The sequence below is a fragment of the Sphingomonas sp. AC449 genome (assembly GCF_979253475.1).
The window spans coordinates 1-114610 of sequence record NZ_CEEDCZ010000003.1; the positions used below are offsets into that span (position 1 = coordinate 1).

General features: G+C 67.4%; 96 protein-coding genes and 1 tRNA gene (1 of these 97 cut by a window edge). 50 read left to right on the plus strand and 47 right to left on the minus strand.

What is annotated here, in order from left to right:
- The first annotated feature begins 11 nt into the window (after positions 1-11).
- On the plus strand, positions 12-239 hold the full coding sequence (locus tag AC0CH3_RS06650) for an adenosylcobinamide-GDP ribazoletransferase (protein ID WP_465237777.1): 228 nt from the start codon (positions 12-14) through the stop codon (positions 237-239).
- On the opposite strand, the gene AC0CH3_RS06655 is transcribed toward AC0CH3_RS06650, so the two are convergent.
- Genes AC0CH3_RS06655 through AC0CH3_RS06665 form a run of 3 tightly spaced genes read right to left on the minus strand, consistent with a single transcriptional unit; the run spans position 207 to position 3590 of the window.
- Positions 207-1697: a cobyric acid synthase gene (locus AC0CH3_RS06655; RefSeq protein WP_354299753.1), complete on the minus strand. Its 1491-nt coding sequence runs from the start codon at positions 1695-1697 to the stop codon at positions 207-209. The two genes, AC0CH3_RS06650 and AC0CH3_RS06655, sit on opposite strands and share 33 nt — an antisense overlap.
- Positions 1685-2623, minus strand: a complete 939-nt coding sequence (gene cbiB, locus AC0CH3_RS06660) for an adenosylcobinamide-phosphate synthase CbiB (protein WP_354299755.1) — start codon at positions 2621-2623, stop codon at positions 1685-1687. The genes AC0CH3_RS06655 and cbiB overlap by 13 nt, the downstream gene beginning before the upstream one ends.
- On the minus strand, positions 2616-3590 hold the full coding sequence (locus tag AC0CH3_RS06665; RefSeq protein ID WP_354300428.1) for an aminotransferase class I/II-fold pyridoxal phosphate-dependent enzyme: 975 nt from the start codon (positions 3588-3590) through the stop codon (positions 2616-2618). Before AC0CH3_RS06665 ends, cbiB begins: the two co-directional genes overlap by 8 nt.
- Before the next feature lie 87 nt (positions 3591-3677).
- Here AC0CH3_RS06665 and cobU point away from each other — a divergent pair, with 87 nt between their 5' ends.
- A complete protein-coding gene (gene cobU, locus AC0CH3_RS06670; protein ID WP_354299757.1) occupies positions 3678-4229 on the plus strand; it encodes a bifunctional adenosylcobinamide kinase/adenosylcobinamide-phosphate guanylyltransferase in 552 nt (183 codons plus the stop codon).
- A 38-nt stretch (positions 4230-4267) separates the two neighbouring features.
- Here cobU and AC0CH3_RS06675 read toward each other — a convergent pair whose 3' ends face one another.
- The 4 genes from AC0CH3_RS06675 to AC0CH3_RS06690 form a co-directional block, all read right to left on the minus strand.
- Positions 4268-5560, minus strand: a complete 1293-nt coding sequence (locus AC0CH3_RS06675; RefSeq protein ID WP_465237713.1) for an OmpP1/FadL family transporter — start codon at positions 5558-5560, stop codon at positions 4268-4270.
- Between the two features lie 53 nt (positions 5561-5613).
- Positions 5614-6024, minus strand: a complete 411-nt coding sequence (locus AC0CH3_RS06680; protein WP_354299760.1) for a DUF2147 domain-containing protein — start codon at positions 6022-6024, stop codon at positions 5614-5616.
- A gap of 211 nt (positions 6025-6235) precedes the next feature.
- Positions 6236-8554: a 3-hydroxyacyl-CoA dehydrogenase/enoyl-CoA hydratase family protein gene (locus tag AC0CH3_RS06685; protein ID WP_354299762.1), complete on the minus strand. Its 2319-nt coding sequence runs from the start codon at positions 8552-8554 to the stop codon at positions 6236-6238.
- Positions 8554-9690, minus strand: coding sequence for a thiolase family protein (locus AC0CH3_RS06690; RefSeq protein ID WP_354299764.1), 1137 nt, complete (start codon positions 9688-9690; stop codon positions 8554-8556). The genes AC0CH3_RS06685 and AC0CH3_RS06690 overlap by 1 nt, the downstream gene beginning before the upstream one ends.
- A gap of 133 nt (positions 9691-9823) precedes the next feature.
- On the opposite strand from AC0CH3_RS06690, the gene AC0CH3_RS06695 reads away from it, so the two are divergent.
- Genes AC0CH3_RS06695 through AC0CH3_RS06705 form a run of 3 tightly spaced genes read left to right on the plus strand, consistent with a single transcriptional unit; the run spans position 9824 to position 12164 of the window.
- Entirely contained in the window at positions 9824-11527 is a 1704-nt protein-coding gene (locus AC0CH3_RS06695; RefSeq protein WP_354299765.1) for a long-chain-fatty-acid--CoA ligase, read from the plus strand.
- The gene (locus AC0CH3_RS06700) at positions 11524-11907 is read left to right on the plus strand and encodes a MerR family transcriptional regulator (protein WP_056022849.1); all 384 of its coding nucleotides are present in this window, start codon (positions 11524-11526) and stop codon (positions 11905-11907) included. The genes AC0CH3_RS06695 and AC0CH3_RS06700 overlap by 4 nt, the downstream gene beginning before the upstream one ends.
- Positions 11908-11963: 56 nt before the next feature.
- Positions 11964-12164, plus strand: a complete 201-nt coding sequence (locus tag AC0CH3_RS06705) for a hypothetical protein (RefSeq protein WP_354299767.1) — start codon at positions 11964-11966, stop codon at positions 12162-12164.
- Positions 12165-12167: 3 nt separating this feature from the next.
- Here AC0CH3_RS06705 and AC0CH3_RS06710 read toward each other — a convergent pair whose 3' ends face one another.
- Positions 12168-13610 (minus strand): dihydrolipoyl dehydrogenase, encoded by a 1443-nt coding sequence (locus tag AC0CH3_RS06710; protein ID WP_354299769.1) that lies wholly within the window; start codon positions 13608-13610, stop codon positions 12168-12170.
- A gap of 106 nt (positions 13611-13716) precedes the next feature.
- Between AC0CH3_RS06710 and AC0CH3_RS06715 the strand changes: the two genes are divergently transcribed.
- Entirely contained in the window at positions 13717-14343 is a 627-nt protein-coding gene (locus AC0CH3_RS06715; RefSeq protein WP_354299771.1) for a glutathione S-transferase family protein, read from the plus strand.
- 48 nt (positions 14344-14391) lie between these two features.
- Here AC0CH3_RS06715 and AC0CH3_RS06720 read toward each other — a convergent pair whose 3' ends face one another.
- The 4 genes from AC0CH3_RS06720 to AC0CH3_RS06735 all read right to left on the minus strand — a co-directional run bounded on the left by AC0CH3_RS06720 (position 14392) and on the right by AC0CH3_RS06735 (position 22853).
- Positions 14392-16479, minus strand: coding sequence for a glycoside hydrolase family 97 protein (locus AC0CH3_RS06720; RefSeq protein WP_354299773.1), 2088 nt, complete (start codon positions 16477-16479; stop codon positions 14392-14394).
- Positions 16476-18092: an alpha-amylase family glycosyl hydrolase gene (locus AC0CH3_RS06725; RefSeq protein ID WP_354299774.1), complete on the minus strand. Its 1617-nt coding sequence runs from the start codon at positions 18090-18092 to the stop codon at positions 16476-16478. Before AC0CH3_RS06725 ends, AC0CH3_RS06720 begins: the two co-directional genes overlap by 4 nt.
- On the minus strand, positions 18092-19942 hold the full coding sequence (locus AC0CH3_RS06730) for an alpha-amylase family glycosyl hydrolase (RefSeq protein ID WP_354299776.1): 1851 nt from the start codon (positions 19940-19942) through the stop codon (positions 18092-18094). Before AC0CH3_RS06730 ends, AC0CH3_RS06725 begins: the two co-directional genes overlap by 1 nt.
- Positions 19943-20039: 97 nt before the next feature.
- Positions 20040-22853 (minus strand): TonB-dependent receptor, encoded by a 2814-nt coding sequence (locus AC0CH3_RS06735; RefSeq protein WP_354299778.1) that lies wholly within the window; start codon positions 22851-22853, stop codon positions 20040-20042.
- A 233-nt stretch (positions 22854-23086) separates the two neighbouring features.
- Here AC0CH3_RS06735 and AC0CH3_RS06740 point away from each other — a divergent pair, with 233 nt between their 5' ends.
- Positions 23087-24178, plus strand: coding sequence for a LacI family DNA-binding transcriptional regulator (locus AC0CH3_RS06740; RefSeq protein WP_354299780.1), 1092 nt, complete (start codon positions 23087-23089; stop codon positions 24176-24178).
- Positions 24175-25653: an MFS transporter gene (locus tag AC0CH3_RS06745; protein ID WP_354299782.1), complete on the plus strand. Its 1479-nt coding sequence runs from the start codon at positions 24175-24177 to the stop codon at positions 25651-25653. The genes AC0CH3_RS06740 and AC0CH3_RS06745 overlap by 4 nt, the downstream gene beginning before the upstream one ends.
- A gap of 31 nt (positions 25654-25684) precedes the next feature.
- Here AC0CH3_RS06745 and AC0CH3_RS06750 read toward each other — a convergent pair whose 3' ends face one another.
- Genes AC0CH3_RS06750 through AC0CH3_RS06760 form a run of 3 tightly spaced genes read right to left on the minus strand, consistent with a single transcriptional unit; the run spans position 25685 to position 27353 of the window.
- Positions 25685-26257 carry a DUF1190 domain-containing protein gene (locus tag AC0CH3_RS06750; RefSeq protein WP_333993314.1) on the minus strand — a complete coding sequence of 191 codons (573 nt, stop codon included), beginning with the start codon at positions 26255-26257 and terminating at the stop codon, positions 25685-25687.
- A gap of 11 nt (positions 26258-26268) precedes the next feature.
- Positions 26269-26682 (minus strand): DUF350 domain-containing protein, encoded by a 414-nt coding sequence (locus tag AC0CH3_RS06755; RefSeq protein WP_333993316.1) that lies wholly within the window; start codon positions 26680-26682, stop codon positions 26269-26271.
- Between the two features lie 29 nt (positions 26683-26711).
- On the minus strand, positions 26712-27353 hold the full coding sequence (locus AC0CH3_RS06760) for a DUF2491 family protein (RefSeq protein ID WP_354299784.1): 642 nt from the start codon (positions 27351-27353) through the stop codon (positions 26712-26714).
- Between the two features lie 309 nt (positions 27354-27662).
- On the opposite strand from AC0CH3_RS06760, the gene AC0CH3_RS06765 reads away from it, so the two are divergent.
- The 4 genes from AC0CH3_RS06765 to AC0CH3_RS06780 are packed head-to-tail and all read left to right on the plus strand — an operon-like array spanning position 27663 to position 30593.
- Positions 27663-28097, plus strand: a complete 435-nt coding sequence (locus AC0CH3_RS06765) for a YjfI family protein (protein WP_465237714.1) — start codon at positions 27663-27665, stop codon at positions 28095-28097.
- 27 nt (positions 28098-28124) lie between these two features.
- Positions 28125-28874: a PspA/IM30 family protein gene (locus AC0CH3_RS06770; protein WP_354299788.1), complete on the plus strand. Its 750-nt coding sequence runs from the start codon at positions 28125-28127 to the stop codon at positions 28872-28874.
- The gene (locus AC0CH3_RS06775) at positions 28874-30061 is read left to right on the plus strand and encodes a glutathionylspermidine synthase family protein (RefSeq protein ID WP_354299790.1); all 1188 of its coding nucleotides are present in this window, start codon (positions 28874-28876) and stop codon (positions 30059-30061) included. Before AC0CH3_RS06770 ends, AC0CH3_RS06775 begins: the two co-directional genes overlap by 1 nt.
- Positions 30054-30593: an ankyrin repeat domain-containing protein gene (locus AC0CH3_RS06780; protein WP_354299792.1), complete on the plus strand. Its 540-nt coding sequence runs from the start codon at positions 30054-30056 to the stop codon at positions 30591-30593. Before AC0CH3_RS06775 ends, AC0CH3_RS06780 begins: the two co-directional genes overlap by 8 nt.
- Positions 30594-30739: 146 nt before the next feature.
- Here the strand turns inward: AC0CH3_RS06780 and trhO are convergent, their stop codons facing one another.
- Genes trhO through AC0CH3_RS06795 form a run of 3 tightly spaced genes read right to left on the minus strand, consistent with a single transcriptional unit; the run spans position 30740 to position 33720 of the window.
- Entirely contained in the window at positions 30740-31753 is a 1014-nt protein-coding gene (gene trhO, locus AC0CH3_RS06785) for an oxygen-dependent tRNA uridine(34) hydroxylase TrhO (RefSeq protein ID WP_354299794.1), read from the minus strand.
- A 58-nt stretch (positions 31754-31811) separates the two neighbouring features.
- The gene (locus AC0CH3_RS06790) at positions 31812-32558 is read right to left on the minus strand and encodes a PAS domain-containing protein (protein WP_465237715.1); all 747 of its coding nucleotides are present in this window, start codon (positions 32556-32558) and stop codon (positions 31812-31814) included.
- Positions 32559-32562: 4 nt separating this feature from the next.
- On the minus strand, positions 32563-33720 hold the full coding sequence (locus AC0CH3_RS06795) for a saccharopine dehydrogenase family protein (RefSeq protein ID WP_354299798.1): 1158 nt from the start codon (positions 33718-33720) through the stop codon (positions 32563-32565).
- 128 nt (positions 33721-33848) lie between these two features.
- On the opposite strand from AC0CH3_RS06795, the gene AC0CH3_RS06800 reads away from it, so the two are divergent.
- The gene (locus AC0CH3_RS06800) at positions 33849-34232 is read left to right on the plus strand and encodes a TfoX/Sxy family protein (protein ID WP_354299800.1); all 384 of its coding nucleotides are present in this window, start codon (positions 33849-33851) and stop codon (positions 34230-34232) included.
- On the opposite strand, the gene AC0CH3_RS06805 is transcribed toward AC0CH3_RS06800, so the two are convergent.
- Entirely contained in the window at positions 34216-35991 is a 1776-nt protein-coding gene (locus AC0CH3_RS06805) for an ABC transporter transmembrane domain-containing protein (protein WP_354299802.1), read from the minus strand. The genes AC0CH3_RS06800 and AC0CH3_RS06805 overlap by 17 nt on opposite strands.
- A 187-nt stretch (positions 35992-36178) precedes the next feature.
- On the opposite strand from AC0CH3_RS06805, the gene AC0CH3_RS06810 reads away from it, so the two are divergent.
- Positions 36179-37423 carry a polyhydroxyalkanoate depolymerase gene (locus tag AC0CH3_RS06810; protein ID WP_354299803.1) on the plus strand — a complete coding sequence of 415 codons (1245 nt, stop codon included), beginning with the start codon at positions 36179-36181 and terminating at the stop codon, positions 37421-37423.
- A gap of 195 nt (positions 37424-37618) precedes the next feature.
- Here AC0CH3_RS06810 and AC0CH3_RS06815 read toward each other — a convergent pair whose 3' ends face one another.
- The 3 genes from AC0CH3_RS06815 to AC0CH3_RS06825 form a co-directional block, all read right to left on the minus strand.
- Positions 37619-38101: a pyridoxamine 5'-phosphate oxidase family protein gene (locus AC0CH3_RS06815; protein WP_056024186.1), complete on the minus strand. Its 483-nt coding sequence runs from the start codon at positions 38099-38101 to the stop codon at positions 37619-37621.
- A 78-nt stretch (positions 38102-38179) separates the two neighbouring features.
- Complete coding sequence (locus AC0CH3_RS06820; protein WP_465237716.1) at positions 38180-39358, minus strand: acetyl-CoA C-acyltransferase; 1179 nt, start codon at positions 39356-39358, stop codon at positions 38180-38182.
- Positions 39359-39496: 138 nt separating this feature from the next.
- Positions 39497-39931, minus strand: coding sequence for a MaoC family dehydratase (locus tag AC0CH3_RS06825; RefSeq protein ID WP_200916339.1), 435 nt, complete (start codon positions 39929-39931; stop codon positions 39497-39499).
- Positions 39932-40088: 157 nt separating this feature from the next.
- On the opposite strand from AC0CH3_RS06825, the gene putA reads away from it, so the two are divergent.
- Complete coding sequence (gene putA / locus AC0CH3_RS06830; RefSeq protein ID WP_457325269.1) at positions 40089-43136, plus strand: bifunctional proline dehydrogenase/L-glutamate gamma-semialdehyde dehydrogenase PutA; 3048 nt, start codon at positions 40089-40091, stop codon at positions 43134-43136.
- 152 nt (positions 43137-43288) lie between these two features.
- Here the strand turns inward: putA and AC0CH3_RS06835 are convergent, their stop codons facing one another.
- Entirely contained in the window at positions 43289-44467 is a 1179-nt protein-coding gene (locus tag AC0CH3_RS06835) for a mechanosensitive ion channel family protein (protein WP_354299809.1), read from the minus strand.
- An 11-nt stretch (positions 44468-44478) separates the two neighbouring features.
- Complete coding sequence (locus AC0CH3_RS06840) at positions 44479-45429, minus strand: DNA topoisomerase IB (protein WP_333996906.1); 951 nt, start codon at positions 45427-45429, stop codon at positions 44479-44481.
- Between the two features lie 192 nt (positions 45430-45621).
- Here AC0CH3_RS06840 and AC0CH3_RS06845 point away from each other — a divergent pair, with 192 nt between their 5' ends.
- Positions 45622-46185 (plus strand): type 1 glutamine amidotransferase domain-containing protein, encoded by a 564-nt coding sequence (locus AC0CH3_RS06845; RefSeq protein WP_056022920.1) that lies wholly within the window; start codon positions 45622-45624, stop codon positions 46183-46185.
- A gap of 40 nt (positions 46186-46225) precedes the next feature.
- On the opposite strand, the gene AC0CH3_RS06850 is transcribed toward AC0CH3_RS06845, so the two are convergent.
- From AC0CH3_RS06850 to AC0CH3_RS06860, 3 genes are read right to left on the minus strand one after another with little or no spacing between them, the layout of a single operon-like run.
- The gene (locus AC0CH3_RS06850) at positions 46226-47323 is read right to left on the minus strand and encodes an acyltransferase family protein (RefSeq protein WP_354299811.1); all 1098 of its coding nucleotides are present in this window, start codon (positions 47321-47323) and stop codon (positions 46226-46228) included.
- Positions 47320-48675, minus strand: a complete 1356-nt coding sequence (locus tag AC0CH3_RS06855) for a putative O-glycosylation ligase, exosortase A system-associated (RefSeq protein WP_354299812.1) — start codon at positions 48673-48675, stop codon at positions 47320-47322. The genes AC0CH3_RS06850 and AC0CH3_RS06855 overlap by 4 nt, the downstream gene beginning before the upstream one ends.
- Positions 48668-48805 carry a hypothetical protein gene (locus AC0CH3_RS06860; RefSeq protein ID WP_200916308.1) on the minus strand — a complete coding sequence of 46 codons (138 nt, stop codon included), beginning with the start codon at positions 48803-48805 and terminating at the stop codon, positions 48668-48670. Before AC0CH3_RS06860 ends, AC0CH3_RS06855 begins: the two co-directional genes overlap by 8 nt.
- Before the next feature lie 138 nt (positions 48806-48943).
- Between AC0CH3_RS06860 and AC0CH3_RS06865 the strand changes: the two genes are divergently transcribed.
- The 3 genes from AC0CH3_RS06865 (at position 48944) to AC0CH3_RS06875 (ending at position 52747) form a co-directional block, all read left to right on the plus strand.
- Positions 48944-50164, plus strand: a complete 1221-nt coding sequence (locus tag AC0CH3_RS06865) for a TIGR04063 family PEP-CTERM/XrtA system glycosyltransferase (RefSeq protein ID WP_354299814.1) — start codon at positions 48944-48946, stop codon at positions 50162-50164.
- On the plus strand, positions 50151-51035 hold the full coding sequence (locus AC0CH3_RS06870; protein ID WP_465237717.1) for a hypothetical protein: 885 nt from the start codon (positions 50151-50153) through the stop codon (positions 51033-51035). The genes AC0CH3_RS06865 and AC0CH3_RS06870 overlap by 14 nt, the downstream gene beginning before the upstream one ends.
- Positions 51036-51124: 89 nt before the next feature.
- Positions 51125-52747 carry a spinster family MFS transporter gene (locus AC0CH3_RS06875; RefSeq protein ID WP_354299817.1) on the plus strand — a complete coding sequence of 541 codons (1623 nt, stop codon included), beginning with the start codon at positions 51125-51127 and terminating at the stop codon, positions 52745-52747.
- Between the two features lie 50 nt (positions 52748-52797).
- Here AC0CH3_RS06875 and AC0CH3_RS06880 read toward each other — a convergent pair whose 3' ends face one another.
- Together AC0CH3_RS06880 and thpR are read right to left on the minus strand one after the other, a co-directional pair.
- The gene (locus AC0CH3_RS06880; RefSeq protein ID WP_333993352.1) at positions 52798-53334 is read right to left on the minus strand and encodes a superoxide dismutase family protein; all 537 of its coding nucleotides are present in this window, start codon (positions 53332-53334) and stop codon (positions 52798-52800) included.
- A gap of 41 nt (positions 53335-53375) precedes the next feature.
- Entirely contained in the window at positions 53376-53942 is a 567-nt protein-coding gene (gene thpR, locus AC0CH3_RS06885; protein ID WP_354299818.1) for an RNA 2',3'-cyclic phosphodiesterase, read from the minus strand.
- A gap of 120 nt (positions 53943-54062) precedes the next feature.
- Between thpR and AC0CH3_RS06890 the strand changes: the two genes are divergently transcribed.
- The 4 genes from AC0CH3_RS06890 (at position 54063) to AC0CH3_RS06905 (ending at position 56825) form a co-directional block, all read left to right on the plus strand.
- Entirely contained in the window at positions 54063-54812 is a 750-nt protein-coding gene (locus AC0CH3_RS06890) for a Bax inhibitor-1/YccA family protein (protein WP_056022939.1), read from the plus strand.
- Positions 54813-54895: 83 nt separating this feature from the next.
- Positions 54896-55702, plus strand: a complete 807-nt coding sequence (locus AC0CH3_RS06895; RefSeq protein WP_354299819.1) for a transglutaminase-like domain-containing protein — start codon at positions 54896-54898, stop codon at positions 55700-55702.
- A gap of 29 nt (positions 55703-55731) precedes the next feature.
- Complete coding sequence (locus AC0CH3_RS06900) at positions 55732-56028, plus strand: hypothetical protein (protein WP_354299820.1); 297 nt, start codon at positions 55732-55734, stop codon at positions 56026-56028.
- 254 nt (positions 56029-56282) lie between these two features.
- The gene (locus AC0CH3_RS06905; RefSeq protein WP_354299822.1) at positions 56283-56825 is read left to right on the plus strand and encodes a hypothetical protein; all 543 of its coding nucleotides are present in this window, start codon (positions 56283-56285) and stop codon (positions 56823-56825) included.
- A 12-nt stretch (positions 56826-56837) separates the two neighbouring features.
- Here AC0CH3_RS06905 and AC0CH3_RS06910 read toward each other — a convergent pair whose 3' ends face one another.
- From AC0CH3_RS06910 to AC0CH3_RS06920, 3 genes are all read right to left on the minus strand, one after another.
- Complete coding sequence (locus AC0CH3_RS06910; protein WP_354299823.1) at positions 56838-57569, minus strand: extensin-like domain-containing protein; 732 nt, start codon at positions 57567-57569, stop codon at positions 56838-56840.
- Positions 57569-58327 carry an NUDIX hydrolase gene (locus AC0CH3_RS06915; RefSeq protein WP_457325458.1) on the minus strand — a complete coding sequence of 253 codons (759 nt, stop codon included), beginning with the start codon at positions 58325-58327 and terminating at the stop codon, positions 57569-57571. The genes AC0CH3_RS06910 and AC0CH3_RS06915 overlap by 1 nt, the downstream gene beginning before the upstream one ends.
- A gap of 114 nt (positions 58328-58441) precedes the next feature.
- The gene (locus AC0CH3_RS06920; protein ID WP_056022951.1) at positions 58442-58957 is read right to left on the minus strand and encodes a Ros/MucR family transcriptional regulator; all 516 of its coding nucleotides are present in this window, start codon (positions 58955-58957) and stop codon (positions 58442-58444) included.
- A gap of 398 nt (positions 58958-59355) precedes the next feature.
- Here AC0CH3_RS06920 and AC0CH3_RS06925 point away from each other — a divergent pair.
- The 4 genes from AC0CH3_RS06925 (at position 59356) to AC0CH3_RS06940 (ending at position 62532) form a co-directional block, all read left to right on the plus strand.
- Positions 59356-59442 (plus strand) — tRNA-Ser (locus AC0CH3_RS06925).
- 40 nt (positions 59443-59482) lie between these two features.
- The gene (locus tag AC0CH3_RS06930) at positions 59483-59791 is read left to right on the plus strand and encodes a hypothetical protein (RefSeq protein ID WP_354299825.1); all 309 of its coding nucleotides are present in this window, start codon (positions 59483-59485) and stop codon (positions 59789-59791) included.
- Positions 59792-59891: 100 nt separating this feature from the next.
- Positions 59892-60683 (plus strand): SDR family oxidoreductase, encoded by a 792-nt coding sequence (locus tag AC0CH3_RS06935; protein WP_354299827.1) that lies wholly within the window; start codon positions 59892-59894, stop codon positions 60681-60683.
- Positions 60676-62532: a glycoside hydrolase family 15 protein gene (locus tag AC0CH3_RS06940; RefSeq protein WP_465237718.1), complete on the plus strand. Its 1857-nt coding sequence runs from the start codon at positions 60676-60678 to the stop codon at positions 62530-62532. Before AC0CH3_RS06935 ends, AC0CH3_RS06940 begins: the two co-directional genes overlap by 8 nt.
- 44 nt (positions 62533-62576) lie before the next feature.
- On the opposite strand, the gene AC0CH3_RS06945 is transcribed toward AC0CH3_RS06940, so the two are convergent.
- Positions 62577-63680 (minus strand): NADH:flavin oxidoreductase/NADH oxidase, encoded by a 1104-nt coding sequence (locus AC0CH3_RS06945; RefSeq protein ID WP_354299831.1) that lies wholly within the window; start codon positions 63678-63680, stop codon positions 62577-62579.
- Between the two features lie 264 nt (positions 63681-63944).
- On the opposite strand from AC0CH3_RS06945, the gene glgX reads away from it, so the two are divergent.
- Genes glgX through AC0CH3_RS06980 form a run of 7 tightly spaced genes read left to right on the plus strand, consistent with a single transcriptional unit; the run spans position 63945 to position 75733 of the window.
- Positions 63945-66044: a glycogen debranching protein GlgX gene (gene glgX / locus AC0CH3_RS06950; RefSeq protein ID WP_354299833.1), complete on the plus strand. Its 2100-nt coding sequence runs from the start codon at positions 63945-63947 to the stop codon at positions 66042-66044.
- On the plus strand, positions 66041-67759 hold the full coding sequence (treZ, locus tag AC0CH3_RS06955) for a malto-oligosyltrehalose trehalohydrolase (RefSeq protein ID WP_465237719.1): 1719 nt from the start codon (positions 66041-66043) through the stop codon (positions 67757-67759). The genes glgX and treZ overlap by 4 nt, the downstream gene beginning before the upstream one ends.
- Entirely contained in the window at positions 67756-69729 is a 1974-nt protein-coding gene (malQ, locus tag AC0CH3_RS06960) for a 4-alpha-glucanotransferase (RefSeq protein WP_354299837.1), read from the plus strand. The genes treZ and malQ overlap by 4 nt, the downstream gene beginning before the upstream one ends.
- Positions 69726-72140, plus strand: coding sequence for a malto-oligosyltrehalose synthase (gene treY, locus AC0CH3_RS06965; protein ID WP_354299839.1), 2415 nt, complete (start codon positions 69726-69728; stop codon positions 72138-72140). Before malQ ends, treY begins: the two co-directional genes overlap by 4 nt.
- 7 nt (positions 72141-72147) lie before the next feature.
- A complete protein-coding gene (locus tag AC0CH3_RS06970) occupies positions 72148-73086 on the plus strand; it encodes a histone deacetylase family protein (protein ID WP_354299840.1) in 939 nt (312 codons plus the stop codon).
- Positions 73083-74444, plus strand: coding sequence for a cryptochrome/photolyase family protein (locus tag AC0CH3_RS06975; RefSeq protein WP_354299842.1), 1362 nt, complete (start codon positions 73083-73085; stop codon positions 74442-74444). Before AC0CH3_RS06970 ends, AC0CH3_RS06975 begins: the two co-directional genes overlap by 4 nt.
- A gap of 41 nt (positions 74445-74485) precedes the next feature.
- Complete coding sequence (locus AC0CH3_RS06980; RefSeq protein WP_465237720.1) at positions 74486-75733, plus strand: class I SAM-dependent methyltransferase; 1248 nt, start codon at positions 74486-74488, stop codon at positions 75731-75733.
- A 26-nt stretch (positions 75734-75759) separates the two neighbouring features.
- On the opposite strand, the gene AC0CH3_RS06985 is transcribed toward AC0CH3_RS06980, so the two are convergent.
- Positions 75760-76470: an SDR family NAD(P)-dependent oxidoreductase gene (locus AC0CH3_RS06985; protein ID WP_354299843.1), complete on the minus strand. Its 711-nt coding sequence runs from the start codon at positions 76468-76470 to the stop codon at positions 75760-75762.
- A gap of 16 nt (positions 76471-76486) precedes the next feature.
- Complete coding sequence (gene purF / locus AC0CH3_RS06990; protein ID WP_056022982.1) at positions 76487-77944, minus strand: amidophosphoribosyltransferase; 1458 nt, start codon at positions 77942-77944, stop codon at positions 76487-76489.
- Between the two features lie 132 nt (positions 77945-78076).
- Here purF and hisI point away from each other — a divergent pair, with 132 nt between their 5' ends.
- Genes hisI through AC0CH3_RS07010 form a run of 4 tightly spaced genes read left to right on the plus strand, consistent with a single transcriptional unit; the run spans position 78077 to position 81191 of the window.
- Positions 78077-78439, plus strand: coding sequence for a phosphoribosyl-AMP cyclohydrolase (gene hisI, locus AC0CH3_RS06995; protein WP_354299845.1), 363 nt, complete (start codon positions 78077-78079; stop codon positions 78437-78439).
- Entirely contained in the window at positions 78436-78921 is a 486-nt protein-coding gene (locus AC0CH3_RS07000) for a hypothetical protein (RefSeq protein WP_056022985.1), read from the plus strand. Before hisI ends, AC0CH3_RS07000 begins: the two co-directional genes overlap by 4 nt.
- A 32-nt stretch (positions 78922-78953) precedes the next feature.
- A complete protein-coding gene (locus tag AC0CH3_RS07005; protein ID WP_056022988.1) occupies positions 78954-79385 on the plus strand; it encodes a MerR family transcriptional regulator in 432 nt (143 codons plus the stop codon).
- Between the two features lie 3 nt (positions 79386-79388).
- Positions 79389-81191 carry an acyl-CoA dehydrogenase C-terminal domain-containing protein gene (locus tag AC0CH3_RS07010; protein ID WP_465237721.1) on the plus strand — a complete coding sequence of 601 codons (1803 nt, stop codon included), beginning with the start codon at positions 79389-79391 and terminating at the stop codon, positions 81189-81191.
- Between the two features lie 139 nt (positions 81192-81330).
- On the opposite strand, the gene AC0CH3_RS07015 is transcribed toward AC0CH3_RS07010, so the two are convergent.
- On the minus strand, positions 81331-84405 hold the full coding sequence (locus AC0CH3_RS07015; protein WP_354299847.1) for a TonB-dependent receptor plug domain-containing protein: 3075 nt from the start codon (positions 84403-84405) through the stop codon (positions 81331-81333).
- A gap of 284 nt (positions 84406-84689) precedes the next feature.
- Here AC0CH3_RS07015 and AC0CH3_RS07020 point away from each other — a divergent pair, with 284 nt between their 5' ends.
- The 7 genes from AC0CH3_RS07020 (at position 84690) to trxA (ending at position 95963) form a co-directional block, all read left to right on the plus strand.
- The gene (locus tag AC0CH3_RS07020) at positions 84690-87047 is read left to right on the plus strand and encodes a PAS domain-containing sensor histidine kinase (RefSeq protein WP_354299848.1); all 2358 of its coding nucleotides are present in this window, start codon (positions 84690-84692) and stop codon (positions 87045-87047) included.
- Entirely contained in the window at positions 87044-87487 is a 444-nt protein-coding gene (gene tsaE, locus AC0CH3_RS07025; RefSeq protein WP_354299849.1) for a tRNA (adenosine(37)-N6)-threonylcarbamoyltransferase complex ATPase subunit type 1 TsaE, read from the plus strand. Before AC0CH3_RS07020 ends, tsaE begins: the two co-directional genes overlap by 4 nt.
- Entirely contained in the window at positions 87484-88452 is a 969-nt protein-coding gene (locus AC0CH3_RS07030) for an aminoglycoside phosphotransferase family protein (RefSeq protein ID WP_354300434.1), read from the plus strand. The genes tsaE and AC0CH3_RS07030 overlap by 4 nt, the downstream gene beginning before the upstream one ends.
- The gene (locus AC0CH3_RS07035) at positions 88449-89204 is read left to right on the plus strand and encodes a nucleotidyltransferase family protein (protein ID WP_354299850.1); all 756 of its coding nucleotides are present in this window, start codon (positions 88449-88451) and stop codon (positions 89202-89204) included. The genes AC0CH3_RS07030 and AC0CH3_RS07035 overlap by 4 nt, the downstream gene beginning before the upstream one ends.
- Positions 89197-92160 carry a double-strand break repair protein AddB gene (gene addB, locus AC0CH3_RS07040; protein WP_354299851.1) on the plus strand — a complete coding sequence of 988 codons (2964 nt, stop codon included), beginning with the start codon at positions 89197-89199 and terminating at the stop codon, positions 92158-92160. Before AC0CH3_RS07035 ends, addB begins: the two co-directional genes overlap by 8 nt.
- A complete protein-coding gene (addA, locus tag AC0CH3_RS07045) occupies positions 92147-95575 on the plus strand; it encodes a double-strand break repair helicase AddA (protein ID WP_354299852.1) in 3429 nt (1142 codons plus the stop codon). The genes addB and addA overlap by 14 nt, the downstream gene beginning before the upstream one ends.
- Positions 95576-95639: 64 nt before the next feature.
- Entirely contained in the window at positions 95640-95963 is a 324-nt protein-coding gene (trxA, locus tag AC0CH3_RS07050) for a thioredoxin TrxA (RefSeq protein ID WP_056023011.1), read from the plus strand.
- A gap of 44 nt (positions 95964-96007) precedes the next feature.
- Here trxA and argJ read toward each other — a convergent pair whose 3' ends face one another.
- Positions 96008-97228, minus strand: a complete 1221-nt coding sequence (argJ, locus tag AC0CH3_RS07055; protein WP_354299853.1) for a bifunctional glutamate N-acetyltransferase/amino-acid acetyltransferase ArgJ — start codon at positions 97226-97228, stop codon at positions 96008-96010.
- A 127-nt stretch (positions 97229-97355) separates the two neighbouring features.
- Between argJ and AC0CH3_RS07060 the strand changes: the two genes are divergently transcribed.
- Positions 97356-97607, plus strand: a complete 252-nt coding sequence (locus tag AC0CH3_RS07060) for a hypothetical protein (RefSeq protein ID WP_354299854.1) — start codon at positions 97356-97358, stop codon at positions 97605-97607.
- A 97-nt stretch (positions 97608-97704) separates the two neighbouring features.
- A complete protein-coding gene (gene secA, locus AC0CH3_RS07065; RefSeq protein ID WP_354299855.1) occupies positions 97705-100443 on the plus strand; it encodes a preprotein translocase subunit SecA in 2739 nt (912 codons plus the stop codon).
- Between the two features lie 112 nt (positions 100444-100555).
- Here secA and AC0CH3_RS07070 read toward each other — a convergent pair whose 3' ends face one another.
- The 3 genes from AC0CH3_RS07070 to AC0CH3_RS07080 form a co-directional block, all read right to left on the minus strand.
- Positions 100556-101170, minus strand: a complete 615-nt coding sequence (locus AC0CH3_RS07070) for a CC0125/CC1285 family lipoprotein (protein ID WP_333993408.1) — start codon at positions 101168-101170, stop codon at positions 100556-100558.
- Between the two features lie 146 nt (positions 101171-101316).
- Entirely contained in the window at positions 101317-101733 is a 417-nt protein-coding gene (locus tag AC0CH3_RS07075) for a secondary thiamine-phosphate synthase enzyme YjbQ (protein ID WP_465237722.1), read from the minus strand.
- 60 nt (positions 101734-101793) lie between these two features.
- Positions 101794-102183 (minus strand): hypothetical protein, encoded by a 390-nt coding sequence (locus AC0CH3_RS07080; RefSeq protein WP_354299860.1) that lies wholly within the window; start codon positions 102181-102183, stop codon positions 101794-101796.
- Between the two features lie 148 nt (positions 102184-102331).
- Here AC0CH3_RS07080 and AC0CH3_RS07085 point away from each other — a divergent pair, with 148 nt between their 5' ends.
- Positions 102332-102529, plus strand: a complete 198-nt coding sequence (locus AC0CH3_RS07085; RefSeq protein WP_056023026.1) for a hypothetical protein — start codon at positions 102332-102334, stop codon at positions 102527-102529.
- 18 nt (positions 102530-102547) lie between these two features.
- On the opposite strand, the gene AC0CH3_RS07090 is transcribed toward AC0CH3_RS07085, so the two are convergent.
- Positions 102548-102835, minus strand: a complete 288-nt coding sequence (locus AC0CH3_RS07090; RefSeq protein ID WP_465237723.1) for a hypothetical protein — start codon at positions 102833-102835, stop codon at positions 102548-102550.
- A gap of 143 nt (positions 102836-102978) precedes the next feature.
- Complete coding sequence (locus tag AC0CH3_RS07095) at positions 102979-105354, minus strand: TonB-dependent siderophore receptor (RefSeq protein WP_354299864.1); 2376 nt, start codon at positions 105352-105354, stop codon at positions 102979-102981.
- A gap of 324 nt (positions 105355-105678) precedes the next feature.
- Between AC0CH3_RS07095 and AC0CH3_RS07100 the strand changes: the two genes are divergently transcribed.
- Positions 105679-106509 carry a 23S rRNA (adenine(2030)-N(6))-methyltransferase RlmJ gene (locus tag AC0CH3_RS07100; RefSeq protein WP_465237724.1) on the plus strand — a complete coding sequence of 277 codons (831 nt, stop codon included), beginning with the start codon at positions 105679-105681 and terminating at the stop codon, positions 106507-106509.
- Positions 106510-106706: 197 nt separating this feature from the next.
- Here AC0CH3_RS07100 and AC0CH3_RS07105 read toward each other — a convergent pair whose 3' ends face one another.
- Together AC0CH3_RS07105 and AC0CH3_RS07110 are read right to left on the minus strand one after the other, a co-directional pair.
- Positions 106707-107540, minus strand: coding sequence for an energy transducer TonB (locus tag AC0CH3_RS07105; protein WP_354299868.1), 834 nt, complete (start codon positions 107538-107540; stop codon positions 106707-106709).
- 195 nt (positions 107541-107735) lie between these two features.
- The gene (locus tag AC0CH3_RS07110; RefSeq protein ID WP_465237725.1) at positions 107736-108521 is read right to left on the minus strand and encodes a ThuA domain-containing protein; all 786 of its coding nucleotides are present in this window, start codon (positions 108519-108521) and stop codon (positions 107736-107738) included.
- A 207-nt stretch (positions 108522-108728) separates the two neighbouring features.
- Between AC0CH3_RS07110 and AC0CH3_RS07115 the strand changes: the two genes are divergently transcribed.
- A complete protein-coding gene (locus tag AC0CH3_RS07115) occupies positions 108729-109670 on the plus strand; it encodes a 3-keto-disaccharide hydrolase (protein WP_354299871.1) in 942 nt (313 codons plus the stop codon).
- Positions 109671-109694: 24 nt separating this feature from the next.
- Here the strand turns inward: AC0CH3_RS07115 and AC0CH3_RS07120 are convergent, their stop codons facing one another.
- From AC0CH3_RS07120 to AC0CH3_RS07130, 3 genes are all read right to left on the minus strand, one after another.
- Positions 109695-111287: an alkaline phosphatase D family protein gene (locus AC0CH3_RS07120; protein ID WP_354299873.1), complete on the minus strand. Its 1593-nt coding sequence runs from the start codon at positions 111285-111287 to the stop codon at positions 109695-109697.
- A gap of 22 nt (positions 111288-111309) precedes the next feature.
- A complete protein-coding gene (locus tag AC0CH3_RS07125) occupies positions 111310-113949 on the minus strand; it encodes a TonB-dependent receptor (RefSeq protein WP_354299875.1) in 2640 nt (879 codons plus the stop codon).
- Positions 113950-114189: 240 nt separating this feature from the next.
- Positions 114190-114610: the 3' portion of a glutaredoxin gene (locus AC0CH3_RS07130; protein WP_354300436.1), read on the minus strand. Its footprint extends 287 nt past the window's final position; 421 of the gene's 708 nt are visible here — the last part of the coding sequence; its start codon lies beyond the right edge, outside the window; the stop codon is at positions 114190-114192.

Below are 114610 nucleotides of genomic sequence, written 5' to 3' on the forward strand. Positions count from 1 at the left end.
GGCTGGGAGGGATGGTGGCAGGGAAGATCAGGGTGCACGATCTGGTCTTTTGGGGGTGCGTAACAGGGTGTTTAGGGGTGCCTGTGCATGCCGTTGCAGGGGCCCCTGCACTGATCGCGCTATTCGGCTGGTGGCTCATCCGGCGGGTTGGGGGCGTATCGGGGGATTGCCACGGCGCGGGGATCGAATTCGTCGAGACCGGAATGCTAGTCGCGCTCGCCATTGCCGGCTGCGTCTGACCCCGCCAGCTTCGACACTGCGATCAGCGCATCGATATCGAGATGGCGTTCGAGCGTTTCCGCGATCGCATCGAGCGCGGCGTCGATCGACGCCGAATGGTCGGGACCGACCGCGTCGACCCCGAGCCGGCTGAGCCAGGCGCGGCGCTGATCCGCGAGGCCGAGCAGGCCGTGGACATAGCTGCCGGAGACGAGCCCGTCGGGACTGACCGCGCCGTCGCGGCGGCCATCGTCGCGGATCGTCAGGGCGCGCGCGGTGTCGGGGCCGGTGGTCTCGCCGATATGGATCTCATAGCCGTCGAACCGTGCGCCGATCGCGGTGCCGGCGACGCGTTCGAGCGTCTTGGCGGGGGACAGGATCGTCGCGACGTCGAGCAGGCCGAGCCCGGGGGCGATACCGGCGGGCCCCTCCAGCCCGTCCGGATCGGCGATGCTGCGGCCGAGCATCTGATAGCCGCCGCAAAGCCCGAGCACCGGGCGGCCGCGGCGGCGATGCGCATGGATGTCGATGTCCCAGCCCTGCGCGCGCAGAAAGGCGAGGTCGGGGATCGTCGCCTTGGAGCCGGCGAGGATGATCATGTCGGCGTCGGGGATCGGTTCGCCGGGCGGGACCATGACCAACGTGACGCCGGGGTCGAGCCGCAGCGGATCGAGATCGTCGAAATTGGCGATGCGCGGGGTGATCGGACAGGCGATAACGACCTGTCCGTCCTGCCGGCCGTGACCGGTCGAGCGTTCGAGGATGACCGCGTCCTCGCTCGGCAGGCGGGCGGCCTCGGGAAGCCAGGGGATGACGCCATAGCCGCGCCAGCCCGACCGCGCCTCGATCGCGCGATAGCCGTCGTCGAACAGCGCGGGGTCGCCGCGAAACTTGTTGACGAGGAAGCCGTGGATCATCGCGGCGTCGGCGGGGTCGATCACCGCGCGCGTGCCGACGAGCGAGGCGATGACGCCGCCCCGGTCGATGTCGCCGATCAGGATGACGGGGACGCCCGCGGCGCGCGCAAAGCCCATGTTGGCGATGTCGGCGGCGCGCAGGTTGATCTCGGCGGGGCTGCCCGCGCCCTCGACGACGACGATGTCCGCCTGCGCCCGGAGCCGGTGATAGCTGGCGAGCACGTCGTCCATCAGCCCCGCGCGCCCCTCGCGCCAGCGGCTCGCGCGCAGGATGCCGCGGACCTTGCCGTGGACGACGAGCTGCGAACTGCGGTCGCCCTGCGGCTTGAGCAGAACGGGGTTCATGTCGGTGGTCGGCGCGGTGCGCGCGGCGATCGCCTGGGTCGCCTGCGCGCGGCCGATCTCGCCGCCATCGGCGGTGACCGCGGCGTTGTTCGACATGTTCTGCGGCTTGAAGGGCCGGACGGCGAGTCCGCGATTGGCGAGCGCGCGACAGAGGCCGGCGACGAGCACCGACTTGCCGACGTCCGAGCCGGTGCCCTGGAGCATCACCGCACCCACAGCAGCACCCCCGTGACGATCCACAGCAGCAGGCAGGCGCGGCGATAGACCTGAAGCGCGCGGGCGATGTCGGCGGCGGTGGCGGCGGGCCGGCCGCTGCCGATCCAGGGCTTCAGCTGGGTGACACCGTCATAGCTGACCGGGCCGGCGAGGCGGAGGTCGAGCACGCCCGCCATCGCCGCTTCGGGCCAGCCGGCATTGGGCGAGGCGTGCTTGCGCGCGTCGCGGCGCATTACGTGCCAGCCGCCGGGACCGGCGAGGCAGAGCAGGGCGCCGCTGATCCGCGCGGGGATCCAGTTGGCGAGATCGTCGATCCGTGCCGAGGCCCAGCCGAACGCGCGCCAGCGTGGCTCGCGGTGGCCGATCAGGCTGTCGGCGGTGTTGATCGCCTTGTAGATCCACAGGCCGGGGAGCCCGCCGACGAGCAGCCAGAACAGCGGCGCGACGATGCCGTCGCAGAAGCTTTCGGCAAGGCTTTCGATTCCGGCGCGGGCGATGCCGGCGGAATCGAGCCGGTCGGTGTCGCGGCCGACGATCTTGCCGACCGCGATTCGCGCACCCTGCACGTCGCCCTTGCCGAGCGCGGCGGCGATCGGCGCGACGTGATCGTTGAGGCTGCGCTGCGCGAGACCGGGGGCGGCGAGGAGGCCGATGCCGATCCAGGCATAGGCGCCGAGATAGGTCGTCAACAGCCAGGTCGCGCCCCAGGCGATCCCGCCCGTCACCGCGAGCGTGATTGCGAGCGTCGCGATCCCGGCGATGCGGCGCGTCGCGTCGGGCCATGAAGGACGGTTGAGTGTCTTTTCGAGCGCGCCGATGATCGCGGCGATTGCGCCGACGGGATGACCGATCCGACGGTAGAGCCTTTCCGGCCAGCCGAACGCGGCGTCGAGCGCAAGCGCGATGAGCGCGACGGGATCAGCCATGCGCGAGCGCCGCATCGAGCCGTGCCAGCGCGGCTGCGTCGGCGGGCACGCCGAGACGCAGCCAGCGGGGGTCATAGGTAAAGGGGCGGGTCAGGATGCCCGCCATATTCAGGCGCTCAAACAAGGCTTTGGCGTCGGTTGTTGCGATGAGACGGAAGAGCGGGCAGGCGCCCGTCGCGGTGAGCCCGTGGTGGAGAAGCACCGCGTCGAGCGCGGCTGCACGGGTGACGAGCTGTGCGCGCGTCGTGTCGATCCAGTCGCGGTCGGTATAGGCGGCGGTGCCGATCGCGAGCGCGGTGGCGGAGATCGGCCAGCTGCCCAGACGGTCGCGGGCCCGCGCTACGATGCCGGGCGGTGCGATCATGAAGCCGAGCCTCACGCCGGCGAGTCCGAAGAATTTACCGAATGATCGGAACTGGATAACGGGATCTTCTGCGGACAGGTGCGAGGCCAGGCCGGCGTCGGGGAGCGTGTCGGCGAAGGCCTCGTCGACGACCAGCCAGCCTGCATTCTCGCGGAGACGGTCGATCACTGGCTTGAGCGCGTCCGGGCTTACGAGACGGCCGTCGGGGTTGTTCGGGTTGGCGAGCAGGAGGGTGCCGCCGCGGGCCGCTTCGTCGGTCAGGCTGTCGATCGAGATACGCGCGGGGAGGACCGCTTCGTGCGTCGCGTAGCTGGGGCCGACATGGCGGGCGGGGGCGGGGAGGCCGAGATCGCCGAGCAGGCGCAGGCCGATCTCGGTGCCGGGCAGCGCGACGACGCGTGCGGGATCGGCGCCGAAATGGCGCGCGGCGACGACCTCGAGCGCGGCGAGCGCGGCGGGCGACGGGAGGCTGCGCAGGTCGACCGCGAGATCGGCGGGGGGCTCCCACGCGCAGGGGTTGATCCCGGTCGACAGGTCGAGCCAGGGACGCGGCGCGTGCGGGTACAGCGCCTGCGCGCTGTCGATCCGGCCGCCATGTTCCATCAGCGCGTGCACATGCGTCCCCTGCGCCGGCGATGCCGCGGCGTTGCTGCTGGCCTTCGCCATTCGCCGGGGATAGCGCAAGAGGCGATGGAGGAGACGGTCGTGCAGGGGTTTGGGAAGACGGTGTTGGTGACCGGCGGTGCGCGCTCGGGCAAGAGCCGCCATGCGCAGGCTTTGGCAGAGGCGGGGGCAGAGGCGGCAGGTGGCCACGCGCTCGTTTATATCGCGACCGCGCAGGCGTTCGACGGCGAGATGACCGACCGGATCGCGCGGCATCGCGCCGAGCGGGACGAACGGTGGCGGACGGTCGAGGCGCCGCTCGCGCTGGCGGCGGCGATCGCCGAGGCGGACGCGCCGGACGGGGTGATACTGGTCGACTGCCTGACCTTGTGGGCGTCGAACCTGATGCTGGCGGAGGCCGATGCTGAGACGGCGATCGCCGCGTTGCTGGACGCGATCGGTCGCGTCGCGGGGCGGCTGGTGCTGGTCACCAACGAGGTCGGGATGGGGATCGTGCCCGACAATGCGATGGCGCGGCGGTTCCGCGATCTGGCCGGGATGCTCAACCAGCGGGTCGCGGCTACGGTGGAGACGGTCGATCTCGCGGTGTCGGGGCTGACGATCCGGATGAAGGGGTAGCAGGTGCCCCTCCCCGGTGCGGGGAGGGGCTGGCGGCGTCAGAACGAGACGCGGGCGCCGAGCGAGGTGACGATCGCGCTGGCGTCGCGGAGCGCGCCGTTGGTGCGGATGATGCTGCCCGCGACCAAAGTGGCGCGGTCGATCGTCGTGTTCTCGAAGTCGACATATTGCGCGGCGGCGTCGACCGCGATGCGCGGCGTCACCTGGTAGGAGGCGCCGGCGGCATAGGTCCAGCGATCGGCGTCGGGAACGCGCGCGTCGCGCTGGCCGTCCTGCGTCGGCGTCTTGGTGCGCTGGACACCGCCGCGCACCGTCAGCTTGGGCGTGACGTCATAGTCGAGACCGCCCGCGAGGCTCCAGCTGTCGCGGTAGTTCTCGGGGATCGCGGTGTTGAGCGGCGCGCCGAGGTCGATCGTGTCGAACTTGCTCCAGTTGAACGCGATGACTTGGGCGTTGAGCGTCAGCTGGTCGGTGGCGCGGACGCGGCCCGCGACGATGACCTGACCGGGGGTGTTGAACTCCGCGGTCGCGCCTGAGATGTCGGTGTTGCCGCCGGCGAGCGGGCCGAGCAGGCCGGTGACGACGAGGTCGCCCTTCAGCTTGTGGCGGATGCTCGACTTGTAGGTGACGCCGACGGTGGCGAAGTCGTTGTGGAGCTGGACGCCCGCGGTCCAGCCGAGATCCCAGCCGTCGCCGCTGAGTTCCTGGCGGCCGTCCGGCTGTGCCGCGGACACGTTGGGGAGCGCGTTGCTGAGGATCGCGTCGGTATATTCGACGTTGAGCGCACCGCCGACGCGGAGCCAGTCGGTCAGTTCGACGCCGATCGAGGGCTGGATGTCGATCGTGCGCAGGCGGGTCTTGTCCGCGCTGTAGCGGGCCCAGCTGTCGGCGTCATAGTTGGTCGTGAAGCTGAACGGCGAGGTGACGACGAGGCCGACCGCGATCCGGTCGGTCAGCGGATAGGCGACCGCGCCCGAGGGGACGACGCCCTTGTTGACCGGGTCGCTCGAGTTCGACTGGCCGCTGATCGCGGTGCAGGGCTGGCCGCCCGGCCGGCAGATCTGCGAGCCTGTGTCGATCACGTCGCCGCGCGGGATGATCGCGCTGGCGCTGAGCGTTGCGCTGCCGTCGCGGATGCCGGCGATCGCGGCGGGGTTCCACCAGAGCGACGCGGCGCCGGTATCGGCGGCTTCACCCGAAAACGCACGGCCCGCGCCGCGTGCCGACTGCGCCTGGAGGTAGAAGGCGTCGGCATAGGCGGTGCTGGCGAACCCGAAAGCGGAGACGAGCGCGGTCACGGCCAGCAACGGGGCCTTGGTACGAAACGACATTTACAAAATTCCTGAACGCTAACTTTTAGGGGAACGTGAGGGAGGACCTGGGATCAGCGGACGCGCGTCCAGGTCTGGGTCTTGCAGAGCGGGAAGAAGACGCAGCCGCGCAGCTTCAGCTGGTTCGCGCCGACCGGGGTGATCTTGCCGCTATAGGTCTTGCCGTCCTCGGCATTGTAGACCTGGCCGTTGCTCCACACGCCGTCCTTGTCGGGCTTGAAGCCGCTGAGCATCTGCATGCCCTGGATCGGGCGGTTGCGCAGCGCGGCGTTGCTGTTGTTGGCGTCCTTCATCGACGGGTTGGCGCGCAGCGCGTCGGAGGTCAGGATCTTGCCGCAGATCGAGGGGCCGCAGCGCGCGATCTCGACGATGGCGTTGTGCGTCTCGGTCCGCCAGCGGCCGATCGCGGTGTCGGCGGTTGCGGGGGCGCCGGCGAGCAGCGCGGCGATCATCATCAGGGACATCGTCTATCCTCTCCTGGTGTCGGGACGCCGCATGTGTACGGTCATCCGCTGTCTTGGCGAGACCCGCGACCTAATCGCGAGCCTGCTGCCGTATACGGCAGCTCTTCGCCCCGCCTAGATTTGTACGAACAATAGTCAAGTGTTCTTACTGATCCGGGCGGGTGAAAAAGCGTTCATGCGGGTGTTCCCCCGCTTGCGCGGGGGAACTGGCTCAGTTGCGCAGCGGCTTGCCCGTCTGGAGCATGTGGACGACGCGCGCCTGGGTGCGCTGGTCCTTGACGCTCGCCATGAAGGCGGCGCGTTCGAGGTCGAGGAGCTGCGCCTCGGTGACGGTGTCGACGAGGTCGGCATCGCCGCCGGTCAGCACCTCGGCGAGGCGGTCGGCGACCACCACGTCATAGTCGGTCGCCATGCCCTTCTTGTGGAAGTCGGACACCGCCATCGACAGACCGGTACGACCGCTCGCGCCTGCCAGACGGAAGGTCGGCGGCTCGGGGGCGACATAGCCCTCGACCAGCGACAAGGCCTTCGCCTTGGCGTCGGCGAGCAGGCGGTCGCGGTTCATGGTGATGCCGTCGTCCTTGCGCAGGATCATCATCTCCTTCGCCTCCGCCGCCGACTTGGCGACCTGCGCGGTGGAGACCGCCTGGAACACCTTGGTCAGCGCGGGCATCGGGCCGTTGGGGAGCGTGCGCGACTGCGTCCAGCGATCGAGCATCTCGCCATTGCCGCCCCAGCCGGGGACCAGCCCGACGCCGCATTCGACGAGGCCGGCATAGGTCTCGGCATGCGCCTGCACCGCGTCCGAGTGGAGCAGCATCTCGCAACCGCCGCCGAGCGCGAGCCCGGCGGGGGCGCTGACGACGGGGAAGGGCGCGTATTTGAGCGCCTTGTACGCCTGCTGGCCGCGCGAAACGCTGGCCTCGACCATGTCCCAGAGGCCCGCACCGACTGCGAACATCGCCGCGCCGAGATTGGCGCCCGCCGAGAAGTTGCTGCCCTCGTTATAGACGACCAGCGCCTTGAAGCGCTCGCGCACGACCGGGACCGCTTCCTCGATGAGCGCGATGACCTGATCGTCGAGCGCGTTCATCTTGGTGTGGAATTCGAGTGCGGCAACACCGTCGCCGACGTCCCAGAGCGACGCCGAGGCGTTGGTCAGGACGGGCTGCGACCGGAGCTTGATGTCCTCGAGCAGTTCGACGCCGTCGGCGCGCGGCACGTCGACATAGTCGCCGTCGGTGGTCAGATACTGGCGGTTGCCGTTCTCGACGCGGTAGAAGGGACGGTCGCCCGCGGTCGTCAGGATCGCGGGCACGTCGCGGCCCTCGGCGGCGAGACGCTGGGCGAGCAGACCCGGCCCCATCCGGTCGATCAGCTCGAACGGCCCGTATTTCCAGTTGTACCCGAGCTTCATCGCGTCATCGATCGCGACGATATCGTCCGCCGCCTCGCCGACGAGCATCGCCGCGTAGGACAGCGTGTTGCCGAGGATCGTCCAGGCATAGGTGCCGATCCTGCCGGGTTCGGCGATCAGCGCGGCGAGATCCTTGCCGGTCTTGCCGGGCAGCTCGGCGGGCTTCGCCTCGGGGCGATAGTCGCCGGTCGCGAGGTCGAGCGAGAGCTTGGTGCGCGTCGCCTTGTCGAAGCGGTAGAAGCCGCCCTTGCCCTTGCGGCCGGTGAACCCTTCCGCGATCATCCTGTCGACGAGCTGCATGTCGCGGACGGTGTCGAAATAGGGATCGCCCGCGGGGAGCGTCGACGAGAGGCTCTTCGACAGCAGCGGCATCAGGTCGACGCCGACGAGATCGACGAGACCGAAGATCCCGGTCTTGGGCACGCCCATCGGCCGTCCGCCGATCTGGTCGGCCTCCTCGACGGTCAGCCCCTGGTCCATCGCCGCGTTGATCGCGATCGCCAGCCAGTAGGTGCCGATGCGGTTGGCGATGAAGCCCGGCGTGTCCTTTGCGCGGACGATCCGCTTGCCCATGAAGCGATCGACGAAATCCTCGACCTTCTCCGCGACCGCGACGTCGGTATGCTCACCGCGGACGATCTCGACCAGCCGCATGTAGCGCGGCGGGTTGAAGAAGTGCGTGATGAGGAAGTCGGCCTTGAACTGGTCCGAGCGGCCGTCGACGAGATGGCCGAGCGGGATCGTCGAGGTGTTCGACGAGACCGCGGTGCCGGGACGCTTCAGTGCCTCGAGCTTGGCATAGAGCGCCTGCTTGATGTCGAGCCGTTCGACGATCGCCTCGACGATCCAGTCGCACTCGGCGACGCGGTCGAGATGGTCGTCGATATTGCCCGTCTCGACCAGCGTTGCCGCACGCTTCGACATGAAGGGCGCGGGGTCGGTCTTGAGCATCTTCGCGACCGCGCCCTTGGCGACAGCATCGCGATCGTCGCCCTCGCGGGGCACGATGTCGAGCAGCAGCACGGGGATGCCGGCGTTCGCAACTTGTGCAGCAATCCCTGCGCCCATGACGCCTGCGCCGATGACGCAGACTTTCTTTACGGCGTTGTCCATCATGCGCGCTCCAGCACCGTTGCGATGCCCTGACCGCCGCCGATGCACTGGGTGGCGAGCGCGTAGCGGCCGCCTTCGCGCGCGAGCAAGGCTGCGGCCTTGCCGACGATGCGCGCGCCGGTCGCGCCGAGCGGATGGCCGATCGCGATCGCGCCGCCATCGAGGTTGATCGTCTCGTCCTTGAGCCCCAGGTCGCGGATGCAGGCGATCGCCTGGCTGGCGAACGCCTCGTTGATCTCGACCACGTCGAGGTCGGCGACGGTGATCCCGGCGCGCTCCATCGCCTTTTGCGAGGCGTAGATCGGGCCGAGGCCCATCGTCGACGGCTCGTTGCCCGACACCGCGACCGACTTGATCCGCGCGAGGATGGTCAGGCCGTGCTTCGTCGCGAACGCTTCCGAGGTGACGAGAACGGCGGAGGCGCCGTCGGTCAGCGGCGAGGAGGTGCCGGCGGTAACCGAGCCGTCCGCGCTGAACGCAGGCTTGAGGCCGGCGAGCGCCTCGGTCGTCGTGCCGGCGCGGATCGTGCCGTCCTGGCTGACCGGGCCGGCCTTGGTCTGGATCGTCACGATCTCATCCGACAGGCGGCCATCGGCGCGCGCGGCGGCGGCCTTGTCCTGGCTCTTCACCGCGAACGCATCCTGTTCGGCACGCGTGATCTGGTAATCGCGCGCGACGTTCTCGGCGGTCTCACCCATGCCCATGTACGCGCCCGCGTTCTTCTTGAAGAGATCGGGGTTGGGGAGCGGGTTGTAGCCGCCCATCGGCACGCGGCTCATCGATTCGAGCCCGGCGCAGATGAACGCGTCGCCAGCGCCGATGTTGATCTGGCCGACCGCGATGTGGATCGCGCTCATCGACGAGCCGCAGAAGCGGTTGACCGTCATGCCGCCGACCGACAGCGGCAGGTCGGCGAGCAGGCCGATCATCCGCGCGACGTTCAGGCCCTGCTCGCCCTCGGGGAAGGCGCAGCCGAGGATGATGTCCTCGATCTCGGCGGGATCGACGCCGGTCTTGTCGAGCAGCCCGCGAATCGTCTGCGCGGCGAGATCGTCGGGGCGGACGCGGGCGAGGTCGCCCTTGCCGGCAAGGTGGAACGGCGAGCGGGCGTACCCGGCGATGACGACGTTGGTCACGATGATCCTCTCCAATTGCAATCGGTCCGCTTAAGACTTGCGGGCTACCCTTAAGGTGCGATACCTCTCCTATACGTCAAGGTGATGCGGGCTACAATATCAGTCGAGAGCGCACGCCGAAAAGGAGAGAGAGATGCTGGACACCGTCGGCCGTGCGATCGGCGTACCGCTTGAAGGCGAAGCGCGTTTGTTGGGCGACATGCTCGACACGGCGGTCCGCCGATTCGGGTCGCGGACGGTGCTCGATTTCCTCGGGTCGACGATGACCTATGCCGAGCTTGGCGATGCGGTCACGCATGCGGCGCGGGGGTTGCAGGATCTGGGCGTGGTGAAGGGAACGCGGGTCGCGCTGTGCCTGCCGAACACGCCTTATTATCCGGTGCTGTTCTTCGCGGTGCTGAAAGCGGGCGGGATCGTCGTCAACGTCAACCCGCTCTATGTCGAACGCGAGCTGTGCCACCTGCTGAAGGATTCGGGCGCGGAGATCATCGCGACCTGCGACATCGCCGAGATCCATGCGCGCGTGCTGAAGGTCGCGGGCGAGACGGGGGTGCGGCATGTCATCACCTGCCCGATCGCGGGCGCGCTGCCGACGCTGAAGTCGATCGCCTACCGCATCTTCAAGCGCGCCGAGATCGCGCGTGCGCCGAACGACGCGCGGCATCGCAGCTTCGACTCGCTGGTGCATGCAAAGGGCGCGCCCACGCCGGTCGCGGTGACGCCGGACGAGGTGGCGGTGCTGCAATATACCGGGGGGACGACCGGCGAGCCCAAGGCGGCGATGCTGAGCCACGCCAATCTGGTGTCGAACGCGGATGCGATGATGACGTTCGTTGGCGGCGAGACGCCCGAGCAGGACCGGGTGATGGGGGCGCTGCCGCTGTTCCATGTCTTCGCGCTGACGACGGTGCTGACCTATTCGATCCGTGCGGGCGCGCAGATGATCCTGTTGCCGCGGTTCGAGCTGCAGCAGCTCTTGAAGACGATCGTGCGGACCAGGCCGAATTATTTTCCCGCGGTGCCGACCATCTATGCCGCGATCACCAAGGCGGCGGAGACGCAGCCGATCGACCTGTCGTCGATCCATGCGTGCATCTCGGGCGGCGCGCCGCTGCCTGCGGAAGTCCGCACCGCGTTCGAGGCGGCGACGGGGTCGAAGCTGGTCGAGGGGTACGGGCTGTCGGAGGCGTCGCCTATTATCACCTGCAATCCAATCGAGGGGCTGAACAAGCCGGGGTCGGCGGGGCTGCCCTTTCCCGGCACGATCATCGAGATCCGCGACCGCGAGGATCCGACCCGGCTGCTGCCCGTCGGCGAGAATGGCGAGATTTGCGCGCGTGGCCCGCAGGTTACGCAAGGATATTGGCACAAGCCGGAAGCAAGCGCGGCGCTGTTCGCGGATGGCGCGTTGCGTACCGGCGACGTCGGGCATCTCGACGCGGACGGCTATCTGTTCATCGTCGACCGGATCAAGGATTTGATCCTGTGCGGCGGCTACAACGTCTATCCGCGCGTGATCGAGGAGGCGCTGTACGAGCATCCCGCGGTCGCCGAGGTGGTGGTGATCGGGGTCGCCGACGCCTATCGCGGACAGGCGCCCAAGGCGTTCGTCACGCTGATCGAAGGCGCGACTGCTACCCCTGTGGAATTGCGCGATTTTCTGCGTGACAAGATCAGCAAGATCGAGCTTCCCCGCGAGGTCGAAATCCGCGACACTCTGCCCAAGACGCTGATCGGCAAGCTATCCAAAAAGGAACTTGTCGCGGAAGAAGAAGCCAGGCTGGCAGGCGCAATGCCGGCCGGGGCGGCGTCGGGGGAGAGGGGAGCGACACCGTGAACGAGCGGCAGGACGATCTTACCGGGATTCAGGACGTGTCGCAGGCGCTGGGGGTCAGCGCGCGGACGCTACGCTTCTATGAGGACAAGGGGCTGATCGAGCCGTGCCGGATCGGGACGACGCGGGTCTATACGCGGCGCGACGTCGCGCGGATGCAGCTGATCCTGCGCGGCAAGCGGCTGGGATTCTCGCTGCGCGACATCGAGGAGTTTCTCGACCTGTACGACGCGGATCCGCAGCATGTCGAACAGATGCGCGCGCTCGCCGAACGCTGTCGCCAGCGGATCGACGATCTGCAGCAGCAGCAAGATGCGATCGCGCAGACGCTGGCGGAGCTCGAGAAAATCGAGGCGCAGGCGCTCGAGCGGATCGCGTCCTGACCGGCCTCTAACGCGCGGCGGTTGCACCGCGCGGCGCGGCGCGGCAGGGACGCGCGATGCGCACCATCTCCTCCGCCGTCGGCGTTCGTCTCTACCATCTCGACGATGCGCTCGAGGGCGGCGCGGCGACGACCTTGTTTTACGGCCCGCTCGGCGAGGCGCTGACGATCGCCGCGCAACAGGACGAGGAGGTCCAGGCCGGGCTGTACATCGCGACCGAGAACGACGTCGTCGCCTATCTCGACCTCGACGAGTGAGGGTCAGGCGCCCGCGGTGAAGCCGTCGTCGCGGTCGGCGGGGACGGGCGCGCTGACCGCCTTGCAGATCGCGCGGAGTGCAGGTTTGAGCCCCTCCTCGAGCGTCGGGTGATAGAAGGGCATGTCGAGCAGGTCGGTCGCGGTGCGGCCCTGCTGGATCGCCCAGGCGATCAGATGCGCGCTGTGCTCGACCCCGGGGGCGGCCATCGTCGCGCCGGTGAGCCGGCCGGTGCCCGCCTCCGCATAGAAGCGGACGAGGCCGGCGTTGCGCGCCATGACCTTCGCACGACCCTGATCCTCGTAGGAGGCTTCGCCGATGACGATGCCGTCCTGGTCGTCGGGGGTGATGTCGCCGATCACCGCAACGGTCGGGTCGGTGAACATGATCGCGAGCGGCACCATCCGCGGGCCGGGGGTGACGTCGGGGAACTGCGCCGCGTTGCGGCCGGCGATCATCCCCTCGGCAGACGCTTCGCCGAGCACGGTGCGGTCGTGATCCGCGTCGCCCGCGATGAAGATGGGCGCGTCGCCGCACTGCATCGTCGTCCTGTCGAAGACCGGCGTGCCGTGATCGTCGAGCGTGATCCCGGTGGTCTCCAGCCCGAGCCCCTTGAGCCGCGGCGGGCGGCCGGTCGCGACGAGCAGATAGTCGAAGCGGCGGGATCCCGACTGCGCGCCCGACCAGGACAGGCGGACGCCGTCGCTGTCGGGTTCGGCCTTCAGCTTCATTTCGAGATGGATCGGCAGTTCCTTGTCGAGGATCGCGTGGAGCACCGCCGAGACCTTCTCGTCCTTCAGCGCGGCGAGGCCGGGGGACTGGTCGAACACCATCGTCTCGACGCCGAGCCGGACGAGCGCCTGCGCGAGTTCGAGGCCGATCGGGCCCGCGCCGATGACGCCGACCGAGCCGGGCAGTGTAGGCAGCTCGAAGATCGTCTCGTTGGTCAGCACGCGGTCGCGCACCGCGTCGAACGTGTCGGGGATGTTTGGGTAGGAGCCGGTCGCGATCACGACGGCCTTGGCGGTCACGGTGCGGCCGTCGTGGAGGCTAAGCGTGGTCGCGTCGACGAAACGCGCGCGGGCCTGGACCTTCACGCCGTCGGGGAGCGCGTCGAGCGAGTCGCAGACGCCTGCGACGAACGCGTCGCGTTCGCGCTGGACGCGCGCCATCACTGCGGCGCCGTCGATCCGCGGCTCGGCGGCGATGCCGAAGACCGATGCCTGGCGGACCGCGTGCGCGGCGTGGGCGGCGGCGATCAGCAGCTTGGAGGGCATGCAGCCGACGCTGGCGCAGGTGGTGCCCGAGAAGGTCTCGTCGATCAGCAGCGTGCGCGCGCCGTTGCGCCGCGCGTTGCGCTCTGCTGCGAGACCCGCGGTGCCCGCGCCGATGATCGCGACGTCACAGGTGAGATCGGGGCCGTTGAGATTGGGGCTGGTGTTCGGCATGATCGACTCCGTCTCCGGAGCATTCCGGTCATGGCAGCGAAACCTTCCGACCGCCTGACCCGTTCCGCATGCCGATCCGATAATCACCACGATCCGAGGACCCGCCATGCTGACCGTCCATCACCTGAATTTCTCCCGGTCTTTCCGCATCTTGTGGCTGCTGGAGGAGCTGCAGCTGCCCTATGAGCTGGTCCGGTACGAGCGCGACGCGAGCTTCCGTGCGCCCGCGTCGCTGAAGGCGGTACATCCGCTGGGCAAGGCGCCGATCGTGCAGGACGACGAGCTGACGCTCGCCGAGAGCGCGTCGATCCTGTCCTATCTCGACCGCAAGTACGGTGGCGCGCGGCTCAGCCCGCCCGAGGGCACGCCCGAGGCGGCGATCCATGACGAATGGCTGCACTATGTCGAGAGTTCGGCGGCGTTCCCGATCATGATGACGGTGATCGGCAAGATGATGGGCGGGCTGCCCGAGGGTCTCGGCAAATTCTCCGAGCCCGAGGTCGCCAAGACGTTTGCGTATATCGCCGAGGGGGTCGGCGAGGGGCCGTATCTGATGGGGGCCAAGCTGACGCTGGCGGATATCCAGATGTCGTACCTGCTCGCGACCGCGGAGAGCGCGGGGCTGCTCAGGGACCAGCCGGAGGTGAGCGCGTATTTCGAGCGGTTGAAGGCGGTGCCGGGCTATCAGAAGGCGATCGAGATCGGCGGGCCGCTGTCGCCACCGCGACGCTGACGGGTGAGGGGACCGGCGCTGCGATACGGCAGCGCCGGTCCCGTCGGCTCAGCGTGCCTTGAAGCGGATCGCCTGACCGCCGCCGGGGGCGAGCGCGAGCGTCACCGTGTCGCCCTTGCGGACGCGCTTGGTTTCGATCGTGATCGCGTGGCGTGCGGTCGTCTTGTAGTCGGCGCCGGGGCCGTCGCGGTAGATCTGCGCGGTGTAGGTCCGGCCGGCGTCGAGGAAGTCGAGCGCGATGGTGAGCGTCCGGGCATTCTCGTCGGTGACGCTGCCGACATACCAGTCGTTCGACTTGCGGTCCTTGCGCGCGAAGGTGACGAAGTCGCCGACCTCGCCGTTGAGCACGCGGGTGTCGGACCAGTCGGTCGGCACGTCCTTGATGAACTGGAACGCGGCGGGATATTTCGCGTAGTTTTCGGGCGTGTCCGCGGCCATCACGACGGGCGAATAGAGCACGACGTAGAGCGCGAGCTGCTTGGCGATCGTCGACAGGAGATCGCTGTCATCCGAGCCCTTGAGGCTGAGCACGCCGGGGGTGAAGTCCATCGGCCCCTCGAGCATGCGCGTGAAGGCGAGGTTCGCCTCGTGCTCAGGCGGGTTCTTGCCGGGCCAGCTGTTATATTCCATGCCGCGCGATCCTTCGCGGGCGATCCAGTTGGGATAGGTGCGGCGCAGGCCGGTATCCTTGACGGGCTCGTGGCTGTCGATCGACACCTTGTACTTGGCCGCCGTGGTGACGACGCGGGTATAGTGGTTCACCATCCACTGGCCCTCATGCCATTCACGGTGCTGAGACCCGTCGGGATCGACGCGTTCGATCTGGCCCGCGTCGGTGACATAGCCTGTCTTGATCGCGGGGATGCCGTGATCGCGTGCAAAGGCGAAGGCGCGGTCGAGCTGGCCGTCATAATGGCTCGCCGAACCGCCGGTCTCGTTATGCCCGATCAGGTAGACGCCCTTCGACTTGGCGTATTTGGCGAGATAGCCGGCGTCGAAATCTGGGGTCGGCGTGTCGAACTGCATCGCGGTGCCGTCGCCGAACCAGTCGCCGTCCCAACCGACATTCCAGCCCTCGACGAGGACGCCGGGGATTTTGTTGGCGCTGGCGAAGTCGATATAGGTCTTCACATGCGCGGTGGTGGCGCCGTGGTTGGGACCGGTCGCCCAGCTCCACTTGCCGGTGATCATGTTCCACCAGACGCCGACGAACTTGCCGGGCTTCACCCAGCTCACATCGCCCAGCTTGTTGGGTTCGTTGAGGTTGAGCTCGATATGGCTCATGTACAGGCCGGGCGCGTCGTCGGACAGGATCAGCGTGCGCCACGGCGTCGCGAACGCGCCGGTGCGCGTGACCTTTGGCGCGCCGGCGCCGGGGGTCAGCACCGCCTTCAGCGTGTTGCCCTCGACCTTGGCGACGTTCATGCCGGCATAGTCGACCAGCGCGGCCTCGTGCAGCGCGACATGCGTGCCGCCTGCGAGCTTCAGCGTGATCGGCGTCGCGGCGGTGCCGACATCGGCGAGCGGCGTGCGGTTGTAGAGATATTCCTCGCGATTCCATTCGAAGCCGGGCTTCCACCAGGCGGTCGCGTCCTCGGCGAAGGCGAACTGCGTCAGCTCCTCGGCGATGTTGATCGTCTTGAAGTTGGGCTGGTCGGGAAAGACGTAGCGAAAGCCGATGCCGTCGTCCTGAAGACGGAAGACGACGTCGATCGCGCGCTGCAGCCGGTCGGTCTCGCGCAGGCGGACGCGCATCTCGGTGTGGTTGTCGCGGATCGTCTTCCACTCGCCCCAGGGCTGCGTCCAGCTCGAATCCGCCTTGTCGCGGGTGACGGTCTCGATCTTGAGGTGGCGGTCGAACTTGGGCGCGTCGGTGAAGAGGAAGCCGAGCCGCGACGGCTTGACGATCAGCGTGCCCTTGCGCGTGACGCTGTAGGTCGCATGGCCTTCGCCATCGGTCGCGACGGTGACCGCGATGCTGCCGTCGGGCGAGGTCGCGATCGCCGAGGGGATCGTCGGGACGGGCTGCGGCTTGATCGTCTCGTTTGTGGTGACGGCGGGGGCGGCCTGGTCCTGTGCCATCACGGGTGCGGTGGTCGCGAGGAGCGTCGCCAGCGTGAGCGAGAGGGTCTTCATGATCCGGTCCTTTCGGCGATCAGCGCGGCATAGCCGCCCAGTCGCCCTGTCGTGGCGTCGTTGATGCATTCGAGGACGCGCCAGTCGCCGGGATCGGCGGGGCTCCAGTCGATCGGCTCCGCACCCATGTTGAAGACGCAGAGCAGCGTCCGGTCGCCGTCGTGGCGCTCGAAGGCGAGCAGCGTCTCGGTGACTTCGGTCAGCACCAGATCGCCGGTCGCGAGTGCCGGGGTCGCGCGGCGCAGCGCGAGCAGGCGGCGGGTCAGCGCGAGCAGTGAGTCGGGATCGCCCTCCTGCCGGTCGACCGCGAGCGCGGGATGGTCCGCACCGACGGGCAGCCACGGCGTCGCGTCCGTGAAGCCCGCATGCGGCGCATCGGCCTGCCACGGCATCGGCGTGCGTGCGCCGTCGCGTGACAGCGTCAGCGGCCAGTTGGCGATCGCCTCGGGATCCTGGAGCTGGTCAAACGGGACCTCGACCTGCGTCAGCCCGAGTTCCTCGCCATAATAGAGGAAGATGTTGCCGCGCAGGCAGACGAGCAGCGCGATCTTCATCCGCGCGAACGCGTCGCGCTGGTCAGGCGCGATCCAGCGCGAGACGGCGCGCGGCGCGTCGTGGTTCTCGAATGCCCAGCTCGGCCAGCCCATCTCCGCGTCCGATGGCCAGAGCGTGATCGCGTCGGCGACGGTCTTCGGGCTGAGGTCGTTGGCGTAGAGGAAGTCGAAGCCGTACGCGCTGTTGAGCCGCGTCTGGCCGCGCGTGAACAGCTTCATCTCGCGGTCGCTGTCCGCGCCGCCGACCTCGGCCACGGTGAAGCGGTCGCCATAGCCGTCGATCAGCCGCCGCAGCCGTTCGAGAAAGGCGGGGATGTCGGGGTGGCTCTGGTTGTGGACATGCGCCTGAAAGTCGAAGGGGCGCGTCTTCAGGCTGTTGTCGGTGACCGGCGGATTGTCGGTCAGCGCGGGGTCGTGCATCGCGAAGTTGATCGCGTCGAGCCGGAAGCCGTCGACGCCGCGGTCGAGCCAGAATTTGGCGGTGTCGACGATCTCGTCCTGCACGTCCGCGTCGTGGAGGTGGAGCTGTGGCTGCTCCTTCAGGAAATTGTGCAGATAATATTGGCGACGGCGCGCGTCCCAGGTCCAGGCGGGGCCGCCAAAGACCGACTGCCAGTTGGACGGCGGGCTGCCGTCGGGCTTGGCGTCGGCCCAGACATACCAGTTCGCCTTGGGGTTGGTGCGTGACGAACGGCTCTCGACGAACCAGGGATGCTCGTCCGAGGTATGGCTGTAGACCTGGTCGATGATGATCTTGAGCCCGAGCGCGTGGGCGCGCGCGATCAGCGTGTCGAAATCGGCGAGTGTGCCGAAGATCGGGTCGACATCGCGGTAGTTCGCAACGTCATAGCCGAAGTCCTTCATCGGCGACGTGAAGAAGGGCGACAGCCAGACCGCATCGACGCCGAGGCTCGCGACATAGTCGAGATGGCGGGTGATGCCGGGCAGGTCGCCGATGCCGTCGCCGTTCGAGTCCGCGAAACTGCGCGGATAGATCTGGTAGATGACCGCGCCCTTCCACCAGGGTTGGTGCGCGGGCAGGCTCGTCGTGTCGGGCATCAGCGGGTCTCCGCGGCGCAGACCGCATAGCCAAAGGCGGGGATCGTCAGCGTGACGCTGCCGGGGGCGGTCGCGCGCGCGGCGCAAGCGCCGGCGAGCGTATCGAAGCGCGTCGAGCGAGTCTCGACCTGGATCGCGCTGGTCAGCGGCTTTGCGCTGGTGTTGTACGCAAGGAGCATCTCGGCGCCGGTCACGGGATCGAAGCGCGAGACCGCGAACAGGCCGGGCGTATCGCCGCGCGCGCGGACGAGCGTGCGGCCGCGGGTGAGCGCCGGGTGCGCGACGCGGAGGCGCGCGAGCTCGGCGATCTGGCGGAACAGCGGGTGGCTCGTACCGAAACTGGCGGTCGCGGTGGTCGCGTCGGTGCCGACGAGGCGATTGTCGTTATAGACCGCGACCTTCGAGGCGAACATGTCCTCGCGCGCGTCCTGGTCGTCGCCGTCGCCGGCAAAGCCCTGCTCGTCGCCCGAATAGATCGTCGGCACGCCGCGCATCGTCAGCAGCATCGCATGGCCGAGCTTGACGCGTGCGAGCACCTCGGCCTCGCTCGCGTTCGGGTTGAGGCGGCGGACGTCGCGCGCGAAGCGGCCCTGGTCGTGATTGCCGAGGAAGGTCGGCAGGATCATCGCGGTGTCGGCGCCGTGTTCGTAGAGCGCATCGCCGTCGAACAAGGCGGCGAGTTCGTTCGTGCCCTTGTTGCCCGCGACGACGTCAGTCACGCCCCAGCGGAAGCCGAAATCGAGCACCGCGGGCAGCTTGTCGACGCGGGTGAAGCGCGCGAGATAGCCCGGATCCATCGTTCCATAGGCGACCTCGCCGAAGATGTGGAAATTGGGGATGCCGTTCGCCCTCGCGCGGTCGAGCATCGCGGGCGTGAAGGCCTGCCAGAATTCGGGGTTCACGTGGCGCGCGGTGTCGATCCGGAAGCCGTCGACCTTGAACCGGTCGATCCAGCTGCCGAAGATGTCGATCATCCCCGATACGACGCGGGGGTTCTCGGTCGCGAGATCGTCGAGGCCGGAGAAATCGCCCATCGTCGAGCTCTCGTCGGTGAAGGTCGAGTCGCCGCGGTTGTGGTAGTAGATCGGGTCGTTGAGCCAAGCGGGGACCTTCACGGTCCGTTCCTTCGCAGGCACATAGGGCGTGTAGGCGAAGCCGGGGTCGGTCAGCCGCGCGAAGTTCTCAGGCGTGCGGACGGCGTCGCCAGCGAAACCGGAATTGATCGGCTTGCCGCGCAGCCCGAGCTTGCGCTGGTAGGGGTAGTTCGCACGGTCGCGATAGGCGCAGGGGGTGCCCTCGGTGCACTCGCGATACTGGATCACGTCGGCGGTGTGGTTGATGATGATGTCCATATAGACCTTCATCCCGCGCGCATGCGCCGCGGTGACGAGCGCGGTCATGTCGGCATTGATGCCGAGATGCGGATCGACCTGCGTGAAGTCGGTGATCCAATAGCCGTGATAGCCCGCGGACTCCCGGCCGGGCGCGCCCTGGACGGGCTTGTTCTTGAAGATCGGGCCGAGCCAGATCGCGGTCGCGCCGAGCTGCTGGAGATAGCCGAGCCGCTTGGTCAGACCCTTGAGGTCGCCGCCGTGATAGAAGCCCTTGGCGGTCGGGTCGAAGCCGGTGACGCGACGATCGCCGGTCAGGCCGCCGCGGTCATTGGCGGGATCGGCATTCTCGAACCGGTCGGGGAGGACGAAATAGATGACCTCGTCCTGCGGCAGCCGCGTGCGATAGTCGGTCGCCGGTGCGGCCTTCGGTGCTGCTTTCGGGACTGGGCCCGGGTCTGCGATGGCGGGCGAGAGCGCGAGCAACCCTGCCAGGATGGTGGCGACGCTCTTGATCATCGGAAGTCCTTTTCGCACCGGAATCGGTGACGGCGCCACCGGCGCCGGGTCGCCGTCCGCCGGGATGACCCCGGGCGGACGGCGGTATCGCAGGCAGTTAGAAGCGGAAGCTCGCACCCAGATAGAACTGACGCCCGAAATATTGCAGCGTGCCCGTCTGTGCGGTCTGGCCGAAATAGGAGCGGGTCGGCTGGTCGGTCAGGTTGTTCGCCTGTGCGAGCAGCGTCATCCCGGCGAGCGGGCTGCCCTGCGGGAATTCATAGCTCATCTGCGCGTCGAACACGGTCTCTGCGGCGTTGGTCACGATCTGCTCGCTGAGGCCGAACTGCGGTGCGACGAACTTCGAGCGGTAGCGCATCGACACGCGCGTCTGGAAGCCGTTCTTCTCGTAGAAGAGCGTCGGGTTGGAGACGATCTTCGACAGGCCGGGCAGCGACAGCGAGAGCGTGTTGCCGCTGATCGCGTTGGTGATGCTGACGTCGGACTGGTTGTACGAGATGTTGAGCACCGCGCCGAGGCCGTCGAACGGCGCCGGCAGGAAGTCGAACGTCTTGGTAATGGCGCCCTCGAAACCATAGACATAGCCGCCATTGCCGTTGATCGGTGCGAACAGATTGCCGGTCGTGACGACGCTGGTGAAGCCGGTCCCGGCGAGCGGCGGGGTGCTGATGCCGTTGGCGGCGAAGTCGTAGTTCGGGATGACGCCGCCGATCACGAAGCTGCGGACGTCCTTGTAGAAGGCGCCGAGCACGAGCGAACCGCTGTTGCCGAAATAATGCTCATAGGTTGCGTCGAACTGGTTGGCGCGGAACGGCTGGAGCGCAGGGTTGCCGCCCGACCCGTCGAGCCGCGCCGCGGTGCCGCCGATGCTGACCAGGTTGGTGCTGATCGAGTTGCGGAAGTCGAAGAAGCGCGGGCGCGAGATCTGGCGCGAGAGCGACAGGCGGGCCTGGTCGTTCTCGGTCAGGCCGAGGATGAAGTTCGCCTGGGGCAGCCAGTCGGTGAACTTGCGGCCGCGGGTGTTGAGGTAGCGACCGGTGCCGCCGTCCGAGATCGTCGAGGACGAGCTCTGGTCGGTATGGACGACGCGCAGGCCGATATTGCCCTTGAACGGCAGCGAGCCGGCGATCGTGTCGAAGTTGAGCTGGCCGTAGCCGGCATAGGTCTTCTCGTCGATCGTGAAGCTCTGGTCCTGCGTGAACGCCTGCGCCTGGTCGACGACGCGGTCGGGGCCGAGCTGCGAGTCGAAGATGCTGCCGATATCGGCGACGATGAAGTCGGGGAAGGACGAGAACTTGCCCTTGAAGCCCGCGGTCGTCGAATTGGCGCTGGTCAGCGTGACGGGTGCAGCGAAGCTGAACGCGTTGAAGCTGGTGATCGTCCGCTCTGCCTTGCGGTTGCCATAGCGGCCGCCGACCTCGAACGACTTGAGGAACGGACCGTCGATCTTGAGCAGCGCGCTGCCCGCGAATGCATAGAGGCGATCGGTGTCCTTCTGCGGGACGATGTAGAAGCCCTCGAACGTGTTCGCGGCCGGATCGGTGTAGTTGGCGTTGGTCGAGAACGAGCCGACGTTCAGACCGTCGAGCTTGTAGCTGAGCGTCGTCGGCGTCGCGGTCGTGTTGCCGTTGTCGTCGAGACCCGAGTTGTTGAAGAAGCTCGACGCGCGCGAATAGGAGCCGTCCGCGGTCAGCGTGAGCTGGCCGATGTCCTTCTGGACGTTGCCGCCGAAGGTGTAGAGCTTGTCGAGGCGGTTCTCGTTCTGCTGGATCGTGCGCGTGCGGATGCCCGAGGCGTTGCCGCCGACGATCGTGTTGCCGATGACGGTCGGGTCGGTGATGTTGCTGCTAGTCTGCTGCAGGTTCTCAATCCGGATGCCGCGGCGGAACACGTCCGACTTGAAGCGCGAATAATAGCCGTCGAGCAGGACGCGGAACGTGTCGGTCGGCTCATACTGGATGCTGCCGAGCACGCCGTCGCGGGTTTCGTTGCCGCCCGACTGGACCGCCTCGAAGCCATAGCCGATCGCGTCGGCGCGGCCGTTGCTGTCGAGATCGCGGATCGCCGGGCTGCCGTTCTGGCCGGTGGCGGTATAGTCATAGCCGACGAAGCGCGTGGCCACGTTCGCCTGCTTCAGCCGCGCATAGCCGACCGCGAGGCCGAGCGTGTCGTCGAGCAGCTTGGTCTGGATCGAGGCGCTGCCGCGATAGCCGAACTCGCTGGCGTCGGGGTTCTGGCCGGCGCGGTCGTTATAGACGCCGCGGACGTTGACGCTGACGAGCGTCTTGCCGGGAATGCTGAGCGGACGCGCGGTGCTGAGCTCGACCTTGCCGGCGACGCCGCCCTCGATCTGCGACGCCTTGGGGCTCTTGTAGACCGCAGCCTGGTTGATGAGCTCGGAGGGATACTGGTCGAACTCGATGACGCGGTTGCCCGAGGTCGCGACCTGTTCGCGGCCGTTGAGCGTGGCGGAGACGAGATCCTGGCTGAGCCCGCGGATGTTGATCGCAGACGCCTGGCCGCCGGTACGCTGCGAGGTGACGCCGGGCAGGCGAGCGAGCGACTCGGCGATCGAGACGTCGGGCAGACGACCGATATCCTCGGCCGAGACGATCTCGGCGACGACGTCAAGGTTGCGCTTGACCGCGATCGACGAGCGCAGGCTGGCGCGGAAGCCGGTGACGACGATGTCGTCGGACGCGGTCTCGGTCGTCGCGGGCGTCTGGTCGGGCTGTGCGGCGGTCGGCTCGGGTGCCGATGGCGACGCGGACACGGCCTGGTCGGTCGGGGCGGCGACCTGCGCATCGGCGACCGATGCCGCGAACAGCGCGGCCGCGAGCGCGCCGCCGCTGGCCGAGAGGTTGAGGATATTATGGGCGGCAGATGCCGGGAAACGCTTCGACGTCGTCATGTTCAACTCCCCTGAACGTCCCGCTGCATCTTTCGCGCGCTGGACACTGTGTGGCGCTCCATTGGAATTCCGCCGGGCGAAAGCCAATCGATCGACATACGTATTCAATGCGGCCGTTTCGGCTGTGTCACCCAATTGCAACAGAGGGCGGCTGCCAATGCGTTGACGTCACGGCGTTTCTGGAGTGATGATCGACCGTGCCGCCGCCCGAGCGACCGCGAGAGGATCCCGTCTTGAGTGCCCAGCGAAAAGCCACGTCGTTCGACATCGCGCAGGCCGCGGGCGTGTCGCAGCCGACGGTGTCGCGCGCGCTGCGGGGAAGCCCGACGGTGAGCACCGCGACGCGCCAGCGGATCGAGGCGATCGCCAAGCAGCTCAACTATACCGTCGACCGCAGCGCATCGAACCTCCGCAGCGGCAAGACGCGAACGCTGGCGTTGCTGATCTTTCGCGATCCGACGCCCGACGAGACCGAGGTCAACCCGTTCTTCCTCGGCATGCTGGGGTCGATGATGGGGGCGTGCGCCGAGCACGGCTATGACCTGCTGGTGTCGTTCCAGAATTATTCGTCGGACTGGCATACCGATTACGAGGACAGCCACCGCGCCGACGGGCTGATCCTGCTCGGCTATGGCGACTATGCCGATTATCGCGCGCGGCTCGACCTGCTGGTCGCGCAGGGGACGCATTTCATTCGCTGGGGATCGGTCCAGCCCGACGAGCCCGGGCTGACCGTCGGGTGCGATAATGTCGCAGGTGGTGCCGTCGCGACACGCCACCTGATCGAGCGCGGATGCCGCCGGATCGCGTTCCTCGGCGATGCGACCGATCACTATCCCGAATTTCGCGACCGGCACCGCGGCTATGTCGAGGCGATCGCGGCGGAGGGGCTCGAGATCGATCCGCGGTTGCAGGTCGATGCGATCACCACCGAGGACGACGGTACGCGCGCGGCGCAGGCGCTGATCGCGCGCGGCGTGCCGTTCGACGGGATCGTGGCGGCGAGCGACCTGATCGCGCTGGCGGCGATGCGCGTGCTGGCGGGTGCCGGACTGATCGTGCCGCGCGACGTCGCGGTGATCGGGTTCGACGACATACCTGCGGCGAGCCTTGCGAACCCGCCGCTGACCACGGTGGCGCAGGACACGGTGCAGGGCGGGCGCAGGCTCGTCGAGATGCTGCTCGCGCGGATCGACCACCGGCCGGTGGCGAGCACGGTCCTGCCGACGACACTGGTCGTGCGTCGGTCGTCCGGCGTGCCGGTGGCGACGGAATTGGATGGGGATACGAATGCGGATACGAATGCGAATACGGGGACGGCATGACGCGTGAGAAACCCGTGCAGGGCTTTTGGGGCCTGTGGAACATCTCGTTTGGCTTTTTCGGTATCCAGATCGGCTTTGCGTTGCAGAACGCGAACGTCAGCCGGATCTTCCAGTCGCTCGGCACGTCGGTCGACGATCTCGCCTTTCTGTGGATCGCGGCGCCGCTGACGGGGCTGCTCGTCCAGCCGGTGATCGGGCATTACAGCGACCGGACCTGGGGCGTGCTGGGCCGGCGGCGACCTTATTTCCTCGCAGGGGCGATGCTCGCGACGGTCGCGCTGCTGGCGATGCCCAATGCGCCCGTGCTATGGGTCGCGGCGGCGTTGCTGTGGATGCTCGACGGGTCGCTCAACGTCGCGATGGAGCCGTTCCGCGCGTTCGTCGGCGACATGCTGGGCAGTCGGCAGCGGACCGCGGGCTATGCGTTCCAGACGGGGTTCATCGGCGCGGGCGCGGTGATCGGGAGCCTGGCGCCGATGATCCTCACCGACATATTCCAGGTTGCGAACACCGCGCCTGCGGGGGGGATCCCGCCCTCGGTGCAATATGGCTTCTATATCGGCGCGCTCGCGCTGTTCTTCGCGGTGCTGTGGACCGTCCTCACGACGCGCGAATATTCGCCCGCGCAGATGGCGGCGTTCACCGACGAGAGCCCGGTGCGCGACGAGGCGGTCGTCCCGTCGCGGGCGCGGCTGGCGCCGGTGTGGATCGCGCTCGGGGCGATCGTGATCGCCGCGGTGTCGCGCTTCGGGCTCGACAAGCCGGTCTATCTGCTGGGTGGCGGGCTGATCGCGTTCGGGGCCGCGTTGCTGGTCAGTGCCGCGCTGGTGCGATCGGGGCGCGCGTCGAACGTGCTCAGCCAGATCGTCGGCGATCTCGGCAGCATGCCGGGCACGATGAAGCGGCTTGCGCTGGTCCAGTTCTTCACCTGGTCGGCGCTGTTCATCATGTGGATCTACACCACGCCGATCGTCACGCAGCACGTGTTCGGGACCACCGACACGACCAGCGCCGCGTATAACGAGGGGGCGAACTGGGTCGGCGTGCTGTTCGCGGTCTACAACGGCGTGGCGACGCTGTGGGCGTTCGTGATGCCGTGGCTGGCGGCGCGGATCGGGCGGCGCGATGCGCATATCGTCGGGCTGCTGAGCGGCGCGGCGGGGTTTGCCTCGTTCCTCGTCATCCGCGATCCGCTGATGCTGATCGGGTCGATGGTGCTCATCGGGATCGCCTGGTCGTCGATCCTGACGATGCCCTATGCGATGCTGTCGAACGCGCTGCCGCAGGGCAAGCTCGGCGTCTATATGGGGCTGTTCAACATCTTCATCGTGCTGCCGCAGCTGATCGTGTCGTCGGTGATGGGGCAGGTGGTGCGGACGTTCTTCCCGGGCGATCCGGTCTGGGCGATGCTGATCGCTGCGGGGGTGATGGCGGTGGCCGCGCTGGCGATGCTGCGCGTGGGGCGCGACGCGTGACCCTCCCCTCGGGCGGGGGAGGATCAGCGGGTCAGCCGCCGAACCCGCCGCGGCCGCCGAAGCCGCCGCCGAACCCGCCGCGCGAGATGACCGAGCTGCGGGTCTGGACCCGTGCGGGCGCGCGCGCGGTGGTGGGGGTGAACGCGTCCGAGCCGACGCGCGTGCGGCCGGTGACATAGTCGCGGCTGATACGCCCGCCCGCGCCGCCGTAATAATTGCCCGCGCGATCGCGGTACATCGGCGCGCCGCGATAGCCATAGCCGCCGTTGAGCGCCTGACCGATGATGAAGCCGGTGAGCAACGGCGTGAAGAAGCTGCCGCCGCTGCCGTTGTTGCGCGGTTCGCATTGCGCCGCGCCGAACTGCTCCTCGCAGGTCTGCTTGTCCTCGAACCGCGGTGCGGTCTTGGCGGCGTCGGTCTTGGCCTGTTCGAACGCGGCGTCGCACTGGACCGCGGGGATCGCGCCCGCCGAGCGGCACTCGGCGACCGAGGTGTAGCTCTGCGCATCGACGGGCTTGCCGCCGACATCACCGTCGCACGCGGTCAGCGAGATCCCCGATCCCGCGATCAGGCCGGTGAGGACGATCGAGCTGGAACGCTTCATGTCTTTGCCTCTCAGTTCGTCATGCACGCGGCGTTGAGGATGCCGACGCACAGCGAGATGCTCGCCATATAGGTCGCGGCGGCGATGTCGCCGCGGACGATCCGGTCGTGGATGTCGCGCATCACGAGCCGGCGCACGACGAGCGCGGCGATGATCTGGATCACGCCCGCAAGCACCGCCCACACCGCGAATTCGACGAGGCTGACGGTATGCGTCAGCGCGGACGCGAGCGGCAGGACATAGCCCAGCAACGCCGCGCCGAGCGTGATCGCCGCAGCGGTATTGCCGTCGCGGATCAGCGCCTTCTCATTGTACGGCGTGGTCGCTTGGAAGATGATCTTGAACGCGATCGTGAAGAGACCCGCCGCGACGAACGCGATCAGAAAGGCTCCCACGCTGGCGCCGAAGCCGTAATAATCGAACATCTGCTATCCCCGAAGCCATTGGTGCGATGCTAGGCGCGGAATTCGCCGAGTTCCAGTGCCATGCCCAGCATGATCTCGAACGAGACGTCGCCCGCCTCGTTCTCCTGGTCGATCGCCAGCAGCAGCTCGCGCCCGTCCTCGCCCGGCAGGTCGCGGCCGAACAGCATGCAGGTCTGGAAGATGCGGCGGTCGACGATGCCGTCGCGGTCGTCGTGAATGTCCTCCCAGAAGGTCACCGGTTCCTGCTCGCTCGCCTCGGGGCCGAACCAGACGCGGTCATAGTCGGGGAGGCCCTCGGCGGTGAAGCTGCGCGCCTTGAGCCGCGTCTTCCACGCCGGACGCTGGGCGGCGGAGGAGGGGTAGGCGCTGTCCCAGGGCGCGAAGATCGTGACGTCGGTGACGTCCTGCCCGGCGCGGTCGTTCGAGACCGCCTGGAACATGATGTCGTCATCGGTGTAGAAGCGGTGGACGAACCCGCCCTCGTTGAGGTCGACCAGACCCTGCGCGACGATCACGAGCGTGTCGCGGTCGAACGGGAACAGCAGTTCGTCCCCGAACCGGCGCCACGCGAGCGGATCGACCGTCACCGTGCGGCCGAGCGTGACGTTGCGGATGACGGGGAGCTCGGTTCCCTCAAGCGGTTGCTTGCGGCCGAACAGGCGATCGAACATGCAATCCTCGCTTCTGTGTTGGCGGCCTGCATAGGGCAAAGCGGGGAGGGGCGCAAAGGGCGGCGGGGTTGGTGTTTCCTGTCAGTCCGCCTTTTCCGTCATCCTGACGAAAGTCAGGATCCAGGGTTACGATGCGGTGCGCCTGGTTACTCTGGATCCTGACTTTCGTCAGGATGACGGGGTGGGGACGGCGGAGTGGGGAGGATGACGGAGTGGGGAGGATGCCGCCGCTTTCGCGAGCGAACGGCATAGCAAGGGTTCGCGACACGTCCTATGTGGGCGGGAGAGACACGAACGGGAGTTTCTGCTTTGACCGACACCTGGACCGTCCGCAGCCTGAAGGCCGCGCTCGATACGTCCGAGCCCGCCAAGACGGGTGAGTTGACCGCGCGGATCGTCGAGGGGGCCGATCCGATCCTGCTCGTCACGATGCACGAGCATGGCGACCTCGAACTGTTCGTCAACGTCAGCGAGGCGCAGATCTCGGCCTCGACCTTGCTCTGGCCGTGCGACGAGCAGGAAGACCAGAATGCGTTCAACGCGTTCCTGCTCAAATCGCAAAAGCTCGTGCCGCTGTCGAACTTCGGGATCGGCAGCGTCGAGGGGCGCGACTATTACGAACTGTTCGGCGAGCTCGCGACGTCGAGCCGGCTCGACACGATAGTGATCGAGCTGCGCACGCTCGCCGAGAACGCGATCGATGCGGCCACCGACCTGCGCAACGCGCAGATCCCCGCCGCCTGACCTGAAGAATCATACGGAGAGACTGGCATGGCCATCTGGAGCAAGATTTTCACCCTCGGTCGGGCCGGCGCGCATGAAGCCGGCGCGGCGGTCGTCGACGCGAACGCATTGCGGATCCTCGACCAGGAGATCCGCGACGCGGACAAGGCGCAAGGGAAAGCGCGCGACGATCTCGCCGGGCTGGTCGCCCGCCGTCGCATCCTCGAAACCGAGGTCGAGAGCTTCCGCGCGCAGGCCGCGAAATACGAGGCCTCGGCGCGGATCGCGGTCGAGAAGGGTAATATGGACCTTGCGCGGCAGGTCGCGCAGCGGATCGCGGATCTCGAACAGGACATCGCGCTGAAGAGCCCGCAGGTCGAGGACATGCGCGCCGCCGAGGAACAGATCCACACCGCGGTCGCGCAGACCGACCGCAAGATCGAGCAGCTCCGCCGTGAGGTCGAGGTCGTCAAGGTCAACGAGTCGGTGCAGAAGGCGCAGGCGACGGTCGCGTCGGGCAGCATGGGCGCGGGCAACAAGCTCGGCTCCGCGGCGGACAGCCTTGCGCGGATCCGCGAGCGGCAGGCGATCCGCGGCGAGCGGATCAAGGCGGCGGGCGAGCTGGAGGATCGGCGCACCGGCGCGGATCTCGACGAGAAGCTGCGCCAGGCGGGGATCCTGCCGGGCCAGTCATCCGCGGACGACGTGCTCGCGCGGCTGACCGCGCCCAAGACCGACCAGCTCGGCCAGACGCTGCGGATCGAGCAGCGCGACGACAGCAAGACGCAGGACAACTGATGCGCCGGATCGCGGTCGACCCGCGCGGCGACTGGCGCGAACGGGCCGACGCGATCGGGTTCGTCTATCACGGCACGGCGGTGGGCGACGCGATCGAACCCTATTGGGACGAGAGCGCCGCCTATGCCTTCACGCTGGCGGAGATCGAAGAGGATCTCGAACCCGCCGCCGAACAGATGCACGCGATGTGCCTCGAACTGGTCGACGAGGTGGTGCGCGACCAGCAATTGATGGAACGGCTCGCGATCCCGCGCGAGCAGTGGAATTATGTCGCCGAGACGTGGCGGACGCGCCAGCCGTCGCTTTATGGCCGGTTCGACTTCGCCTATGACGGGACGGGGCCGGCCAAGCTCTACGAATATAACGCGGACACGCCGACATCGGTGTTCGAATGCGCGACGTTCCAGTGGATGTGGCTCGAGGACCTGCTCGCGAGCGGGGCGATGCCGGCGGGGACCGACCAGTTCAACAGCCTGTTCGACAAGCTGCGCGAGAGGTTCCGCGCGCTGTTCCCGAGCGGCGGCTTCGTCCATTTCGCCGCCGACGCGACCGCGATCGAGGACCGTCAGACGGTGCGGTTCTTCGAGGATCTGGCGAGCCAGGTCGGGATCGAGCCCAAGTTCGTCGAGATGAAGGATATCGGCCTCGCCGCGGATGGCCGGTTCGTCGACCCCGAAGGCTTCGAAGTGCAGGCGGCGTTCAAGCTCTATCCGTGGGAGTTCATGCTGCGCGAACCCTATGCGCCGAACCTGTCGCGCGCGGAAGTGCGCTGGATCGAGCCGGCGTGGAAATCGATCCTGTCGAACAAGGGTATCCTGCCGCTGCTCTGGGAGCGGCATCCCGGGCATCCGAACCTGCTGCCGGCGTATTTCGACGGCGATCCGGCGGCGACGATCCTCGGGCCGCGCCATGTCCGCAAGCCATTATTCTCGCGCGAGGGGGCCAATGTCGAGATCGTCGGCGGGGAGGGCGGCACGCCCGCCATTCTCGATCAGGGCTATGGTGCGGAAGGGGCGATCCTCCAGGCCTATGCGCCGCCGCCGGTGTTCGACGGGCGGCATCCGGTGATCGGGGCGTGGATCGTCGGCAACGAAGCCGCGGGGATCGGCGTTCGGGAGGATGAGACGGTGGTGACGCGCAACATGGCGCGCTTCGTCCCGCATATCATCGAGGCGAATGATGACTGACGTACGCGAACTGCCCCCGTTGCCGCCGATCGAACGGCTGGTCGAACTGATGTTCGATGCCGCGCGGATGGGGCGGGACGAGATGATCCCCGCGCTGCTGCAGGCGGGGGTCGATATCGAGGTGACCGATGCGCGGGGGTACACCCCGCTCGTGCTGGCGAGCTATAATGCGCAGGAGTCGACGACGCGGCTGCTGCTCGACGCGGGCGCGCGGGTCGATGGCGATCCGGCGAGCACCGCCAATACCGCGCTGATGGGGGTGTGCTTCAAGGGCTATACGCCGATCGCGCGGATACTGATCGCGGCGGGGGCGGACGTGAACCGGCGCAACGGCGTCGGGCAGACCGCGCTGATGATGGCGGCTCTGTTCAACCAGGGGGCGATCATCGACCTGTTGATCGAGCAGGGTGCGGACCCGGCGGTGATCGATGCGGCGGGGAACAGCGTGGCGTCGCTTGCGATGTCGCAGGGGAATGCGGCGCTGGCTGCGCGGTTTGCCGAGGGTTCGCACGGGGTGGGATCCGCCAGCTAACCTCGTCATCCTGACGAAGATGAAGGCGCTCCAAACTCCGTCATCCTGACGAAAGTCAGGATCCAGAGCCACAAGGGTGCCGCCCGTTACTCTGGATCCTGACTTTCGTCAGGATGACGGGGAGGGGGTGTGGATCCTGACTTTCGTCAGGATGACGGGTGGGTTTGACCGTCTTCGTCCGCGTGCGTCTGGGGGAGGACCGCGCCGACATGCGTCTGGCCGCGGGCTTCAGCGAGGCGCATCTGGCGCTCGCGTTCGGCGTAGCCGGCGCGCTGCACCTCGTCGCGGGCGTCGTGGCAGGCGGGGCAGCTGATGCCCTCGACATAGAGCGGCGAGGCGCGGTCGGTGGCGCTGACGGGCATGCGGCAGGCGTGGCAGAGACCGTGCGTGCCGGGCGCAAGGCCGTGGCCGACCGCGACGCGCTGATCGAAGACGAAGCATTCGCCCTCCCACAGGCTCTCCGCCTCGGGCACGGTTTCGAGATATTTGAGGATGCCGCCCTTCAGGTGATAGACGTCGTCCAACCCTTCCGCTTTCAGGAACGCGGTCGATTTCTCGCAGCGGATCCCGCCGGTGCAGAACATCGCGATTCTTGGCGGCGGGCCGTCGCCGACCAGTTCGTCGCGGTGCTCGCGGAACCAGGCGGGGAAGTCGCGGAAGCTGCGCGTCTTCGGGTCGAGCGCGCCGGCAAAGCTGCCGACCGCGACCTCATAATCGTTGCGCGTGTCGATCACGATCGTGCCCGGATCGGCGATCAGCGCGTTCCAGTCGGCGGGGTCGACATAATGGCCGACGTCTTCGAGCGGGTCGATATCGGGCTCGCCCATCGTCACGATCTCGCGCTTGAGCCGGACCTTCATCCGGTGGAACGGCATCGTCGCCGCGCGCGAATCCTTGACCTCGAGATCGGCACAGCCGGGCAGCGTGCGGATATGTGCGAGCACCGCGTCGATCCCGTCGTCGGTCCCCGCGATCGTCCCGTTGATCCCCTCGTTCGCCAGCAGCAAAGTCCCCCTGACGCCGTTGGCGCAGCAGAGCTGCGCGAGAGGGGGCTTGATCGCCGCGAGATCCGAAAGGCGCGTGAAGCGATAGAGCGCGGCGACGCGGATCGGGGCGTCGTCGGGGGAAGCCTGGCGGGGGGCGTCGGAAGGGGGCGTCATTACGCAGGAACGTCCAGAACGAGGGGCGGTGGGCCTGACGCGAGCCGGCGTTGCCGCCTCAGAAATTCGCGTAGTTGCCGAGCAGCGTCTCGATGCTGGAAAGACCCTGCGCGGTCAACTGGATCGTTCGCCCGGTTTCCTCGGGATGGTCGAGCAGCTGCTTGCCCGTCAGCGCCGCGATCCAGCGGGCGACGCGCGGCGTGTCCATCCGCGTGCGGTCGGCGATCTCCTCGGCATCGATGAGGCGGCCTTCCGCCTCCGCCAGATAGACCTGGACGAGGATCAGCCACGCATGGTCGCCGAACAGATCGTCCCCGAGATGCGCGCGGCGCTTCTGCAGCATCACGTCGACATTGGCCGCGACCGTCCAGAGCCGGTCGGGCATGATGCCGTCGCCCGTGGTCAGGATCGAAGCGGTATCGGGCACATACAGGGTGCCGACGAGACGGCCTGCGTCGATGCCGCGGCCGAGACGCGAGACCTGGAGATCGACGCAGATTGGCGCGGCGTCGGGGATCAGATAGCGTTTGCGGACCCGTATCGGGCCATCGTCGGGGCCGAGACGCCGGATCATCTCGACGTTTCGGGTCCGGTCGTCGGGATGCGTGATCTCCGCGAACGATCGACCGATGAGTTCGCTTTCGCACCGCTGAAGCAGTGCTTCGACCGCGGAGTCCATAGACAGCAGAACACCGTTCTGGTCCGACATCGAATGGCCGACGAGCTGCAGCTTGGTTCCTCCGGTTACGTGCGCATGCCGGATACCATACGTTTCAGACGCGGTTCCGGATGCATCGCCGAGCATGGTTTCAGCTCGTCACGAAGCCGAGGCCGGCCTTGGCGATCAGCCGGTCGCGCAGCGTCGCGCCGAGCAGCGCGCCGGGCGTCCAGATGCCGCCACGCGTCGTGTCGTCCTCGACGAGGCACAAGGCGGTTTCGGCAATCATCTTGCTGGTCGATCCATAACCGGGATCGCGGTCGCCGGTGACGACGGTGTCGATCCGCGCCCCATCGGGCATGATGCCGACGAAAAGGATGTCGTAATGGCCTGCGTCGCGTTCGGCCTTTGACGGGCCTTCGCCGGGTTTTGGGCCCTTGTCGCCCGCGAACGGGTTGAACCTGGCGATCGCCTCGGCGGCCGCCTTGCCGATGTCGCCGAGCCCGGCGACCATCATCTCGTCATAGACGAAGTCCGCGCCATAGGCCTCTCGGAGCAGCACGTTCGTGCGATGGACGTTCTTGGTGTTGATCGGCGCCATCACGAACGGGGCGACCCAGGCCTGCAACGTCGCGTCAAATTCGGGGATGAGCCCGGTCGGCTGGTGCGCGCCGGTAAATCCGGGCGTGAGCGCAAACGGGCTGGTCAGGAGCCGGACGATCGCGGGATCGCGCGCGGCGGCGGCGAGCGTCGCCTTGAGGCTCGCGGCGGTGCCGCCCGAGAAGGTGCCCTGCATGCTGCGAACGCGCCCCTTCACGCGCGGCGCCGGCCTGCCGTAGCGCGCCTTTGCCGCCTCCTGGAGCGTCAGCACGCCGAGATCGAAGGGGATGCTGTCGAACCCGCAAGAGAAGACGATCCGCGCGCCGGTGCGCCTGGCTTCGGCCTCGTGCGCGTCGATCATGTGGCGCATCCATGCGGGCTCGCCGCAGAGATCGACATAGCCGGTGCCGGTCGCGGCGCAGGCGGCGACGAGTTCGGACCCGTAGAGCTGATAGGGGCCGACCGTCGTGATCACCACGGTCGCGCGTTCGACCATCGCGCGCAGGCTTGCCGGATCGTCCGAGTCGGCGGTGATCAGCGGCGTGTCGGCCGGGGCGCCGATCAGCGCGCGAACCTCCTCCAGCTTGCCGAGCGAACGCCCGGCTATCGCCCAGCGCACCCCGGTCGGATAGGTCTGCGCGAGATGTTCGGCGACGAGCCGGCCGGTGAACCCCGTTGCGCCATAGATGACGACGTCGAACTCGCGCATATCCGTCTCCTGTTGTGCGGGGTTTCCCGTTTCGCCGCGATTTTGCCCGTGCCCGCGCTGCACCGCAAGCGAAACGCGACCGCGGCGCGCGGCTCGCCAAGGGCCCGCCGATCTGCAATCATCCGAAAATGGCATCGGATCATGGCATCGTCGCGTTCATCCTCGAGCAGATCGCGAGCGCGGGCGATGTCCGCGCGCGGCCGATGTTCGGCGAATACGGGCTCTATTGCGACGACAGGATGGTCGCGATGGTCTGCGACGACCAGCTTTTCGTCAAGCCGACGCCGGGTGGTCGTGCCTATGTGAGCGCGGGCGCCGATGCGGGCGCGGTCGACGAGGCACCGCCCTATCCGGGGGCAAAGCCGTGCCTGCTGATCGACGCCGATCGCTGGGACGATGCCGACTGGCTCGCCGGACTTGTCCGCATCTCGGCGGCGGAAATCCCGCTGCCCAAGCCCAAGACGCCCAAACCTAAGGCGCCCAGGACGCCGAAGCCTAGGCCGCCTCGTTGAACTGGAGGCTCGCGAGCCGGGCATAGAGCCCGCTGTTGGTCATCAGCGACCCGTGCGAGCCCTCCTCGACGATCTGCCCGTCGTTCATGACGATGATCCGCTCGGCGGCGCGGACGGTCGCGAGGCGGTGCGCGATCACGAGCGTCGTGCGGTTCGCCATCAGCCGTTCGAGCGCCTCCTGGACGAGCCGCTCGCTCTCCGCGTCGAGCGCGCTCGTTGCCTCGTCGAGCAGGAGGATCGGCGCGTCGCGAAGCAGCGCGCGTGCGATCGTGACGCGCTGGCGCTGCCCGCCGGAGAGGCGCGCACCGCCCTCGCCGAGAAAGGTGTCGAGCTTGTCGGGGAGCTTGTGCAGGAATTCGGCGGCATTGGCGGCCTCGGCCGCGGCCCAGAGCCGGTCGTCGGTCGCCGACCAGTCGCCATAGCGCAGATTGTCGCGCGCCGATGCGCCGAAGATCACCGTGTCCTGCGGCACCATCGCGATCCGCGACCGCACCTCCGCCGGGTCGGCATCGCGCAGGTCGACGCCGTCGAGCATGACGCGGCCTGCATCGGGATCGTAGAAGCGCTGGACGAGCTGGAACAACGTGGTCTTGCCCGCGCCCGACGGACCGACGACCGCGACCGTCTCGCCGGGCTTTACGTCGAGCGAGAAGCCGTTGAGCGCGGCGACGTCGCGTCGCGTGGGGTAGTGGAAGCGGACATCGTCGAACACGAGCGCACCGACCGCGGGCTGCGGAAGCGCGCGCGGTTGTGCGGGCGTCGCGATCTCAGGCCGTTCGCGGAGCAGCTCGGACAGCCGCCCGGCGGCGCCCGCACCGCGGAGCAGGTCGCCATAGACTTCGGTCAGCGCGCCGAACGCGCCCGCAACGATCCCGCCGGTGAGGACGAACGCGGCGATCGCGCCGCCGCTGATCCGTCCGGCGGCGACGTCGATCGCGCCCTCCCAGAGCACCAGCGTGATCGAGCCGAAGACGAGCCCGATGACGATCGCGGTCATGACGGCGCGAAGCAGGATGCGCGCGCGCGCCGCGGCGAAGGTATCGCTGACGGCCTTGGCAAAGCGTGCCGCCTCGCGGTCTTCCTGGCCGAACGCCTGCACGACCTTCATCGCGCCGAGCGTTTCGGTGGCGATCGCGCCGACATCGGCGATCCGGTCCTGCGAGGTGCGCGAATGGTTGCGGACGCGTTTGCCGAGCAGCGCGATCGGCAGGATGATCAGGGGGATGCCGACCATCAGCAGCCCCGCGAGCTTCGGCGAGATCGCGAACAGATAGATCAGGCCGCCGATCCCGGTAAAGGTGTTGCGCAGCGCGATCGACGCGGTGCTGCCGACGACCTGTTCGATGAGCGCGGTGTCGGAGGTCAGCCGCGACGCGATCTCGGACGGGCGGTTCTCCTCGAAGAAGCGCGGGGTGAGCCGGAGCAGGTGCCGCTGCACGTCGGTCCGGATGTCCGCGACGACGCGTTCGCCGAGCCATGACACGTAGTAGAAGCGGACCGCGGTCGCGAGCGCGAGCACGACCACGATCATCAGCAGGTAATGGAACGAGGTCCCGACCGACCCGCTCGCGCCGGGGCCGAAGCCGCGGTCGATGACGCGCTTGAACCCGTAGGGAATGCCGATCGTCGCCGCCGAGGTCGTCATCAACGCGAGCCCTGCGATCGTGATCTGGCGCGGATAGGCGACGGCGTGGCGCCATACCATTGCGAGGTCGCCGATCCGGCGGGGCGTTTTGTCTTCGGGTGTCGGCTTGGCCATGCCGACCGCCTAGCAGCGGCACGATTACCACTCAATGACGGCCGTCGTGCCCGCCGATCGGCTATAAGACATGAAACCTGCCGCGTGGATGGCGGATGTGACCCGATCCGGGAGCCGGCGCCGATAGTGCATCGCAGGGCATTTGCATTACGCGGGCAAGCGCCCATAATGGAGCAAAGGATACCGCATGCTCTATGATGCTTATGAATTCCAGCGCTCGATGCTGTCGAGTGCCAGTAAAATGGCGAGTTTCGGCGCAGATATGCTCAACAATTCGGCAAACCCGTTCGCCTATTTAGGCGGCGGGGCGGTCGTTGCGTCGGCGCTCGAGGTGTTCGCACATGCGAATGCGACTCGCGGAAAGCCCGAGTTCGGGCTCGATCGGACCGAGATCGACGGACGCGAGATCGCGGTCCGCGAGGAGATCGTGCTGCGCAAGGATTTCGGGCAGCTCAAGCGGTTCGTGCGGACCGATGCGGAGGGCGTCGTCCAGACGGGGCCGAAGCTGCTGATCGTCGCGCCGATGTCGGGGCATTATGCGACGCTGTTGCGCGGTACGGTCGAGCGGATGCTGCCGTCGGCGGATGTCTACATCACCGACTGGCGCGACGCGCGGCAGGTGCCGGCATCGGCGGGGCGGTTCGATCTCGACGATTATATCGATTATTTGATCGCGTTCCTCGAGACGATCGGCGCGAACGAGGATGACGGCGGGCTGCACATGCTCGCGGTCTGCCAGCCCTCGGTTCCGTGTCTCGCCGCGGCCGCGGTCATGAGCGCGGACAACCACCCCTGCCGGCCAAAGACGCTGACGATGATGGGCGGGCCGATCGATACGCGCGAGGCGCCGACCGCGGTCAATACGCTCGCCACCGAGCGGCCGCATGCGTGGTTCGAGCAGAATGTCATCGCCACCGTCCCGGGCAATTACCTGGGTGCGGGACGCAAGGTCTATCCGGGGTTCCTGCAGCTCGCGGGGTTCATGTCAATGAATCTTGGCAACCACATGGTCTCGCATTGGGAGATGTATAAGCATCTCGTCCAGGGCGACGGCGAGAGTGCGGCGGCGAGCCAGGCGTTTTACGAGGAATATCGCTCGGTCTGCGACATGACCGCCGAGTTCTATCTGCAGACGATCGACGTGGTGTTCCAGAGCCATGCGCTGCCGCGCGGCACGATGATGCACCGCGGCAAGCCGATCGACGTGGGCGCGATCACCGACGTCGCGTTGCTGGCGATCGAGGGGGAGCGGGATGACATTTCGGGGCTCGGGCAGACCAAGGCAGCGCTGAAGCTTGCCACCGCGTTGCCCGAGGACAAGAAGCGGTATTTGATGGCCGATGGTGCGGGCCATTATGGGATCTTCAACGGGTCACGCTGGCGCACGATCATCGCGCCGGTCGTCGAGGAGTTTATCACCGCGCACGGGTGATCGGTGCGTGTTGCCGGCGGACTACTCCGCGCCGTTACCTCGGCGAAGGCTGGGTATCCCTGTTGTCAGGCCTGTCGGCCCGAACCGGGAGATCCCAGCTTTCGCTGGGATGACGGGGTAGGGGGTTAAACGGAAGGGATATGCGGGCGCGGGTGAGTGTGTGACCCCGCCCGCGCCCTCTTCATGCCGTCAATTTTAGCCGATCGAGTCGACGACTGCGTGGCTGCTCGACTCGCTCGACGTAATCGTGCCGCCGAACAGCATCTTGACGCGGCCGGTCAGCGAGATGTCGGTTTCCCACAGCTCTGCGCTGTCGATGTCGAAGCGGAGCAACGTCAGGTTGGGATCTTCCTTGCCGCCGGGAAACCATGCCTCGACCTGGTTGTTCCACAGCTTGTCGATCTGCGTGCGGTCGTTCATCTGCGACACGGTGCCGGCCATGCACGCGAAGAAATCATGACCCTTGCCGACGAACTGCGCCATCGCGTCGCCGCCCTTCGCGATCCGGTTGTCGCGGCCCGCGAAGAAGAACAGCACGTTGGGCTGATCGTCATCGATCTGCGCGGTCATCGGCTCGGAATGCGCGCCGTCGGTCAGGCCGATCATCACGAACGGGCTCGACTTGAGCTTTTCGATAAACTTGTGTGCGACTTCCTGGGGGGTGTCCTTGTCGGCCATCATCGATCTCCTGTGGATTTGGATTGCGACCATGAACGGGTGGAGCGGGGGATGGTTGCGGCCCCCGCTCGCCGAAGATTACAGGACTTCGAACAGGCCGGCCGCACCCATGCCGCCGCCGACGCACATCGTCACGACGACATGCTTCGCACCGCGACGCTTGCCCTCGATCAGCGCATGCCCGGTCGCGCGCGCGCCGGTCATGCCATAGGGGTGACCGATCGAGATCGCGCCGCCGCTGACGTTGAGCAGTTCGTCGGGGATGCCGAGCGTGTCGCGGCAATAGAGGACCTGGACCGCGAACGCCTCGTTCAGCTCCCACAGGCCGATATCGTCCATCTTGAGGCCGAACCGCTTGAGTAGCTTGGGAATCGCGACGACCGGGCCGATCCCCATCTCGTCGGGTTCGGTGCCGCCGACCGCCATGCCGATATAACGGCCGAGCGGCTGCAGCCCGCGCTGCGACGCGATCTTCTCCTCCATCAGCACCGAGGCGGACGACCCGTCGGACAGCTGGCTGGCATTGCCCGCGGTGATCGTCATGTCGGGGCCCATCACGGGCTTGAGCGACTGGAGCCCCTCCAGCGTGGTGTCGGCGCGGTTGCCCTCGTCGCGCGCGATCGTCACCTCCTTGTAGGTGACGTCCTTCGTCTCCTTGTTGACGATCGCCATGTTCGCGGTGACCGGCACGATCTCCGCATCATAATAGCCCGCGGCCTGCGCGGCGGCGGTACGCTGCTGCGACTGGAGGGCGTAGGCGTCCATTGCGTCGCGCGAGATGCCGTAGCGCTTGGCGACGATTTCGGCGGTCTGGAGCATCGGCACGTAGACGTCGCGGTGCATCGCGATCAGCTCGGGATCGGGGGCGACGCGCATCTGCGGCGTCTGGACAAGGCTGATGCTCTCGACCCCGCCGCCGATGGTGATGTCCATCTGGTCGGTGATGATCTGCTTGGCGGCGGTGGCGATCGCCATCAGCCCGCTCGCGCACTGGCGGTCGAGCGACATGCCGCTGACCGTCGTCGGCAGCCCCGCGCGGAGCAGCGAGGTGCGCGCGATATTGCCCGCCTGGTGACCCTGCTGGAGCGCGCAACCGAAGACGACGTCGTCGACTTCGCCGCCGTCGATCCCGGCGCGCTCGACTGCGGCCTTGATCGAATGCGAAGCGAGCGTCGGCGCGGGGGTGTTGTTGAAGGCGCCGCGATAGGCGCGGCCGATCGGGGTGCGCGCGGTGGAGACGATGACGGCTGAACGCATGGGTTTGCTCCTCTTCTTCACTCCCCTCCGCATGCGGGAGGGGGTGGGGGTGGGCGCCCGGCCAAACCGGGCAAAACATTCGTGGAGAGCGGCAGCCCACCCCCCGGCCCCCTCCCGCAAGCGGGCGGGGGAGCAGTATCAAACGAAAACCTGGCTGATCCATTCGGCGATCAGGGCGGGCTTGTCCTGGCCCTCGATCTCGACCGCGAAGCTGTTGGTCTGCTGCCACTGGCCGGGGCGTTTCTCGTCGAACGACAGCAGCTTGAAGCGGCCGCGGACCTTCGAGCCCGAGCGGACGGGCGTGAGGAACCGCACCGAATTGCCGCCGTAATTGACGCCCATCTTCGCGCCCTCGATCTTCGGCGCGTCGGGAATCTTCGACGACAAAAGCGGCATCAGCGAGAGCGTGAGGAAGCCGTGCGCGATCGTGCCGCCGAACGGCGTCTGCGCGGCGCGGGCGGGATCGACATGGATGAACTGGTGGTCGCCGGTCGCGTCGGCGAACTTGTCGATCATGGCTTGCGTGACCTCGACCCAGTCGGACAGCGTCTCGGTACCGATCCGCTTCTGCATCTCGGCGGTGCTGATCGTCGACACGGCATTCCCCTCCAAGCCTGTTTGGCGCTAAGCGCTGCGACGTCTCTAGGCGTACAGGCTGGCCGACCGCAAGCCTCACCCAACCGGAAGCTGGAAAATGTCGACTGCCGTAACGTCCAATGCCCGTAACACCATGGCAAAGCTGTATCGGGCGAGCGAACCCGATGTTCTAAAACCGCTGCTGGAGCGTGCCGCGCTCGATTCGGATTCGCGCGAGCGGGTGATGGGGCATGCGCTCGGGCTGCTCGCCGATCTGCGCGCGGCGCAGAGCAAGGGGTGGGTGAACCAGTTCCTCCAGGAATATCGGCTGAATTCGTCCGAGGGCGTCGCGCTGCTGAGCCTTGCCGAGGCGTTCCTGCGCGTGCCCGATCCCGAGACGGCGGACCTGCTGATCGCGGACAAGCTGGGCGATGCCGACTGGCGTGCGCATGCGGGCAAGTCGAACTCGAAGCTCGTCAATTCGGCGACCTGGGGGCTGGTGGTCGGCCGCGTGCTGGTCGGCGAGGGTGCGACCGGGCCGCTGCGCCGGCTGATCAGCCGCGCGGGCGAGCCGTTCGTGCGCCAGGCGGTGGGTGCCGCGATGAAGATGATGGGCGAAATCTTCGTGATGGGCCGGACCATCGACGAGGCGATGAAGCGGATGCGGCGGCCCGAGAACAAGGGGTTCACCGCGAGCTTCGATATGCTCGGCGAGGCGGCGCGGACGCATGCCGATGCGCAGCGCTATTTCCAGGCCTATGTCGGCGCGGTCGACGCGGTCGGGCGCGATCCCGCGGCGGGGCATTCGATCTCGGTCAAGCTGTCGGCGCTCCACCCGCGCTACGAGGTCGCGCGGTGGAGCGAGTGCGTGCCCGCGCTGACCGAGATGCTCGAGGCGCTGGCGGTGCAGGCGGCGTCGAAGGGGATCGCGCTGACCGTCGATGCGGAGGAGTCCGAGCGGCTCGAGATGAGCCTCGACATCATCGGCACGGTCGCCGGGCTGCCGTCGCTCAAGGGCTGGGACGGGTTCGGCATGGCGGTGCAGGCGTATGGCAAGCGCGCGCGGCCGGTGATCGCATGGGCGAACGGGCTCGACCGGATCATGAACGTGCGGCTGGTCAAGGGCGCGTACTGGGACAGCGAGATCAAGCGGACGCAGGTCGAGGGGCTGGCGGACTATCCGCTGTTCACGCGCAAGGCGGCCACCGACGTGTCGTATCTGGCGGTCGCCAAGGACATGCTGGCGGCGGAGAATATCCGGCCGGCGTTTGCGAGCCACAATGCGCTGACGGTCGCGACGATCATGGAATGGGCGGGCAACAGCCGCGATTTCGAGTTCCAGCGGCTGCACGGCATGGGCGACGGGCTGTATGAGCGGCTGGTGCAGGAGAATGGCTATCACTGCCGCGTCTATGCGCCGGTCGGCGGGCACCGCGACCTGCTGGCGTATCTCGTCCGGCGGCTGCTGGAGAATGGCGCGAATTCGAGCTTCGTGCACCAGCTGGCGGACGAGCGGCTGACCGAGGGGGAGATTCTCGCGGATCCGGTGGCGAAGATCGCCGCGGTGGGCGGCAAGCGGCATCCGAGCATTCCGTTGCCGGTCGATCTGTTCGGGGCGGGCGGGCACCGGAATTCGGCGGGGCTCGACCTGAGTGACGTGGATACGCTGGCGGCGACCGTGAAGGTCGTGAACTCCCCCCTCCCGCAAGCGGGAGGGGCCGGGGGTGGGCTCGCGTTATCGGTGGATGCTGTCGCCAGCGTTGAAGGGGTGACGGCGAACGGCACCGTAGGGCGTGAGGGCGCGCCCACCCCTAGCCCCTCCCGCTTGCGGGAGGGGGATAAGGTCAGTGATGCCATCACCCGCGCGCATGCGGCGTTTCCGGGCTGGTCGCGGTCGCCGGTCGAAGAGCGCGCGGCGTGTCTCGACCGGCTGGCCGACCTGCTCGAGAAGCATCGCGACGAACTGATGGCGATCTGTGTGCAGGAGGCGTTCAAGACGATCCCCGACGCGATCGGCGAGGTGCGCGAGGCGGTCGATTTCTGCCGCTATTATGCGCAGCAGGCGCGCGCGAAGCTGCAGCCGATCGAGCTGCCGGGGCCGACGGGCGAGCGCAACATGCTGCATATCGAGGGGCGCGGCGTCTGGGCGACGATCGCGCCGTGGAACTTCCCGCTGGCGATCTTCCTCGGGCAGACGGTGGCGGCGCTCGTCACGGGCAATGCGGTGGTGGCCAAGCCCGCGCCGCAGACGCCGCGGATCGCCGCGCGCGCGGTCGAGCTCGCGCATGAGGCGGGCGTGCCCACCGACGTGCTGATCCTCGTTACCGGCGGGCCCGAGGTCGGCGCGGCGTTGACCGCGGATGCGCGCATCCAGGGCGTTGCGTTCACCGGATCGACCGCGACGTCGCGCAGAATCGCGCGCGCGCTGCTCGAGGACGACAGCCGGCCGATCGTCCCGCTGATCGCGGAGACGGGCGGGATCAACGCGATGATCGTCGACTCGACCGCGCTGCCCGAACAGGTGGTGGCGGACGTGATCGCCTCGTCGTTCCGGTCGGCGGGGCAGCGGTGTTCAGCGCTGCGGCTGCTGCTGGTGCAGGAGGATATCGCGGACGGCGTGATCGAGATGCTGTCGGGCGCGATGGATACGCTCAGGATCGGCCGTGCGGGCGATCCGGCGACCGATGTCGGGCCGGTGATCGACCAGGCCGCCTATGACCGGCTGATGGCGTATCGTGCGCGCGTGGCATCGAAAGTCGTCAAGACGCTCGACGTGCCCGCGGACGGCCTGTTCGTGCCGCCGACTCTGGTGCGGATCGGTGCGGTCGAGGATCTGAACGAGGAGTGGTTCGGGCCGATCCTCCACGTCGCGACATGGGAGGCGGGCAAGCTCAGCGAGACGATCGCGCGGGTCAACGCCAAGGGGTACGGGCTGACGATGGGGCTGCACAGCCGGATCGCGCGTGCGGCCGAGGTGATCGAGGCCGAGGCGGCGGTGGGCAACCTGTACATCAACCGGTCGATGATCGGTGCGGTGGTCGGGTCGCAGCCGTTCGGCGGCGAGGGGCTGTCGGGGACCGGGCCCAAGGCGGGCGGGCCGCGGTACCTGTACCGGTTCTGCGCGGAGCGCGCGGTGTCGGTGGATACGACGTCGGCGGGGGGGAATGCGACGTTGCTGTCGCTGGATGAGGGCGAGATCTGAGCTGATCCCGTTCGTTTGCAATTATACCCGCCTCGTCATTCCCGCGCAGGCGGGAATCCATATTGGCTGGCCGTGAGGGGTATCGCGACCCGTCGAGTTTATGGATCCCCGCCTTCGCGGGGATGACGCAGGGGGGGCTATGAGAGGCTTTATCAGCCCCTTGTCGCCTCGGCTTCGCGCGGTCTCGGCATCTCGGGATACGGCATCACCATCGACCCGTCGGGCGCGGCCATCATGTTGACCTGGGTCGGGAACGCGATCTCGATCTTCTCGTCGTTGAAGCGTTTCAGGATGGCGATGCCGACCGCGGTGCGGCCGTCGTAGAAGCTCGCATAATCGGGGCCCTTGCTGTCGAACTGGACCTCGAAATCGAGGCTCGACGCGCCGAACCCGGTAAAGCCTGCGCGCGTGAAGATCTTGTCGTTGGCCTCGACGATCTCCTTCAGCATCGCGGGGATGCGCGAGCAGACCTCGGGCGGGGTCGAATAGGTGACGCCGATCAGGAACTTCGCGCGGCGATGGTTGCGCTGCGTGTTGTTGAGAATCTCCTTGTTGAGGAGGTTCTTGTTCGAGATCACGCGCTCCTCGCCGTCGATGCCGCGGATCCGCGTCGATTTCAGCCCGATCGCCTCGACACTGCCCGATGCGGTGTCGTAGCTGATCGAATCGCCGCGGCGGAACGGGCGGTCAAAGATGATCGCGAGCGCGGCGAACAGGTCGGCGAAGATGCCCTGCGCGGCCAGACCGATCGCGATGCCGCCGACGCCGAGACCCGCGACGAGGCCGGTGACGTTGACGCCCAGATTGTCGAGTACCACCACGAGCGCGACCGCGAACACGACGAAGGTGACGAGCAGGCGGATCAGCCCCATCGCCGACAGCAGCGCCTCGCCCGAATAATGTTCGGACTGCGTGCGGTGCTCGATCGCGCCGAGGATGATCTCGCGCACCCAGACCGCCGCCTGGAAGACCGCGGCGACGGTGAAGAGGAAGTTGACCGTGGTCGCGACCTGGCCGGGAGCGGCGGAATAGCCGTCGACCAGCTTTGCAGCGAGCATGACGATGAAGAAGTTGCTCGTCCGCGCGATCGCCTTGCCAACGACGATCCCCCAGCCATTGAGTGCGCGGGGCCGTTCACACAACCGGCTGCCAAAGCGCCGGGCGGTGTGGAGCGCGAGGACGATCAGCGCCCCCGCGCCGAACGCGATCAGGATCTGCAGCCAATAGGCCTGGATCCAGGCAATGCTCGCGGCAACGAATTCCTGCGCCTGGTTGCCGACATCGCCGGCGTTGAAGATCGGGGCTTTGGCAACGCTGTTGGTGGTGGACATCGGAATACTCGTCAGGCCGCAATGGCGATGGTTGCGGGCGTTCCGGCTTCGAGGAACGCGATCAGGCCGCATTCCTCCCGGCTGAGATAGCGCTTGGCGCGTGGAAGGCGGAGCGCCTTGCGAAACGCCGACTGCCCCTGTTTGACCAGGGCAATCAGCGAGGGGTGGACATAGCTCTTGCGCGCGATCGCGTGCGTGTTGCCGAGCCGTGCGACGACGGGCTCAAGCATCGCTTTCAGGCTGAGGTCGCGCTCGGCGGATGCGAGCGCCTCGAACGCAGCGACGCTCGCGGCCCAGGTCCGGAAGTGCTTGGCGCTGAAATCGGTGCCTGTGGCGTCGCGGATATAGCAGTTGACGTCGGTCGAGGTGACGGGGTGCGCCACGCCCGCGTCGTCGAGCCACGCGAACAGATGCTGCTCGTCGAGATCCTGACATTTCTTGACGAAGCTGCTGAGCGAGCGGTCGGTGATCCGGAGGGTCCGCAGCTTGCCCGACTTGCCCTTGTACTGGAGTTTGAGCGTCGCGCCTTTGACCTCGCCGTGGCGCTTGCGCAGCGTCGTCGCGCCGAAGCTCTCGTTCGCTTCGGCATAGGCTTCGTTGCCGACGCGGATATGCCCGCCGTCGAGGAGGCGGATTACCGCGGCGACCGCGCGCTCGCGGGTCAGCGAGCGTTTCCGCAGATCGGCCTCGACGGTCTTCCTGAGCTTGGGGAGCGCATGGCCGAAATCGGCGCAGCGCTCGTATTTCGCCGCGTCCTGCGCCTCGCGAAAGCCGGGGTGATAGCGATATTGCTTCCGGCCCTTCTCGTCCCAGCCGACCGCCTGGATATGACCGTTCGGCTTGGGGCAGAACCAGGCATCGCCATACGCGGGGGGTAGGCCGACCGCGTTCAGCCGGTCGATCTCGTCGCGATCGGTGATGCGCTCGCCCTTGGCAGTCCAATAGCCCCAGCCATGCCGCATCTTCCTGCGCGTGATGCCGGGCTTCGAGTCATCGGAATACACGATTCGGGTCGGCACGCATTTCTCCCGGGGGCGGAGGAATATCCGACCGCCTTTCGAAATGTTCGGGAGGGCGCATCGTTCCGGAACGACGCGGGCGGCGCGGTGTTGAGAGGGCACCGAATTCATCCTGCATTTCATTGGAGACGTCAGATGGCCGACCTGTCCCAGGCACGCGTATTGATCCTCGCAACCGATGGTTTCGAGACGGTCGAATTGTTCGAACCCAGAAAGGCGCTCGAGGCGGTGGGCGCGAAGGTGACGCTCGCGTCGATCAAGACCGATCCGATCCAGGGCATGAAGGGCGATATCAACAAGGCGGAGACCGCCACGCCCGACCTGACGCTCGATGAGGTCGATACCGACGATTACGATGCGCTGATCCTGCCGGGCGGCGTCGCCAATCCCGACGTGATGCGGCTTGAGGAGCGCGCGATCGAGATCGTCACCGAGTTCATGGAGGATGGCAAGATCGTCGCGGCGATCTGCCACGCACCGTGGCTGCTCGCCGAGGCCGACGTGATCGATGGCCGCCGCCTGACGAGCTATCCCTCGATCCGCACCGATCTCGAGAATGCCGGTGCCGAGGTCGTCGACGAGGAGGTCGTGGTCGACGACAATCTGATCACGAGCCGCAAGCCCGACGACATTCCCGCGTTCAACAAGGCGATCATCGCGGCGCTGGAGGAAGAACTCGCGGACGAGCCGGTCGACTGATCTGGCCGGGGTCGGGGAGGGCCGCGCCGTCGCTGCGGCGTCAGGCGATGCTCTCCCCGAGCCGTTCCCGTCGGCGGGACGGGAGCCGGTTGATCCAGCGCTGCGCGGGGCGCTCGACGCCGTGATAGAGTGTGATCGACGCGGCGAGGACCAGCGCGAGGAACACCGCCATGATCGGCGGCGCGACATGGGCGGGGTCGCCGACAAACGCCATCCTGTAGGCCTTCCATAACAGCGAATGGCTGAGATAGGTGGCGAAGCTGATCTCGCCGAGATAATGGACGACGCGCCAGCCGAGCGGGTTTGCCGGGTGATTGGCCGTCAACGCGATTGCGAACAGCAGTCCGGCAAGCGCGGTCGGGATGATCGCGATCTCGCCCAGCAGTCCTGTCCCGAACGATACGAATGCGGCCGCGCTCACGACAAGGGCGACGCCCAGCGCCGGCGTGCGTTTGTCGCGAAACCGCAACCACAGCGCACCGAGCGCCGCGCCGGCCGCGAACTGCGTCAGGCAGCGGACCATGCCGAAATACTGCATGGCGTCACCCAGTGCGTGGGCCTGCCGCGACAGCATGACATAGGCGAGGATCGTGAAGCTGCCCGCGATCGCCATCAGCAGGACGATCGTCGGTGTCCGCTTCAGGTCGATCGCGAGCGGTAGCAGCGGGAAGACGAGATAGGCCGCCATCTCGCACGAGATCGACCAGGCTGGATCGTTCCACTGCAGCGCCGCAACGCCGAACGCCTCGCGCGCGACCGGCCAGCATTGCAGCAGCAGCGCATGGAGCGGCAGCATGTCCAGCGGAAATTGCGGATCGGCGGGGCGACCGGTGACCGCCAGCGCCAGCACGATGACCAGCGCGAAGCCGAGCAGGACGAGATGCAGCGGCCAGATCCGCGCGACGCGGCGGAGCAGGAACGACGGGATGCTCGCCCATCGCTGTGTCCCGATCCGGTCGGCATAGCTGAGCCAGATGACGAAGCCCGAAAGCAGGAAGAAGAAGTCGACCGAGAAATAGCCCTTGGCGAGCACGCGCAGCACCGCGTCGGGGACCCCCAGCGAAAAGCGCAGATGGTAGAGCACCACGAACCACGCGGCCAACCCGCGCGCGCCGGTCAACGCCCGCAGCTCGGTCATGCGGGGAGGGCGCCGTGCGCGGGGTCGCGGGTCTGGCGCATCGACCGGAAGCTCGCCTCGCGGCGTTTGCGCGTGAGATAGGTATCGAGGCCGATCTGTGCGCCGAGCAGCATGTAGATGAACGGCTGGAACGCGATCGCGATGAACGCGGCGCCGAGGAGGTATACGAGATGGCCGCTCTGCAACGCGGCGGCGAGCGGGCCGGCCCATGCGAAAGCGCCGTCGGGATCGGCATAGCGGCGGCGCAGCACCTCCATCCTCACCAGTCCGGCGATGTTGAGCAGCAGCCAGAGCGCGAGCCCGAAATAGCCCTGTTCGCCGAGCATCTCGAAATAGGCGCTGTGATAGGCACGCGCCTTGTCCTCCTCGACCTTGCCCGGTGTCGCACCGCCCTCCGCCCCGGCGAGATCGTAGCGGATCCGGTTGCCGCGATACGCCTCGAACCCGCCGCCGAACGGGTGCGACCGGGCATAGTCGATCGTCCATTGCCACACCGCGATCCGCGTCGATGCGGATTCGTCGGCCTGATAGGTCTTGATCGTGTTCATCCGGTTGGTGAAGGTGGACGGCAGGAACGGGATCGCGATCAGTCCGAGCGTCGCGAGGCCGCCGAGATAGAGGATCTTGCGCTTCACCACGCGCAGCGACAGGATCGCGAGCAGGCCGATGCAGAGTAGCCCGGTGCGCGTCGAGGTGCCGACCGGGATCAGCAGGCACGCGAACACGAGCGCGATGCAGAACGCCTGGACGCGACGGTCGGGTTTGAAGATCGTGCCGTGGCGCATGAACCAGAGGATGATCGGGATGATCGCGACCGCGACCGCGCTGATCGTGCTGCCTTCGTAGAGCCCCGAATTATTGTCGACCATCAGGTTGAGCTGGCCATAGCCGCCCCCGCCGCTGGCGATCGTCTTGATCCCGCCGACGATGATGATCGAGGCCGCCGACAGGATCATGAACAGCAGCAGCGCCTCGATCCTGAGCCGGGTCCGCAGCGTCAGCGGCAGGAACGCGGCGAAGGCGAGCGCCTTCCAGACCCAGTCCCATTTCTCCTTTGCCTCGACGGGGAAATCGGCGGCAAGCGTCGTCGCCCAGCAATAGAGCAGCAGCACGACGATGAGCACCTGGCGCGGCGCGACGCGCGTGTCGCGCTTGTCGTCGGCGATCACCCATCCGCCGACCGCGAGCGCAACCGCGATCAGCGAGATCGGCACGGTGTTGAGCAGCAGGTAGGTCAGCCGCTGCGGCGAGACGATGTCGATATAGACATAGGCGAGGACGAGCAGGAACGGCCGCTTGAACCCGAGCGCGAAGAATGCGGCCAGAAACGCGATGAACGCGAGATCACGCACGTGGCGGCGACTCCCGTTTCGCATCGGGCGTTTCGCGGGGCTCGCGGTCGAGATCGGGGCGGCGCAACAGCAGGAACGCGGCGAGCATCATCAGGCCATGCGTCAGGCCGAGCGCGAAATTGTCGATCATCTGCCGGCCTCCCTCCCGCCGCGCGCCATGGGGCTGCGCAGCTGTCATCGCCGGGCGGCGTGCCCGGTGTCGCAGCGCGGGTGTAGCGCGCGGCGGTTGACGCGCCGTTAAGCGCTGTCATGGCAAGACGCCATCACGATGCGCATTCTTCATATCCTCGACCACGGCCTGCCGTTGCAGAGCGGCTACACGTTCCGGACCCGCGCGATCCTGAAAGCGCAGGAGGCGCAGGGCTGGAGCGTCGCCGCCGTCACCGGCCAGCGGCACGGCGCCGCGCCCGCCGCGGTCGAGCGCGTCGACGGGCTGACCTTCTACCGCACGCAGGCCGAACGGCGCGGCGGACCGATCGGCGAGCTGGCGGGCATCCGCGCGTTCGCCAGCCGGATCGAGGCGGCGGTGGACGCGTTCCGGCCCGACATTCTCCACGCGCATTCGCCGGTGCTCGACGCGCTGGCGGGGCTGATCGTGGCGCGGCGCCGCAAGCTGCCGCTGGTGTACGAGATCCGCGCATTCTGGGAGGATGCGGCGGTCGGCAATGGCACCGGGCGCGAAGGCTCGCTGGCGTATCGGACGACGCGCGCGCTCGAGACATGGGCGGTCAGGCGCGCCGACGCGGTTGCGGTGATCTGCGACGGGTTGCGCGGCGACCTGATCGCGCGGGGGATCGCGGGTGACAAGATCATGGTGTCGCCGAACGGCGTCGATCTCTCGCTGTTCGGAACGGTGCCGCCGCGCGACGATGCGCTGGCGACTCAGCTCGGGCTGGACGGCGCCGACGTCGTCGGGTTCATTGGCAGCTTCTATGACTATGAAGGCCTCGACGACCTGATTTCTGCGATGCCCGCGCTGATCGCGCGCCGCCCCGACGCGCGGCTGCTGATGGTCGGTGGCGGGCCGATGGCGGAGGCGCTCGCGACGCAGGCGCGCGAATCGCCGGTCGCCCGTGCGATCCATTTCGTCGGGCGCGTGCCGCATGCCGAGGTCGAGCGCTATTACGGGCTGGTGGACATCCTTGCCTATCCGCGCAAGCGGATGCGGCTGACCGATCTCGTCACGCCGCTCAAACCGCTCGAGGCGATGGCGCAGGGGCGGATGGTGGCGGCATCGGACGTCGGCGGCCACCGCGAACTGATCCGCGACGGCGAGACCGGGACGCTGTTCCCGCCGGACGACCCCGACGCGATCGCCGCGGCGTTGTCGGCGTTGTTCGCGGACCGGTCGGGCTGGGACGCGCGCCGCGTGCGGGCGCGGGATTTTGTCGACAAAGAGCGTAACTGGTCGTCAAACATTTTGCGTTACGAACCCATTTACCATCGGCTGTCCCGGCCGATCAACGGAAAGTCGCATGGCAGCGCTTAGTCCCAATCCCCTGATCCGCCACCTTCCCGTCGGCGCCGCGGTCGCGGTCGCGCTCATCGCGGCCGGCGTCTTCGCGCTGATGCCGGCGGACGCGCTCGAGCAGACGGTCTGGCGCAGCGGGATCGCCGCGCTGATCCCCGCAGCGCAGCCGCCGCTGGGATCGACCGCGCGCGCGGTGCTCGCGCTGGCATTTGCGGCGGTCGGTGCGGCGGTGACGTGGTCCGCGCTGTTCCTGCTGGTCGGACCCGGCGGCCTGCTCGCACCCAAGCGGCACCGCGCGACCGACATACCGAGCGAGCCGCCGAGCGTGCGGCGTGCGGACGCGCATCCCGATGCGCCGCCGCGTCGGCCAATGACCGCGGCCGATCTCGGCACGCCGATGATGGACGTCCACGCCGCCAAGACCGACGAGCCCGAGCGGCCGATCCCGACCGATCTCGACCAGCCGCTTGCGGCGTTCGATCCGCTCGCGATCCTGCCGGTGCCGATGGAGCCGGTGCGCCCCGTCGCGCCGCTGCTCACGATCGCGGATCCACGCCCCGCGGTGGTCGCGTCGGGTGCGATCGTCGAGGATCCCGCAGTCGATGCCAGGATCGATCAGGACGGCGAGTCTGAAACCGTCGCGGTTGCGCCCGAACCCGTCGAAGTGTCGCACGTCGCGACGTCGAACGCTGCGCCAACCGTGTACTGGCCAGCCGAGCGCGGGGTGACGGCGATCGGGTCGGGGCCGACTTTGGTCGTCGATACGCCGGCCCCGGTCCGAGCCGATCCGCCGGTCTCCGCCAGAGGCGACGCGGAGCCCTCGATCGAGTCGCTGTTGCGCCGGCTCGAGCAGGGCAGCATGCGGCGGCAGCGGCGCAGCGCCGGCTGACTCTTCGGACATACCCGTCCCCCGTGAAACCGCTTCGGATCGCAGGCGGCCTCTGATACCCATTGCTCGAAAAGCGCAAGGGAGGGGTCATGACGGATAGCGTACGACGGACGGACGCGGCAGTCGGGCAGGGGGGTATCCGGGGCGAACCCGACCGGCATGAGGCGATCGATACGCAGCCGGGCGCGACGCCCTATGCCTGGTACGTCCTGTCGATCCTGTTCCTCGTCTACATCCTCAATTTCGTCGACCGGCAGATCATCTCGATCCTGGCCGAGGACATCAAGCGCGACCTGGGGCTGAAGGACCAGGATCTCGGTTTCCTGTACGGGACCGCGTTCGGCGTCTTCTATTCGCTGTTCGGGATCCCGCTCGGCCGGCTCGCGGACAATTGGCACCGCGTCCGGCTGATGACGATCGGGCTGTCGCTCTGGTCGGTGATGACGGCACTGTCGGGGCTTTCGAAGAGCGGGGGGCATCTCGCCGCGGCGCGGATCGGGGTCGGGATCGGCGAGGCGACCGCGAGCCCCTCGGCCTATTCGCTCATCTCGGATTATTTTCCCAAGCGGCTGCGCGCGACCGCGCTGTCGATCTATTCGGCGGGGCTGTACGTCGGCGGAGGCTTCAGCCTCTTCATCGGCGGTCTGATCGTCCAGAACTGGAACCGGATGTATCCGGGCGGCGGTCCACTGGGGCTGGTCGGGTGGCAGGCCGCGTTCATGGCGGTCGGGATCCCGGGCCTGCTGCTCGCCTGCTGGATCGCGACGCTCAAGGAGCCGATCCGCGGACTCGTCGAGGGCCTGCCCGAGCCCGACAAGCATCCGGCGCCGTTCAGGGCGTTTGCCGGCGAGCTGCTGACGATCGTCCCGCCGTTCACGCTGATCGGCGCGGCAATGGGGGGCGCGCGGGCGTTCGCGCTCAACATCGCAGGACTGGTCGTCGTCGTCGCGGGGGTGCTGGGGCTGATCGCGCTCGGCGAGCCATGGCCGCAATGGACCGCGATCGGGATCGGCGTCTACGCGGTCTTTTCCTGGGCCTGCGCGCTCAAGCGTCGCGACGCGCCGACCTTCGCGCTGATCGTCGGCACGCCCGCCTTTCTGTTCACGGTCGTCGCGTACGGTCTGAACGCATTCCTGAGCTATGCGGCGAGTTTCTGGGCGGCGCCCTATGCGCTGCGCGTCCTGAACGTCGCGCCGTCGAGTGCGGGGTTCATGATCGGCGGGCTCGGCGCGCTGGCCGGGTTCCTCGGCCTGACGATCGGCGGGGTGGTGTCCGACCGGCTGCGCAGGCGGCATCCCGGCGGGCGGCTGTGGGTCGTGATCTTCGGGGCGGTCGTGCCGACGCCGTTCCTGATCCTGGCGTTCACCGCGACGTCGCCGGTGCCCTTCTATATCGGCCTGTTCATCGCGCAGATCACCGCGAGCGGGGCGCTCGGCGCCGCGGCCGCGACGACTCAGGACCTCGTCCTGCCGCGGATGCGGGGTACGGCGACCGCGACGTTCTTCATCGGCACGACGCTGATCGGTCTCGCGCTCGGGCCTTATCTGGCGGGGCGCGTGTCGACGCTGACGGGAAGCCTGTCGATCGGGATGCTGTCGCTGCTGGCGAGCGTGCCGATCACGCTGGTGGCCGCGATCGCGGCGTGCCGGATGGCGCCCGCCGCGGAGGCATCGCGCGAGGCGCGTGCGCGCGCGGCCGGCGAGGTGCTCTAAGGGCAGGTGAAAGCCACCCCTGCCGGTTGGCGGCAGGGGTGGTGGACCGGTCAGGCGGGCTGGAACACGCCGCAGGCGATGCGGCCGCCGCTGTTGCCCGCGGGATCGGTCATGAGATCGTCGGGACCGGCATGCACGACGAACGCGGCGCCGTCGGCATCGAGCAGCCCCGCCATCGTCGCGCCGGGGATGGTCACGCCGACCGTGCCGCGGCCATCGGTACCGATGATGAGGTTGGGCAGGTCGCCCTCATGCGGGCCCTGCGGGTTCATCGACCCGTGCTTCATCGAGGTCGGGTTCCAATGGCCGCCTGCGGTGGTGAAGTCGGGCGCGTCGCAGCGGCCGGTGGTGTGGACATGGACGCCGTGCGTGCCCGACGGCATTGCCTTGGCATCGACCGTGAAGCGCAGCCCGCCCGCAACCTCGGTGGCTGTCGCGCGGCCGACATCGACCCCCGCCGCGGTCATCAGCATCGCACCCGCGCGCTGGCCACCGGCCACCGGCGTGCCCGTGTCGAGACCCTTCTGCTCGCACGCGGCAAGCCCTAGAGCCGCGGCTCCGATCGTCATCATGGTCACTACGCGCATGGTCGTCTCCCTGTTGTTAGCCTTGATAGCATGCGAACCCGTCAGCGATCCCCCGGTTCCGATCGCGTGACGAGCGGCCATCGTGCAACGGGCTCATAGGTCGCGCCGGCATGGTCGAGATGGCTGCGATACAGGATCAGATGCGGCAGCACGAAGGGGTCGCTCGCGAGCGCGGCGTTGCGCGCGATCCAGGCCTCGATCTGTGCGCGATCGCCGAGCGTGCGCGCCAGCCGGGCGATCGTCAGATGCGGCAGATACGCACGCCGTTCCGGGGCAATACCGACGCGGACGAGCGCGTGATCGATCTTGCGGTGGAGCGCCGCGAGCGGCGCGGCGGGCTTGATGCCGGCCCAGAGCGTGTCGATCCGCCCGCGCTTCTCGAACGTGCCGACGCCCGCGATCGCGACCGTCGGCGCATCGGCATGGACCTGCGCCAGCACGTCCGCGACGTCTTCGGCGACCGCGCGCTCGACCTCGCCGATGAAGCGCAGCGTCACGTGGAGCTGTTCGTCGTCCTGCCAGCGCGCGCCCGCGACGCCGTCCATCACGTCGAGGAGGCCGTCGCGGACGGAACGGGGCGGACGCAGGGCGACGAACAGGCGTATCATGACCCGGCCGATGCTACGCCTCGCCGCGGCGCGAAGGAACCACGGCGCTTGAAAAACGTCGAGCAAGGGACGATATTTGCGGTAACCGGCGTTATGCCGGACAGAGGAGTTATATTCACCATGGCTAATTGGTCTGACCCCCGGCCCGGCGCCGCGTCGTTCGGAACGACGGCCAGCACCGATCGATCGTCGTCCTATGACGCCGGACTGCGGTCGTACATGTTGTCGGTTTACAATTATATGGGATCCGGCGTCCTGCTGACGGGCATCGTCGCCCTTTTGTTCTCCTGGGGTGGGGCGACCTCGCCCGCCGCACAGGTCTTCATGGGCGGCGGTCCGCTCAAGTACGTGATCATGTTCGCGCCGCTCGCGATCGTGTTCGGGATGAGCTTCGGTCAGAACCGGATGAGCACCGCGACGCTGCAGATGCTGTTCTGGGGCTTTGCGGTCCTGATGGGGCTGTCGCTCTCGACGATCTTCCTCGTGTATAGCGGCACGTCGATCGCCGGCGCGTTCTTCGCGACCGCGGCAGGCTTTGCCGGGCTGAGCCTCTACGGTTACACCACGAAGCGCGATCTGTCGGCATTCGGCACGTTCCTGATCATCGGGGTCGTCGGTCTGATCGTCGCGAGCCTGATCAACCTGTTCCTGCAGTCGGGCATCATGCAGCTGGTCATCAGCGGCGTCGGCGTGCTGCTGTTCGCAGGTCTGACGGCGTATGATACGCAGCGTACCAAGAGCCTGTACATGCAGGTCGCGGGCACGGACATGGTCGGCAAGGTCGTGATCATGTCGGCGCTCAGCCTGTACCTCGACTTCATCAACATGTTCATGTTCGTCCTCCGCCTGTTCGGCAGCAGCCGCAACTAGTCGATGCGACCATGACGGTCCTGGACCCGGCGGGAAACCGCCGGGTTTTTTTGTAAGCTCAACTGAAGGGATGACGATCCGCGATGCGGCTGTCGATCGAAGTGCGTCTGGACTACGGGATCCTGGGCGACGCGGACGTATTGCTCCAGATCGAGGCGGCGGCGATGGCCGATCAGCGCATCGAGCACCAGTCGCTGACGCTGTGGTCGGACAGCCCGATCCGCGCGGTGCCGGGCGAGGACGGTATCGGGCAGCGATGCTGGGCGCGCGGACATGGCAGGCTGACCGCGGAGTATAACGCGATCGTCCGGGTCGAGCGCCCGGTCGTCGCGCTGGGGGCCTATGGGGTAACGCCGCCGCGGCTGCTGCCGGGCGACGTCACCGCCTATCTGCTGCCCAGCCGCTATTGCCAGTCGGACCGGTTCGAGGGGTTCGTCGGGCGGCAGTTTTCCGGTCTCGAGGGCGGCGCGCTCGCCGCAGCGCTGAGCGCATGGGTGGGCAACGCGCTCGATTACCGGATGGGGTCGAGCACGGGCGAGACGTCCGCGCTCGATACGTTCGCGTCGCGATCGGGGGTGTGCCGCGATTACGCGCATCTGCTCGTCGCGCTCGCGCGCGCGGGCGGGATCCCGGCGCGGTGCGTGTCGGCCTATGCGCCGGGGGTCGATCCGCCCGACTTCCACGCGGTCGCCGAATTGTGGCTCGACGACGCGTGGCGGCTGGTCGACCCGACCGGGATGGCATCCTGCGGCGACATCGCGCGCGTGTGCGTCGGCCGCGATGCGACCGACATCGCGTTCATGACGGTCTTCGGGCAGGCGACGCTCTGGACGCAGACGGTCAAGGTCCGCGCGCTCGAGCAGGAACACCCGCCACGCTGGACCGTTTGACACCCGGAACAATATACGAGGAAGACCCCATGACCGACATCGACAAGAGCGCGCTCGACAGTCTCTCCGTCGCGCCTGCGGCGGATCCGGATGCCAGGACCGGCGGCCGCGATCCCCGTCAGGAAGCCGGGCAGGACAAGTCGATCGGCAAGCGCCTGCAGAAGAACCCGTCGAGCAACGACGCCCGCCTCGACAACGCGCTCGACGAGTCGATGGACGCGAGCGATCCGCCCGCATCGACGCAGCCCGTCCACAACCAGAGGCCGGCGAAGTCGTCGGGCTATGACGAAGAGGCCGAACGCAAGCTCGCCGAGAAGTCGAACTGACGCCCGGCGGTGCCGTCGTCGCTGACCCGCCAGCGCGACGGCACCATCTGTTGAGACGTTTCCCCCGCCGGTTCGCCGGAATTTAGCACTAATCTGTCACAATCCCCTCGGTTGGTCGCTATCATGTTGCGGCGCAATGCGTTTCATGATGCCTTGACCGCGTGGCAGGATGACGCGGCTGGTTTGCTGATCTCGAACACAAGCGCCGTCTTTCCCGTGATGTTTCAAGGCGGGGTGATGATATGGCTTCCAGAATGAAACCGGCCCGGGGGATCACGACCCTCGCCGAGATGAAGGAATTCGCGGGCTTCTCGAGTGCGACGCAGCGGTTCATCCGCCGGTCGCTCGACGTTGGGCTCGAGCGCGAGGATGCCATGGTCCGCTGGTCGCGCGACGTCGTCGAGGCGGCGAGTATCCGGGCGCAGGCGCGATTGTACGAGCGCCTGCCCGAGCTGCGACAGATCATCCCTGACGACAAGGGGCTCAACGCGGTCGAGCCATTCCTGGGGCGGCTGGTGACCTTTGCCGCGTTCGATCTCGGGCAGGGTCGGCTGACGAGCTTTTCCGCGTTCCGGTTCCTCTACGAGCGGCTGGTCGGCGCCGAGATCCGGCCGTGGCTGCCGTCCGCCTTCTGCGCGGCGGCGGCGTTGCCGCATCTCCACCCCGAATTGCGGCGCGCCCTACTCCAGTCGATCAGCGAGTCGGCGGCGACCGCGTCGGGATGGTCGAACCTGCAGCCGGCGTTCTTTCCGCACTGGGTCGAGAAGGTCGACGGCGGAACCTCGCTCGCGCAGTAGGTCGCGCGGGCGCTAGCGGCACGCACGCCAGCCCATCGCGCCGCGCTCGGCCTGGTCGAGGTGCAGGTGATCGGCGTGCGCCGCGTTATAATCGGGCGAAAGCGTCGTCGCGAAGACGGTGCAGGCGCCGTCGCGGACGTCGTGGAGGAAGCCGGCCTTCGGATCGTCGCCCTTCCAGTCGCGCGCGACGGTGATGCGCGTGCCGTCTGTCAGGCGGAAGCCCGCGACGTCGACGGCATTCGCGGTCGAATGCTCGCTCCACGTCCCCGCGTCGCGGCCATAAATACGCCTGCAGCTATAGCTGCCGAAGTGATCGATGCTGGCGACCGCTTTCCCAAAATGGCGTTGCGCGGCAGGCTGGACGACGGTCCATTCCCACATCGTCAACGCCGCGGCGACCGGGCATGCGATCCCGAGCCCGGCGGGCGCGAAGGCGATGCGCCGCGCGCCGCCGGGGGCAAAGCGGACGCCGTCGCTATAGCCGCACTGGCCCTCGCCCGAGCGCGGCGGCAATGCGGTGTAGGCGACGCCCGCAGCATCGAGGAGCGCACGGCAGGCGGGGAAGTTCTGCCGGAGCGCGACGAGCTTGCGCCCCGTCATCATGCCGACGGGCTGGCCGAGATCGAGCGGGGTCCATGGCAGGTCCTGCGGCCGGCCGCGCAGCGTCGCCCAGAGCAGCAGGCCGAGCGCGCCAACGACGACGAGCCCCGTCAGCCACCCGAGCGTTCTGCGCAGCGCCCGCATCACCCGCGCACGGCGCTCGACAGACGCTCGCGCGTGATGGGATAGCCGAGGTCGTCGGGGATGCACAGATACCCCTCGCCCTCATGCGTCTCCGACCACGGTGTCACGGTGCGGACCGGGTGACGCCGCGCATCCGCGACCGCCGCGTCGAAATCGGCAAATCTTGCGAGACGTTCGAGATTGCGGCGCGTCGGAAAGATGATCTGCGCGCGTCCCGCGTCGGCGTCGTCGAGGATCTGTTGCGCGGTCGCCCAGAGGAGGCGGCTGTTCTCGGTGCCGTCGACGACAGGGTCGGGCATCTCAGCGGGCAGCCGCACGAGATAGAAGCGCGTGTCGAAGATCCGGGCATGCACGTGCGCCGGTCGCCAGCGCGCAAAATATTCGAGCGCCATCGGGTCGATCGCGGTGCCTGCCATGTCGATCGCGTCGGCGAGCGAGCGGCCGCTGCCCAGTGCGTCGCGCAGGATGCGGAGTTCGGGTGCTGTGGGTAGCGGGGTCAGGCCGATCGCAAGACCGACTTCCTCGATCGTCTCGCGGATCGCGGCGATCCGCGCGGCGACGTCACGATCGACCGCGGGATCGTGTAGCAGTCGTGCCGCCAGATCATGGTCGCCGGGATCGATCCGGCCGCCTGGAAAGACGAGCGCGCCACCGGCGAATGCCATCGACGCCGCCCGCTCGACGAACAGCAGTTCGGGCGGACCCGGGCGCTGCTCGCGAAAGATCACGAGCGTCGCGGCGGGGATTGCGGGGGGCATGTCGGGCGGCGGGTTTGCGGTCATCTGATCGACGTAACGCACGAGGGGCGATTGCAGCCAGCCCGGCCGGATTTAATCATGAAACGGGGAGGGGCGTGCCCTCCCCATCGAGCCTCAGCCCTCGCTGCCAAGCGTCTTCTTGGCGGCCTCGATCGCGGTCTTGCCGGACTTGCGGACCGACTTGACGGCGTCACCAGCCGCAGCCTCGACCTTCGAGCCGGCCTTGCGACCCAGACCGATCGACTTGGCCATCGCGCGACGGGCTTCCGAATAGGTCGCAGCGACCATCGGATAGTCCGCCTTGAGGTTGAAGCGCTCACGATACTGCTCCGGCGTCATGCCGTGCGTCGACAGATGACGGCGCAGCGTCTTGTACTTCTTGCCGTCGATCATCGAGACAATATGGTCGGGCGACGAAAGCGACTTGCGCACCGTCACGGCAGGCTCATAGGTCTGGCCGTCGGTCGCTTCGGTCTCCATCGACGTGCCGGTCGACAGCTTGGTGACGGCAGCGTGCATCGACATCAGAAATGCCGGTACGTCTTCAGCCGTCGTACGCGTATTGGGGTTCGCAAGCCAGGCGGCGGTCAGCTCGGCAGCAAGTTCGACAACATTGATTGTATCAGTCACACGGTATCCTCGAAGATGAAAATGATCCCCTCCGCCGCAGCGGTTAGACCTGAACGAATGAAAATAACACCCGTGAAAATGATTAAAGTGCTCAATCGATAGCAAATTATGGGACATTGACCTTTCCGGCCGATTAAACTTGGCGCGTCAGACGTGGCCAGGCGGGGGGATTGATCTGCGGCGCGGGCGAGCCATGCCGGCATGATAAGCGGTCGTTTCGGAAGCTATTGCGCGTCGACGAGCAAGGTCGGGGCTAGATTTTCCGGTATCCTATATTGCCATCACGGGGGCCGGTGCCGGTCGCCGGGCAGGAACCCACCACCCGGGAACGCGGCGACGCCCGGGCGCGCGAGGGACTGGCAATCGCGACCGGCTTGCGGTAGGGGCGCCGACAGCCGGGACGGGTGGCCGAGTGGTTTAAGGCAGCGGTCTTGAAAACCGCCGTAGGGGCAACTCTACCGTGGGTTCGAATCCCACCCCGTCCGGGCTGTTCTCCGATATCTCCATCAGCATGATCGGCACGGCGTGGCGGTTGCGCTTTCGGGCCGCGTCGGGCAGCAGGGCGCGATGGATCTCGACGCTCTGCTCTATCATTATTTCGGTGCCGACGACGTCGATGCGCTGACGCCGGCCGCGATCGACGAGGGCAGGGCGCGCGTGATGATCGACTTTGCGACCGAGCGCGACGCCGGGCGGCGGTTCGCACTCTGGTCGATGCTCGCGGCGTTCGGCGATGCGCCCGATCCCGAAACAGCGTTCAAGGCGCCCGCCGAGCGCGCCGCGGCGCTGCGCTATGTCCGCGCGCTGCGATCGGTCGACGACGGCGACGACTGAACGCGGTTCGCCCGCCCCCGCGATCAGCGGTCGCGATGCGTGGGATAATTTAGCCGGAGCACGCGTTGGACACGCTTAGTCTTCAACGAAAGCCAGCTTCATGAACATCGACCTGACAGGACAGGCCGCGATCGTCACCGGCGCGAGCTCGGGCCTAGGCAGAGCCTCCGCGCTGCTGTTCGCGCAGGCGGGTGCCAAGGTCGCGGTCAACTACAACAGCAACAAGGATGCCGCCGACGACGTCGTCGACCGGATCGTCGCGGGCGGCGGTACGGCCTTCGCGATCGGGGCGGATACATCCGACGAGGATGCGGTGATCGGCATGTTCGACGAGACGGTCGCGCGGTTCGGCGGGGTCGACGTGGTGTTCGCCAATGCCGGGATGCAGAAGGACGCCGCGTACGCCGACCTGTCGCTCGACGACTGGAAGCGCGTGATCGACGTCAATCTGACGGGGCAGTTCCTCGTGTCGCGCGAGGCGGTACGGCGGTTTCGCGCGCAGGGCGATCGCGGGTTCGGCCGGGCGATCGGCAAGATCCTGTTCATGAGCTCGGTCCACGAGACGATCCCCTGGGCGGGGCATGCGAATTACGCCGCGTCGAAGGGCGGCAGCGGGATGCTGATGCGGACGCTCGCGCAGGAGGTCGCCGAAGACCGGATCCGCGTGAATGCGCTGGCGCCTGGCGCGATCCGCACCGACATCAATGCCGATGCGACCGAGGATGCCGACAAGCTTCTCGAGCTCATCCCCTATGGCCGGATCGGCGATGTCGACGACGTCGCACGCGCGGCGCTGTTCCTCGTTTCCGACGCGGCGGACTATATCGTTGGCTCGACGCTGACGATCGATGGCGGGATGAGCCTCTATCCCGGGTTCCGCAACAATGGTTGACCGGCCCGGCGAGCGGTCCGCCGAGACGCGCCAGCCATCGGCGATCCGCGATCATGGTGCGATCGGCAATCTCGAGACGGTGGCGCTCGTCGACCGCGACGGGGCGATCGATTATATGTGCTGGCCGAACCTCGACAGCCCAAGTGTCTTTACCGCGCTGCTCGACGATGCCGGGCAGGGCGGTCTTTTCTGGGTGCGCCCCGAGCTTCCCGACGCGCGCGTCATCCAGATGTACGTACCCGAGACCAACGTGCTGATGACGCGGTGGATGAACGACGAGGCGAGCGTCGACCTGATCGATCTGATGCCCGTCAATGTCGAAGACGACGACACGCCGCCGCGACTGTTGCGGCAGGTGATCTGCACGCGGGGAACGGTGACGATCGACATGCGCTGTGCGCCACGGTTCGACTATGGTCGCGAAGGGCGCAAGGCCACGATCCTGCCGAGCGACGAGGGCTATTCGCGCGGCCAGTTCGACCATGACAGCGGGCTCGCGCTGACGCTGCATGCCAATGCCGCGCTGATCGCGGAGGACTGCGACCTGACGGCGCGGTTCACCATGTCCGCGGGCGAGCGGGCGGCGATCGTGCTGAGCAATCCCGACGACGTGCGGATCGATGCCGAGGCCGCGCACGCGATCATCGATGCCGATATCGAGTATTGGCGCGGCTGGAGCCGGCAGTCGACCTATCGCGGGCGGTGGCGCGAGACCGTCGAGCGATCGGCGATGGTGCTCAAACTGCTGACGTCGCGGCGGCACGGCTCGATCGCGGCGGCGGCGACGTTCGGGTTGCCCGAGGCGAAGGGCGGTGTCCGCAACTGGGATTATCGCGCGACGTGGATCCGCGACTCGTCGTTCACCGTCTACGCGCTGCTGCGCATGGGGTTCGGGGCGGAGGCGCAGGCGTTCACGCGTTGGGTGATGGGGCGGGTGCGCGAGGACGATGGCCGGCTCGGCGTGATGTACGCGCTCGACGGCGGCGCGATCGCCGAGGAACAGTCGCTCGACCATCTCGGCGGTTTCGGGGGGGCGACGCCGATCGTCGTCGGCAACGACGCGCACGACCAGATCCAGCACGACATTTACGGGGCACTGCTCGACGCGACCTATCTCAGCAGCAAATATGGCGGGACGGTCTCGCACGACGGCTGGATGGCGATCGTCGATGTCGTCGACAAGGTCTGCGCCACGTGGGAGCAGCCCGATTCGGGAATTTGGGAGGTGCGCGGGCCGCCGCGCCATTACCTCCACTCGCGGCTGATGAACTGGGTCGCGGTCGATCGTGCGCTCCGTCTTGCCGAAAAGCGCTCGCTGCCCGCGCCGTTCGTTCGCTGGGCCGAAACGCGGACGCAGATCCACCAGGACATCTGGAACAGCTTCTGGAACGAGGACCTTGGCCGCTTCGTCCGCAGCAAGGGCGATACCCCCAAGGATCTCGCGGTCGATGGCGCGATGCTGATGATGCCGCTGGTGCGGTTCGTCTCGCCGGTCGATCCGAAGTGGCTCGCGACGCTCGAGGCGATCGGCAAGGACCTGTCGGACGATGGCCATGTCTATCGGTACAAGATCGATGACGGCCTGCCGGGGCGCGAGGGCTCGTTCGTCGCATGCTCGTTCTGGTACGTCGAGTGCCTTGCACGCGCGGGACGGCTCGACGAGGCGCGGTGGAATTTCGAAAAGCTGATGGCGTATGGCAACCATCTCGGCCTGTTCGCCGAGGAGATCGCGGAGGACGGCAGCTTCCTGGGGAACTTCCCGCAGGCGTTCAGCCATCTCGCGCTGATCAGCGCCGCCTATTATCTCGATCGTGCGCTCGACGATGGCGGCCCCAAGGCGTGGGCATGAGGTGAAATGAGGGGCCGGCGGGAGCGACCGCCGGCCCTTCCGCATCAGGTCGAGAACAGGTCCTTGAACTGCCGCGGCTGCGAGCGGAGATACTGGTTGGATGCCTTTACATGCCCGCCGAGATGCGCGGCGGCGTGCCACGGCCAGCGCGGATCGTAGAGGATCGTGCGGGCGAGCGCGACGAAGTCCGCATCCCCTGTACCGATGATCGCCTCGGCCTGCTCATAGTCGGTGATCAGACCGACCGCGACGACCGGGATCGATACCGCCTGCTTGACCTGCCGTGCGAGCGGGACCTGGTAGCTGGGGCCGACCGGAATGTCCTGATCCGCGCTCAGCCCGCCGCTCGATACGTGGATCGCGTCGCAGCCACGCGCCTCGAGCGCCTTGGCGAAGGCGACCGTCTGTTCGCCGTCCCAGCCGCCCTCGACCCAGTCGGTGCCCGACACGCGCATCGTCACGGGGCGATCGGCGGGGAAGGCGGCACGGACGGCATCATAGACTTCGAGCGGGAAGCGCATCCGGTTCTCGAGGCTGCCGCCATAATCGTCGTCGCGGCGGTTCGAGAGCGGCGAGAGGAATTCGTGGAGCAGATAGCCGTGCGCGCCGTGAAGCTGGATCGCGTCGATCCCGAGCCGCGCCGCGCGCACCGCGGCCGCGGCGAACGCATCGCGCAGCCGGGCGAGGCCGTCGCGGTCGAGCGCTACCGGCGGGTTCTCGTCGGGGAGGAACGCAGTCGCCGAAGGGGCTTCGGTCTGCCACCCGTTGCGCGCGCCCGGCGCGATCTGCTTGCCGCCGTTCCACGGCACCTCGCACGACGCCTTGCGACCGGCATGCGCGAGCTGGATACCGATCGGCATGTCCGACCAGCGCCGCACGCTGTCGAGCGTCCGCGCGATCGCGGCCTCGCTGGCATCGTCGTAGAGCCCGACATCGCCATAGGTGATCCGCCCCTCGGGCGTGACCGCGGCGGCCTCGATCATCAGCAGCGCCGCACCCGACAAAGCAAGGTTGCCGAGATGGATCAGGTGCCAGTCGGTCATGCACCCATCGACCGCGGAATATTGGCACATCGGCGCGATGACGATGCGGTTGGCGAGATCGAGCTGGCCGACCCTGGCGGGCGTGAAGAGCTTCGGGCCGCTCATGCTGGCATGGCCTCGACGGAGTGACGGATATGCATGGTGGAGCCTTTTGACATGGACACGCCGGGACAACGCGCTGCGCTGCAATAGGAGCCGGTGCGCGACCCGCCAATTCGCTCCATCACGATCGTGCTGCAATGCGCAGTTACGGTGGGCGCGAAAAGCAGCCGAAGCGGGAACATTGGCGCGAGCAGGCGGGTTCTCGCCCTGACATGCCGATCTACGGCTAAAATACCGTATGTCGGCGAAAATTCCTGGGGGTCCGCATTGCATATTCTGCCTGATACGCTCGAGGCCGGTTCGGCCTATCCGCTCGGCGCCACGTTCGACGGGCTGGGGGTCAATTTCGCGGTGTATTCGGCCAACGCCGAGAAGATCGAGCTGTGCGTCTATGACGAGAATGGTCGGCGCGAGCTGAAGCGCTATCCGCTGACCGAATGGACCGACGAGGTCTGGCACGGCTATCTTCCCGATGCGCAGCCGGGGCTCGCCTATGGCTACCGCGCCTATGGCCGCTATGCGCCCGAGGAAGGCCACCGCTTCAACCCGAACAAGCTGCTGCTCGATCCCTATGCCAAGGCGATGACGGGCGAGCTGCGCTGGACCGATGCGATGTACGGCTATCAGGTGAAGTCGTCGCGCGAGGATCTGAGCTTCGACCGCCGCGACAATGCGCTGACGATGCCCAAGGGCGTCGTGACCGACAGTCATTTCGACTGGTCGCGCGACGTGCGGCCGAACACGCCCTGGTCCGAGACGGTAATCTACGAAGCGCACGTCAAGGGCCTCACGCAGCTGTTCGAGGAGGTCCAGCCGTCGGAGCGCGGGACGTTCGCGGCGCTGGGCAACCCCAAGGTGATCGATCACCTGAAGCGGCTCGGCGTCACCGCGCTCGAGCTGTTGCCGATCCATACCTATACGCAGGACCGGTTCCTGCAGGAGAAGGGGCTGCGGAACTATTGGGGCTACAACACCCTCAATTTCTTCACCCCCGAGCGGTCGTTCTTCGCGACCGACAGCCATAACGAGCTGCGGCGGTCGATCCGGCGGCTGCATGCGGCGGGGATCGAGGTCATCCTCGACGTCGTCTACAACCATACCTGCGAAGGGTCCGAGCAGGGACCGACGCTGTCGTGGCGCGGGCTCGACAATGCGAGCTATTACCGGCTGGTCAAGGATCAGCCGCGCTTCTCGATCAACGACACGGGAACGGGGAACACGCTCAACCTTACCAAGGCGCGCGTGATCCAGATGGTCGCGGATTCGCTGCGCTACTGGGCGACGAGTTTCGGGATCGACGGGTTCCGGTTCGATCTCGGGCTGACGCTGGGGCGGACGGATGACGGGTTCGATCCGGGTGCCGGGTTCTTCGACGTGCTGCGGCAGGACCCGGTGCTCGGCCGGTTGAAGCTGATCACCGAGCCGTGGGACATCGGGCCGGGCGGGTACCAGCTCGGCAATTTCCCGCCGGGCTTTGCCGAGTGGAACGACAAATACCGCGATACGGTGCGCAAGTTCTGGCGTGGCGACCATGCGCAGCGTGCGGATCTGGCGGCGCGTCTGACGGGGTCGGGCGACCTGTTCGACCGGCGCGCGCGGCGGCCCTGGGCGAGCGTCAACCTGCTCGGTGCGCATGACGGATACACGCTGGCCGATACGACGACGTACGAGGAGCGGCACAACGCGGCCAATGGCGAGGGCAATCGCGACGGCCATTCGAACAATTGTTCGCGCAACTGGGGTGTCGAGGGGCCGACCGACGATCCCGAGATCGCCGAGACGCGCAAGCGAGTCGCGCGGTCGATGCTGACGACATTGTTCGCGTCGCTCGGCACGCCGATGCTGGTGGCGGGTGACGAGTTCGGGCGGACGCAGGGTGGCAACAACAACGCCTATTGCCAGGACAACGAGATCAGCTGGCTCGACTGGACACAGGCGAAGTCGGCCGAGGGCGATGCGCTGATCGACTTCACCGCGCGGCTGACCGCGTTGCGCCGCGACTATCCGATGCTGCGCGCGAACAACTTCCTGTACGGCGACGACACACCCGCGGAAGGTCTGAAGGATATCGAATGGTGGGACGAGCGCGGCGTCCAGCTGTCCCCCGAGGACTGGGAGAACACCAACGGGCGCGCGCTGGTGATGCGTCGCGCGGCGCAATGCCCCGACGGCAGCGTGCAGGTGATCTCGCTGCTCCTGAACGCCTCGGAAGGGCCATTGACCTTCACCATGCCGCCACCCGCGGACGTCGAGCGCACCGTGCTGATCGACAGCGCCAAGCCCGATCAGGCGCCGATGGCGATTGCCGACAGTTATGACCTGCCGGCGCAGGGCGCGGCGTTGCTCACCTGGACGATGCAGCCGTGACGCAGCGTGCGTGGGGGCCGCAGCGCGACGCGAACGGGACGCTGTTCCGCCTCTGGGCGCCGGATCGCGACGCGGTGACGCTCGAGATCGACGGTGCGCCTACGACGCCGATGTGGCGCGATGCGGAAGGCTGGTTCACCGTCGAGGCGGAAGTCATGGCGGGGGCACGCTATCGGTTCCGGCTCGACGATGACGATGACGATGTCGTCCCCGATCCGGCATCGCGACAGCAGGATGGCGGGGTCCACGGCTGGAGCGTCGTCGTCGACCCCGACGCGTATCGCTGGCGGACCGACTGGCAGGGACGCGCCTGGGAGGAGATGGTCATCCAGGAGGTCCATGTCGGCGCGCTGGGTGGCTTTGCCGGCGTGGCGACGCACATCCCCCGGATCGCCGCGATGGGCGTTACCGCGATCGAGCTGATGCCCGTCAACGCGTTCGGCGGCACGCGCAACTGGGGCTATGACGGCGTGCTGCCCTATGCCGTCGCCGAAAGCTATGGCACGCCGGACGCGCTCAAGGCGCTCGTCGATACCGCGCACGAGCACGGCGTCGCGGTGTTCCTCGACGTGGTCTACAACCATTTCGGCCCCGACGGGAATTACCTCGGCGGCTATGCAAGCCCGTTCTTCCATGCCGATGTCGACACGCCGTGGGGCGGCGCGGTCGCGGTCGACCGCGAGCCGGTGCGGCGGTTCTTCATCGACAACGCGCTGATGTGGATCAACGAATACCGGATCGACGGCCTGCGGTTCGATGCCGTGCACGCGATCGACGACGATGCGTTCCTAGACGCGATGGCGCGCGAGATCCGTGCGTCGACGGGCGACCGGCGCGTCCACCTCGTGCTGGAGAACGAGCGCAACGATACCGAGCGGCTGCGCGCCGAGGCGTACGACGCGCAGTGGAACGACGACTTTCACAACGTCCTGCACGTCCTGCTGACGGGCGAGACGAGCGCCTATTACGCCGATTTCGCCGATCGACCTGCGGAACGGCTCGCGCGGTGTCTTGGCGAGGGCTTCATCTACCAGGGTGAGGGGTCGCCGAACCATGACGGGCGCCCGCGCGGTAAGCCGAGCGGTCATCTGCCACCGACCGCGTTCGTGTCGTTCCTGCAGAACCACGACCAGATCGGCAATCGTGCGCTCGGCGAGCGGCTGACAATGCTCACCGATCCGGCGCGGCTGCGTGCGGCGACCGCGTTGCTGCTGCTGTCGCCGCAGATCCCGTTGCTGTTCATGGGCGACGAGGCGGGGAGCGATACCCCGTTCCTGTTCTTCACCGACTTTCACGACGAATTGGCCGATGCGGTCCGGGAGGGACGGCGGAAGGAATTCGCGAAGTTCGCGGCGTTCGCCGACGAGGACGCGCGCGCGGCGATCCCCGATCCCAATGCGCTGGCGACGTTTTCCGCGTCGGTCCCGCGCGACGGACCAGACGCGGGGCGGTGGCGCACCCTCTATTCGGACCTGCTGGCGCTTCGGCACCGCGTGATCATGCCGCGGCTGCGCGGCGCAATGGCGATGGGTGCCGAGGCGATCGGCGAACGCGCCGTCGTGGCGCGGTGGCGAATGGGCGATCGAGCGGTGCTGACGATCGCGCTCAACCTTGGCGACGAGGCGGTCGTGTTTCCCGCGGTCGAGGGCGACATGGTGTTCGCCGATGGGACGACGGACGCGGGGCCGTGCGTCAGGGTCTGGCTGTCGCAATGAGCAGGCTCCACGCGCTCGCACGCCTCGCGGGGCTGCAGCCTGAGTGGCAGGATGCGGGCGGTCGCGCGCAAACCGTATCGGACGATGCGCTCCGCACGATCCTCGCCGCGCTGGGGCTGCCTGCCGCAGACGATGCCGCGATCGCCGAAAGCATCGCCGCGGCCGAGGCGGACCGCGCCGCGCCGCCATCCTTCGTCTCCGCCGATGCCGGAACGTCGTTCACGATCGCCGGGGTGGATGGGCCTGCGATCCTGCGGTTCGAGGACGGGGCGACGCGCGACATCCTCGTCGACGCCGGGCAGGTCCCGGCGATCGATCGGACCGGCTATCATGTGCTCAAGATCGGCGACCGTCGTATCGGCGTGGCGATTGCCCCCGAGCGCTGCTTTTCGGTCGAGGACCGCGTCGCAGGCAAGCGGCTCTGGGGCCCCGCGGTGCAGATCCCGAGCTTGCGCGATGCGGGACCGAACGACTTCGGGGATTTCGGTTCGCTCGCGGCCGCCGCGAGCCACTTCGCCGCAGCCGGCGCCGACATGATCGCGATCAGCCCGACGCACGCGCTGTTCCCGAGCGATCCGCACCGCTTCAGCCCCTATGCCCCGTCGAGCCGGCAGTTCGTCAACGTCATGCTCGCGAGCACGGACATGGTCGATCGGTCGGAGGGGGCTGCAGACGATGACCTGATCGACTGGGTGTCGGCTTCGCCGGTCAAGCTGCGCGCTTTGCGGCATGCGTTCGATACGCTGTCCGAGCAATCTCGCGCCGATCTGGCGGCGTTTCGCGCGGCGGGGGGCGAGGCGCTCGGCTGGCACGCCGCCTATGATGCGATCCACGCCCATTTCTTCGCAGCAACGGGGGCACGGGGCTGGCAGGACTGGCCCGAGGCGTTTCGCGATTGCGGGAGCGATGCGGTCGCGCGGTTCATCGACGAGCACCGTGCCGACTGTGACTTCCATGTCTTCCTGCAGTGGCGCGCGGTGACCGGACTGGCCGCCGCGCAGAAGGCGGCGATCGATGGGGGCATGGCGCTCGGCCTGATCGCCGATCTCGCGGTCGGCATGGACGCGGGTGGCAGCCATGGCTGGAGCCGCGGCGGCGACCTGCTGACGGGGTTGTCGATCGGCGCACCACCCGATCCGCTCGGGCCCGATGGACAGGCCTGGGGGATCACCGGGTTCGACCCGCGTGCGCTGGTACGGTCGGGCTTTGCGCCGTTCATCGCGACGATCCGCGCTGCGCTCACGCATGCGGGTGGGTTGCGGATCGATCATGCGTTCGGACTGCGACGGCTCTGGGTCGTGCCCGACGGAGGCTCGGCCGCCGAGGGTGCGTATCTCGACATGCCGTTTGCCGACCTGATGCGGATCATCGCGATCGAGTCGCACCGCGCGCAGGCGGTGGTGATCGGCGAGGATCTGGGCACGATGCCCGACGGGTTTCGCAAGGTCATGGACGCGCGCGCGATGCTCGGCATGCGCGTGCTCTGGTTCGAACGCGGCGCGGATGGCGCGTTCGTCCGGCCGGATCGCTGGTCGCGCGACGCGGTCGCGATGACCGGGACTCACGACCTCCCGACGATCGCCGGATGGTGGCGCGGCCGCGACATCGACTGGACGTGGCGATTGGGCCGCAGTGCCGAGGCGGCGGACGAAGCCGCGGACCGGGCGAACCGGGCGCTGGATCGGTCACGGCTGTGGACGGCGCTTGGTGCGGATGGTCCCGAACCGGCGCCCGAGGACCCGGCCGCGGTGATCGATGCCGCGATCGCGCACGTCGCGCGGACGCCGTGCGCACTTGCGATCGTCCCGTTCGAGGACCTGCTCGGCCTCGTCGAGCAGCCCAACCTGCCGGGGACGACCGACGAACATCCGAACTGGCGGCGGCGGATGCCGGACACCGTCGACGTCCTGCTGCGTCATCCCGACACCGCCCGCCGTGTCGCCCTTCTCAATACCGCGAGACCCTCATGACGCCACGCGCGACCTATCGCATGCAGTTCCACAAGGACTTCACCTTCGCCGATGCGGAGGCGCAGGTCCCGTATCTGGCCGCGCTCGGGATCAGCCATCTCTACGCATCGCCGATCACGACCGCGCGGACGGGATCGACGCATGGCTATGACGTGGTCGATCCGACGCGGATCAACCCCGAACTGGGTGGCGAGGACGGCTTTCGGCGGCTCGTTGACCGGCTCGCGGCGCACGGCATGGGGGTGATCGTCGATATCGTCCCCAACCACATGGGTGTCGCGGGCGGCGAGAACCACTGGTGGCAGGACGTGCTCGCGCGCGGGGAGCACAGCGATTTTGCGGCCTTTTTCGACATCGACTGGCGTGAGAAGATCGTGCTGCCGATCCTCGGCGACCCGCTGCGGCAGGTGATCGACGAGGGCGGGCTTGCGGTCGAGACGATCGACGGGACACCCATGCTCGTCGCCTATGGCGAACACCGGCTGCCGTTGCGGCCCGAGGACCGCGCGACTGCGGCCACCGACGATCTCGCGACGCTCGTCGGGCGCCAGCATTACCGACTGGCGTCGTGGCGGACCGCGAACGACGATCTGAACTGGCGGCGCTTCTTCACGATCAACGATCTTGCCGGGTTGCGCGCGGAGGATCCCGCGGTGTTCGAGGCCACGCATGCGCTGTTCTTTAGGCTGTATGCGGACGGGTTGATCGACGGGGTGCGCGTCGATCATGTCGACGGACTGACCGATCCGGCGGGCTATTGCCGGATGCTGCGCGCCCGGTTCGATGCGATCGAGCCGAAGGCGGGGCGCGGCCCGGCCTATATCGTGATCGAGAAGATCCTGGCGGAGGGCGAACCGCTGGCGACCGACTGGGGCGTCGACGGCACGAGCGGGTACGACTTCATGGCACAGGTCACGGCGCTGCTCCATGACCCGGCCGGGGCGGAGCCGCTCGCGGCGCTGTGGGCGGAGGTCAGCGGACGATCCGCGACGTTCGAGCCCGAGGAACTGCGCGCGCGGCAGGAGATGCTGTCGTGGCAGTTCGAGGGGCAGTTGCAGCGGTGCGTCGAGGCATTCGTCGCGCTCGCCCGGTCGACACCCGCGTGCGACGGGCTGACCGCGGGCATGATACGCCGTGCGATCGAGCGGCTGCTCTGGGTGTTTCCGGTCTATCGCACCTACGGCACGGGCGACGCCGCACCGGTCGCGGATGCCGCGATCCGCGCGACCGCGCGCGACCGTGTCACGCCCCATCTCGCGCCGGGCGAAGCCGTGGTCGTCGACCGGATCCTCGACTGGCTGGCGGGGGAGGGGCCGGGCGGTGCCGAGCGTGCTGCGGACGCGGTCCGCCGGTTCCAGCAACTGTCCGCCCCGATCGCGGCGAAGGCGGTCGAGGACACCGCATTCTATCGCTATGGCCGGCTGCTCTCGCGCAACGACGTCGGGTTCGATCCCGCGGCGTTCGCGCTGGGCAACGACGAATTCCATGCCCTGATGCGCGGGCGTGCGGCAGACTGGCCGCGGGCGATGCTCGCGTCGGGGACGCATGACCACAAGCGCGGCGAGGATGTCCGCGCGCGGCTCGCGGTATTGTCCGAGGTGTCCGCGCTGTGGCGCGAGCACGTTACCGCCTGGCTGGCACAGGTCCGCGCGATCGACGCGACGATCGCGCCCGACGATGCCTATATGCTGTTGCAGACGCTGTTCGGCGCATGGCCCGAAGCACTGCTGCCCGACGACGCGACGGGACTGGCGCGCTATGCCGAACGGATCGTCGGCTGGCAGGAAAAGGCGTTGCGCGAAGCCAAGCTGCGTTCGTCCTGGGAGGACCCCGACGAGGCTTACGAAAAACGGTGCCACGATCTCGTCGGCGTGCTGCTCGATCCCGAACGGTCGGCGGCGTTCCTCACGGATATGGCGGGCCTCGTCGACGCGACGCAGCGTGCGAGCGAGGCCAACGCGCTCGTCCAGACCGCGCTGCGCTATACCGTTCCGGGCGTGCCGGACCTGTATCAGGGCGCCGAGCTTGCCGATCTCAGCCTTGTCGATCCCGATAACCGCCGGCCGGTCGATTATGCCAAGCGGCAGGCGCTTCTGACGGACGGGGGGAGCGCCAAGCTCGGCCTGATCGCCGAACTTCTGGCGTTGCGTAAACGCCAGCCACTGGTCTTTGCGGAAGGGTCCTATGTCCCGATCGGGGTGATGGGCGACCGCGCGGACCATGTGCTCGCCTTCGAGCGGACCGCGGGCGGGACGACGCTGCGCGTGGCGATCGTGCTGCGCGGGGCAGCGCTCGCCATGGACGCAGCGGGAGCGGCGGGCGACTGGTGGGGCGACACCCGGCTTGCGACGGGAGAACGGGCAGCCGACCTCTTCGTCGCGCGGCCGGTGTGGTTCGACCTGCACGAATAGGCGTCGCATGATCCATGTCGTGCATCATCCCGACTATGTCGCAGCCGCGCCGGCGCGGTCGACCTATCGCTGGAACAAGAACGGGCTGATCCGCGACCTGCTGCTCGCACTTGGCGACAGGCTGTCGTGGCATCAACCCGGGGCGACGCCGCGGCAGTGGCTCGAGGCGGTGCACGACCCCGATTATGTCGCCGAGGTGATCGAGGCGCGCGTCCCCGCGCTGAAGGAGCGGCGCATCGGGTTTCCAGTGACCGAGGCGGTGGCGAAGCGTGCGGTCGTGGTGCCCGACGGGACATGGCTGGCCGCGAAACTTGCCCTGCTCCACGGCTTTGCCGCGAATACCGCAGGGGGTAGCCATCATGCACTGGCGGAGACGGGCGCGGGCTATTGCGTGTTCAATGACCTCGCGGTCGCGGCCGTCCGGCTCGTCGAGCAGGGCGATGCGCAACGCATCCTGGTCGTCGATTGCGACGTGCATCAGGGGGACGGAACCGCGGCACTGCTCGCCGGACGGCCCGAGATCGCGACCTATTCGATCCATGCGGAGAAGAACTTCCCCGTCCGCAAGGCACGGTCGTCGCTCGACGTCGCGCTGCCCGACGGGGTCGACGATGCCGCCTATCTCGACATCCTGCAGCAGACGCTCGTACCGCTGCTCGACGAGGTCCGGCCCGACCTGATCCTCTACCAGGCGGGCGTCGATCCGTTTGCGGGCGACCGGCTCGGCCGGTTGTCGCTCACGCTCGACGGACTGGTCCGACGCGAACGGCTTATCGCTGGGCTCGCGATCGCGCGCGGCGTGCCGCTCGCGAGTACCGTGGGGGGCGGCTACGGCGACGACGCGCTCGAGATCGCGCAGCGTCACGTCACCGCGATCATGACGCTGGGTGAAACTTTTGCGGGGCGTGGCGCCGGATCATCGGATGCGACGTTGAACGGTCGATGACGACACCCACGCTTCTCTGGCTGCGCCAGGACCTTCGCCTTCACGACCACCCCGCACTGATCGCAGCCGCTGCGGCGGGCCCGGTCATCCCGGTCTATGTGCTCGACGACGACGCGCCCGGCGACTGGGCGATCGGCGGCGCGCAGCGCTGGTGGTTGCACCACAGCCTGGCGGCGCACGGCGAGGCGCTGAAGGACAAGAAATCGCGGCTGATCCTGCGTCGCGGCGACGCGGTCGAGGTTCTGACGGCGCTGCTCGAGGAGACAGGCGCGACGCAGATCCATGCGATCCGCCACTACGAACCCTGGTGGCGCAAGGCCGAGGACGCGCTGGGCGATCGGCTGTGCCTGCACGACGGCAATCACCTCATGCGGGTCGAGGACGTGAAGACCGGGTCGGGTGGCCAGTTCCGCGTCTACTCGTCGTTCTGGAAGGCGCTCAACCAGATGATGCCACCGCCCGAGCCCGAGCCGGTCCCCCATGTGATCCATGCGCCCGGTTCGTGGCCCAAGAGCGATACACTCGCGTCATGGGACCTACTGCCGACCAAGCCCGACTGGTCGGGCGGGTTCGACGACTGGACGCCCGGCGAAGCGCAGGCGTTGAAGAATGCCAAGGCGATGGCGTCGATCGTCGAGGCGTATGACGTCGACCGCAACATGCCGTCGATCGAGGGGACGTCGCGCCTGTCGCCGCATTTGCATCACGGCGAGATCTCGCCGCGGACGGTGTGGCATGCGGTCGACGGTCACGGCGATGCGACGACTTTCCTGAAGGAGCTGGCGTGGCGCGACTTCACCGACGGCGTGGTGCTGGCGATGCCCGATTACGGCAAGGCAAACGGGCGGCCGAAGTTCGACGCGCTGCCGTGGCGCACGGGCAAGGCGGCCGCGGCGGACCTGAAGGCGTGGCAGACGGGGCGGACGGGCTATCCGATCGTCGATGCCGGGATGCGGCAGCTCTGGACGACGGGGTGGATGCACAACCGTGTCCGCATGATCACCGCGAGCTTCCTCGTAAAGCATCTGCTGATCGACTGGCGCGAGGGGGAGCGGTGGTTCTGGGATTGCCTGGTCGACGCCGATTACGGGAACAATTCGGTGAACTGGCAGTGGGTCGCCGGGACGGGCGTCGATTCGAACATGTTCGGGCGGATCATGGCACCGCTGTCGCAGTCGGAAAAATTCGACGCAGGCGACTATATCCGCGCGTGGGTACCCGAGCTTGCCGGACTGAAGGGCGATGCGATCCATGACCCCGACGACTCCGGATGCCGGCCGGACGACTATCCGGCGAAGATCATCGGCCACCGCGAGGGCCGTGAGCGCGCGCTCGATGCGGGTCGCCACGCACGCTAGTCCCTTTTCACCGTCGCGGCGCTGTTGCATGGAGCGCCGCGATGACCGCCGTTCCCGCTTTCGATGACCCCCAGTCCCCCGCGGCGACGACGCTGGCGCGTCTGGCCGCGCCGATCTTTCACCGCATGCTCGACCGGATCGACGACGGGCTGGAGAGCGGGGCGATCGAGGCGATCCTTCCCGATGGAACGCGCCGGCTGATCGGCGGGCGCACGCCCGGGCCGGTGCCCGTTGTCACGCTCCACCGCTGGCGCGCGCTGATCCGGCTTGCGACCGCGGGGTCGGTCGGCTGGTACGAGGGCTGGACCGCGGGCGACTGGTCGAGCCCCGATCCCGTCCCGCTGTTCGACCTTTTCATGCGCAACCGTGTGTCGCTGGGGCGCACCGCGCGGTCGGGCGGGGTCGCACGGCTGTCGGCGCGGCTCTGGCACTGGATGCGGCGCAACCACCGCGAGGGTTCGCGGCGCAACATCGCGGCGCATTACGACCTGGGCAACGACTTCTACGAGCTCTGGCTCGATCCCGGCCTGACCTATTCGAGTGCGCTGTTTGCCGAGCCCGTGTCGGAGGCAGAGACGCTCGAACAGGCGCAGACGACCAAGTTGCAGGCGATCCTCGATCGCACCGCCGCGCGGCCCGGCGACCGGATCCTCGAGATCGGGTGCGGCTGGGGGTCGTTTGCCGAACTGGCGGCGCGTGCCGGCGTATCGGTCCACGGCCTGACCTTGTCGACCGAGCAGAAGCGGCAGGTCGACACCCGCATGGCGGACGCCGGGCTGACGAACGTCACGGTCGCGCTGACCGATTACCGCGACGTCACGGGCACCTATGACGCGGTGGCGAGCATCGAGATGGTCGAGGCGGTGGGCGAGGCCTATTGGCCGGCCTATCTCGATGCGATCGCGCGGGCGTTGAAGCCGGGCGGGCGTGCGGCGATCCAGTATATCACGATCGACGATGCGATCTTCGACGCGTATTCGACAAGCGTCGATTTCATCCAGCGGTACGTCTTCCCGGGCGGGATGCTGTTGTCCGAGCCGCGGTTCCGCGCGCTCGCCGAGGCGCGCGGGCTTGCCTGGGAAGACCGGCGCGGGTTCGGGCTGCATTATGCGGAGACGTGCCGGCGGTGGCGGGTTGCGTTCGATGCGGTCGTCGCGCAGGGCCGCCTGCCGGCGCGGCTCGACGCGAAGTTCGTCGCGTTGTGGCGCTATTACCTGATGTATTGCGAAGGCGGGTTCCGCGGGGGCGGGATCGACGTCGCGCAGGTCACGCTGGTGAAACGACGCTGACAGTCTGCCCTACAAGGGGCAGACCTTCAGGCTACGCGTTCGAAATGGCCGGGTTCGAACCCGTCGATGGCCAGCGCGACGATGCGGTCGGCGACGACCTGCGGATCCTTCACCGACTTCGGGTCCTCGCCGGGATAGGCACGCGCGCGCATCTTGGTGCGGGTCGCGCCGGGATCGACGATCGCGGTACGGATACCGCTGATCTCGGCCATCTCGTCGCCATAGGCGCCGAGCAGCGTCTCGAACGCGGCCTTCGACGCGCCGTAGAGCCCCCAATAGGCGCGGGGTTTGCGGCCCACGCTCGAGGTGACGCCGATCACCCGGGCCGACTTCGCTTTCTTCAGCATCGGATCGAACGCGGCGATCAGGGCGGCCTGCGCGCTGACGTTGAGCGTCAGGACCTGCGCCATCTCCTTGGGGTCGATCGCGGGGACCGATGACAGCGAACCGAGCATCCCAGCGTTGAGCACGAGGATGTCGAGCGCGTCCCAGCGGTCGCCGATCGCCGTCGCCAGCCGCGCGATCGCGTCGCTCTCGGCGAGGTCGAGCGGGGCGATCGTCGCTGACCCGCCGGCGTCATGGATCGCCGTCTCGACCTCTTCGAGGCCGCCCGCGGTCCGCGCGGTCAGGACGACGTGCGCGCCCTGTGCCGCCAGCGCGACGGCGGTGGCGGCGCCGATGCCGCGGCTGGCACCGGTGACCAGCGCGAGCCGGCCCTCGAGAGGCTTGTCCGTCATGTTCACTCCGGGATCTTTAGATAACGCGCTCGGCGAGCATCGCGAACTGATCGACCTCGGCGCCTTCGTCATGGTCGGTCAGCGTCGTCGGATAATCGCCCGTGAAGCACGCGTCGCAATATTTGGGACGAATGTCCGCCCGCTTGGCCTCGCCCAGCGCCTTGTACAGCCCGTCGATCGAGATGAAGTTGAGGCTGTCGGCGTGGATGAAGCCCGTCATGCCGCCGAGATCGAGCTGGGCTGCGAGCAGCTTGGTGCGCTCGGGCGTGTCGACGCCGTAGAAGCACGAATGCCGCGTCGGCGGGCTGGCGATCCGCATGTGAACTTCGGCAGCGCCGGCCTCGCGCATCATCTGGACGATCTTGAGCGAGGTCGTGCCCCGGACGATCGAATCGTCGACGAGGATGACCCGCTTGCCCTTGATGAGCGCACGGTTGGCGTTGTGCTTCAGCTTGACGCCGAGATGGCGGACCTTGTCGCCGGGCGAGATGAAGGTGCGGCCGACATAATGCGAGCGGATGATGCCGAGCTCGAACGGGATGCCCGATTGCTGCGCATAGCCGATCGCCGCGGGCGTGCCCGAGTCGGGGACGGGGATGACGAGGTCGGCATCGACGGGGGACTCGATCGCGAGCTGCGCACCGATCGCCTTGCGGACCGAATAGACCGAATGATCCTCGACGATCGAATCGGGCCGCGAGAAATACACCCATTCGAAGATGCACGGGCGCGCCGCCATCGGCGTGAACGGACGGATCGAGCGGATCTCGGTGCCCTGGACGATGACCAGTTCACCCGGCTCGACCGCGCGGACGAACGTGGCGCCGACGACGTCGAGCGCGACCGTCTCGGACGCGAAGATCACCGCATCGCCGAGCTTGCCCATCACCAGCGGCCGGATGCCGAGCGGGTCGCGGCAGGCGATCATGCCCTCGGGGGTCATCACGATCAGCGAATAGGCGCCCTCGACCTGCTTGAGCGCGTCGATGAAGCGATCGAGCAGCGTCCGGTAGTTCGAGGTCGCGACGAGGTGGATGATCGTCTCGGTATCGCTGGTCGACTGGAAGATCGAGCCGCGTCGGACCAGTTCGCGGCGCAACCGCATGGCGTTGGAGATATTGCCGTTGTGCGCGATCGCGAACCCGCCCGTCGACAGCTCGGCATAGAGCGGCTGGACGTTGCGCAGCGCGGTCTCGCCCGTCGTCGAATAGCGGACATGACCGCAGGCGACGGTACCGGGAAGCGCGCGGATGACATCGTCGCGATCGAAGTTGCCAGCGACATGCCCCATCGCGCGATGCGTATGGAAATGCGCGCCGTCGAAGGTGGTGATGCCTGCGGCTTCCTGCCCGCGATGCTGCAACGCGTGCAGTCCGAGCGCGACGAGCGCGGCCGCGCCATCGGTCGCAGATACGCCGAACACCCCGCACTCTTCGCGGAGTTTGTCGTCATCATAGGGGTTTGTGGTCAGCATGCCGGGTCTCACGTCGTGCGGAGCCCGCCCTATAGTCGGGGTTCATGCGTTTGTCGCCTCTTTGTAATAACATTGCGCACCCGATCGCATGTCACTGGTCGCATCGCGGTGGCTTTGGGCTATATCCGCGCGATGACACATAGCCGCGACACGGGCCTGACGCTCGACCCGAAATTCGATTCCGCCGGCCTGCTGACCGCAGTCGTTTCTGACCGCGTATCGGGGGACGTGCTGATGGTCGCGCATATGAATGCGGAGGCGCTCGCGCTGACGCAGACGACGGGTGCGGCGCATTTCTGGTCGCGCAGCCGACAGGCGCTCTGGAAGAAGGGCGAGACGTCGGGAAACGTGCTGCACGTCGCCGAGGTGCGAATCGACTGCGATCAGGATGCGGTGTGGCTGATCGTCGATGCGGCAGGACCGGCCTGCCATACGGGTGCGCGCAGTTGTTTCTTCCGTCGTCTGGAAGGTGACGTGCTGGTCCCCGCCGAGTGAGGGCGATCCTCCTGCTCGCGCTCGTCGTCGCAGGGTGCGATCGCGCGCCGTCCGCGACGACGGGCGACAGCGCGGGCGCCCGACTCGAGGCTGCCGCCGAGCGGGCAGGGATCGTGTCCGATCCGGAGGCCCCGCTCGAGGGGGCCTGGGCGCGCGACACCGACCGGCTGTGCGTGGTCGGAACGGGGAAGACCAGCCGGATCGGCGTCAGCGTCGATTATGGCGAGGACCAGGGCTGTGCCGCGACGGGTGTCGCCGAGCGCGAGGGGACCGCGCTCAGGCTGACGTTCGGCGACTGCCGGATCGTCGCGCAATATGACGGCGACCGGATCGTGTTTCCTGCAACCGTTGCGGACGCGTGCCAGGCATTGTGCACGGGGCGCGCGACGCTGGCGGCGGTCACCGTCGACCGCCAGAGCATGGCGCGATCCGAGGCGCTGACGCTGCGATCGTCCAAGGGTACGCGTCTTTGCAGTAGTTGACGTTGACGTAAACGAGAGTTACATCACTGGGCATGGCAACACGCGCGTCCCCCGAGTCCTATGCGATGATCGAACCGCGACACGATCGCGATCATTTCACGATCTCCGACCTGTCGACCGAATTCGACGTGACCGCACGCGCGCTGCGGTTCTACGAGGACGAGGGCCTCATCGCGCCCGAGCGTCGCGGCACGCAGCGCATCTATTCGCACCGGGACCGCGCGCGGCTTGCCTGGATCCTGCGCGGCAAGCGCGTCGGGTTCAGCCTCGGCGAAATCCGCGAGATGATCGACCTGTACGACGTCGGCGATGGCCGGCGCGTACAGCGACAGGTCGTCATCGAACGGAGCGAGGCGCGCATCGCGCTTCTCACCGAACAGAAGCGCGACATCGACGCCGCCATCGACGAACTCACCAACTTCGTAGCCATCCTCGAGGCCAGTCGGGCCCAGGACAAAGGATAAACCATGCCCCAGTACACGCCCCCCGTGCGCGATACGCGCTTCGTCCTCGAGCAGGTGGTCGGTCTCGATCGCTACAGCAACCTTCCGGGTTTCGACACGGCCTCGCCCGACGTCGTCGATGCGGTGCTCGAGGAAGGCGGCAAGTTCGTCGCCGAGGTTCTGTTCCCGCTCAACCTGTCGGGCGACCAGCAGGGTTGCACGCGGCACGAGGACGGATCGGTCACGACGCCCGACGGCTTCAAGCAAGCCTATAAGCAGTATGTCGAAAGCGGCTGGGCGACGCTCGGCAACCAGCCCGAATATGGCGGGCAGGGCATGCCGCACGTCGTGTCGACCGCGTTCCAGGAATATATGATCTCGTCGAACATGGCGTTCGCGATGTATCCCGGCCTCACGCACGGCGCGATCGCCGCGCTCGTCGCCAAGGGGTCGGACGCGCAAAAGGCGATGTACGTGCCCAAGATGGTGTCGGGCGAATGGGGCGGCACGATGAACCTCACCGAGCCGCAGTGCGGCACCGATCTCGGCCTGATCCGCACCAAGGCGGAGCCGCAGGCGGACGGCTCCTACGCGATCACCGGCACGAAGATCTTCATCTCGAGCGGTGAGCATGACCTGACCGAGAACATCATCCATCTCGTGCTGGCCAAGACCCCCGGCGCGCCGGACAGCTCGAAGGGCATTTCGCTGTTCGTGGTGCCGAAGATGCTGGTGAACGAGGACGGTTCGCTCGGCGCGCGCAACGGCGTCACCTGCGGGTCGATCGAGCACAAGATGGGGATCCATGCGAACTCGACCTGCGTGATGAACTACGACTCGGCGACCGGCTGGCTGGTCGGCGAGGAGATGAAGGGCCTCGCCGCGATGTTCATCATGATGAACGCCGCGCGGCTGGGCGTCGGCCTGCAGGGGCTCGGCGTCGCGGAGGTCGCGTATCAGAATGCGGTGCAGTACGCGCAGGATCGTCGCCAGGGCCGCGCGCTGACGGGGCCGAAGGAGCCGCAGGAGAAGGCGGACACGCTGTTCGTCCACCCCGACGTGCGGCGGATGCTGATGGAGGGCAAGGCGCTGACCGAGGGTCTGCGCGCGTTGATCCTGTGGACCGCGCTGCAGGGCGATCTCGAGCATAACGCCGCGGACGAGGCGGAGCGCCAGCTCGCGGGCGATATGATCAGCCTTCTGACCCCGGTCATCAAGGGCTATGGCACCGACATGGGCTATGCGATCGCGACCAACGCGCAGCAGGTCTATGGCGGCCACGGCTACATCGCCGAATGGGGCATGGAGCAATATGTCCGCGATGCGCGGATCGCGATGATCTACGAGGGCACCAACGGCGTGCAGGCGATGGATCTGGTCGGCCGCAAGCTCGCGCAGAATGGCGGTCGCGGGATCCAGGCGTTCTTCAAGCTCGTCACGGACGACGTCGCGGCGGCCAAGGGCGATCCGGTCACCGCGTCGTTTGCCGAAGCGCTGGAGAAGGCGAACGGCCAGCTCCAGGCGGCGACGATGTGGTTCATGGCGAACGGCATGAAGAACCCCGAGAATGTCGGCGCGGGCGCGGTCAGCTACATGCACCTGATGGGCATCGTCGCGGTCGGCGCGATGTGGCTGCGGATGGCGGTCTCCGCGGCAAAGCTCAAGGCAGCAGGCGAGGGCGAGGCGGCGTTCCTCGACGCCAAGCTGATCACCGCGCGTTTCTATGCCGAGCGGATCCTGCCCGACGCAGGCGCGCTGCGTCGCAAGATCGAGGGCGGCGCGGAGTCGCTGATGGCGCTGCCGCCGGAGATGTTCATGGCGGCCTGATCGCCACCATGACGTGCGCGAAGGGCGCGGGCGTCGGGGTTTCCCCCGGTGCCCGCGCCCTTTTTGTTTGTCAGCGCTGCGCCCACAAAAAAGGGGAGCCGTTTCCGGCTCCCCCTTCGAGGCTAGCGAAGCGTGAGGATCAGAAGTTGATCCGGACGCCTGCATAATAGCGACGGCCGAGCGGATCATAGGTGCCCGCATCGGTATCCTGGCCGGCCGACGCGCCGATGTCGGCGAGGTAAGGCGGCTTGTTGTTGAGCAGGTTCGACCCGCCGATGTAGAATTCGAACCCGTCGTTGGTCTGGAAGCGGATCTGCGAATCCAGGTAGAATTGCGGACGGACGCGGTACAGCGGATTGGTGCCCGGACGCGCGCCGGTCAGCTGGTCGTCGAGGCTCGCCTGGCTGATCCACGTGCCCGTCGTGGTGAAGCCGACACCGTCGACGTCATAGGACAGGTTCGTCGTGAACCGGTCGCGCGACGCACCGATCTCGCCCGCGAAATAGTCGCGATCCGCCTCGGGCAGTGGCACGGTGTAGCCCGAGATCAGATGCGTATACGAGCCGCGCAGGCCCAGCATGCCCGCAAGACCGATATCCGCCAGATCCTGGCGATAGGTGATGACCGTATCGATGCCCTGGGTCTTCACGCCACCGCTGTTGAGGAAGCTGGTCGTGAGCTGGTCGAGCGACCCGGCGCTGTTCGGGCCGAGCGCCGCCGGACGCCGCGTGATCTGGCTGCAATAGTCCGCGTTGCCCTGCTCATAGCACTGGTTCAGGATATACTGCAGCGGCGTCTGGACGATCGCGTCCTTGATGCGGATGTTGAAGTAATCGACCGTGATGACGAAGTTGCGCAGTGCGCGAACCGAACGCGGATTGATCACCACGCCTGCGGTGAACGAGTCGCCCTTCTCTTCCTGCAGGTTCCGGTTGCCGGATTCGAAGCTGGTGACACCCTGGATATCTTCCTGCTTGGCGAAGAAGGCCCCATTGTTCGCTGCGATGTTGGTGAGCACGCCCGGTGCCGCGCGGCAGGTCGTTCCCAATGTCCCGGCCGTTGCCGCGGTCACGCCGATGCACGGATCGCTGACGCTCGGGAAGTTCTGCTGCGGCGCCTGGAACAGCTCGTTGATATTCGGTGCGCGCACCGAACGCGCCTGCATCACGCGGAAGCGAATGTCTTCCACGGGCGCCCACTCGCCGCCGAAATTGTAGCTGTAGGTCGTTCCGATCGTCGAATAGTCCGAGACGCGGAGCGCACCGCGGACGCTGAGCGACTGGAAGAACGGCTTGTCCTGGATGATCGGCGCGACGACCTCGCCAAAGCCTTCCCACAGATGGAAGCGACCAGCGGTCGAGGGCAGTGCGTTGTTGCCGTTGAGGCCCTGCTGCGTGAGCAGATCGAAGTCGTTGCGGCTGCTTTCGCGGCGATATTCGGTGCCGACGCTGAAGCCGATCGGATCGGCGCCGAACAGCGAGAACAGCTTGCCCGACACGTTGCCACCGGCAACCGTCTGCGTGACCTTGGTGCTGAGCGTCGTCGGCGCAGCAAGGTACCCCGCTGCAGGAGCGAGCGCGCCCGCGCCGTAGATGTTGGCCGGGACGCACCCGGCAGCGCGCGCGGCCGGATCCGCGCAGACGATCTGCCCGGTTGCCGGATCACGATAGGAGTTCAGCGCCTGGAAGAAGTTGGACGTGTTGAACTGCCCGCTGCCGACCTGGTTCTCCTTGGTCTGGCCATAGATGCCGTAGACCTCGTAGTTGAAGCGGTCTTCCAGGAACTTGCCGGTAGCGCCGCCTGCGAAGCGGAACATGTCACGGCTCGCGCTGCTCGTGCGCGGCCCGAAATCGGCGAGGCGCCGGTCGAAGTAGATGTCGCGCAAGCCGTCATTGTCGGTGTCGGTCGCAGCATTGAAGATGGCGTCCGGCACGTAAGGATTGCGGTAGGTCACGCCGCCGACGATCGACTGGATCGGGATCTGGCCCGAGTTACGCGGGTTGCTGAACGTCGAATCGAGAGGAAACGGCTCGATGATCGTGCTGACCTTGGTCTTGGCGTAGTTGCCTTCGACGAACAGGTTCAGCGCAGGCGAAACTTCAAAGTTCGCACGGCCCGCGGTCACATAGCGCTCGACCGGCACGGCCAGATAGCGGAAGTCCGACCGGTTGAAGCCGTCCGGCCCTGCGACCGTCCCGTTTGCATTGACGCACCCGGCAGTCCCGTTGGGCGATGCACAATCGCGCAGTGCGCCGTCCTGGCCATAGGTGAACACGCTATCGCCAGCGTAATAGCGGCCCTGCGGCGCGAAACCGGACAGCGACCGCTGCGGCGTGAAGAAATCCTCATCGGCGCCGGTGGTGTAGACGCGGCTGGACGAATCGATCGCACTCGAACCGGCTTCGGTGAACCGGTCGCGTTTCAGCACGGTGCCCTGCTTCGAATAGCCACCGAACAGCATGATGTTGCCGCGGCCATCTGCGAAATTCTTGCCGACGAGCGCGTTGACCTGACGATCGAAGCCATCGCCATATTGCGAGATGCCGACCTGCCCATCGAGCTGGATGCCGTCGAACTTGGTCTTGTAGATCATGTTGACGACGCCTGCGACGGCATCCGAGCCGTATACTGCCGATACGCCGCCAGTCAGCGTGTCGACGCGCTCGAGGAATTGCGTCGGGATGACGTTGAGGTCGACCGCGCTGCTACCGGGCACGCCCGATACGAAACGGCGGCCATTGACGAGAACGAGCGTCCGGTCTTCGCCCAGATTGCGAAGGTTCACCGTCGCGACACCGGCAGACTGCGTCGCGAAGCTCGAATTGGTGCGGCTGATGCCGGGGGTGCCGAACGCCGGGTTCTGCAGCAGGACGTCCTGGACGTTGATCGCGCCGGCCTGCTGGATCTGGGCGATGCCCACGCTCTGGAGCGGCGAGGCGGCGGTGGCCGAGGGCGAGGCGATGCGCGAGCCGGTCACGACGATCTCGCCCGCGGGCTGCTCGGGCTGCGCCGATGCAGTGCTGCCGGCCTGGGACTCGACGACCGGGTCCTGCGTGGCGGGAGCGGCCGCGGTCGGCGCGGGGGCGTCGGTCGCGGGCTGGGCCTGCGCCGCGGCGGGAGCCGGCGTCGTCTGCGCCATGGCGGGCAGCGCGACCGCGGAAACTGCGACGAGCAGCGTCGAGGCTAGCAGATTGCGGCGATAGGTTGGGGTCATGATCGTTCTCGACTCAGCACTGGATGCGATGGGCCAATATCGCTGACCTTCGCGGAAGCGGGCGCTGTAAGCCTCTGAGGTCGCAGGAATCCATCCGTTCTCGACCGACATTGCGTGAATATTTCCGAGTGTTTCTTCCTTGCAACACTTCAGATCAGTCGGGCTGTCTGCGAGCGTTCGCTGCCGTCGCAGCGGCAATTTGCAGATCGCCGTCTTCCCCCCGGGGGCGCTGTTGGCCTACACGGGCGCATGACGTGCGTCGCGCTTCGACCGGTTCGGCGGTAATGGTCCTCGGGACATGGGAAACCGTGCTCGCGGGCGTGGCGGTTCTGCTGCTCGTCGGCGTGGGTGCCGTACTGGTGTATCTGGGGCTGCGTGCGCGCGCGGATGCGGCTGCGACGATCGCCGACAACGAGAATATGCGCGGCCTGCTCGATGGATCGCCCGCGGTGGCGACGATCGTGCGCTCGGATGGCCGGGTGGAAATGCCGCGGCGGATGGCGGACTGGCTCGGGATCCCGGCACCGCGGTATCTGGCGGACCTGTCGGGCGACGGCTCGGGCCTGTCGACGGAGGATGCCGCGGCACTCACCGCCGACGTGACCGCGGCGCAGCGGGCGGGGCGGCCGTTCGTCCGCGCGGTGCGCCCTGTCGGATCGACACGCGCGATCACGCTGCGCGGCGGTCGTGCGCCGGGCGGGATGGGCGCGACGGGCAGCGTGCTGATCTGGGCGTTCGACGCGACCGACAGCGAATCGGAGATCAACCGTCTCGGCGCGGAGACCGCGCGGCTCGGGGCGGCATTCGACGCGCTGACCGGGCTGATCGAGGCCGCCCCGATGCCGATGTGGTACCGCGCGCGCGACCTGAAACTGTCGATGGTCAACACCGCCTATGTCGCCGCGGTCGAGGGGCAGGATGCCAAGGACGTGATCGCGCGCGGGGTCGAGCTGGTCGAGGGATCCGGGCGCGGCGGACCGCTCGCGGGTGCGGCGGCGGCACGCGAACAAGGGCGGCCGCACGAACAGATCCTGCCCGCGACGATCGACGGCGCGCGTCGCTCGCTCCAGATCTACGACGTGCCGCTGCCGACCGGCGGCGTTGCGGGGTTCGCGATCGACATCGAGGATCTCGAACAGGCGCGCTCGGGCGCGAAGCGCTTTGCCGAGGCGCAGCGCGCGATGCTCGATCGCGTGTCGGCGGGCGTCGCGCAGTTCGGCGGCGACCGGGGACTGGTGTTCTGCAACCAGCCGTTCCGGCGGATGTTCGCGATGCGCGCCGAGTGGCTCGCCGACCGCCCCGAATTCGATCGCGTGCTCGAGCGGATGCGCGAGGCCAACCGCCTGCCCGAGGTGCGCGACTTTCCCGCGTGGAAGGCCGAACGGCGCGAATGGTTCATGCAGACCGGGACGATGCCCAATGGCGGCGCGAGCGAGGAGATCTGGCATCTTCGCGGCGGGACGCATCTGAGGGTGGTCGCGCAGCCGCTGCCCGATGGCGGGCTGTTGCTGATCTTCGAGGATCGCACCGAGCACGTCCAGCTGGCCAGCGCGCGCGACACGCTGCTGCGCGTGCGGACGGCGACGTTCGACAATCTGTTCGAGGCGCTCGGCGTGTTCGCCGCCGACGGACGGCTGCAATTGTGGAACAACCGGTTCCGCGTGCTGTGGGGGCTGGAGGAGGAGTTCCTGGCGGGTCATCCGCGCGTCGACGTGTTTGCCGAGGCGGCGGCATCGAAGCTCGCCACCCCCAACCGATCGGTGCTCATCCCCGATCTCGTCCGGTCCGCAACCGTCGAGCGCCAGCAGCGCGCAGGCCGGGTCGCGTTCGCCGACGGACGGCATTTCGAGTTCGCCGGGGTGCCGTTGCCCGATGGCAACGCGCTGTTCACGATGCTCGACATCACCGACAGCAAGCGCGCGGAGCAGGCGTTGCGCGACCGCGCCAATGCGCTCGAGGCCGCAGACAAGGTCAAGACCGCGTTCGTCGCGAACATGAGCTATGAGCTCAAGACGCCGCTGACGTCGATCAGCGGGTTCGCCGAGATGTTGCATGGCGGCTATGCGGGGAAGCTCGGCAGCCAGGCCGAAGGGTATCTCGAGGCGATCCTCGAATCGGTCGAGCGGCTTGGCCTGCTCGTCGACGACGTGCTCGACCTGACGCGGACCGACGCCGACGGGATGGAGATCATGCGCGCGGACGTCGATCTGGCGGCCGTGACGCGCGCGGCCGGCGAGGCGATCCACGCGGTCGCCAAACGCCGCAATCTGGACTTCGCGGTCGAGATCGGGCGGTCGACGGGGCGCGTGTGCGGCGATGCCAAACGGCTGCGCGAGATCGTCGAGCATCTGTTGCGGCACGCGGTGGCGGGCACCGGGGAGGGCGGACGGATCCTGCTGCACACCGATGGCAACGCGACGCATGCGCGGATCATCGTGTCCGACGACGGCATGGGGATGTCGACCGAGGCGGTCGCGCACGCGTTCGACCGGTTTGCCGAATCGAAGACGATCGGCGACCGCGCGCTGGGGCTGGGTCTCCCCCTCGCCAAGCAGTTCGTCGAGGCGCACAACGGGACGATCGAACTCGTCTCGGAGCCCGGCAGCGGCACGCTCGTCACCGTCGAGCTGCCGCGCCGATGAGGACGCTCGCCGATGCGCAGGCCACCGAGGCGTTTGGCGCGTGGCTGGCCACGCTGGTGCGGCCGGGCGACGTCGTCACGCTCGAGGGCACGCTGGGCGCGGGCAAGACGAGCATCGCGCGCGGGCTGCTCGCGGCGCTCGGCCTGCCGGGGGAAGCGCCGTCGCCGAGCTTTGCGATCGTCCAGCCCTATGAGCCGCCCGAGGTCCGGTTTCCCGTGCTCCACGTCGATCTCTACCGGATCGATGATCCCGCGGAGATCGACGAGCTGGCGCTCGACGATTCGCGGTATGATTCGCTGCTGCTGGTCGAATGGCCCGAGCGGGCGGGGCCGGGCTATTGGCCCGATGCGCTTCGGCTCGGCCTGACGATCGAGCCGGATGGCACGCGCGGCTTGACAGTCGGTGTGCCGGAGGCTTGGGAAAACCGATGGCCGACATGACCCCGCCGGCGGGCGCCGCCGCTTTTCTCGACGCGCATGGATGGGGCGGGGCGACGACGCTGCCGGTCGCCGGCGACGCGTCCTTCCGTCGCTATTTCCGGATCGTCGAGGGCGCCCGCCGGGCGATCCTCATGGACGCACCGCCACCGCACGAGGACCCGCGTCCGTTCATCGCGGTCGCCGAATGGCTGATCGAGCGTGACTTCGCCGCGCCTGCGATCCTCGCGTGCGATCTCGACCAGGGGCTCGTGCTGATCGAGGATTTCGGGGACGACCGGCTTCGCGAGGCGATCGATGCGTCCTCGGATGACGGCCTCGCGCTCTATGCGCCGGCGGTCGATCTTCTCGTCGCGTTGCGCGACCACGCCGCAGGACCGCTGCCGCTCTACGATCGCGCGGTGCTGAAGCGCGAGGCGGCGCTGTTCGTGGACTGGTATTGCCCTGCGGTTGGCATCGCGCCCGACATCGCGAGCTGGGATGCGGCATGGGACGCGGTGTTCGATCACGCGGTTCCAGACGTGCCGGTCACCGTGCTGCGCGACTATCATGCCGAGAACCTGATGCTGGTCGGTCCGGACAAGTCGCTCGGCCTGCTCGATTTCCAGGACGCGCTCGCGGGCCACGCCGCTTATGATCTCGCCTCGCTGCTCCAGGATGCGCGACGCGACGTCGATCCCGCCATCGAGGCTGCGATGCTCGCGCGCTACGCGGCGGCGACCGGGGTCGGCGACAGTTTCTTCGACGCCTATCATGTCCTCGGTGCGCAGCGGAACGCCAAGATCCTCGGGATCTTCACGCGGTTGTGGAAGCGCGACGGCAAGACGCGATATCCAACGCTGTGCCCCCGCGTCTGGACCTATCTCGAGCGCGATCTCGCGCAGCCGGTGATGGCCCCGGTGGCCGCATGGTTCGAGGCGCACGTGCCGCGCGACCGACGCGGCGATCCGCTGGCGATCGCGGCATGACACGCCAGCGCGAGATCCGCCCGGTCCCGCACGGTACGGTGCCCCGGACCGCGATGGTCATGGCGGCGGGCCTCGGCAAGCGGATGCGCCCGCTGACCGCGACGCGGCCCAAACCGCTCGTCGAAGTCGCGGGCAAGGCGCTGATCGATCACGTCTTCGACCGTCTGCAGCACGCCGGGATCGAACGGGCCGTCGTCAACGTCCATTATCTCGCGGACACGTTGCAGGCGCATGTGACGGACCGGTATCCCGGTATCGACGTCGTCATTTCGGACGAGCGCGCGCGGCTGATGGAGACGGGGGGCGGCCTCGTGCAGGCACGCGATCTGCTCGGCACGGCGCCGGTCCTCGTCGTCAACAGCGACAATCTGTGGATCGACGGACCCGTCGACGCGATCCGCCTGCTGGCGTCACGGTGGGACGATGATGCCATGGACGCATTGCTGCTGATGGTACCGCTGGCCCGCGCGCACAATCACGGCGGCACGGGCGATTTCTATCTTGCCGCGGACGGACGGATCTCGAGCCGCCGCAAGCCCGGCTGCGTCGCGCCGTTCGCTTATACGGGTATCCAGATCATCCATCCGCGGCTGATCGCCGACTGGCCCGAGGGACCGTTCTCGACCAACCTGTTCTGGGACCGCGCGATCGCCGAGGGGCGTGCTTACGGCCAGGTCCATCAGGGGCTCTGGTTCGACGTCGGGACGCCCGGCGCGATCCCGAAGACCGAGGCGTTTCTCGCCGGTGGATGACGCAGCACCCGGCGCTGCCGTGCAGGCGGGGCCCCGGCTCTACACGATCCCGGCGCACCGGGCGTTCGCGGATGCGCTCGTCGCGGGTCTGCTGCGACGCGCGGGCAGCGACCCGCTGGCGCTCGCGCGGGCGCTGATCCTCCTGCCGAACAACCGCGCGATCCGGGCAGTGACGGATGCGTTCGTCCGCGCCAGCGGCGGCGGGCTCGTCCTGCCACGGATGGTCGCGCTCGGCGATACGGGGATGGGCGAGGCGGTCGGCGCCGCGCTGGACCCGGCGGATTCCATCGACCCGCCGCTCCCGGCGGTCCCTCCCTACCAGCGGCGAATGATCCTCGCCCGACTCGTGTCGGAGGAACGTCAGCGCGGCGGGCATCCGATCGACGCCGCGGAGGCGGTCCGGCTCGCGGGCGAGCTTGCCAAGACGCTCGACCAGCTGCTCGTCGAGGAGGTGCCGCCGGCACGGCTGCGCGCGATCGAGCTCGGGCCCGAACTGACCGAGCATTGGCAGCGCGCACTCTCGACCTTCGAGGTGGTTCTGGAACGCTGGCCGGGCGAGCTCGAAAGGCTCGGGCGCATCGATGCGGCGACGCGGCGCGCGCAACTGCTCGACCAGCTGTCGGCGCGGTGGCGGGCGGCGCCCCCGGGCGGCATCGTCTGCGCGGCGGGCGTGACCGATTCGGCACCGGCGATCGCGCGTCTGTTGCGCTGTGTCGCCGACATGCCGGGCGGGATGGTGGTCTTCGCCGACCTCGACCTGCACATGCCCGACGCGGAATGGCAGTCGCTCGGCCCGCATCCGCGCGATCCGGCGACGGGCCTGACGCGGCGCGCGATCGAGACGCACCCGCAGTTCCACCTCAAGCTGCTGCTCGAGCGGATGGGGGTCGCGCGCACCGAATTCGCGACGTGGCGCGAGGGCGGCGGGCACGACGCGGAGGCGACGCGCAGCCGCGCGATCGCGAATGCGCTCGCCCCCGCCGACTTTACCGGCAAATGGACGCATCTCGACGCCGAGGACCGCCGGCTCAAGGGCGTGACGGTCGCTGAACTCGCAACGCCCGCCGAGGAGGCGCAGGCGATCGCGCTCGCGCTGCGCGGGACGCTCGAGCAGCCGGGTCGCACCGCCGCGCTCGTCACGCCGGATCGCGCGCTGGCACGGCGCGTCGCCGCGCATCTGAAACGCTGGGACATCGGCATCGACGATACCGCGGGGCGGCCGCTGTCGATCCTGCCGCCGGGGACGCTGATCCTCGCGCTGGTCGAAGCCGCGGCGCAGCGTTTCGCGCCACTCGCGCTGCTGGCGTTGCTGAAGCATCCACTGGTCCGCAGCGGCGAGGGGCGGCTCGAATGGCTTGACGGCGTCCGCGCGCTCGATCGGGCGATGCGCGGGCCGCGTCCCGCCGCCGGGCTGGATGCGATCGATCCCCATCTGCGCGACGGGAGCGCGAAGCGGTGGTGGCCGGAAGCGCAGGCGCTGCTGACGCCGATCGCGACGGTGTTCGAGCGCGGCGCGCAGACGCTGGCCCCGTTGCTCGCCGCCGTGCGCGAGACCGCGGCGGCATTGTGCGGCGACGAGCTCTGGGCGGGGCCGTCGGGACGCGCGGCGGCGCAGTTCCTCGCGGATCTCGAGCTCGAGGCCGATGCCGGACCGGCCCGCGTCGATCCGGGCGAACTCGGGCAGCTGCTGCGGACGCTGCTCGACGAGGTTGCGGTACGACCGTTGCAGGGCGCGCATCCGCGGCTTGCCATTTACGGACTTCTCGAGGCGCGGCTGCAGACCGCGGACCTGATGATCCTGGGCGGATTGAACGAGGGCATGTGGCCGGGGCGGCCTGCGCCCGATCCGTGGCTTGCGCCGCGGATCCGTGCGGAGCTGGGGCTTCCCGGGCTGGAACGGCAGGTCGGAACCTCGGCGCACGACTTCGCGCAGGCGCTGGGCGCGCCGCGCGCGATCGTCACGCGTGCGCGGCGCGATGCCAAATCGCCCGCGCTCGCCTCGCGGCTCTGGCTGCGGCTGCAGGCGCTGGCGGGCGACAGGTTCGAACGCGCCGAGGCGCTCGAGGCGTGGACGCGCGCGCTCGACGACCCGCAGACTCATGTGCCGGCCGAGCGGCCTGCGCCGTCACCCGCCTCCGCGTTGCGGCCGAGGCTGATCTCCGTGACCGAGGTCGACCGGCTGAAGGCGGACCCCTATGCGTTCTACGCGCGCCGCGTGCTCGGGCTGATGCCACTCGATCCGGTCGATGCCGATCCGAGCGCGGCCTGGCGGGGTACCGCGGTTCACGACATTCTCGAGCAATGGTGGAAGCATGACGGTTGCGCGATAGACGCGCTCAAGCCGCGTGCGCAGGCGATGCTGCGGGACGAGCGTACGCATCCGATGATGCGCGCGCTGTGGCAGCCGCGGCTGCTCGAGGCGATCGACTGGATCGCCGGGGCGATCGCCGCGCAGGCGGACGAGGGGCGGTTCGTCGCGAGCGCGGAGGGGAAGGGCGAGATCGCGATCGCCGGGGTGACGCTGCGTGGACGATATGACCGCGTCGACCGGCTTGCCGATGGCGGGCTGGCGATCATCGACTACAAGACGGGCAAGCCGCCCTCGGCGACCGCGGTGCGGGCAGGCTATAGCCTGCAACTGGGGTTGCTCGGGCTGATTGCGGAGCGCGGTGGCTTCGCCGATGTCGCGGGCAAGGCGCAGGCGTTCGAATATTGGTCGCTGGGCAAGAAGCGCGACGCGTTCGGCTATGTCGAGAGCCCCGTTGATCCCGACGGCAAGCGCGACAAGATCCCGACCGCGGAGTTCACCGCGACCGCCGCGCATAATTTCACCGATGTCGCGGGTACGTGGCTGACCGGCAGCGCGGCGTTCACCGCCAAGCTCGTCCCCGAATACGCGCCCTATGCGGAATATGACCAGTTGATGCGACGCGACGAATGGTATGGGCGTGAGTAGCGGCGAGCTTCGGACGCTGCCCCGGCTCAAGGGCGCGCAGGCGGCGGCGAGCGATCCCGCGTCGCATGTCTGGCTGTCCGCGTCGGCCGGCACCGGCAAGACGCAGGTGCTCGCGGCGCGCGTGTTCCGGCTGCTGCTGCGCGGGGTCGATCCGGGTGCGATCCTGTGCCTGACCTTCACCAAAGCGGGTGCGGCCGAGATGGCGCAGCGGATCAACGGCCGGCTCGCCGCCTGGGTGCGGATGCCGGGGCCTGCGCTGTTCCAAGATCTGCAGGCGCTGGGCGAAGAGGGCGGGCCCGCGCAACAGGATTACGCGCGAACGCTGTTTGCCAAGGTGCTCGACGCGCCGGGGGGCGGACTCCGCATCCAGACGATTCATGGCTTTTGCCAGGGGCTGCTCGCGGCGTTTCCCGTCGAGGCGGGGCTGACGCCGGGGTTCAGACCGCTCGAAGCGCGCGAGGAGGCGGGGCTAGCCCGCGAGGCGCTGGCAGGGATGCTGGCGGATGCCGAGCGCAATGGCCGTGAGCGGCCGGTCGAGATCGTCGGGCGCCTGTCGCTTCGTCTCGGCGAGGGGGGTGCCGAGGCGTTCCTGATGGCGTGCGCGCGCGCGCTGCCTGCGCTCGAGATGATGCCGTCGGGGGTCCAGCCCTGGCTGCGGCGGACGCTGGAACTGCCATCGGGCGATATCGGCGAGGCGGCCGCGGAATGGTGCGACGCGCTCGATATCGACGCGATCACGCGCATCGCGGCGGCGAACGCGGCCTGGGGCACCGTGACTGGCCTCAAGCAGGCGGCGACCATCGAGGCGTGGCTTGCGTCGCCGGACCGTGCGGGCACGCTGGGCGATCTTGCGGGCGTGGTGCTGACGGGCAAGGGCGAGCTGCGCAAGGTGCAGAAGAAGCTGCTCGACATCGAACCCGAGTACGAGGTGCTTGCGCAGGATATCGGCGCCGCCTGCACCGATATCGTGTCGATGACGCAGCGTGTCGGGTACGCCGATCTGCTGGCCGACGGGCTCGAGATCGGGCGCGACTATGCGCGCGCCTATGCGCTGGCGAAGCGGCGTGTCGGCGGTGTCGATTTCGACGACCTGATAGCGACGACGGTCGCGCTGCTCGATCAGCCCGGGATCGGCGAGTGGGTCCGCTACAAGCTCGATCAGGCGACCGAACACGTCCTGATCGACGAGGCGCAGGACACCAATGCCGACCAGTGGCGGATCGTCCGCGCGCTGGCCGATGAATTCTTCGTCGGGCGCGGCATCTATGCGCCCTCGACGCGCACGCTGTTCACGGTCGGCGACTGGAAACAGGCGATCTTCGGGTTCCAGGGGACCGACCCGTTCAATTTCGCCGCGGCCGAGATGCATTTCGGGCGGCGCGCGAAGGAAGTCGCGGGCGACGATGACTGGCCCGAGGACGAGCGGGGGCTGCCGCTCGAACGCCTGTCGCTGACGCATTCGTTCCGGTCGACGCGACCCGTGCTGGAGTTCGTCGATGCCGCGGTCGCGGCGACGGGTGAGCCCGGGCTTGGGGCGATCGGCGATCTCGACGTCCATGCAAGCGAGGTCCGCGGCCCGGGGAGCGTCACGCTCTGGCCGCCGGTCGTCGCGGGCGGCAACGAGGATGACGAGGAAGGGTGGATCGACGACGCGGTCCGCAAGCTGGCGGGCGATATCGCCCGGGCGGTCAAGAGCTGGCTCGCGCCCGATGGGCTGATGCTCGACAGCAAGGGCCGGCGGCTGCGCCCCGAGGACGTGATGATCCTCGTCAAGCGACGCGGCGACCTCGCGTCGCTGATCGTCGCGCGTCTCTATGCGGAGGGTGTGCCCGTCGCGGGTGTCGACCGGCTGCGGCTAAACGCGCCGCTGGCGGTCCAGGATCTGCTCGCGACGATCCGCTTCGTGCTCCAGCCCGAGGACGATCTTAGCCTTGCCGCATTGCTCGTCTCGCCGCTGATCGGCTGGACGCAGGACGAGCTGATGCAGGCCGCGCCGCGCGAGGCGGGGCCGTTGTGGCGGCATCTGCAACGCACGCAACCCGCCGCGCGCCTCGCGCCCCTGCTTGCGATGCTGGCACGCGCGGACATCGCGACGCCGTATCAGTTTCTCGAGGAGCTGTTGTCGGGGCCGCTCGACGGACGCCGCAAGCTGATCCGCCGGCTTGGCACCGAGGCGCGCGATCCGATCGAGGAACTGCTCAACGCCGCGCTGAACTTCGAGAGCACGACGACGCCGTCGCTGCAGCGCTTTCTCGACTGGTTCGATCGCGGCGACGTCGATATCGTCCGTGATCCGTCGGCGCCGCTCGACGCGGTACGGGTGATGACCGCGCATGGCGCGAAGGGTCTGCAGGCGCCGCTGGTGATCCTTGCCGATGCGACCGCGGATCCCGCCGCCGCGCCGAGATCGATCCTGAAATGGACACCCGAGGATCTGCCGGCGCCGCTGCCCGTCTTCCGGCCGCGCAGCAGTGAGCGCGGCGGACCACTTGATGCGGTGGTGAGCGCGGCCGAGCGTCGCGAGCTCGAGGAGCATTGGCGGCTGTTCTACGTCGCGGCGACGCGCGCGGAGGAACGGCTGGTCATTGCCGGCGCGCTGGGAACGCGGGCGAAGGGCGTGGCGCCTGCGACGAGCTGGTATGCGGCGGCCGAACGCGCACTGACGGCGCTCGACATACCGGAGGCGGAGGGCGAGCGGTGCTTCACCGGAACGTCGGTCGACGCACCGGTGATCGCGAAGGACGACAGGCACGCGCGCTCCGCGGCGCCGGTTCCGCTGCCCGAATGGGCACGCGTCGCGGCGCCAAGGGAGGCACGTCCGTCGCGCCCCTTGTCGCCGTCGGCGCTCGGCGAGGACGCGGTATCCGATCCGCCGCCGACGCCGGCGATGCGTGCGGCTGCCGAGCGCGGATCGCTGATCCACAAGCTGCTCGAACGTCTGCCGGCGGTCGCCCCGGACGCGCGCGCAGGTGCCGCCGACCGCTGGCTGGCGCAGGCCGGTGGCGTTGCCGACGCGGACGCGCGTGCCGAGATCGCCGCGAGCGCGATCGGTGTGATCGTGGACCCGCGCTTTGCCGCTCTGTTCGGCCCTGAGTCGCTGGCGGAGGCACCGATCGCGGCGACGCTGGCAGACGGCGTCGTCGTGTCGGGGACCGTCGACCGACTGCTGATCGGTGCGGACATGGTCCGGGTGATCGACTTCAAGACCGGCCGCCGCGCGCCGCGCGACGTCGCCGAGGTGCCCGACTATCATCTTCGCCAGATGGCGGCCTATGCCGCCGCGTTGCGCGTCATCTTCCCCGGACGACGGGTCGAGGCGGCACTTCTGTACACCGCCGGGCCGCGGCTGATCGCGGTGCCCGAGGACGTGCTCGCCCGTCACAAGCCGGGCTATGCAGCGACGGAGCAAAGCTAGCGGCTCGACGGTTGAGACGCGTGAACAGCGACACTAGATGATGGTATAACGAAGGAGAATTTCAGTGGCGACCAAGCAGATCACCGATGCCAGCTTCAATGCCGACGTACTGAGTGCGGAAGGCCCCGTGCTCGTCGATTTCTGGGCCGAATGGTGCGGTCCGTGCAAGATGATCGGGCCGAGCCTCGAGGAACTGTCCGAGGAGCTGGGTGAGAAGGTGACGATCGCCAAGCTCAACATCGACGAGAACCCCGACGCACCGGGCCAGTACGGCGTGCGTGGCATTCCGACGATGATCCTGTTCAAGGGCGGCGCGCCCGCGGCGACCAAGGTCGGCGCTGCGCCCAAGGGCCAGCTCAAGGCATGGCTCGAGAGCGAGCTCGCCTGACCGACCTCCCGCCATCCCGGTCCGCACCGGGATGGCGGGTCTGATCAGCTCCGATAGTCGGCGTTGATCGAGATATATCCGTGCGTGAGATCGCACGTCCAGACGGTGGCCTTGCCCTCGCCGAGCGCGAGGTCGACGCCGATCTCGATCTCCTGACCCTTGAGATGCGCGGCGACCGGCGCCTCGTCATAGCCGTGCAGCGCCAGTCCGCCCTCTGCGACCTGCGTATTGCCGAAGCGGATCGAGAGCGTGTCGCGGTCCGCGGGCTCGCCGGCCTTGCCCACCGCCATCACGACGCGTCCCCAATTGGCGTCCTCGCCTGCGATCGCGGTCTTCACCAGCGGCGAATTGGCGATGCTCATCGCGACGCGGTGCGCGCTGCGATCGCTGTCGGCGCCGGTGACCTGGATCTCGATCAGTTTCTGCGCACCTTCGCCGTCGCGCACGACGAGCAACGCGAGCTGATGGCAGAGATCCGCGAGCGCGGCCCGGAATGCGTCGGCACCCACGCTGTCATCGTCCGCGAGCGTCGCGTTCCCGGCCTTGCCCGTGGCGAACGCCAGCACGGTGTCGCTGGTCGACGTGTCGCTGTCGACCGTGATGCATGAGAAGCTGGGTGCGTTCGCCTTCGACAGCGCGGCTTGCAGGAAACCGGGCTCGACCGCGGCGTCGGTGAAGACGAAGCCCAGCATCGTCGCCATGTCCGGCGCGATCATCCCCGATCCCTTGATGATGCCGACCAGGCTGACGGTGCGGTCGCCGATCACCGCGGTGGTCACGGCCCCCTTGGTGAAGGTATCGGTCGTCATGATCGTCGCCGCCGCATCCTCCCAGCCGCACGGGTCCGCGGCGAACGCGGCGTCGAGCCCCGCCTCGGCCTTGTCGATCGGGAGCGGTACGCCGATCACGCCGGTCGAGGCGACGAACACGTCGGACGGCTGGCATCCGAGCTGCGCTGCGGTTCGCGCGGCGATCGCCTCGACCGCAGCACGACCGCGCGATCCCGTGAAGGCGTTCGAATTGCCCGCGTTGACGACGAGCGCCCGCGCGTGGCCGAGCGTCAGCGCTGCGCGGCACCATTCGACTTCGGGCGAGGGGCATTTGCTCTGCGTCAGCACGCCCGCGACGACGGTACCCGGGTCCAGCGTGACGAATGTCAGGTCGCACCGGTCCCACGTCTTGTAGGCGGCACGGGCGACGTGAAGCGTGACGCCGGGAATCGCCGGCATGACGGGGAAGGGGCGTGCGAGCGGAGAGGTGGTCATGACAGACCTCTGCCTCCGGATCGGCCCCCGTGCAACAGCTTGTCAGCGTCGCGAACCGCCCCCGACCGCGCTGCGATGCGGTGAAAGGATGGACCTTGGCGGCAGGCTGTCATAAGGACGAGGTCACATGAACCTGCTTCTCCTTCTGTCTGCCCTGCTGTCCGCGCTTACCGGCGCGGTACCCGGCGTGCGTGGGCAGGCGGCGCAGGCGGTGGCGCAGGGTGCGGTCGCTCCGCAGGCCGTCGCCGTCGCGGTGGTCAGGCGCGCGACACGACCGGTGGCCGGTCCGCCGTCGTTGCAGGCGGTCGCGGCGTCGCCCGCATTGCCCGCCATCGCGGTCGACATGTCATCGCTTTGGGCAGACCGTCGGCGCGAATAGCGTCGGGCGCCTCCTGCTGGCCTGCGGGCCGTCCCCTTCTTTCTTGCGTGCGTCCCGGTAGCGGGCTTGCCGTGTCATAACTTCAGGAAATCAGCCCATGTTCGGTGGCCTCGCCAAATCCTTGTTCGGTTCGTCCAACGACCGTTACGTCAAGTCGCTCAACCCGATCCTCGCCAAGATCGCATCGTTCGAGCCCGCGCTCGTCGCGATGTCGGACGAGGAACTGTCCGCTCAGACCGTGCGCTTCCGCGAGCGGCTCGCGAATGGCGAGAAGCTCGACGACCTGCTCCCCGAGGCGTTCGCGACCGTCCGGGAAGCCGCCAAGCGCGTGCTCGGCCAGCGGCATTATGACGTGCAGATGGTCGGCGGCATCGTCCTCCACCGCGGCGAGATCGCCGAGATGCGCACCGGCGAGGGCAAGACGCTCGTCGCGACGCTCGCGACCTATCTCAACGCGCTGCCCGGCGACGGCGTCCATGTCGTCACCGTCAACGACTATCTCGCCGCGCGCGATGCCGAGTGGATGGGGCAGGTCTATACCTATCTCGGCATGACGATCGGCGTCATCGTCCCCAACCTGACCGACGAAGAGCGGCGCGCTGCCTATGCCGCCGACATCACCTACGGGACGAACAACGAGTTCGGGTTCGACTATCTGCGCGACAACATGAAGTATGAGCGCACCTCGATGGTGCAGCGCCGCTTCAACTTCGCGGTGGTCGACGAGGTCGATTCGGTGCTGATCGACGAGGCGCGTACGCCGCTCATCATCTCCGGCCCGACGGACGACAAGTCGGAACTGTATATCCAGGTCGATGCGGTCGTGAAGCAGCTCGTCCCGGGCGATTACGACAAGGACGAGAAGCAGAAGACGATCATCCTCACCGAGGACGGCACCGAGAAGGTCGAGCGGATGCTCGAGGCGGCGGGGCTGCTCGAGGGGCAGAATCTGTACGACTTCGAGAACACGCAGGTCGTCCACCACCTCAACCAGGCACTGCGCGCGATCGTGATGTTCAAGTCGGACATCGACTACATCGTCAAGGACGGCAAGGTCATCATCATCGACGAGTTCACCGGTCGCATGATGGACGGTCGGCGCTGGTCGGACGGCCTGCACCAGGCGGTCGAGGCGAAGGAGGGCGTTCAGATCGAGCCCGAGAACCAGACGATGGCCTCGATCACCTTCCAGAATTATTTCCGCATGTATCCCAAGATCGGCGGCATGACCGGCACCGCGGCGACCGAGGCGGCCGAGTTCTACGACATCTACAAGATCAACGTCGTCAGCATTCCCACGAACGTGCCCGTCCAGCGCGTCGACGAGGAGGACGAGTTCTACAAGGATACCAAGGACAAGTTCGCGGCGATCGCCAAGAAGATCAAGCATCATGCCGATCTCGGCCAGCCGGTGCTCGTCGGCACCGTGTCGATCGAGAAGTCCGAGCTGCTGAGCGAATTCCTCGTCGGCGAGGCGGTCGAGCACAAGGTGCTCAACGCACGCTTCCACGAGATGGAGGCGCACATCGTCGCGCAGGCCGGGCGCAAGTCCGCGGTGACGATCGCGACGAACATGGCAGGCCGCGGCACCGACATCAAACTGGGCGGCAACCTCGAATTCCGGATGCTCGACGAGCATCCCGAGCTGGTGGAGGGCACGCCCGAATATGCCACCGAGGCGGCGCGTATCGAGATCGAGATCGAGGCCGAGAAGAAGGCGGTGCTCGCCGCGGGCGGTCTGTTCGTGCTCGGCACCGAGCGGCACGAGAGCCGGCGCATCGACAACCAGCTGCGCGGGCGATCGGGGCGTCAGGGCGATCCGGGTCTGTCGCGCTTCTATCTGAGCCTCGACGACGATCTGCTGCGGATCTTCGGGCCGGACACGCTGTTCGCCAAGATGATGCGCAACAACATCGAGGACGGCGAGGCGATCGGCAGCAAGTGGCTGAGCAAGGCGATCGAGACCGCGCAGAAGAAGGTCGAGGCGCGCAACTACGACATCCGCAAGCAGGTCGTCGAATATGACGACGTGATGAACGAGCAGCGCAAGGTCATCTACGAGCAGCGCGCGGACATCATGGATGCCGATACGGTCGGCGACGTCGTCGTCGACATGCGCGCGGAGACGGTCAACGTCATCGTCGGCGACGCGTGCCCGCCCAACTCCTATCCCGAACAGTGGGACATCGAGGGGATGAAGGCGCGGTTGTCCGAGGTCCTCAATCTCGAACCGCAGATCGAGGCGTGGCTGCTCGAGGAAGCGATCGATCCCGAGATCGTCGAGGAGCGTATCCGCGCGATGGCGGACGAGGCGATCGCGGTGAAGTCCGCCGACCTCGACGCGGAGACGTGGACGTCGGTCGAGAAGTCGATCCTGCTGCAGAATCTCGACCATCACTGGAAGGAGCATCTGGCGACGCTCGACGCGCTGCGCCAGGTCGTCCACCTGCGCGCGTACGCGCAGAAGACGCCGATCAACGAGTATAAGCAGGAGGCGTTCTCGCTGTTCCAGCGGATGCTCGAGACGATCCGCGAGGACGTGACGAAGACGATCGCCCACGCGCAGTTCCAGATGCAGGCGCCGGTCGGACTGCCCGAGCTACCCGACTTCATCACGACGCATTTCGACCCGTTCACGGGTGAGGACAATTCGAACGACATCGACGCCGGGACGACCGGGCACATCACGTCGCAGCTGCCGCCGATGCAGATCCCGCAGCCGCAGCCGGCGGATATCGGCGAGGATCCCGCCAATTGGGAAGGCGTGGTCAGCCGCAACGCGCCATGCCCCTGCGGGTCGGGTCGCAAGTACAAGCAGTGCCACGGCGCGGTCTGACATCGTTCTGCCGGTCCGCCCGCGGCTGACGCGGGCGGACGACACGCAAAGGAAAGGCCGGGCTGTCCAGAGGGACGGCCCGGCCTTTTTGCGTCGACGGTATTTCCGAGGCTTACTTCGGGAGAACCAGCGTCGGTCCGATATTGTCGACGACCTGTTTCGCGTTGAACGCGCGGATATTGTCGCGCGGGATCGGGCCCTTGCGCATCACGATCTCGGCAGTCGCCTCGTAGCGGTCGATCGTCCGGACGTCGAAATTGTTGCCCCAAGGCCCGCCGAACCCGCCGCCAAAGCCGCCGCCGCCGAAGCCGCCGCCGAAATACGGATCCCAGCTGCGCCAGCCGAACCCGCGGCCGCGATAGCGCCACGACGGACCCCAATATCCGCCGAACCCGCCATAGCCAAAGCCACCGCCGATGCCCGGGGTCGAGAACGTCCGCGACTGAAGGTTCGTATCGCGGTCGGCCATTAGAAAGTAATCATAGCCCTGCTGAAGCGTCAGCTCGGCCGCGCGGAAAAACAAATAGCGCTCGACCGTGTCACGCGACGTGACGCTGTTTCCGGCAAAGCTGACGAGGAAGCGGTTATCTTCGATCCGACGGTCGCTATACCCCGTCCGGCTGAAGCCCTGTCCCGTTGCAGGACGATAGGTCGTTTCGGTCGCGCACCCGGCAACCAGAAGCGTGCTCGACGCCAGGGCTGCCAAAAGGACTTTGCGACCAGGCATGATAAACATGATTGTCGTCTCCGTTCGCGGCGGATGCGGCGAAACGCCTCACACTAGCCATCAGTGGTGGAACGGTTGATGAACGGGATTGCTCCGGAAACCAAGCGCACCGCCCGAATAAAGCCCCCGGTGTCCCGATCGCGCGGTCAGACGCCGGCGATATGCAGCGCGAGCGACCGGCGATGCGCGCGACGGCGATGCTCGAACAGATAGAGGCCCTGCCACGTGCCAAGCGCCATCTCAGAGTCGATGACCGGGATCGACAGCTGGACCTGCGTCAGCGCCGTGCGCAGATGGGCGGGCATGTCGTCGGGCCCCTCGTCGTCGTGGAGATAGTCGGCGGACTCGGGCGCCAGACGCGCGAAATAGGCTTCGAGATCGGTCCGCACCTCGGGCGCGGCGTTCTCCTGGATCAGCAGCGATGCCGAAGTGTGGCGGCAGAAGATCGTCAGCAGACCATCGCGCATTTCCTGATCGGCGACCCAGCGCCGCACGACGTCCCTGATGTCGAGCAGGCCCTGGCGCCGCGTATCGATCGTCAGAAATCCGGTAGCCTGCCGCATGATCATAGGTCCCTGGATGGTTCGGTGATGGCAACGCGCATGGACTTCAGTCGGGCGCAGTCAGCGCGGTGGTTCATCCGCGACCGGGATGTCCTTGCCCAGATTGATGCGGTCGTACAGTTTGAGCAGTTCGGTGACCTCGTCGATGACGGTCTGCTGTTCCTGCCGGTAGCGCGCGGTCGCGTCCTGCGTCGGAACGCCGTTCTTGCCGTCGTGCATCGTAAAACCCTGGTCGATCAACCAGATGGTGTCAGCCGCGCGTGAGCGCTGGCGTCGAAGATGGAATACCCATTGCTCGATGATACCCGAAGGTACCAGTCTGTCGATCTCACCCATGGGCGCCGCGTAGCCGACCGGACGCGTGGTTGTACAGGCGCGCGATGCACGTGGCGGATGTAGCGGTTGCGCAAACGGCGGCACCGGCTCGGCGATGTTGATCTGGCGCAACACTACCGACGAGATTGCGTAAGGTTCCCGGTTTTTGGTAAAAACTCCGTTCAATTCGTCGCGAAATATGGAACCGGACCGGGTGAAACGGGTTGGAATACAGACGAAAAGCTAACATGCCGTCAACGATTTACCACGCAGAGAGCCGCCGATGTCCACGCTGTCAGACCCGCCGATCTTCAATCGCACCGATATCTCGCCGCCACGCCTGTCGGATCGTTATGGCGCTGAACGACTCGACGCGCTGTATCGCCGTGCGGCCGCGGACCGTGACCGGTTCCGTGAACAGCAGGCGATGGCGCAGCAGTCGAGCCTCGTCGAGCGCGTGCTCAGCCGGCTGTTTCGCTGAGCCGTCTGGGCGCGCCGGTCACCTGCCGTCCGGGAACGTGGTGGCTGCGCGCAATCCCTTGATCTCCGGCCACCGAATCGGCCGGTCGCGACCGACGCATTCGATGATCACGTTCTGACCCTCGTCCTCCGACAGGTCGTCGGCGGCCTTGACCATGTCCTCGAGCGACCCGGTTGCGATCACGGCCTTGCGATCGGCGCTTCCGCCCCCGGCTTCATCGTCACCCGCCTGCGCGTCCGTCGCGCCATCGATATCTTCACCGTCGTTAGCACGCGGCACCGGCAGCCGGGCGAGCGTCGCCGGCATCTTCCACATCGTCTTGAACACGCTTGATACTCCAGCCCCCGCTGTACATCGACCGATGCCTCGTCGGTGCGCAGCGGTCCAGTGCGGGGCAGGGACGATGCGGTCACCATGCGATTGCGTGCGACGAACCGCGGGCTCGCCCGCTACCAGTTGAACCGCAGCGTTCCGACGACGGTGCGCGACGCCCCGAAATAGCAGCTGTTGACGAAGAAGCAGCTTGCGATGTGCTTCTTGTCTAACAGGTTCGCGACATTTGCCGTCAGGCTCATCCCGGCGAGCGACGGATCGAACTTGCCGAGATCATAGCCCAGCACCGCGTCGACCAGGATATAGCCCGGCGACTGGAACCGCGTCGTGACGGTCTGGCCCGATTGGATCTGTGTCGCGGTGCCGTCGGATTCGCCGACGTACCGGACCCCGCCGCCGATCGTGAAGCCTGATGCGGCGCCGCCGACGCTGCGTTCCAGATCATAGCTGGCGAAGCTCGATGCGCTCCATGTCGATATGCCCAGCGGCTTGGTCCCCGTGACGCCGCTCAACTGGTCGCCGGTGCCGATCGCAGGGGTGCCGCGCCGGACGTCGGGGTCGGTGTAGGTCCCCGCCACGGTCACGGTCAGCCCCGGCGCGACTTCGCCACGGCCGTCGATCTCGATCCCGCGTATTTCGACCTCGCCGACCTGGATCTGCGCATTGGCGGGAATGGTGCTGCCGTCCTGTCCTGCGCGCGGGTCTGCCACGGGCACGTTGCGGCGACGCAGGTCATAAGCGGACAGCGTGAACACGGCGTTGGTCCCGCGCGGCTGGTATTTGACGCCCGCCTCATATTGCCGCCCGGTCACCGGCACGAAGGTAGGCCCCGCGATCGGCGTCCTGCCGTCCGGCGCGAAGATCGTCTGCGTGCCCGTCTGCGGCTCGAAGCTTTCGGAATAGCTGACAAAGGGGGCAAGCCCGCTGCGCGTCTCGTAAAGCGCGCCCAATCGCCCCGTGAACGCGGCCTGCTTCAGCTGGGTCACGCCGCCGGCGACGCCTGCCGCCAAGTTCCGGTTGACGCTCGTCTGTTGGTACCAGTCGTACCGGCCGCTGGCGATCAGTTGCAGCGCACCGATTGCGATCTGGTCCTGGAGATAGGCGCCGACCTGATCGATCTTGCGGAATCCCCGCGTCGCCGTCAGCGCGAAGCTCGGTTGCACGCCGCCGTAATTGGGGTTGAACAGGTCAAAATCGGGGATGCTCGTCACCGGATCGGTCGTGGTGCCGGTATTGAATTGCTGTGCGTTCGAGCCGCGATTGCTCTGCCAGTCGACGCCGGCCAGCACGACATGCTGGAGTGGGCCGGTCGCGAACTTGCCGGTGACGTGGTTGTCGAGCGTGATGGTCCGGAAGGACTCGTCCGAGCCGCCACCGCCGCGGACGATGCGCGAGAAATCGGTGTTGCGGTTCGAACCCGTGCCCGTCGTCGCGAAGTTCGAGAGGTAGATCTGGCGATAGTGCAGGTCGACATCGAGATAGCGCGCGCTCGTCGCCCAGCTGAGCGCCGGGCTGAAGTCGTGGCGGAAGAGCGCGGTCACCGATTTCTGCGTGCGATCGAACGCCTCATAGGCTGGCTCGCTGACGTTCAGGTCGATGGGGAAGCCGCCCAACGGGTTGGCGAGCGCCGAACCATAGACGGGAACGCCGCTATACGAGGCCGATTCCGGATCGCGCTGATAGTTGAGGATGACCGTCAGGCTGGTCGCGTCGTCGGGCGCGAAGGTCAGCATCGGCCGGATATAGTGACGACGATTTCGGGTCCGCGCGACAAAGCCATCGGATTGCTCCGCCCCGCCGATCACCCTGAACAGCCATTTGTGATCGGCGTCGAGCGGCTGGTTCACGTCGATCGCGCTGCGGACGAGATCGAAATTCCCCGCCGCGAGTTCGATCCGCCCGCCGGCGACGTCATAGGGCAGCTTGCTCGTGAGGTTGACGAGGCCGCCCGGCGTCGAGTTGCCGTACAGTACGGAGGCGGGTCCCTTGACGACATCGACCCGCTCGACGAGGTGGAAGTCGATCTGCGGCGTCGAATAGATGCCGCCGAGCAGCCGCATGCCATCCATGTACTGACCGGGGGCGAACCCGCGAACGTAGAGCTGGTCATAACGCGTCGCGACATTGCCGCGCTGGCTCGGCGACACGCCCGCGACATAGCCGAGCGCCTGGTTGATCGACAGCGCGTTGCGCAGCGTGAGCTCCTTTTCGTCGATGCTCGTGATCGTCTGCGGCGTGCGGATCAGCGGCGTCTCGGTCTTGGTGCCGGTGCTCCCGGTCTTTCGAATGCGTTCGCCATTGACGATGATCTCGTCGCGTCGCGCCTGATCGTCTGCGACCGCAGTCGTGTCGACGTCCGTACCGTCGCTGGCTGTACGGGAACCGGCATGTGCGGGCGCGAGATCGGCGGCGTTCGCAAGGCACGGCACCCAGACGCTCGCCGCTACCATAGCCGTGCCGACCAGAATGTCGCGCTTGACCTTGTGCCGCATACCCACCTCAATGCTATTGATAACCATTCGCAGGAAGCCGCTAGGCGTCGTTGACCTGTGTTGCAAGCAAAATGACGAAATGTTCATGGAGGACGCGAAACGCGGGTTGGCGATCGTGACGCGGGTTGCCAGCAAGGCGTGGCGGCAGAGGTAGCCCGGGAACGCGAGGGGGTTTCCGCTAGGACTGGGCGCGGCGCGCAAAAGTGCGTTGAAGTTTCCGCCCGACTTTATACGAGCACCGGATTGGTCGTTTCAACCGCCTCGCACTCGGCAATCGCGCCCAGCAACAGGTCCACAGGCAGATCGTCGGGGTTCTGAGCCGCAATGAATTATCGCCATTCCTTCCATGCTGGCAACAGCGCCGACGTCGTGAAGCACAGCCTGTTGATCGCGCTGGTACGCGCCCTGCAGCAAAAACCGGGGGCACTGACCCTGATCGACACGCATGCCGGTTGCGGGCTGTATGACCTCGACGGCGAGGATGCCCAGCGCACCGGCGAGTCGATACAGGGCGTGCTGCAGGCGCTTGCCGATCCGAACCCCTTGCTGGACGACTACCGCGCGGTCGTGCAGGCGGTGAATGTCGGGGCCGAGCCGCACTATTACCCCGGCTCACCGCGGATCCTGGCGCAGCTTCTGCGCCCGCAGGACCTCCTGATCCTCAACGAAAAACATCCCGAGGACGCGTATACCCTGCGCGGCGTGATGCGCGGCACAGCCGCTGCCGTGCATGAGCGCGACGCCTACGAGCTCTGGCTGGCGATGGTGCCGCCGCGGACCGCGCGCGGCGTGGTGCTGGTCGACCCGCCGTTCGAGCAGACGGACGAACGCACGCGTATCACCGCGACCCTCGCCGCCGCTCACCGCAAATGGGCGCACGGCGTGACGGTGATCTGGTATCCGCTCAAAGACCGCGCGACGCAGTGGCGATGGAAGGAGCAGCTGCGCAAGCTCGGCATCCCGAAAATGCTGGGGGTGGAGCACTGGCTGTACGATGACGATCAGCCCGGCATCTATAACGGTGCCGGCCTGTATATCGTCAATCCGCCCTATGCGTTCACGCAGGCGCTGCCACCGCTGCTGGAAGCGCTCCGCGCCGTGCTGTCGCCCGAGGGGCATCGGGGCGAGATCACAACCGAGTGGTTGGTCGATTAAAGCAAACGCGCATCGCAGTCTTCTCCTCGGAGGACGTATCGCGGCGTTGCATATGTCAGCGATGCGTCTCGCGACATTCGGCCGCTGTCGGGGGCTGTCTCGATGCGGGCGGAAGGGCGCTCAATAGCTTGGCAGCCCGGAATATTCCCAGCGGTACGGGACGCCGGTCTCGCTTAGAGTGATGCAGAAATCGACAATCAGCCAGCGGTTACGAATGGTTTTCCCGGCTGCCAGTTGATGCGGCGTATCCATACGGAATCGATCGCGCGCCCGCTGGCGTCGATCGCCGGGCGGAATTGCGCACGCGTGGTCATCAACCGGCACGTCAGATCCTCGAAGGCCTTGTCGCCGCCTGCCTTTGCCACCGCACAGGTCTTTATCGATCCGTCAGCCGCCACCACCAGTCGCAGCACCACAATCCCTCCGGACCCGCCCCGGTTGAGGGCGACGGGATAATCAGCCGGACGGAACCAGCCGGAGGGATCGTTGACCGGCTCGGGCGCGCTTTTCCGCTGCCGCTGCTCGGCCGGGTCAAGTCCCCAGCTCGTCACCAGGTCGTCCATGCACGTATCGAGCGCTGCGAGTGCGCCCTTCATCGGCCCCATGTCGAGTTGCACCGCATAGCGTCTTGCAAAGCTGACGCCGAGCATCGTCGGTCGGTCGGCCGTCACATCGCTACGCAACGCGCCGGGAAGATCCCTGTCAGGCCGGAAGCGGATGCTGCCGGGCGCGCTGCCCGCCGTGGCAAAGCCGCGTGCGTGCATGCCGGGGACGTGTGCGACGGTGGACGTGCTCACCGAAACCGGGACGTCGCCATCCGTTGCCGGCATATGCGATCCGGCCAGCGCCATTTCGAGGACGTCACTGACATCGAGGCGGCTCAGCTGGAGCGTGGTCCGGTCCCGGTCCTCGCCGAAGCTGCGGAGGAGGCGGCATTCGGAAGGCGCATAATCCATCTGCCACTTGGAAGACGGACTTAAGGGAACGGCGCGGTCTGCAGCGATGGCCGCGGTACCGGCGATGCCGCTCATGACGAAGAAAGCAACTACCCTCTGGGCGCGCATAAACCCTCTCGCTTGCTGCGTCGGCATGTCACAGCCGTTTTCGCGGCGATGATCTGGCGCAGTTTCTACCGTCGATCTGCTGCAGCGATCAGAGTTTTGCAACAGGCCTGACCGGATCGGGGGGCGGCCATCCCAATGACGTCCAACTCACTGACGCCCATTTTATGATTTGCCCGCCCAGCGAACCGCGTTGACCAGAATGCGGCGGTAGTTCGGATCGTCATAGGCCTCAGGCAAGTGGCCCAGCGCGGAGTAGACGACACGGCCCTTCGTCGAGGGGTTGGTCCAGATGACGGGATGTCTGCCCATCGCCAGCTTGGCGCCGGGTCGGTAACTGGCCTCGTCGATCCGCGCGAGCACGGTCATGCCGCGGGCCGCGGGATCGGCGTCGAAGGCATACCATTCGTCGACCGGCGACCAAGGCAGTGTCAAACCGGCCATGACGGGGTGGTCCGGTCGATCGACGAGGAGCCGTGCGCGCTGAAACTGGTCGCTTCCGCCCGGATGTCCGGTGAACCTGGTGCGGATGATCGTGTCGGTATACCAGGCATCGGTGTGACTATCGTCGCCCGCCGCGTGCAACGCGACGACACCGCCGCCCCGGGCCACGAAACGTGCGAAGGCGGCGCGTTGATCGGGCGTGAGGAAGTCGCCGCTGGCGCTGTTGAGGACGACGACGGAAAAGTGCTGCAACTGCTCGTCGTTGAAGACCGCCGCATTCTCGGTGGCGTAGCTCGCACGACCCAGGCCTTTCGCAATATCGGCAAGCACGGTGTTCGAGTGTGGAATATGCTCGATGTGGCGCCAGCCATTGGTCTTGGAAACGATCAGTACAGCGTTCCGCAACCCCTTGGGGAGCGCGGGGGCGACGCTGTCGTAGGTGGCAGCCGGCAGGTGCGGATTGGGCGCGGCCTGCGCCATCGTCAACAGTGCGACCAGTGCCCACATCTTGTGCATCGTGCAATCTCCTGGCGCATCGATAGCGCAAATCGCCGGACCGCGCGACCAGACACCGGCGATCGTGCCATACAGGCGGCGATAGCGGCGAACGCGAGGATGGTCCCGGTGCCCGGAGGCCGATATTTTACCAGTAACGATACAGCGCTAAGCGAATAGAGTACTAGCCCATCGAACGATGGTCGGGGGCGAATGTTGATGTGGTTTGATCGAACATTGGTGGCACTGCTGGTGCTGTCTTCCCCCGCGACCGCGCAAACGTCGAAGGACGCGGCACGCGCCATTGCGGGCGAACCGGCAAAGTCGGCGCAGCGGCTGACGCTGACGCACATACCCGTGCCGACCGGCAAGCCGACCGCGTTGTTCGACGGGCGGAGCCTGAAGGGCTGGACGCCCTGGCTCGGCTATGCCGACCCCTCGATCACCTACCGATCGGACCCGGGCGCGCCGCCGATCGGTACCAGCCGCGACACCAGCGGCGACTTCGCCGTGCGCTCCGTCGACGGTGCTACCGCAATCTGGGTGAAGGGCGAGACCTGGGGCAGCCTCGTCAACGCGGCCGACCTTGGCGACTATCACTTGCGGCTGCAGTTCAAATGGGGGGCGAAGAGGTGGGCGCCGCGCGTGACGCTGCCGCGCAACAACGGGCTGCTCTATCATACCCACGGCACTGCCGGCGACGTCTTCGGGACTTGGCGCCCGTCGGTCGAGTTCGAGATCATGACCGGGTCGACCGGCATGATCGTCGCGGTGGGCGGCAAGGTGCGTGGGCGCACGAGCGTGACGTTCGATCCATCGCTGGCTGAACCGCATCTTCGCTATCGCGCCGGGGGCCGCGAGATCGACATCGTCAACGCCACCCCGACCTGGAACGTCGAGGCCGCGACCGATGCCGAGCGCGCCGTCGGCGCGTGGAACACGCTCGACCTGTATGTCGTCGGCGACCGCGCGGTGCATGTCGTCAACGGCGTACCCGTCGCGGAGGTGCGCGACCTGGCAACGATCGCGGGCGACGGCAGCCGGCGGCCGCTGACGCATGGCCAGATCCAGCTGCAATCCGAAGGCGCGGAGACGTGGTTCCGCGCGATCACGGTCGAACCGATCACGTCGCTTCCGAAGATCGTCGTCGCGGCACCGTAAACGCCCGAGGCTGCCGCGACGTCCTCACGCGCGCTGCAGGCCGGGCTTGCCGCGCTCTGTGACGAAGCTGGCGTGGGTCGACAGCGTCCCGTTCCGCGTCGCGATCGTGTCCAACACCTTCAGGTCACCGCGCCACAGGTCGCGCCCGACGTCGCATAGAACATAGCCACGGCGGTCCGTCAGCGCCTTGAGGTGCGCATTCTCGGCGCGCGACGAGCGTGTGTAGGCATCGTCCTCGCCGACGCCGTCCGCCCCCGAACTGATCGAGGTCGCGAGATATTCGCTGCTGATGATCTTGCCGTTGCCGTGATCCTGGATCAGGTCGCCGGCATAATGGCGGTGCGCGTCGCCGCTGACGGTCATGACGTTGCCGGGACAATGCGCGTCGATGTGCGCGAGCAGGCGGCGGCGGCTGTGCATGTACCCCGACCATTGGTCCATCGAGACCAGTTGCTCGGGCTGCCCCGCCTTGTGATAGGTCAGGTTCATCAGGCAGACCTGCTGTGCGATCAGGTTCCAGCGTGCCTTCGACCGGTCGAGCCCCTTGAACAGCCACGCCTCCTGCGGCGCGCCGGTGATCGACCGGTCGGTGGCGAACGCGTCAGGCCCCTGCGGCGCGTCACGGTCGCCATAGACCTGATCCGAGCGATATTGCCGCGTATCGAGGAAGAACGCGTCCATCAGGTCGCCGAAGCACGCACCGCGATACATCTGCATGTGCGCGCCATCGGGCATCGACGAGCGGCGCAGCGGCATATGCTCGTAATAGGCCTGCATCGCCATCGCGCGCCGCGTCCGGAACACCTCGGGCGCGGTGCCGTCCTGATCGATGTCGCCAGCCCAGTTATTGTCGATCTCGTGATCGTCGAAGCTGACGAACCACGGCGCGGCGGCGTGCGCGGCCTGAAGGTCGGGATCGCTTTTATACTGGGCGTAGCGCTGGCGGTAATCGCCGATCGAATAGATCTCATGACCGAGATGGCGGCGCACCAGCGGCTTCTTCGCGCCGCGCGCCTGCTCGCCGCGATCGGGGCCTTCATAGATATAGTCGCCATAATGGAACACGAAGTCGATCGGCTCGGCGGCGATGTGCCGCCACGCGGTGTAATAGCCTTCCTCGTAATGCTGACAGCCGGCGACCGCGAAGCGCACGCGGTCGAGCGGCGCGCCGGGCAAGGGCAGGGTGGCACCGCGCCCGGTGGCGCTGCGCTCGCCGCCGCAGGTGAAGCGGTACCAATAGGGCCGTGTGGGCGCCAACCCGGCGACCTCGACATGGACCGAATGCGCGAGTTCGGGATGCGCGATCGTCTCGCCGTGCTGGAGCAGCTGGCGGAAGTCGGGATCGGCGGCGACCTCCCAGGCAACGAGCACCGGCGCCATCGCCATGCCGCCGTCGGGCTGGAGCGGCAGCGGCGCGAGCCGGGTCCAGATGACGAACCCCGAGGCATCCGGATCGCCGGCCGCGACGCCCAGCGTGAACGGCGGGGTGGGGAAGCGCGGGGCGTCGATCAGGTTGCGGGGGCGCACCTCGGCCGCGTAAGCCCGCCACGGCAGGATGCCAGAAGCGGTCAGGCTTCCCAGCGCGGACAGGAGATAGCGGCGGTCGACTTCGTACATGGTCGGTACTCCCTTCGGCGGATCAGCGCAGCATGATGTGGAAAAAGGCGCCCTGGCCGTAATCGTCGACTTCGCTGACGTAGCGCAGGCCGTTGCCGACGAGGAATTTCGGCTGGTCGTTCAGCAGGTTGGTGATCTCGTATTTGAACGTCACGTGCTCCGTCACGCGGTGCCACAGACCGAGGTTGACGGTGGTCAGTTCGGCGCGACCATTGTCGTCCTGCGCGGTCTCGCCCATGCCCTCCATGTAGCTTCCGCGGTGCGTGACGGTCGCCCGGAACGCGCCGTCGATCGCGGGCAGGCGAAGCGTCGCACCGCCGTTGATGATCCATTTCGGCTGGTAGATCAGCCGGTCGAGCGAGCGCGAGCCCGCGTCGCTGGTGATCGACATCCGCCCCTTGAGCCAGGTCGCGTTGAAGAACGGATCGACCCGCTGGCCGAACAGGTTGACGTCGTGATCGGCAGCCTGGAACTCGATGCCGTAGAGTCGTGAATTGTCGGCGTTGAGCGGCTGGCGCACGCGGTAGTTGACGTCGTCGATCAGCTGCGTCGTGGTCAGCGTGAAGATGTCGTCCTTGATCCACTTGGCGAACGCGCCGAGCGAGATGATGCCGTCCTTGTGAAAATACTGCTCGAACTGGACATCGAGATTGTCCGACCGACGTGGGCGCAGATCGGGATTGCCGCGACTGATCGAGCAATCCGCGCCGCCCGAGTCCTCGTCGCCGCAATTGAGCGATTCCGGTTGCGCGATGTTGCCGGGCGTCGGGCGGCCAAGCGTGCGGCTGTACGAGAAACGCAGCTTCTTGCCGCCCGCAAAGTCCTGGATGCCGGTGAACGACGGCAGCAGATACTCGTAGCCGCCGGTGCTGCGAGTCATCACCGCCGACGCGGTGCCGCCGGTGATCGTCGGCTGGAACGCCGAGAACCGCGTGTGGTCGTAGCGGACGCCCGCGACCAGCGTGGTGTCGTCGGTGGCGTAGTGCAGCGACAGATACGGCGTCAGCAGCCGCTCGGTATAGCGATAGTCGCCGGTGATGCTGTCATAGGTCGAATTGGGCACGTCCTTGACGAATTTGGGCCACAGCTCGGTCTTCACCCGCGCCCAGTCGACCCATGGAAACGACTGCGGCGCGCCGACCGGGATATAGCCGGGATCGTAGAGATAGCCGTTCATCGCCTGGCCGAGCTTGTATTCGGTCATGTCGACGTCGCGCGCGAGTTCGAGGCTGCGGAACTCGACACCCGTGACGAACCCGAAGCCCCGATCCTCGGGCTCGGCGTTCCAGCCATAGTCGACGCGCGCAGTCGCCAGCCCTTCGTTCGCCATGCGGTAGGTCGTCTGCGCGGTGCTCAGCTTGTACGCCGATCCGAGCACGAGGCCGGGCTTGTTGATCGCGGTGACGTAGGGGAGCCCGCCGGTGGCATCATTGCCTGCCGCCCAATCGAGCGAAAGCCCGGTCGGATAGGTGCGGACGCCGATATAGGGCTGCGTGTTGTCGTACCGGGCGCGGGTATAGCCGCCGCGGACGCGTAACGACGATTGGTCGTCGTGCCATTCGACATTGCCGATCGCGCCGACGGTCGCCTTGTTCCAGGTGTCGTAGCGATAGCGCGAATAGAGGCTGTTGATGTCCGACCCGCCGCCCTCCGCGGTCAGGTCGCTGACGCTGTTCTTGGTGTAGTAATCGTTCTTGTTCATCGTCGAGGATTCCCACTGACGATAATTGAACCCGAGCAGCGACGCATAGATGGCAGTGCCGAGCGGGCGCCATTCGAACTTCGCCGAGCTGCCCGCAGTCTGGAGGCGGTTGGTATAGCTGCCGTAACTATGGTTGTACGGCACGGCGATGCCGTTCCACGCGGGATCATCGGGGCCGGCGAGCTTCTTGCCCGCGTCGCTGAAGTAATATTTGGTGTCCTGCCACCATTTGCGCGAGTTGCGAATGCGGTTCTCGTAGCGCGCCGACAGGACCACGCCGAACTGGTCGCCCGCGCCGAACTTGTCCGCGAACACCATCTTGCCGCCGCCGCCGAAATGCGGCGTGCTGCCATTGCCGGCGTTGCTGCCGCCATCGCCCTTGAACGACGAATAGATGCCATAGCCGTCGACCATGACGTAGCGGCGCTTGAGCGCGAAGGCGCTGCGCGTGACGACATCGACGATGCCGCCGATCGCCGCACCGTCCTGTTCGGCGGTGAAGGTCTTGTAGACGTCGTTGTGGAACGACAGCTCCGACGGGATCTGCTGCAGATTGACCTTGCGCGACCCCTCGCCGTCATTGCCGATCGTCGCCAGCGTGATCCCGTCGATCGTGGTCTGGTTGAGATCGGGCGAGATGCCGCGGATGCTGACGAAGCGCGGCGCATCGCCGTCCTCGATCGCGCTGATCCCGGGCAACAGGATGAGCTGGCCCGCGACGCTGCCGTCGGCGGACAGCGTCTCGAGATCGTCGTACACGATCGAATCCCGCACCGACGTTGCCTGCTCCTTGCCCGAGCGGGTCGTGCGATCGCCCATGACGATGATGTCGGACCTGGTCTGATCAGGGTCGGCGGCGGGATCTTCGGCATTTGCGGCGCTGGCGATGAAGAACAGCGGCAGCGTACAGGCCGCGGACGCGACCAGCCGGACGCGTCCGGCGGGCGAAAGACACAACATTGGGCCAGCATCTCCGAATGGGACAAGCAGAGAGGCTTCCCCGGAACGGGATGGCTGGCCCTGCCTATTGCGCGACCCCGGTCGGGGTCTCGAAGGCATCGCCTATGATACCGGCGCGACATAACCGCGTCAGTTATGCTGACCTTTTATGACATTCAGCATCATTCCAAAGCTGCCGCTGCGCCGCGTATCGAAGATGTCGTTCGAGACTATAGGGTGGTGGCAGGGATTTCGTCCGGCTCACATCCTGGTCAGCATCCAGATCGCCATGGCGATCATGCCCAGATTCTCGGTCAGCGAGACGAAGCCGAGCGGCACGTTGGACGAGCCGCCTACGCAGGCGCATTTGAGCTCACGCCCATCGATATAGACGGCCTTGAACACGGACACCGCGCCCACGGTGCCGATGAACAGCGCTATCGGAATGGAAAGCCACTCCAGCGCGTCCGCGACCATCAGTACGCCCGCAAGCCCCTCGGCGAACGGATAGAGGACACCATATGGTACCCAGCGCTTCGCCAGCAGGTCGTAGTTGAGGAACATGGTCGAGAACTTCCCGATGTCCTGCAACTTGAGCAGCGCGAGGATGGCCATGCTGAAGCCGCCGAACCATTGGAGCGCGAGTGCGGAGAAGGGCGAACCGAAGGCCGCATGGCTCGCT

Bases quoted from the DNA above. Each gene is read 5' to 3' on its own strand.
- AC0CH3_RS06680 (WP_354299760.1), bottom strand. From the start codon at position 6,024: ATGTCCCTGATGATGATCGCCGCGCTGCTCGCCGGCGCCCCCGCAACC.
- purF (WP_056022982.1), bottom strand. From the start codon at position 77,944: ATGCTGACCACAAACCCCTATGATGACGACAAACTCCGCGAAGAGTGC.
- AC0CH3_RS07125 (WP_354299875.1), bottom strand. From the start codon at position 113,949: ATGTTGTGTCTTTCGCCCGCCGGACGCGTCCGGCTGGTCGCGTCCGCG.
- AC0CH3_RS06835 (WP_354299809.1), bottom strand. From the start codon at position 44,467: ATGTCCACCACCAACAGCGTTGCCAAAGCCCCGATCTTCAACGCCGGC.
- AC0CH3_RS06940 (WP_465237718.1), top strand. From the start codon at position 60,676: ATGGTTGACCGGCCCGGCGAGCGGTCCGCCGAGACGCGCCAGCCATCG.
- cobU (WP_354299757.1), top strand. From the start codon at position 3,678: ATGGAGGAGACGGTCGTGCAGGGGTTTGGGAAGACGGTGTTGGTGACC.
- AC0CH3_RS06755 (WP_333993316.1), bottom strand. From the start codon at position 26,682: ATGTTCGATTATTACGGCTTCGGCGCCAGCGTGGGAGCCTTTCTGATC.
- treY (WP_354299839.1), top strand. From the start codon at position 69,726: ATGACGCCACGCGCGACCTATCGCATGCAGTTCCACAAGGACTTCACC.
- malQ (WP_354299837.1), top strand. From the start codon at position 67,756: ATGAGCAGGCTCCACGCGCTCGCACGCCTCGCGGGGCTGCAGCCTGAG.
- AC0CH3_RS07035 (WP_354299850.1), top strand. From the start codon at position 88,449: ATGACACGCCAGCGCGAGATCCGCCCGGTCCCGCACGGTACGGTGCCC.
- AC0CH3_RS06730 (WP_354299776.1), bottom strand. From the start codon at position 19,942: ATGATCAAGAGCGTCGCCACCATCCTGGCAGGGTTGCTCGCGCTCTCG.
- AC0CH3_RS07005 (WP_056022988.1), top strand. From the start codon at position 78,954: ATGGCAACACGCGCGTCCCCCGAGTCCTATGCGATGATCGAACCGCGA.
- AC0CH3_RS06905 (WP_354299822.1), top strand. From the start codon at position 56,283: ATGAAACCGGCCCGGGGGATCACGACCCTCGCCGAGATGAAGGAATTC.
- AC0CH3_RS06895 (WP_354299819.1), top strand. From the start codon at position 54,896: ATGCGGCTGTCGATCGAAGTGCGTCTGGACTACGGGATCCTGGGCGAC.
- AC0CH3_RS06745 (WP_354299782.1), top strand. From the start codon at position 24,175: ATGACGCGTGAGAAACCCGTGCAGGGCTTTTGGGGCCTGTGGAACATC.
- AC0CH3_RS06665 (WP_354300428.1), bottom strand. From the start codon at position 3,590: ATGGAACATGGCGGCCGGATCGACAGCGCGCAGGCGCTGTACCCGCAC.
- AC0CH3_RS06750 (WP_333993314.1), bottom strand. From the start codon at position 26,257: ATGAAGCGTTCCAGCTCGATCGTCCTCACCGGCCTGATCGCGGGATCG.
- AC0CH3_RS07020 (WP_354299848.1), top strand. From the start codon at position 84,690: ATGGTCCTCGGGACATGGGAAACCGTGCTCGCGGGCGTGGCGGTTCTG.
- AC0CH3_RS06695 (WP_354299765.1), top strand. From the start codon at position 9,824: ATGCTGGACACCGTCGGCCGTGCGATCGGCGTACCGCTTGAAGGCGAA.
- AC0CH3_RS06915 (WP_457325458.1), bottom strand. From the start codon at position 58,327: ATGCCCCCCGCAATCCCCGCCGCGACGCTCGTGATCTTTCGCGAGCAG.
- AC0CH3_RS06705 (WP_354299767.1), top strand. From the start codon at position 11,964: ATGCGCACCATCTCCTCCGCCGTCGGCGTTCGTCTCTACCATCTCGAC.
- AC0CH3_RS07095 (WP_354299864.1), bottom strand. From the start codon at position 105,354: ATGCGGCACAAGGTCAAGCGCGACATTCTGGTCGGCACGGCTATGGTA.
- AC0CH3_RS06945 (WP_354299831.1), bottom strand. From the start codon at position 63,680: ATGAGCGGCCCGAAGCTCTTCACGCCCGCCAGGGTCGGCCAGCTCGAT.
- AC0CH3_RS06970 (WP_354299840.1), top strand. From the start codon at position 72,148: ATGATCCATGTCGTGCATCATCCCGACTATGTCGCAGCCGCGCCGGCG.
- AC0CH3_RS07015 (WP_354299847.1), bottom strand. From the start codon at position 84,405: ATGACCCCAACCTATCGCCGCAATCTGCTAGCCTCGACGCTGCTCGTC.
- hisI (WP_354299845.1), top strand. From the start codon at position 78,077: ATGACACATAGCCGCGACACGGGCCTGACGCTCGACCCGAAATTCGAT.
- tsaE (WP_354299849.1), top strand. From the start codon at position 87,044: ATGAGGACGCTCGCCGATGCGCAGGCCACCGAGGCGTTTGGCGCGTGG.
- AC0CH3_RS06850 (WP_354299811.1), bottom strand. From the start codon at position 47,323: ATGACCGAGCTGCGGGCGTTGACCGGCGCGCGCGGGTTGGCCGCGTGG.
- AC0CH3_RS06935 (WP_354299827.1), top strand. From the start codon at position 59,892: ATGAACATCGACCTGACAGGACAGGCCGCGATCGTCACCGGCGCGAGC.
- AC0CH3_RS07105 (WP_354299868.1), bottom strand. From the start codon at position 107,540: ATGAGCGGCATCGCCGGTACCGCGGCCATCGCTGCAGACCGCGCCGTT.
- AC0CH3_RS07085 (WP_056023026.1), top strand. From the start codon at position 102,332: ATGTCCACGCTGTCAGACCCGCCGATCTTCAATCGCACCGATATCTCG.
- AC0CH3_RS07100 (WP_465237724.1), top strand. From the start codon at position 105,679: ATGAATTATCGCCATTCCTTCCATGCTGGCAACAGCGCCGACGTCGTG.
- AC0CH3_RS06815 (WP_056024186.1), bottom strand. From the start codon at position 38,101: ATGGCCGACAAGGACACCCCCCAGGAAGTCGCACACAAGTTTATCGAA.
- AC0CH3_RS06825 (WP_200916339.1), bottom strand. From the start codon at position 39,931: ATGCAGAAGCGGATCGGTACCGAGACGCTGTCCGACTGGGTCGAGGTC.
- AC0CH3_RS06710 (WP_354299769.1), bottom strand. From the start codon at position 13,610: ATGCCGAACACCAGCCCCAATCTCAACGGCCCCGATCTCACCTGTGAC.
- AC0CH3_RS06985 (WP_354299843.1), bottom strand. From the start codon at position 76,470: ATGACGGACAAGCCTCTCGAGGGCCGGCTCGCGCTGGTCACCGGTGCC.
- trhO (WP_354299794.1), bottom strand. From the start codon at position 31,753: ATGACGCCCCCTTCCGACGCCCCCCGCCAGGCTTCCCCCGACGACGCC.
- AC0CH3_RS06775 (WP_354299790.1), top strand. From the start codon at position 28,874: ATGCGCCGGATCGCGGTCGACCCGCGCGGCGACTGGCGCGAACGGGCC.
- AC0CH3_RS07070 (WP_333993408.1), bottom strand. From the start codon at position 101,170: ATGCCTGGTCGCAAAGTCCTTTTGGCAGCCCTGGCGTCGAGCACGCTT.
- AC0CH3_RS06715 (WP_354299771.1), top strand. From the start codon at position 13,717: ATGCTGACCGTCCATCACCTGAATTTCTCCCGGTCTTTCCGCATCTTG.
- AC0CH3_RS06870 (WP_465237717.1), top strand. From the start codon at position 50,151: ATGGCAGCGCTTAGTCCCAATCCCCTGATCCGCCACCTTCCCGTCGGC.
- AC0CH3_RS07110 (WP_465237725.1), bottom strand. From the start codon at position 108,521: ATGTGGGCACTGGTCGCACTGTTGACGATGGCGCAGGCCGCGCCCAAT.
- AC0CH3_RS07115 (WP_354299871.1), top strand. From the start codon at position 108,729: ATGTGGTTTGATCGAACATTGGTGGCACTGCTGGTGCTGTCTTCCCCC.
- AC0CH3_RS06770 (WP_354299788.1), top strand. From the start codon at position 28,125: ATGGCCATCTGGAGCAAGATTTTCACCCTCGGTCGGGCCGGCGCGCAT.
- AC0CH3_RS06910 (WP_354299823.1), bottom strand. From the start codon at position 57,569: ATGCGGGCGCTGCGCAGAACGCTCGGGTGGCTGACGGGGCTCGTCGTC.
- AC0CH3_RS06795 (WP_354299798.1), bottom strand. From the start codon at position 33,720: ATGCGCGAGTTCGACGTCGTCATCTATGGCGCAACGGGGTTCACCGGC.
- AC0CH3_RS06875 (WP_354299817.1), top strand. From the start codon at position 51,125: ATGACGGATAGCGTACGACGGACGGACGCGGCAGTCGGGCAGGGGGGT.
- AC0CH3_RS06840 (WP_333996906.1), bottom strand. From the start codon at position 45,429: ATGCGGCATGGCTGGGGCTATTGGACTGCCAAGGGCGAGCGCATCACC.
- argJ (WP_354299853.1), bottom strand. From the start codon at position 97,228: ATGACCACCTCTCCGCTCGCACGCCCCTTCCCCGTCATGCCGGCGATT.
- AC0CH3_RS07010 (WP_465237721.1), top strand. From the start codon at position 79,389: ATGCCCCAGTACACGCCCCCCGTGCGCGATACGCGCTTCGTCCTCGAG.
- AC0CH3_RS06675 (WP_465237713.1), bottom strand. From the start codon at position 5,560: ATGTCGTTTCGTACCAAGGCCCCGTTGCTGGCCGTGACCGCGCTCGTC.
- AC0CH3_RS06720 (WP_354299773.1), bottom strand. From the start codon at position 16,479: ATGAAGACCCTCTCGCTCACGCTGGCGACGCTCCTCGCGACCACCGCA.
- AC0CH3_RS06900 (WP_354299820.1), top strand. From the start codon at position 55,732: ATGACCGACATCGACAAGAGCGCGCTCGACAGTCTCTCCGTCGCGCCT.
- AC0CH3_RS06805 (WP_354299802.1), bottom strand. From the start codon at position 35,991: ATGGCCAAGCCGACACCCGAAGACAAAACGCCCCGCCGGATCGGCGAC.
- AC0CH3_RS06810 (WP_354299803.1), top strand. From the start codon at position 36,179: ATGCTCTATGATGCTTATGAATTCCAGCGCTCGATGCTGTCGAGTGCC.
- AC0CH3_RS07075 (WP_465237722.1), bottom strand. From the start codon at position 101,733: ATGCGGCAGGCTACCGGATTTCTGACGATCGATACGCGGCGCCAGGGC.
- AC0CH3_RS06725 (WP_354299774.1), bottom strand. From the start codon at position 18,092: ATGCCCGACACGACGAGCCTGCCCGCGCACCAACCCTGGTGGAAGGGC.
- AC0CH3_RS06980 (WP_465237720.1), top strand. From the start codon at position 74,486: ATGACCGCCGTTCCCGCTTTCGATGACCCCCAGTCCCCCGCGGCGACG.
- AC0CH3_RS06865 (WP_354299814.1), top strand. From the start codon at position 48,944: ATGCGCATTCTTCATATCCTCGACCACGGCCTGCCGTTGCAGAGCGGC.
- AC0CH3_RS06685 (WP_354299762.1), bottom strand. From the start codon at position 8,554: ATGGACAACGCCGTAAAGAAAGTCTGCGTCATCGGCGCAGGCGTCATG.
- AC0CH3_RS06975 (WP_354299842.1), top strand. From the start codon at position 73,083: ATGACGACACCCACGCTTCTCTGGCTGCGCCAGGACCTTCGCCTTCAC.
- putA (WP_457325269.1), top strand. From the start codon at position 40,089: ATGGCAAAGCTGTATCGGGCGAGCGAACCCGATGTTCTAAAACCGCTG.
- AC0CH3_RS06780 (WP_354299792.1), top strand. From the start codon at position 30,054: ATGACTGACGTACGCGAACTGCCCCCGTTGCCGCCGATCGAACGGCTG.
- addA (WP_354299852.1), top strand. From the start codon at position 92,147: ATGGGCGTGAGTAGCGGCGAGCTTCGGACGCTGCCCCGGCTCAAGGGC.
- AC0CH3_RS07090 (WP_465237723.1), bottom strand. From the start codon at position 102,835: ATGCCGGCGACGCTCGCCCGGCTGCCGGTGCCGCGTGCTAACGACGGT.
- thpR (WP_354299818.1), bottom strand. From the start codon at position 53,942: ATGATACGCCTGTTCGTCGCCCTGCGTCCGCCCCGTTCCGTCCGCGAC.
- AC0CH3_RS06860 (WP_200916308.1), bottom strand. From the start codon at position 48,805: ATGATCGACAATTTCGCGCTCGGCCTGACGCATGGCCTGATGATGCTC.
- AC0CH3_RS06790 (WP_465237715.1), bottom strand. From the start codon at position 32,558: ATGCTCGGCGATGCATCCGGAACCGCGTCTGAAACGTATGGTATCCGG.
- AC0CH3_RS06845 (WP_056022920.1), top strand. From the start codon at position 45,622: ATGGCCGACCTGTCCCAGGCACGCGTATTGATCCTCGCAACCGATGGT.
- AC0CH3_RS06880 (WP_333993352.1), bottom strand. From the start codon at position 53,334: ATGCGCGTAGTGACCATGATGACGATCGGAGCCGCGGCTCTAGGGCTT.
- AC0CH3_RS06735 (WP_354299778.1), bottom strand. From the start codon at position 22,853: ATGACGACGTCGAAGCGTTTCCCGGCATCTGCCGCCCATAATATCCTC.
- AC0CH3_RS07120 (WP_354299873.1), bottom strand. From the start codon at position 111,287: ATGTACGAAGTCGACCGCCGCTATCTCCTGTCCGCGCTGGGAAGCCTG.
- AC0CH3_RS06890 (WP_056022939.1), top strand. From the start codon at position 54,063: ATGGCTAATTGGTCTGACCCCCGGCCCGGCGCCGCGTCGTTCGGAACG.
- cbiB (WP_354299755.1), bottom strand. From the start codon at position 2,623: ATGGCTGATCCCGTCGCGCTCATCGCGCTTGCGCTCGACGCCGCGTTC.
- AC0CH3_RS07060 (WP_354299854.1), top strand. From the start codon at position 97,356: ATGAACCTGCTTCTCCTTCTGTCTGCCCTGCTGTCCGCGCTTACCGGC.
- secA (WP_354299855.1), top strand. From the start codon at position 97,705: ATGTTCGGTGGCCTCGCCAAATCCTTGTTCGGTTCGTCCAACGACCGT.
- AC0CH3_RS06800 (WP_354299800.1), top strand. From the start codon at position 33,849: ATGGCATCGGATCATGGCATCGTCGCGTTCATCCTCGAGCAGATCGCG.
- AC0CH3_RS06650 (WP_465237777.1), top strand. From the start codon at position 12: ATGGTGGCAGGGAAGATCAGGGTGCACGATCTGGTCTTTTGGGGGTGC.
- AC0CH3_RS07030 (WP_354300434.1), top strand. From the start codon at position 87,484: ATGACCCCGCCGGCGGGCGCCGCCGCTTTTCTCGACGCGCATGGATGG.
- AC0CH3_RS06760 (WP_354299784.1), bottom strand. From the start codon at position 27,353: ATGTTCGATCGCCTGTTCGGCCGCAAGCAACCGCTTGAGGGAACCGAG.
- AC0CH3_RS06820 (WP_465237716.1), bottom strand. From the start codon at position 39,358: ATGCGTTCAGCCGTCATCGTCTCCACCGCGCGCACCCCGATCGGCCGC.